A 112,750-nucleotide genomic window follows, 5' to 3' on the forward strand; every position below is an offset into this window, starting at 1 on the left:
TACGGCCCGGACGGCGCCAATCTCGGGGCCACGCGGCCGATCTACCGCTCGCCCACCGGCCTGCGCCGGCCGGAACCGCAGGACTTCCGCAACAACGACACCGAAGTGGTGATGGCCGAATATATCGGCCCGCGTGACCGAAGCACCACCTGGAAGACGCAGACCCGCGGCATCGACCTCAAGACGCTGGACGTGCGGACCTATATAGACGAGCCGCTGACCCACAACGAACCGGAAGGCATCTTCCCGGACAACCAGCACATCTGCCTGGAGTCCTCGTGCGACTTCGTCGACCAGTTCCCGCCGATCGACTTGTGGAAGCTGAAGCTGGACGGTTCGGGCCGGCGGGTGCGGATGACCCGCATGTTCGACCGGGCGCCCTGGCGGGCCAGCAACTCGAATGTCAGCCCGGACGGCAAGTGGCTGGCCTACATGGTCAACACCTACACCAGCGAGCCGGGCTTCGGCATGGGCATCGGCCTACTCGACCTGAATGCTTGGGAGCAAAGCGAATACGCCGAGCAATGGGAGACGCCCGCCGACCGGGCCGAACTGCGCAAGAAGACGGGTGAGTACGCCGAGACCAAATGAGATGGGAGCGCCACCCGCGCGGCGGCACCGCGCGGATGGGCGCCCATCGTTCCGACATGACATCCGGAGGCGACCGTGAGCGGCTACGTCACGACTCGAATGCTCCATAGCGCCATCTCGATGATGGGACTGATCGTCCTCGTCTTCTTCCTGGCGCGGCTGACGGGCAATCCAACCGACCTGTACCTGCCGATCGACGCGCCGGCCGAGGTACGCGCCGCCTTCGCCAAGGCGAATGGCTTCGACCAGCCGCTGCTGGCGCAGTTCCAGACCTTCCTGGGCAATCTGGTCCAGTTCGACTTCGGCAATTCGCTGCGGCTGGAGCGGCCGGCGGTCGACCTCGTGCTGCAAGCCTTCCCGACCTCGCTGATATTGGCCGGGACCGCGATGACGATCGCCCTGGTCGTCGCCGTCGTCGCCGGCTCGCTGGCGGCGCGGAACCCGAACGGCGTGCTCGACCGATTCGTCAACATGATAGCGCTGGCCGGCGCCAGCCTGCCCAATTTCTGGCTGGCCCTGGTCAGCGTGCTGGTCTTCGCGGTGGGCTTGCGGTGGCTGCCGACTTCGGGTACCGGCGGGCTGTCCTATTGGATCCTGCCGGTGATGGTGCTGACGGTCAGGCCGTGCGGCCTGCTGGCCCAGGTGGTGCGGGGCGCCATGATCAGCGCGCTGTCATCCGCCTATGTCAAGACGGCGAGGGCCAAGGGTGTCAAGAAGCGTGTCATCGTGTTCGTCCACGCGCTGCGCAACGCAATGCTGCCGATCATCACCGTGGCTGGCGACCAAGCCTCCGGCATGATCAATGGGGCGGTCGTGGTCGAGATGATCTTCGGCTTTCCGGGCATCGGCCGGCTGATGATGGAGTCGATCCAGTACCGCGACTTCGCGGTGATCCAGGCCGGCGTCATCGTCACCGCCGCCGCGATCTTCCTGCTCAACATCGTGATCGACTTGGCCTACGCGCTGCTCGATCCCCGCATCAAGCACGCGTGAGGGCGGAATGACCATGACGCTTTCATCCCCCGCACCCGGCCCCGCCCCCGCCGAAGCGGCGGCCTGGCGCCAGTCGCTGGGCCTGCTGTGGCGTGACAAGTTCGCCTTCGCCGCTGTACTCTTCCTGATCCTGGTGGCCTTCGCCGCCTGTTTCGGGCCGTGGCTGCTGGGACCCGCCGCGACCAAGATCAACCTGCTGGCGCGCAACGCGCCGCCGATGTCGACCCAGCTCGGCTGGCTCTACGTGCTGGGCGCCGATTCGCTCGGCCGCTCCATCCTGGCCCGCATCATCGTCGGCGCGCAGAACACCATGATGCTGGCGGGTTGCGCGGTGGTCGCCTCGCTGCTGATCGGCTCGCTGCTGGGGTTCGTCGCCGGCTACCGCAACGACTGGACCAGCGGCGTCATCCTGCGGCTGGCGGACATCCTGATGAGCTTTCCGTCGCTGCTGCTGGCGATGATCGTGCTCTACGTCCTGACACCCGGCGTCGCCAACGTCATCGTCGTGCTCGCGATCACCCGCATCCCGATCTACCTGCGCACGACGCGGGCCGAGGTGCTGGAGATCCGCGAGCGGACCTTCGTGGTGGCGGCGCGCGTGATGGGCGCCTCGCCCTGGAGGATCGTGTGGAAGCACGTCCGCCCAACGGTGACGCCAACCCTGGTGACGATCGCGACACTCGAATTCGCCTTCGTGATGCTGTCGGAATCCAGCCTCAGCTTCCTCGGCCTCGGCATCCAGGCGCCGGAGTTCACCTGGGGCGCCATGGTGGCGCAGGGTCAGAGCTATCTCGGCACCGCGTGGTGGGTGGCGTTCTGGCCCGGCCTCGCCATCACCCTCACCGCCATGTCCCTCAACCTGCTCGCCAACTGGGTCAGGATCGCCACCGATCCGGTCCAGCGTTGGCGGCTCGAAACCAGGAGCCCGACCCATGGCTGATCAAGACGGTCGTCCCGTGCCCGAGGGGAACGGTCACCTGGTCGAGGTCCGCAACCTCTCGGTCGAGTTCCACACCAAGGGCGGCGTCGTACCGGCGGTGCGCGACGTCTCCTGGCACATCGACCGCGGCGAGACGCTGGCCATCCTGGGCGAGAGCGGGTCGGGCAAGAGCGTCAGTTCCTCGGCGCTGATGGGCCTGATCGACATCCCGCCGGGGCGGATCACCTCGGGCGAGGTGCTGTATCGCGGCGAGGACCTGCTGAAGGCCACGGCCGAGCGCCAGCGCGAGATCAACGGTTCGCGCATCGCCATGGTGTTCCAGGACACGCTGGCGGCGCTGAACCCAGTTTACCCGATCGGCTGGCAGGTGGCGGAGACCTTCCGTTCCCACGGCGTCGCGCGGGCCAGCGCCAATGCCAAGGCGTTGGAACTGCTGGAACGCGTCGGCTTGCCCAACGCCGCCGCCCGGTTCGACGATTTTCCGCACCAATTCTCGGGCGGCCAGCGCCAGCGGATCATGATCGCCATGGCGATCGCCCTGAACCCCGACCTGCTGATCGCGGACGAGCCGACCACCGCGCTGGACGTCACCGTCCAGGCCCGCATCCTGGGCCTGCTCAAGGACCTCCAGCGCGAACGCGGCATGGGCCTGCTGATGATCACGCACGACCTCGGCATCGTCGCCGGGATGGCCGATCGCGTCGCCATCATGAACGGCGGGCGGATCGTCGAGACCGGCACGGTGCGGGAGGTGTTCGAAACGCCCAAGCACCCCTACACGCGGAGCCTGCTCGACGCCATTCCCGGCCGGCACGGCTTCCCCGAGGTGGCGCCCTCCGCCGGCGGCGAGGAACCGTTGCTGAGGGTCGAGGCGCTGTCCAAGGAATACGCCAGCACCAGCGGGCTGTTCCGCAAGGCGCGAGCCCCCGTCCTGGCGCTCGACCGCGTCTCGTTCACGCTCGGGCGCGGCGAGACGCTGGGCATCGTCGGCGAATCCGGATCCGGCAAGTCGACGCTGGTCCGCACGCTGGTCGGGCTGGAGGAGGCGACGGGCGGCGAGGCGACATACCGCGGCGGCAGCCTGCTCCGCGCCAAGGAGGCGACGCGCCAGATCCAGATGGTGTTCCAGGACCCGACCGCCTCGCTCAACCCGCGCATGAGCGTCCAGGAGATCATCTCGGAGCCTTGGGCGATCCATCGCGACGTGGTGCCGCGCGAGAATTGGAGGGAGCGGGTCGGCGACCTCCTGGTCCAAGTCGGGCTGTCGCGCGAGCACGCCGCCCGGTTCCCCCACCAGTTCTCGGGCGGTCAGCGCCAGCGCATCGCCATCGCCCGCGCGCTGGCTCTGAAGCCTGAGATCATCATCTGCGACGAGGCGGTGTCCTCCCTCGACGTCTCGGTCCAGGCGCAGGTCATCGCCCTGCTGAAAAGCCTCAAGGACGAGTTCGGCCTGTCCTACCTCTTCATCGCCCACGACTTGCCGGTGGTGCGCAGCTTCGCCGACCGGGTGCTGGTGATGCACAAGGGCGTCATCGTCGAGCAGGGCACGACACGGCAGATCTTCACGGATCCCCAGCACGCCTACACGCGCGAACTGCTGGGCTCCGATCCCCTCCTCGGCGCGAGCGCCGCGGCCTGACGCCGCCAAGCCAGCCGCGACATCACAGGTATCCGAATGACTTCCCACATCGACCACACTTGGCTGAAACAGGCGCTCGTCATGATCATGACGCTGCGGGAAAACGACGCCGCGACCTGGGACGCCGAGAAGATGGCGGACTTCGCCAAATCGTTCTCCCTCGACGCCCTGGGCTTCTCGGTCGGCGGCATCACGGCGTTCTATCCGACCGAGGTCCGACACCATCCGCGCGCCGAGGGTCTGGGCGACCGCGATCTGGCCGCCGACATGATCGCGGCGCTGAAGGCGCGCGGCATTCGGCCGATCGCCCGCATCGACCCGTCCATGGCGTCCCGCGAACTCTACGAGGAGCGTCCGGAGTGGTTCGTGCAGACCAAGGACGGCGCCCCCGTCTCGGTCCACGGGCACTTCATCACCTGCCCGAACGGCGGCTACTACCGCGACTTCATGATGCGCGTGATCGAGGAGATGCTGACGCGCTATCCCTTCGACGGCCTCTGGGCAAACGCGGCGCAGTTCTCGCCCTGGCACACGCCGCGCTGCCATTGCGCCGCCTGCCAGACCAAGTTCCGCGCCCATACCGGCAAGGCCATCCCGGAGGAGGACTGGCGGGACGAGACTTGGCGCCAGTACAACGAGTGGCGCTACGCCTGCATGGCGGAATGGAACTCGGAGGTCCAGGCGCTGAAGAACCGCGTACGTCCGGAATGCGCCTGGATCCCCCTGAGCCAGGTGGCGGAGTCCTGGGACCATTCGCGCGTCGGCGGCTGGGACCTGGACTATACCGAGCCCTTCCAGGACGGCATCGTGCTCGAGGCCCAGCGCCGCTACACCAACATGTTCTGGCCCGGCCTGGAGGCGCGCTACATGCGCTCGCTCGCCCCCGGCAAAGGAGGCGGCATCACGGTGAGCTACTTCCTGCCATGGTGGCGCTTCTATGGCGTGCCGGCCGCCGAGAACCAGATGTGGGCCGGTCAGGTCATGGCGCAGGGCGTGATCCCCTGGCTGCACGTGACGGGATACCAGGAGCGCCACTTCGACCGGCGCGGGCTCGACAGCATGCGCGGCCTGTTCTCCCGCTTCCGCGCCAACCGCGAAACCTACCTCGGCAACCGGTCGGTCGCCGACGTGGCGCTGGTCTTCTCGCGCCACAGCCTCGACAACTACGGCCATGAGGACCCGAGCGGACGCTATCTGGACCACTTCCGCGGCGCCTACAACGCGATGATGGACCAGCGCATCCCGTTCGACATCCTGTCCGGCCATCGGATCACCGCCGAGGCCCTGTCGGCCTACCGCGCCATCGTGCTGCCGAACGCGGCCTGCCTGTCGGAGGACGCCTGCGCGGCGCTGGAGACCTTCGTCAAGGGCGGCGGACTGGTGGTTTCCACCCACCGCTCCGGTGATTTCGACGAGCTGGGCGCCCCTCACGCGGCTCCCCTGCTGAGCAGGCTCGCCGGAGTGACGCAGACCGGCGTGACCTGGAAGGGCCTGCGCGCGGCCTACGCCGCGATCCGCGATCCGGCCAATCCCCTGCTCGCCGGGTTCGACGGCACCGACCTGCTGCCGGTCGCGGGCGACATCGTGTTCGTGCGGACGCCCGACGGGGAAAACTCCATAGCTCCGCTGACCCTGATCCCGCCGGTCGAGGGCGAGGTCGGCAGCGGCATCAGCGTTCCGGAATTCAACGTCATCGAACACGTCACCGACTATCCGATGGTGATCGACCGCGCCGCCGGGGCGGGACGCGTCATCCACTTCCCCTGGCAGCCGGACCTGATCGGCTTCCGCTATGGGCTGCGCGACCTGTTCCAGTTGATCGGCAACGCGGTCAAGAGCGCTTCCGGCTGGAAGGATGTCGTGCGGGTCCGTGGTCCCGGCCTGATCGACGTCACCGTGCTGGAGGGCGCCGACCGGCTGGTGGTCACGCTGGTCAACTTCTCCTCGCCCGGCAGCTTCAACACCGGACAGCGCCGCATCATCCAGGAGCTGGTGCCGCTGCATGGGTTGGAGCTGGAGGTGCGCGCGCCCGAGGGCTTCGGCGGCACGACGGCACGGCTGGTCTTCGCCGAACGCGAGGTGGCGGTGGAACGGCGCGGCGATTATCTCCACCTGACGCTTCCCCGGCTCGACGCCATGGAGAGCGTCGAGTTCATGTTCTCCTAAGGTGCCCTGATGCCGTTCTGTCCAATGGAGGGCTGGAGCCTCCACTACGAGGTTGATGGGAAGGCGGACGCCCCCGCCCTCATCCTCTCCAACTCGCTCGCCGCCGACGTGTCCATGTGGGACGCGCAGGTCCGCCACTGGGCCAAGCGCTTCCGCGTGGTCCGCTACGACCAGCGCGGCCATGGAAGCAGCGGCGCGCCCCTCGGTGACTACTCGATCGACGCGCTGGGCCTGGACGTGGTCGCCCTGATGGACCATCTGGGCATCGACCGCGCCGACTGGTGCGGCATCTCCATGGGCGGCATGACCGGGCTATGGCTGGCGGCCCACGCACCCGAGCGGATGCGGCGGCTTGTCGTGGCGAACACGGCGGCGCAGATGCCGCCGCGCGAGTTGTGGGACGAGCGGATCGCCAACGCCCGCGCGCTCGGCATGGAGGCGCTGGCATCCCCCACGGTCGAGCGCTGGTTCCCGGCCGAGTTCCGCGCGCGGGAGCCCGGAACGGTGGCCCGCATCCGCCGGGTCGTGGCGGCGACGCCGGTGGATGGCTACGCCGGCTGCTGCGCCGCCATCCGCGATCTCGACCTGCGGGGCGACCTGGGCCCGATCCGGCACCCGGTCCTCGTCATCGTCGGCGACAGGGACGCGTCGACACCACCGGCCGCGGGGGAGTTCATCCGCTCGAACATCCCCGGGGCCCGGCTGGCCCGGCTCGACGCGGCGCACCTGTCGAGCGTCGAGCGGCCGGAGGAGTTCGCCGATCTCGTGGAGAACTTCCTCCGATCCGACTGACCGGCATACCGCTCAGACGGCGGCGCCGGCCGTTCCCTCCTTCGCGAGCTCGCGGGCGTCGGCGCTGGCCGTGGCCAGCCTGTGCTGGCGGCGGCGTTGCAGTTGCTGGTCGGTCAGCACGCCGAGCAGGATCACCGCGCCCATGACCGCGAAGTTCAGCGAGCTTGGGATACCCAGGATGTTGACCAGGTTCTGCAGGACTTGCAGCAGGACGGTGCCCAGCACGATGCCGAGGATCGAGCCCTCGCCGCCGCGCAGCGAGCAGCCGCCCAACACCGCGGCGGCGATGGCGTAAAGCTCATAGAAGTTGCCGTGCGCGGAGGGCGAGACCGATTGGGTGTAGAAGACGAAAAACACGGAGGAGATGCCGGCCAGCGTGCCCGCGATGACATAGGCCATGGTGATCACGGCGTTGGTCGGAATGCCGGAGAAGCGGGCGGCCTCCTCGCTCTTGCCGACGGCGAATAGATACCGACCATAGACTGAGCGGTGCAGGACGACCGCCATGATGGCCGCGACGATGATCAGGAAGATGAAGGTGTGGGGGATGTTGTAGGTTCGGCCGGACATCAGCCATTCGAGCGTTTCATAGCCCTCGCCATAGCCGAATCCCTGCGTCGAATCCGCCGTGTACCAACGGGCGATGCCCCGGTACAGCAGGAGGCCGCATAAGGTCACCACGAAGGGCTGCATCTTGAGCCGGGTCACCAGCAAGCCGTGGATCGCGCCCAGCGCCGAGCCGCCGGCGAGCGTGATGAGGAGCGAGAGGGGCCACCCCAACTCGTGATTGACCAAGAGATCCAAGAAGATCACGCCCAGCAGCGCGAACATCGATCCAACCGACAGTTCGACGCCGCCGGTGATGATCACCAGCCCAACGCCGATCGAGATCAGCCCGAACAGGCCGATCTGGTTGGCGAGGTTCATCAGGTTGACCTGGGACGCGAACTGGGGGTTGATCGCGGCGGTGATGAACCCGATGACCAGGATCAAGACCAGCAGGCCGAGTTCTTTCTTAAGCATGGACGACCGCTTCCTCCTTGGCCAAGTTCCCGACCGCGAGCATCAGGACGTTGTGCTCCGAAAACCGGGAGCGTTCGAGCAACCCGCTGATCTGGCCCTCGTGCATGACGGCGATCCGGTCGCTCACCCCGATCACCTCCTCCATGTCGCTGGAGATCATCAGGATCGCGACGCCGGCGTCGGCGAGCGCCCGCATCAGGGCGTAGATCTCGCCCTTGGCACCGACATCGATGCCGCGCGTCGGCTCGTCGAAGATGATGAATTGCGGGCGCATGGAGATCCATTTCGCCAGGACGATCTTCTGCTGGTTGCCTCCCGACAGGGTCACCGCGTCGGTGTCGATGGTCGGAGTCTTGATCGCGAGGGAGCGGCATTGCTCCTTGGCGACGGTCGCCTCACGCGCCGTATCGACCAGCATGGCCTTGGCGAAGCGGCTGAGATCCGGGAGCGAGATGTTCTCCGCCACCGTCATGTCGAGTAGCAGCCCCGACTTCTTCCGGTCCTCGGGGGCGAGATAGATGCCCCGCGCGATGGCGTCGGCCGGCACCTTGATCGAGATGGGCTCGCCATCCAGCAGGATGCGCCCGCGCAGGGCCGGATCGACGCCGAAGATCGCCTGGGCCATCGAGGTCCGGCCGGCACCGATCAAACCGGCCAATCCCAGGATCTCGCCGCGGCTGACGCTGAGCGAAACCTCCCGCTTGGGGAAGGCGGAGGTGACGAGACCCTGGACCTCCAGGCCACCCGGCCGGATCCCCGCCTTGGGCGGGATGTAGAGCGACTTGAGGTCGCGCCCGATCATCAGCCGGACCATCGCGGCGCTGGTGATCTGGGCCTTCGGCAGTTCGCCGACCTGGCGGCCGTCCCGCAGCACCACGACGCGGTCGGCGCAGTGCCTCACCTCGTTGAGCCGATGGGAGATGTAGATGATGCTGACGCCGGCGGCCTTGAGGTCGGCGATGACCTTCAGCAGCTTGTCGGTCTCGGTCAGCGTCAGGCTGGAGGTCGGTTCGTCCATGATGATGACGCGGGCGTCCATCGACAGCGCCTTGGCGATCTCGACCATTTGGCGTTGGGCGATGGACAGCCGTTCGACGGGGTCGTCCGGTTTGAAATCGACGCCCAAACGCGACAGCAGGGGTTTGACGCGATGGTGCAGCGCGGCGTTGTCGATCAGGTTGAGGATGCCGCCCTTGCGCGGCTCCCGCCCGATATAGATGTTGGCCGCGACGTCGAGGTTTTCGAAAAGGTGCAGTTCCTGGTGGACGAAGGCGATGCCGGCATGGGCCGCGTCCTTGATGCTCAACGCCGGCTTCGGAACGCCATCGATCACGATCGTGCCCGACGAGGGTTTGACGACGCCGCCCAGGATCTTCATCAATGTCGACTTGCCGGCGCCGTTCTCGCCGATCAGGCCCACGACCTCGCCTTTGCCGACCGTCAGATCGACACCGCGGAGGGCCTTGACGCCCGGATAGGTCTTGGTGATCGAGCGCAGTTCCAAAAGAGTATGCGACATACGCGAACCTCATTGGCGCGCGAGGAGCCATGGTCCCCGCGCGCTCCCGACCGAATGACGAACACCGAATGACGAACAGGGGTCCGGCGTGAGGAACCCGGACCCCTGGCGGGCTACTTCTTGAGCAGATCCCTGACCTTGGCCGAGAACTCCTTGACGTTGGACTTGTCGATCACCTGGGTCGGGATGATCTTCTGCTTGTCCGCGGGGATGAAGGATCGGTCGCCTTCGATGTACTTGGCGAGATAGATCATCGACTGGTAGCCGAACTCGTAGGGCTGCTGGACCACGGTGGCGTCGATGGCGCCGTCGGAAATGCCCTTGAGGGTCTGCTGGTCCTCGTCGAAGCCGACGATCTTGAGCGTGCCCTCCTTACCGGCGGCCTTCACCGCGTTGTAGATCTGTGGCGTGTTGTAGGCCCAGAGACCCACAAGCATGTCGATGTTCGGGTACTTCGTCAGGGTGTCCTCGACGTTGGCCTTGGCCTTGGTCTGGTCACCGCCGTCCGTCCGAACGTCCAGGATCTCGATCTTGGAGCCGGCGATCGCCTCCTTGATGCCTTGCAGGCGCTCCCGCGCGTTGGCGGCGTCCATGGTTCCGACGAACACCATGGCCTTCCCGCCGTTCGGCAGCGACTTCAACATCTGCTCGCCCGCCTGCCGGCCGGCGGCCACGTTGTCGGTCCCGATGTAGAGCGCGCGGTTCGACTTGGGCGCGTCGGCGTCCTGGGTGAACAGGGCGGCCTTGGATGCCACTTGGTTGAGGATTTCCGTGGAATTGTCGGGGTTGACCGGGCTGATGGAGATACCCGCGACGCCCTTGGCGAGCAGGTCCTCCATGATCCGCTTCTGAGCGGCGGCCGACATCTCGCCGGGGATGTAGAACTCGATGTTGTAGTTGGGCAGTTCCTTCTGGGCCTTCTCGGTGCCGCGCCGCGCGATCTGCCAGAAATCGGCCGGGACGTTGACCACGAAGGCCAGGGTCTTCTTCTCCTGGGCGACTGTCGCCTGAACCGGGATGGCTCCGGCCAGTACGGCGGTCGCCATGCCGATGAGGGCACTTCTACGTCCGATCATAGCGTTTCCTCGACTGTTGATTGTTATTTTCTTACGCTTTCTTGGGCCTACGGTTCCTGGAAACGTCGGACACACGCCCATGGCGTCGGTCCGGATCCCTGATCCGGGTCGGCGTATGATTTCAGGATGCAAACCGTTTTCAAGTCAAGGAGTAATTGGTAACTTAACGGTTAGGAATGAGTATTGCTTGCGCGCCCGCCGTGTTCATGCGAGCGTTGGTGTTTATTGCATCGCAACCGCGTTGTCCGGTGTGGTATGGCCGTCGCCGATCCGGGCCGGCCTGGAGAACGACACCATCAGTATGGACATCGCATTGGCCGCACTATCTCAAGTCGCGGGCCCCGCCAGATAAGCTTGATAAAGGCACCCGGAGGGCGGCGAACGCGGGCGAGTGGCGGGTATTGGTCTTGATCTTGGTTGGAAATCCGAATGTCATCCCCTGATCGCCATCCGGTGACACCGGATGGCCGCTACTTCGTCGTGAGGGGCCGATTGTGGCGCACCAGCGATCCGGACCTGGATCCGGTGGAACGTGAGCGATTGGTACGCGAGCTGATGGCGGCCCGGCGCGCCGTGCGTGCCGCCAAGGGCGATCCGGGCGAACTGGCCTCGGCGCGGGAGCGTGTCGATTCGGCCAAGCGGTCCCTGGGGGAGCGCGGTCCCGTCTGGTGGACCGACGGCTCCCCCGACCATAACAGGCGCATGGCGAGGAACACGCCCTACGCCGCTTGGTTCGCCTCCCTCGCCGAGGAGTCGACATAGGGCACGGGCCCGCCCATGGACCAGTCCCGTGCCCAGAACACGCTCACGCCGGTCCCATCAGCAGGTCCGGCAGCCACGTGGCGATGCCGGGGAAGACGCAGAGGATGAGGATCGCCAGCAGCATGCACATCACGTAGGGCAGCGAGCCCCACAGGATGCGGGACAGCGGCACGTCGGGGGCGATGCCGTTGATGACGTAGAGGTTGAGGCCGACCGGTGGCGTGATCAGGCCGACCTCCATGTTGATGGTCAGGATGACGCCGAACCAGATGATGTCGAAATCGGCGGCGGTGATGATCGGCAGCAGGATCGGCGTCGTCATCAGGATGATGGCGGCCGGCGGCAGGAAGCATCCGGCGACCAGCAGCATCGCGTTGATCGCCGCCAGCAGCACCCAGCGGTTGACGTCGAGCGCCGCGATCCACTCCGCCAGCGACTGGGTCAGGTACAGGTTGGTCAGCATGTAGGCGAACAGGATCGAGGTGCCGATGATCATCAGGATCATCACCGACTCCTTGGTCGTGTCGCGGAAGATCGCGACCAGATCCTGGATCCGCCACATGCGGTAGATCACGATGGCGAGCAGCAGGCAGAACAGCGCCCCGACCCCCGCCGCCTCGGATGGTGTCGCGACGCCGCCATAGAGCGCCCACATCACGGCCCCGATAATCGCCAGGAACGGCAGCACCTTGGGCAAGGCCGCGAACTTCTCGGCCCAGGTCCAGCGGAAGGCGGGATCGTAGGCTTGGTGGCCGCTGCGGCGGACGGCGAACCACGTCCAGGCCATGAACAGGGCGGTCAGCATGATGCCGGGCACCACGCCGGCCAGGAACAGCCGGCCGATCGAGCTTTCGGTCGCGATGCCATAGAGGATGAAGGTCAGGCTGGGCGGGATCAGGATGCCCAGCGTGCCGCCCGCCGCGATCGAGCCGGTGGCGATCCCGTCGGGATAGCCGCGCTTCCGCATCTCCGGGATGCCCATCTTGCCGATGGCGGCGCAAGTCGCCGGCGACGATCCCGTCAGCGCCGCGAACAGCGCGCAGGCCCCCAGGTTGGAGATCACCAGCCCGCCCGGCACCCGGTAGAGCCAGCGGTCCAGCGCCTCGTACAGGTCGCGCCCGGCGCGGGACGACGCGACCGCCGCCCCCATCAGCACGAACATCGGGATCGAGACCAGGGTGAAGTCGTCGAGGCCGCCCAGGAAGGTCTCGGCCATGAATTCCAGGCTGCGCGGCCCCTCGAAGGCGACCAGGGCCGCCACCGAGACGATGCCAAGCGAGAAGGCGATGGGCATTCCGGTGGCCATGACCAGGAGCGTGCCCAGCAGCACGAACAGTCCCATGAACAGCGGGCTCATGTCAGCGTATCCACATGCGCGGGGAAGGACTCGACCAGGGCGTCCGTGCCAGTCTTCGGCGGCAGGCCGAAGGGCAAGGTCCTGCCGGTGACGAGGCTCAGGATGTCGGCGACGTATTGCAGCGACAGGATGCCCATGCCGACCGGCAGCGACAGGTGGGGAATCCACAATGGCACCCGCCACAGCGTGTCGGAGTGCCAGTCCTTCGACCACGCCTCGTGCCAGTACCACGCGCCGAACCAGAACAGCAGCAGGCAGAAGCCCAGCGCTCCGACCGAGGCGACCATCGCCAGCGCGAAGCGCAGGCGCGGGCCGGCGTAGATCGGCAGGATGTCCATGTTTACGTGGCCGCGAAGCAGCAGGACATAGGGACTGCCGATCAGCGTCGACGCGATCAGCGCGTAGATCACGAATTCGGTCTGCCAGATGGTGGGCTGGCCGAAGGCGTAGCGCTGGACCACCATGTGGGTGACGACAAAAATGGAGATGAGGATCAGCGAGCCCGCGACGAAGCCGCAGGCCCGCGACAACACCGCCACGCTCCGGATGAAAATGTCCATGGGGGTCCCTTTTCCGCCCCGTCCCGGATATTCTGGTCCGGGACGGGGGGCCGTGATGGGGTTATTCGACGGCCAGCGCCTTGTCGATCAGCGCCTGGCCGTTGGGGACCTCGGCCGCGAAGGTCTTGTAGGACGTCTCCTTGGCCAGCGCGCGCCAGGCATCGGCCTGCGCGGCGGTCATGTGGACGATCTCGACGCCGGCTTTCTGGAACAGGTCGACCATCGAGGCGTCCGCCTCGGCCGCCTTCTTGAAGCCGTAGTCCTCCGCCTTCTTGGCGGCGGCCATCAGCGCCTCCCGCTGCTTCGGCTCCAGCCGGTCGAAGCTGCGCTTGGACATCAGCAAGGGCTCGTACATGAACCACAGGGCCTGATCGCCCGGCGGGGTCATGCACTTGACCTGCTCCTGCAGGCGATAGGAGCTGAAGCTCTCCGACGAGGTATTGGCGGCGTCGAGCACGCCGGTCTGCATCGCCGTGTAGATTTCCGAACTGGGCATCGAGGCCAGCGAGGCGCCGGCTCCCGCCAGCATCCGCTCGAACATCGGGCCGGCGGCGCGCATCACCTGCCCCTTGGCGTCCTCCGGATTGAGGATGCATTGCTTCTTCGACGCGAAGCCACCGGCCAGCCAGCCATCGGCGATCACGATGATCCCCTCGCCCTCGACGATCTTCTTGATGTCATCCATGAACGGCGACTTGGACAGCCGGATTGCGTGCTCGTGGTTCTTGACCAGACCCGGCATCAGCGTGGCGCTGAACTGCGGGTGCTTGCCCGCCGCGTAGTCGAGCGGGAACAGCGAGATGTCGATCTGGCCCTTGGACAGCGCGCTCCACTGCTCGCGCGGCTTGACCAGGGAGGAGCCGGGAAACACCCGGACGTCGAGGTCGACATTGGCGGCGGCCAGTTCCTTGGCGATGATCTGGATCATCTCGTCGCGGAAGTCGCCCGTGCCGCTCGGCCACTGGTGCGAGGCCTTCAAGGTCAGGGCCGCCGCCGGGAGCGACGGCAGCGCCAGCATCCCGGCGAACAGCGCCGCGGCCGCGGTACGGCACAAAAGATTGAATTGTTTCATGATCTTTCCTCCCTATTGGTCGCATGCTGTTCCGCATGTCCATTCCGGAATTCCATACGCGTTTATCGGTGGCCGCGCAACACGGCAGCATCGCGTCGTCGTTCCCACGCTTTGAGACCGACCGCGCGGGACCGTCAAAGGAGGCGTCAAGTAACAGCTCGCGTCAGGACAAATGGAAAAACGCGCGTCGCGACGATTTCACCTGGAAAGCTATGGTTTCTCTCACCCGGGAGGCTTCCAGGAGACGGGAGAGAGCGCACCGCGCCAGCGGTGATTGGCGGAATTCGTCCAGGATCATGGTGGATCAGGATGCGACTCGCGACGGGCGGTCGGACCATCCGAAAACATCAGGGCCAAAAATTCCGGGGTGAATGACGGGCGTCCAACGGCTAGTTTGCCATGTAGCCCATCGGACCCGCGATCCAGGCATGGGACGATCAGGAGGGAAGACCAGCGTGACAGGCGACATTCCGGAAACCGAGTTGACATTCGAGCACATCCATCTGACCGAGCCGGAGGCGGCACGGTTGCTGGAGGGGCGTCTCATCCGGCGTGGCGAGCGGGTGATGGATCCCAAGGCGCAAATCGTCGGCGAGGTGATCAAGCGCCTCCGTCCCCCCGGCGCGCTGCCGACACCGGAGGAGGCGCGCGGTCAGTTTCGCAAGATGGTCGAGTTGCTGGACAAGCCGCCTCCGGGCTCGATCGAAGTCTCCGACCTGACCTGCCCCGGACCGGCTGGACCGATCCCCCTGCGGCTCTACGCGCCCGCCGGAGCCGGGCCGCGCTCCCTGTTGTTGTATTTCCACGGTGGCGGGTGGATGCAGGGTGGGCTGGAGACGCACCACGGCGCCTGCGGCAAGCTCGCGGCCTGGTCCGGCTCGCTGGTCCTCGCCGTCGATTACCGTCTGGCGCCCGAGCACAAGTTCCCGGCCGGGCTGGAGGATTGTCTGGCGGCTTGGCGCTGGCTGGCGGCCAACGCCGCGACGCTCGGCGCCGATCCCCAGCGGCTGGCGATCGGCGGCGACAGCGCGGGTGGCAATCTCGCGGCGGCGGTGTGCCAAGCCCTGGTCGGCGGCGGCGAACCCGTGCCGGTGGCCCAGCTTCTCATCTACCCCTCGCTGGATTTGGGCTGGAACCTGCCCTCCCACCTGGAACTGGCCGACGCCCACATCCTGCCCCGCGACCGGGTGCTGTGGTATACCGACCTCTACCTCACCTCGCGGGAACAGGCCGACGATGCCCGCGTCTCGCCGCTGCGCGCCGGCGACCTCGGCGGCCAGCCGCCCGCGATGATTGTCACCGGCGGCTTCGATCCACTGCTGGATGATGGACGCCTTTACGCCGACCGGTTGGAGGCGGCGGGAACGCCGGTGACCTATCGGGAATTTCCCGGCCAGATCCACGCCTTCATCTCGCTGACCCGCGTCATCCCGCAGGGCGACGAGTGCCTGCGGGAGGCGGCGGACTGGCTCAAGGCGAGGATTGGCTGATCCCGTCGCCGATCCCGCGCGCGCGGCTCCCTAGGCGGGAGCCGCCGCCAAGGGTCTGACACTCTCCCGGATCGGCAGGTGGACAAGCGCGCTGAAGGCGCCGATGCCGACGCCGATCCACCATACGGCGTCGTAGCTGCCATAGGCGTCGTACAGCCGCCCGCCGAGCCAGACGCCGAAAAAGCTGCCGAGCTGGTGGCTCATGAACACGATGCCGTAGAGCGTGCCCATATAGCGCAGGCCATAGAGATGGGCGACGAGGCCCGAGGTCAGCGGCACGGTGGCGAGCCACAGGCTGCCCATCACGGCCGAGAACACCAGCACCGTGGTCGGCGTCATCGGCGTCAGGATGAACCACGCCGAGGCCAGGGTGCGGCCGGTGTAGATCGCGGCGAGCAGGTATTTCTTGGAATAGCGCTTGCCGGCCCAGCCTGCGGCCAGCGTGCCCGCGATGTTGCCGAGCCCGATGATCGATATCGCGACCGCGCCAAGCGAACTGGTCGTCGTGATGCCCATGGCGTGCAGCACGCCGCCCAGCATGATCGGGCCGCAGACCTCGGCCACGAAGGCGGGGAAGTGCGCCGTGATGAAGGCGAGCTGGTAGCCGCAGGAGAAGAAGCCCAGGAAGATCAGGGCGAAGCTCGGGTCGCGCAGCGCTCCGATCACCACCGTGCCCATGCTCCGCTGAAGCTCGGCCTTGGACGCCGGGGCCGGCGAGCGCATCCAGGGCAGCACGAGGAGCGCCGCCAGGATCATCACCGCGAAGGCCATGAACACGCCCTGCCACGGCATCAAGGCCAGCAATCCCTCGGCCACCGGCGGCCCCAGCACCTGCCCGGCCGATCCGGCGGCGGTCACGATGGCCAGCGACATCGATCGGTTGGCGTCGGACGAGGCCCGCCCCACGACGGCCAGCACCACGCCGAACCCGGTTCCCGCGATGCCCAGCCCGACCAGCACCTCGTAGAGGTGATGCTCGATCGGCAGGGTGGCGCCGGCGGAGAGCACGAGGCCCAGCGCGTAGGCCAAGGCCCCGAGGATGATCGCCTTGCGGTCGCCGATCTTTTCGGCGGCGGCACCGAAGAAGGGTTGACCGAAGCCCCAGGCGAGATTCTGGATCGCGATCGCCAGCGAGAACTCGGCGCGCGGCCAGTTGAACTCCATCGCGATGGGAAGCTGGAAGACGCCGAAGGAGGCGCGGATGCCGAAGCTGACCAGCACCACGAGGCAGCCGGCGAGCAGGACGGGCGTGACGAGGGGGGATCGCTGGATCATCCAACTTCTCTGCGCCCGGTCCGGACAGTCTGTCAAGCGGCGGAACCGCGTGGCCTGCCCTGCGCTGGATGACGCCCCGGAGCCGTCGCGGCCTACCGCAACCACTTCTCCATGGCGAAGTTGTGGATGGGAACGTCACCGATCAGCAGATCCCGGCGCTTGATCACGGCGAAGCCCCGACTGAGGAGGAAACGCTTCGCCGCCTCGCTGGCCTCGACATGGATCCGGGCGAGCCCAGCGGCGAGGGCGGTGGCCTCCAGCGCGTCATGGAGCGCCGTCGTCGCACCCGTGCCCGCCGCTTCCGGCGCGCGGTAGAAAAACCCGATATGCCCGTCAGCCTCGATGTCACCAAAGGCGAGCGGATGATCGCCGCCGTCCACGGCGACGAGGGCGGTTCGGCCATCCGTGTATCGGCGGTGGATCTCCTCGGGGGTCGGCGCGAGCGATGCCCACGCCTCGACTTGCCGCGCCGAATAATCCCTCGGGCCGATGCCGCGGACAGATCGATGGTAGAGTTCCGCCAAGGCCGGGGCATCGGCGGCGGCGTAGTCCCGGATCCGCATCCCGTGTTTCCCCAAGCTGTTGCCTCAGTCGTCGGTCCGCACCAGCATCAGCCGGTCGGTGCCCGACTCCGGCAGCCAGACCTCACCCGGCCTGCCGAGGATCTGCCGCACGTTGGCGGCCTCCGCGCTGCCCGGATAGGCGGCGGTGAATCGCTCCTGGGTGGGATCGAAGGACAGCACGGCGTTGGCGGTGAAGTCGCTGACCCAGACGATGTCGCGCTCGTCCACATAGACGGCGTAGGCGGTCGGGTTGTCGCCCGGCAGTTTCCACGTCTTCCAGGCTCCGGTCGCGGGCTCGAAGCGGCTGAGCTGGCCCGAGTTCCATTCGGAGATCCAGAGACCGCCCTTGGAATCCGACCAGACCCGCCGGGCTCCCTGGTCCTCGGTCGGGGGCTCGATGACGGTGGCCTCACCCGTCGCCGCATCGATCCGGGCCAAGTGACTGCCGGCCAGCGAGACGTAATAGACCGTGCCATCCGGCGTGGCCGCGATGCCGTAGGGGCCTCGGCCCTCCGGATCGCGGAACACCCGCATCTCCCCCGTCCGCGGGTCGAGCCGGCCGTAGATGCCATTCTGCCCGGTGAACCAGTGGATCCCGTCGCGATCGAAGGTGCCGGTGTTCAGGTTGGCGGAAGCGGCGTCCGCCGGCAGTTTCCAGACCTTGACCTGCTCGGTCGCGGGGTCGAACCGGACGATGGCGTTTTGTCCACCGTCGGTGATCCAGGCCGCCCCGTCCGGCCCCTGGATGACGCCGTGCGGCCGCGAGCCCGATCCCAATGGCACCTGCCGAACGGCGCCCGTTTGGGGATCGAGGATGCCGAGGGCACCTTGGCGCTGGGCGGTGTACCAGACCTTGCCGTCCGGTGCCGGCGCCACGTCATGCGGACCGGACCCTTGGGGCAGCGGATAGACCTTGGTCGAGGCTTCGAGCGCCCGCGCGCTCGTGGGAGCCGCGACGGACGACGCCAAGGCTAGGATGGCGATGGCGGCGCCCGCGAGAACGCGCCCGGCGGCGTGGCGGGAAGTGACTGACCTCATGGAAAACCTCCTGAACGGGTTCCGCATCCGCACCCTTCAACAGAGTTTATCGGGACTCGGTCAATCGGTGACGTTCGTCAGTTGACGAGACCCAACTCCATCAGCGTGCCCTCGATCCGCCCCTTCTCGTCCGTTAGGAAGGCGGCGAACTGGTCGGCGGACTTGTAGAGGTTGATCCAGCCGCGCTGCTCGGAGATCTCCTTCCACTGCGGGCTGGCGGTGACCTGGGCCATGGCGTCGTCGAGCTGCTTTTTCTCCGCCGCCTTCAGGTCCTGCTTGGCGAACACGGCGCGCCAGTTGACGAGTTCGACATCGAGCCCCTGCTCCTTGAAGGTGGGGACGTCGATGCCGGGCAGTCGCTGGGGCGCCGAGATCGCGATGGCGCGGAGCTTGCCGGCCTGGAGCTGGGAGGCGAACTCGTTGTAGCCGCCGGTCCCGACGGTGATGTGGTTGCCCAGCAGGGCGGCCATCAGTTCGCCGCCGGCGCCGCTGGCGATGTAGTTCATCTTGGTGACGTCGCCGCCCGCCGCCTTGACCACCAGCCCCGACAGGATGTGGTCGGGGCTGCCGACCGCGAAGCCGCCCCAGGAGACCGAGCCGGGGTCGGCCTTGAACTTGTCGAGCAGGTCCTGGAGCGACTTGATCGGCGAATCCGCCGCGACGACCAGCGGCTGGTACTCGCCGGTCAGCAGGGCGAGCGGCATCACCTGATCCAGGGTGACAGGCGACTTGTTTATCCGAATCGCTCCGATCATCCCCAAGCCGCCGATCATCAGGCTCGGGTTTCGCTTCTTGGCGGTGACGAACTGGGACAGGCCGATGGTGCCGCCGGCGCCGGGGACGTTGACGACCTGCACGCTCGAGGCGAGGTTCAGGTCCTGCATGACCTGCTGGAGGGCGCGGGCATGCTGGTCATAGCCGCCGCCGCTATTGGCCGGGGCGATGATCTCCAAGCCCTTGATCTCGGCGTGTGCCGGAAGGATGACGAGGGTACAGGCGACCGACACCGCGGATGCCGCGATCAGCTTGCGGATGAGGCCGATGCCATTCCATCCCATGGCGTTTTCTCCCTTTGACGTTTATTTTTCGTTGCGACGGTTTAGGAAACCACCGTCCGCCAAGTGATGGTTTTCGTCAAGCCAGCGGCGATTGGAGAGCCTCGCGGCGAGGATGTTATGGACAGCCGCGGGTGGACGCGCGAAACATCATGGTTCGGAACGGCGGTGACGCCCATGATTAGGAGACCGGCGATGTCCAAGGTGCGCTGCGTCCGCACGATCCGCATCGCGGAGCGGCCAAACCTCATCTGGGTCGAAGTCGAGACCGACGAGGGACTGACAGGGCTGGGCGAAACCTTCCGGGGCGCCCAGGCGGTCGAGGCGGTGATCCACGAACAGGTGGCGCCCTGGCTGATCGGGCGCGACAGCCGGCGGATCGAGCCGGTGTCGCGTCACCTGATGAACCCTTATGTCGGTTTCCAAAGCTCGGGCGCCGAGATCAGGGCGGCCAGCGCCATCGACCTGGCCCTGTGGGACCTCGCGGGGAAGCGGCACGGCATACCGGTCCATGAGGCCCTAGGGGGAGCGACACGGACGGAAATCCGCACCTACAACACCTGCGCCGGCTACGCCTATAACAGCGGCGCCGGGCGGCGGAGCATCGGTTCCGGCGACGCCGCGACTGGACCCTATGACGACCAGATCGCCTTCACGCGCGACCCGGCCGGGTTGGCGGAAAGCCTGCTGGCGGAGGGATTCACGGCCATGAAGATCTGGCCTTTCGATCCCTACGCCGAGGCCTCGGGAGGACAGATGATCGGGCTTTCCGATCTCAACGCCGGGCTGGAGCCGTTCCGGAAGATCCGGGCCGCGGTCGGCGACCGCATGGATATCATGTGCGAGTTGCACAGCCTGTGGAGCGCCAGCGCCGCGCTCAGGATCTGCCAAGGGCTCGAGGATCTCGACATCTTCTGGGTCGAGGATCCCATCGGCAAGATGGCTGATTTCAAGGCCTTGGCCGACCTGCGCCGCCGGATCCGCGTGCCGATCTGCGGCAGCGAGACGCTGGGCGGCGCCGTGTCGTTCCGCCAGTTGCTGGAGGCTGACGCCACCGACATCGTCATGCTCGATCTCGCCTGGTGCGGCGGGTTGACGGAGGGGCGCAAGATCGCCGCCCTGGCGGAGGCCCACGCCAAGCCGCTGGCACCCCACGACTGCACTGGACCGGTCACGCTGATGGCCGGCCTGCACCTGGCCCTTCACGCCCCCACCGCGATCTTCCAGGAGGTGGTGAGGGCGACCTTGGCGACGTGGTACCGCGATCTCGTCACCGACCTGCCGACGGTGGTCAATGGCATGGTGCGGGCGCCCGACAAGCCGGGGCTCGGCACCGACCTGCTGCCGGAAGTCCGCCACCGGGACGACGCCGTCGTTCGCGAGGCCGGCGATCCGCTCTGATCCAGCGGGTCGCGGCCTCGCTGAAGCCGGCTCAGGTGATCGCGATCGGCGTGCCACCGGACGCGGTGGCGCCCTTCAGCGCCATCGGGCTGAAGATGTAGACGAACTGGTATTTGCGGTCGGCGATCAGATCGTCGAAGACGAGATTCTCATGATTGAGGATGCCGTGCTTGGTCTGAAGCTCGACATGGACCGGGAAAGCCAGGTTCTTGTCGGGGTTGGGCACGACCTCCACCGCCCAGGTGTCGGCCCCCGTCAGGCACAGGTCCTTCTCGATCACCCAGCGGGCGACCTCCAGCCCGATGCCGGGTTCGCCGCCGTTGAAGCGGTCGTTGTTCTTCATCCAAAGCTGGCCCCAGCCGGTATTGAAGAAGATGCCGTCGCCGGGCTTGATCGCGTCCTCGGCCATGTCCTGGCGCTTGAGGGCGGCGCGGACATCGGCCAGCGATATCTCCTCGCCCGCCTCCAGCATGCGGCCCTTCAAGCCGGCGATGTCGACCAAATGACCGTTTGTGAACAGGGGTTTCAGCTTCTCGACGCCCAGCTTCTTGAGCCCATAGGCGCTGGCCATCTCGGCCATGGTGACGCCGTTGTAGAATCGCATGTCGTTGAGATCGCCGGCCTTGCCGGTCTGCACCCCGATATGGCCGAGCCCATCGAACTGGGTGCCGATCTGGCCGATCTCGGCCGTCACGAACTCGTCGTTGTAGACCATGTTGTTGCCGCCGAAGGGTCCGCCGGTCGGAGCACCTGGGATCCGCAGCGCGAAGACGCGCGCGCCGAACAGCGGCATGCCCGCTTCGTAGACCCGGCCGATCTTGTAGATCCTGCCGTCGCGGATCGACTTCGCGACCTCCAGGACCTTGGCCGGGGTGATGTGGTTGGAGGCGCCCGCCTCGTCGTCGGCACCCCATTTCGACGGCCACCACGTTTCGCCCGACGCGCTGGTCGAACTGGTCCCCCCGGCTGCGGTCTGGGCCTGTGCCACGGTGATCGGCGCCGAGCCGAACTTGCCGAAAGCGGCGCCGGCCGCGGCGGCGGTGACGACGCCAGCGGTCTTCATGAAGCTGCGGCGTTCCGGCTGGTCCACCTCGCCGCCGGTCGGATTGGTGGCGGCGGAATCCTGTTGGGGTTGATCCTCATCCATCGTCGCGTTCCTCCCCTGGCTGTTTTCAGGTCATTGTTCTGGCAATGAACTCATTGGCCATGGCAGCGTCGGGGCGGGTGCCGAAGTTGTCAAGCGGTCCGGAGTGACAAATAAGAGCGTGCCTTTATATTTAGACAGTGCCGGGTTTTACTGCACCCGCGAACACAACCGAAGTGGATTGCCGACCCGACGCCACGCCGATATCATCCTGTCGCGAGGCGTAGTCACGCCGCGAATCAATAATAAGCCGGGACCGCGCCGCCATGAGCCTGTTCGACCGCGACAAGTCCGCCGACCGCCTGCCGCTGTCGGTCGTGACGGGGTTCCTCGGCAGTGGCAAGACGACATTGCTCAACCACCTGCTCCAGCATCCCGGCATGGCCGAGACCGCCGTCATCATCAACGAGTTCGGCGAGATTGGGCTGGACCACCTTCTGGTCGAGCGGGTCGATGGCGACATGGTCGTCATGGCCAGCGGCTGCCTGTGCTGCACCATCCGCAACGACTTGGAAACGACGCTGCGCGGCCTGCTGGTGCGGGTGGATGCCGGCGAACTCCCGCCGTTCCGTCGCATCCTGATCGAGACCACCGGCCTCGCCGATCCGGCGCCGATCGTCCAGATGCTGCTGAACAACCCGATGGTCTGCCACTGGATCAGGCTGGACGCCGTGGTGACCACCGTCGACGCGGTCCATGGCGGGCGCCAACTGGACGAGCAGCCGGAACCGGTCAAGCAGGTCGCCATGGCTGATCGGCTGGTGCTGACCAAGACGGATATCGCGGCGCCCGCGGCGGTCGAGGATTTGACCCAACGGCTTCGGGCAATCAACCCGGCGGCGCCGATCCTGCCGGTCAGCCACGGCGGGATCGATCCGGACAAGTTGTTCGGCGCCGACCTGTTCGATCCGGAAACGAAAAGCGCCGACGTGCGACGCTGGCTGAACGAGGAGGCTTACTCCGGCGAAGGGCCTCGGCATGACCATCACCACGATGTCAACCGGCACGACTCGCGTATCCTCGCGACCTGCCTGACGCACGACCAGCCGCTGGACTGGGCGGCGGTCAACGACTGGCTGTCCGCGCTCCGCGCCCGTCATGGCGAGAACTTGCTGAGGCTGAAGGGCGTGGTGAACCTTCGGGACGAGGCTGGCCCGATCGTTGTCCATGGGGTTCACCACGTCTTCCATCCGCCGGTGGCCCTGGAGGCGTGGCCCGACGCGGATCACAGGACCCGGCTGGTGCTGATCACCCGCGATCTGCATGCCGACACCCTGCGCGCCGCCTGGGCCGAGCTGACACTCGATCCGGGACGGTGACGCCCGCGCCGACGCCCGCCGTCAGAGCGCCGCGTGGTCCTTCACGGCCTCCTCCAGCGCCGGCTTCAGCCCGAGAAAGCGTTCATCGACCGCCGCTGGGTTATCGCGGTTGAGCGCGATCATCTTGGCGCGGGCCTCGCCACCCCTGATCACCTCGAAGGCGCCGGCCTCGATCCCCTCGACGATGGCGTCCGCGACGGCGGCGGCGGGCTCGCGCGAGAATCCCAGTTCCGGACCGGCGCGATTCGATTTCATCATCGGCGTGTCGGTGCCGCCGGGATAGGCCGTCAGCACGTGGACGCCCTCCCCTTTCAGTTCACGCCTGAGCGCCTCGCCGAAACGGGCGAGACCGGCCTTCACCGCCGCGTAGGTGGCGTAGAACGGCGCGCCGATCAGGGCGATGCCGGAGGCGACGTTGACGACCATCGCGTCGCCGCCGTCGCGCAGCGCCGGGAGCGCCGCGCGGGTCAGCAGGATCGGAGCCGCGAGATCGACGGAGATCATCGCGAGGATATCCGCCTCGGACGTGTTCTCCAGGCGTCCCGCCCTGACACCGCCGGCGTTGTTGACGAGGATGTCGAGGCCGCCGAGCGCGTCGAGCGCTAAGGACAGGGTCGCGGCGCGGCCCTCCTCCGTGGCGACATCCGCCGCGATTCCCTGGGCGTCGCCGCCCCTCGCGTTGAGGTGGTCGACCGCCGCCGCCAAGACGTCGGCGCGCCGGCCGGAGATCACGACCTTGGCCCCCTTCGCCATGAGCGCCTGGGCCAAGGCTAGGCCGATGCCGCTCGACCCGCCGGTGACGAGAACCCGTTTGCCGTTGATATCCATGTGACCGCTCCTCACGCCGCGGGCGGATAGTTGGACGGAAACAGCGACCGCTTGGTTTCCTCGTCGTTGACCTTCTTGAACTCGTGGTCCTTGCCGACCGCCCGGGCGCGGGCGACCGCCGGACGAGCGTCGACCCTCTCGAACAGGCGCTTCAGGTTGGGAAACGCCGCCAGCGGGTCGGCTTCGCCCTTCCGCACCCGGGCGGCGCGGTCCAGCCAGCCCCACGCGGATATGTCGGCGATGGTGTAGCCGTCGCCCACGATGAAGTCGCGGCCGGCGAGGTGGTCGTCCAACACTTGGTAATGCCGCTCGGCCTCGCGGCGGTAGCGGTTGCGCGCGTAGTCCAAGCCATCGGGAGCCGCGAACTGGAAATGCACCGCCTGACCGGAGAACGGCCCCAGGCCCGAGGCGATGAACAGCAACCAGGAGAGCAGTTCCGGCCGGTCTTGCGGCTTGCCCAGGAACTTGCCGGTCTTCTCGGCCAAATGGATCAGGATGGCGGTGCTGTCGAAGACCCGCGCCTCTCCGCCGCCCGGTCCCTCGGTGTCGATGATCGCCGGAACCTTGCCGTTCGGATTGACGGCCCGAAAAGCCGGCGTGTGCTGCTCGCCCTTGCTGGTGTCGACCGGAACGACCTCGTAGGGAAGTCCCAACTCCTCGAGGAGGAGTGCTACCTTGGCGGGGTTCGGCGTCGGGTGGTAGAAGAGGCGGATCATGGACGTCTTCCTTTCTTTGATGATGGGGTGGCTGGCAGTGATGGTGGTTTGGACGCCAGCAGCACGCCGGCGACGATGACCGCGATGGCGGCGCCCTCAAGCGCCGTGGGCACCTCGCCCAGGATGGGGATCGCCAGGAGGGTCGCGACGCAGGGCACCAGCGCTATGATGGCGGAGGCGGCGCCGGAACCGAGCAAGGCCACCGATCTGTTGAAGGTCACGATGGCGACGCCGCTCATCAGGACGCCTTGGTAGAGGGCCTGGAGTGCTATCTCGCCCAGCGAGGCGACGCCGAACCGGCTCAGGCCGAGCAGGACGTAGAACGGCAGGAAGGTGACGGCCGACCAGACGCAGATCAGCGCCGCCGCCTGGATCGGCGTCACGCCACTGCGGCGGAAGATGATCGTGTAGACCGCCCACATGGCGGAGGCGGCCGCCAGCACGACGAGGCCGGCGGGGTCCGGCGCGCCATGGCTGATGGCGGCCGCCGTTACCAGTCCGGCGAGGCCGCAGACGATCGCGCCATAGCCGAGCCAACGCGCCCGCCCCTGCCTTTCCCGCAGGAAGGTCCAGGCGAACAGACCGGCGAAGGCCGGCATCAGGGTCGGGGTGATCGACGCCGCCTGCGAGGCGGTGGTGAGCCGCAGCCCCATCGCGACCAGCAGGACGAAGGGCACGCCCCAGAGCAGCATGAACAGGAAGCCGTCCCGCCACGCGGCGGGTGGAAGGCGCTGGCCGCGGCGCAGCACGGTGGGTGCCAGCAGGACCGCACCGATGCCGAAGCGGAGCGCCGTGATGTCCCAGATGGTCAGTTCCCGCGTGACGCTGAACCGCGTCACGACGAACCAGCCAGCGAAGATCGAGACGGTCAACGCCGCCCAGCAGTATCCGATCAGCCGTGTCCGGCTGGCGAGCCGCCTCCCGTCCGGTTCGCGGATCGCTATGTCGACGGAATCCATGGCGTCGTGACTTTCCTTTGCGGCGCCTCGGCCCAGCACCAGGGGCCCGACATCTGGCATTGAGTTTTAACACGATCGTTCTAAAATACGGAAGGCCGATGTTCATGGCAAGATGGCTGTCATGCGATCCTGATGGGCGATGGAATGGCGAGACCGAGGGAATTCGACGAGGAGGCCGTGCTCGACGCCGCGATCCAGTGCTTCTGGAACCGCGGCTTCGAGGCGACATCCGTGCGCGATCTGGTCGAGAAGACAGGACTGACCAGCGCCAGCCTGTACAACGCCTTCGGCGACAAGCGGGCGTTTTTCCAAAAGGCGCTGGACCGCTACGTCGAGGGCAGCATCGTCGGCCGCATCGAGCGTTGCGAGGCGATGCCACCGCGCGACGGCATCGCCGCGTTCTTCGCGGAAGTGCTGGCGCGATCCCTCGCCGATCCGCAGCACAAGGGCTGCATGGTGGTCAACGCGGCGCTCGACGTGGCCCCGCATGACGCGGAATTCAGGGAGGTGGTGGCGGGTGTCCTGGCGCGGATCGAAGCATTCTTTCTCGACCGCGTCGAGGCCGGTCAGGCGGACGGGACGATCACCCGCTCCCAATCGGCGGAAACCCTCGCCCACCACCTGCTCGGCGTGCTGATGGGCCTGCGCGTGCTGGCGCGGGTCCGCCCCGAGCCGCGGCTGCTGGAGGGCGTCATCGCACCAGCCTTGGCGCTGCTCTCCCCCACTCAGGGTGATCAAGCCCTATAATCGTCGCCAACGACCCGCCGAACACAGTCACGCCACAATCTGTTTCCGCCCTCGCGTTTCCATGTTGCTAATAAGAATCAATTGCAATATGCAAACGGTGTTGAAATTCAGACTGATTCTCAAGAAGACGGGGCGGCAAAGTGCGGGAAATCGGAGTGGGCGGCGGACGGCCGCGGGGAACGGCGCTGGGCGCGGTGGTGCTGACGGGCTTGATGATGACGGGACCGGCGTCGGCTCAGGACGCCGGTTCGGAAACATCGGTCGAGCTACCGGCGTTGACGGTGACGGGACAAGGGGAAACGGCGTTGACCCCCGTCACGGGGTACGTCGCCAACCAGCAGGCGACCGGCACCAAGACGGACACGCCGCTGATCGAGACGCCGCAATCGATCTCCGTCATTCCCAGCGATCAGATCCGGGATCAGAATGCCCAGACCCTGAACCAAGCCGTTCGCTACACCGCCGGCGTCACGCCGGAGACGCGCGGCGCCGTGTCGACCCGCTACGACCAGCTGACGATCCGCGGCTTCGACGCCGACAGCTATTGGAATGGGCTGAAGCTCCAGTCGCTCTACTACGCGGCGCCCCAGCTCGATCCCTTCCTGCTGGAACGGATCGAGGTGCTCAAGGGACCGACCTCGGTGCTCTATGGCCAGTCGCCGGCCGGCGGCCTGATCAACCAGGTCAGCAAGCGGCCAACGGCGACGGCCCAGAACGAGATCGGCTTCGAGTTCGGCACCAACAACCACCTGCGCGGCACCGCCGACTTCTCCGGTCCGATCGATGACGAAGCCAAGCTGCTCTACCGCTTCAGCGCCGTGGGACTGAGCGAGGACGGGCAGTTCCGCACGACGGAGAACGAGCGCGTGGCGGTCGCCCCCTCCTTCACCTGGCGTCCCGACACCGACACCAGCCTGACCTTGTTCGGCTTCTACCAACGCGATCCAAAATCCAACTCATACGGTGGCATCCCGCCGCAGGGAAGCGTCCTGGCGAACCCGTTCGGCAAGATCCCAACCGATTTCTACGACGGCGAACCGGGATTCGAAAAATACGATCGGACACAGAAATCGGTCGCCTACGAGTTCGACAAGCGGTTCAACGATACTTGGAGCGTGCGTTCCAACGGCCGCTGGCTGCATACCAAGGCCGCCTATGACAGCGTCTACGCCAACGGACTGGAGCCGGATTTCCGAACCCTCAACCGGGGCATCGCGACCTCGCGCGAGGCGATGGATTCCTACACCTTGGACAATCAGGTCGAAGGCCGCGTCACCACCGGGCCCGTCAGCCACACGGTATTGGCCGGTTTCGACTATCAGCGGCTGGATGGCCATTACGCTCCCGGCTTCGGCGTGGCCCCCTCGATCGACCTCTTCGCGCCGGTCTATGGCCAGCCGCTCGTGGTGCCCGCCACCTTCCGAACCGACAGGGTGAGCAATCAGTACGGCCTTTACCTCCAGGACCAACTCAAGCTGGGTGGCTTCGTCCTGACGCTCGCCGGCCGCAAGGACTGGTCCGAGACCAAGCTGTCGACGGAGTTCGGGGACACGAGCCAGTCCGATCAGGCGCTGACCGGCCGCGCCGGCCTGACCTATCTGTTCGAGAACGGCATCGCCCCCTATGTCAGCTACGCCGAGTCCTTCACGCCGCAGAGCGGTGCCGACATCTCCGGCAACATCTTCGATCCCGAGGAGGGAACCCAGTACGAGGTCGGCGTCAAGTATCAGCCGCCGGGGACCAACAGCCTGTTCACGGCCGCCGCTTTCGAGATCACCCGAAGCAACCTGCTGACCAGCGATCCCCAGTTCCCCGGCTTCTCGGTCCAGAGCGGCGAGGCGCGCTCGCGCGGCATCGAGCTGGAGGCCCGGATGGCCGTGACGGACGAGCTGAACATCATCGGCGCCTACACCTTCCTCGATACCGAATACACCAAGGACAACGACGGGCGGGAAGGTTTGCGGCTGGCCGCCATTCCGCGCCACCAGGCTTCCGGCTGGGCCATGTACCAGATGCCCGAAGGGTCGGCCCTGCAAGGCCTTGGCATCGGCGCCGGCGTGCGCTTCACCGGAAAGACCGCCAACACGGCGAACACCTTCGAGGTGCCGTCCTTCACCCTGGTGGACGCCTCGGTCACCTACGACCTGGGCTCGCTGTCGCCCAAGCTGGCGGGGGCCGAGGTCTCGCTCAACGCCAAGAACCTGTTCAACAAGGAATATGTCGCGTCCTGCTATTACGGCGAATGGTGCGCCTATGGCTATGAGCGGACGGTGACCGCCGGGCTGCGGTACCGCTGGTGAACGACGCGCCCCTACGCCGAAGCCATCCCCAACGCCATTCCCAGCGAGGGAGACCGCGATGACATCCACGAACCTGCGGCGCTGGCGGCTGGTCCACCGCTGGACCAGCCTGATCTGCTCGGCGAACCTGCTGATCCTGTGCGTCACGGGGCTGATCCTGGTGTTCCACCATGAGATCGAAGACCTGATGGGCGACGGGTTCGACATGACCTATACTGAGGGGCGGCCAATGCTGCCCTTCCAGGCCCTGGACGACATCGCGCGGCAGGCGTATCCGAAACTGGCGTCCAAAATGATCTCGTTCGACTCCGAGGAACCCGGCACCACCTACATCTTCATGGGCGCCCCCGGTGTCCGCGAATTCGACGACGGGCGCTGGGTGATCCTCAACGGCCAGACCGGCGCCAACGAGATGATCAAGCCTCCGGAGGAAACGCTCACCGGTTTTCTCCTCAAGCTGCACGTGGATCTCTTCGCCGGCTTCGCCGGGCAGATGTTCATCGGCGTCATGGGCCTGCTGTTCGTCGTGAGCACCGTCAGCGGGCTGGTCGTCTATGGCCCCCTGATGAGGAAGCTGGCCTTCGGACTGTTGCGCTTCGGGCGCGGAACCCGGATCGCCAATCTCGACCTGCACAACCTGTTCGGCGTGGCGACATTGACTTGGGCCTTCGTCGTCGGCCTGACCGGAGCCATCCTGTCCTTCTCGCCGCTGATCATCGGATATTGGCAGAAGACGGAACTGGTCTCCATGATCGGCCGCCACACCGAGCCGATGACCGGCGCGCCGGTCGCCATCGACCAGGCGGCGGAGGCGGGCTTGGCCGCCTTCCCAGGCATGGAACTCGCCTTCATCGCCTATCCCGGCAATGTCTATTCCAGTGACCGGCACTTCAGCGTGCTGGTGCGCGGCCATACGGAACTGACCCAAAGACTGCTGAGCATCGCCTTGGTCGACGCCGAAACCGGGCGGGTGACCGAGACGGCCGCGATGCCCTGGTACATCGCCGCCATGCTGCTCTCAGGTCCCTTCCATTTCGGCGACTATGGCGGGTTGCCGCTGCAAATCCTGTGGGCGCTGTTCACCATCGTCACCGGAGTGGTGACGGTCAGCGGCTTCGTGGTCTGGCTGAAGAAGCCGCGCGTCCGCGCCACTGGTTCCGTAAGCGACGCGTCCGGAAACCGAATGGGGAACGAGGCGTGAGCGGCGTGTGGCGTGTTCCCGCGGCGCTGGCGGCGCTCTCGCTGGTGGCGCTGGCTTCCGCCATCGTCGGTGATGGCCTGTGGCATTGGGTCTGCTGGATCGGGTTGTCGGCGCCGCTCCTGGCCTGCGCCATCAATTTCTGGCGGCAGTGGCCGGGACGAGAGCGGCGCGTGTCGCGGACCGGTGCGTGACGGCGGCGGGGTCGCCTTCCGCTCGGCCGAAGGGGCATGTATCGCTCCACCGGACATCATAGCACTAATTATCCTTTATAAAGTATTAATTCTAGCTTTGTTTCCTCTGTTTCTTCATGCACTATCCCTCCAACGCGACCTCGAACGCGCCAGGGTCCAACGGTAAAGGACCCCGGACGAGGTTCGATCAACAACGCTTCTGGAGAGACCCCGCCATGACCTCGACCCGCACCGTCCTCATCGAATCCAACCGGCTGTTCCGTGATGGCCTGAAGCATCTCCTGGCCGGCACCCCGTTCGAGGTCGGCGGGGAATTCAACACGATGGATCTGGCGATCGAGGGCGCCGCCACCGACGGCGCCACGCCGGCCCTGGTGATCACCGGCCAAGCCATCAAGGACGCGGCCGACCTCCAGCGGCTCCGCGATGTCCATCCCGCCGCCCGCATCGTCGTGCTGGCCGACGACGTTTCGGTGGACCTGCTGCGCGAGGCGATGGGCGGCGGCGCCGACGGATTCCTGATCAAGAACGTCTCGCCCGAGGCGCTGATCCAGTCGCTCCACCTGATCATGCTCGGCGAGAAGGTGTTCCCGACCAACCTCGCCGCCATGCTGATGGACATGAACAGCCAGCCGTCGCCGCTGAACTCGGTTCGCGGGCTGACGACGCGCGAGCGGGAGATCCTCCAGTCCCTCGTCGGCGGCGCCAGCAACAAGCTGATCGCCAATCGGCTCGGCATCACCGAGGCGACCATCAAGGTCCACCTGAAGACCCTGCTGCGCAAGCTCGACGTCAACAACCGCACCCAGGCCGCCATCTGGGCCATGAACAATGGTTTCGGCGCCGAAACGCAGGCGGCACCGTCGCGTTCGCTCAACGGCGTCGCCGCCTAGGTTTGGTGACGATTTGTTTTCGCTTGGAAACGGTGGGATGTCGTGAACAGGGAATTGGGCTCGCGCGCTGTGCCGGTGACGATGCGTCCGGCGGTGCTGTACTTCGTCGAACGCATGCTCATGCGGAGGGAGCCTCTGACACGCGAGGCGTGGGCGGGATTCGCCGCGGGCGCCGACGCGTTCTGTGACGCCATCCTGCGGAGGATGCCGATCGACGATCCGGCGTCGGAGGCATGGGACAACCGGCGCCGCTGATCGGCTCGTCCCAGGCCTCGGTTCGGCGGTCACCTTAGGTGGCCACCGGGGTGGTCACCTGACATGGATGCGCATGACGATATCCTGTTCGTGATTGCCGAACTGCTTGCCGAAGATGTTGACCCCGCCCGGCCGCTTCGCATCCTCGTCGATCCCGACGCGCAGGCGGATCGAGTGGTGCTCCAGCAGGCCCAATTGGTCCAGCGTCACGTCGGACGCGCGGGAGCCATTGACGCTGGTGCCCTTGCTTGAAACGACCCAGGTGGTCAGGTGGCCGTATTGGGAGCCTTCCAGCTTCCACCACCGCGGGGTCAACCGGCCCCGCTTGTCGCCGTAGTCGCCCGGCGACGTCCAGGTCCCGACCTTCACGCCGTTGACCCAGATGCTGATGTCCGACGGCCAGTCGGCGTTGGTGCCGGGCACCTCCGACGATAGTTCCATCGTGAACTCGATCGCCTCGACCTCGGCGTCCAACACGCGGGCATTGTTGGGAAACTTGTATTCGACATGGCCGCGCCAGAACCACAGCAATGACGCCTTCATCCTGCTGGGGTCCAGGAAGAAGTCCGGCACATCGAGCAGCCCGATCACCCCTTCCGACGAGCACAGGCCACAGGGCGCTGTGACACCGCAACTGGTGTAGAGCCCGATCGGCATCGCGACCTCGATCAGGTTGGTCTTCCGCTCGAGCGGCGGATCGTCGAACCGGATCAGGATCTCGCCATAGCGGGCTTGGCAGATCTTCTGCCTGCCCTTGTTCGCCTTCATCGCCCGCGTTTCGATCAGGCCGCAGGCTTCCAGCGTTTGGACGTTGGTCGCGACCGTGGACTGCGGTAGGTCCAGCGCCTCGCTGATCTCGTTGACGTTCAGCGGTCCCCGGTTGCGGAGCAGGCGCAGGATCATCATCCGAGGCATCGATGCCAGCGCCTTGACGATCTCGGCGTCCCGATCCGGGCTGACGCTGAGGATATCGCTGCTGACAGAGGGTTCGTCGTTCAATTCAAGCTCCGCGTTCAAGGCCCGAGCGTATCAGTATTGCTGATACGAAGAAAAGTGGCTTGGATCATTACCGCGCCGCACAATAGGATTTGATGAGATAGTATATCGTAGAATCTGATATATATAGAATTTTCTGTTGACGCGCTTCCGGAACGGGATTAGCGTCCGAGCCAATCAGACCCGAAGAAACAAGCGAAGCCATCGCTGGAAAAAAGGGGAGGAAGATGCCCGTTCTCGGAACATCCGTGCTTGGAAAGCCGATACTCAGGAAAATCGCGTGCGCCGCCGTGGCGCTGCTGCTGGGGACCGCCGCCTATGTCCCGTCCGCAGCCGAGGCCCAGGACGTGATTTCCAGCCTGCCAAGGAAAGAAACGCTGATTCTTGAGAATCCAGAAGGGACGATCAAGAACGCGGGCTGGTTCAACATCTGGGCCATCAATGCCGGCGGCCAATATACCGGCTTGCAGCAGTTGGCGATGGACACGCTGTGGTACATCGATCCGGAAAAAGGCCTCGAAGGACCGATCGACAACTCTCTGGCGGCCGAAGCACCCAAGTATAACGCCGATTTCACCGAGATGACGGTGAAACTGCGGTCTGGCATCTTCTGGAGCGACGGGGTCGAATTCACGGCCGACGACGTGGCCTACACCGTCGAAACCCAGATGAAGAACACCGGCATGCGCTGGGGGCCGATCCTGTCGCTCAACGTGGACAGCGTTTCGGCGCCCGACCCGCAAACCGTCGTCTTCAAGCTGAAGCGCCCGAACTCCCGTTTCCACGCGCTGTTCACGGTGCGCTTCAACGCCATCTGGATCATGCCGAAGCACGTCTTCGAAAAAGCGCCCGATCCGATGCGGTTCGACTTCAACAAGCCGGTCTCGCTCGGCGCCTATGCGCTGCACAGCTTCGATCCCGAGGGCAAGTGGTTCATCTGGCAGCGCCGTGACGACTGGCAGCGCACCACGCTGGGCCGGTTCGGCGAACCGGGGCCAAAATACGCCGTCTATGTCGATGGCGGCCCGCCCGACAAGCGCGTGATAGCACAGATGAACCACAACATGGACGTGGTTCATGACGTGGCGCCGGAGGGGATGTTCACGCTGGCCAAGCAGTCGAAGTCTTCACGTGGCTGGTTCAAGGACTTCCCCTACGCCCACCCCGACCCGACGCTGCCGGCCCTGCTGTTCAACCTCCAGCGCGCCGATTTCCAGAGCAAGGACGTGCGCTGGGCGCTGGCGCTGCTGATCGACATCAAGGCCGTCTCGATGGCGTCCTACCGGGGGGCGGCGACCATCTCGGCCATCGGCATCCCGCCGACCGGCACACACCCCGACGACTACCACATCCCGATGCAGGATTGGCTCAAGAACTTCGAGCTTGATACCGGCAAACAGAAGATCAAGCCCTACGACCCGACCGTCGGCAAGCAGATCGCCGACATGCTGCGGCCTTCCATGAAGGAGCAGATCCCGACCGACCAAGCGGCGATCGACAAGTCGTTCGGCATGGGCTGGTGGAAGCCCAACCCGCAGGCGGCGCAGGAGCTTCTCCAGAAAGCCGGCTTCACCAAGCGCGGCAGCAACTGGTACACGCCCGAAGGCAAGCCCTTCTCGATCCGCGTCATGGTCGAGGGCGAATCCCGTCCCGTCATCACCCGCGCCGGGACGATGATCGCCCAGCAGTGGCGTCAGTTCGGCATCGACGCCAAGACGGAACTGGCCCAGGGCACCATGCTCGACCGCCGCAACTCCGGCGACTTCGACACCCTGATCAGCTGGAGCGTCGAAAGCTACGGCGGCCATCCCGACCTGGCCTATTTCCTCGACAGCTGGCACTCGCAATACGTGGCTCCCGCCGGCAAGCCCCAGGCTCCGCGCAACTACATGCGCTGGTCGTCGCCGGAACTGGACGGTATCATCGAGAAGATCCGGGGCGTCGGCTTCGACGATCCACGCTCGATCGAGCTTGGCCGCGATTACGTCAAGCTGGCGGTGCGGGAAATGCCGACCATCCCGCTGATGGCCTACAACGTCTTCGTGGCGATGGACGACACCTACTGGACCGGTTACCCAACCGCCGAGGACCCCTACGCCAATCCGGTGCCGAACTGGGGCAACTCGCGGTACATGATGGTGCGCCTGAAGCCTCGGGGCGAATAGGGGCGAGACTCGCCGCCCCCTCCCTCATCCCAACCCTCTCCCCCTGGGGAGAGGGGATTGGCTCCGGTACATCAGGGATCGCTCCCATGAAAACCTACGCCATCTATTTGGCGAAGCGTCTGCTGCAATTCGTGCTGGTCGTCTTCATCGGCATCAACCTGACCTACGTGATCTCGCACGCGACGCCGATCGACCCGGTCGAGCAGACGATCTCCGCCCTGACCTCCTTCGGCAACACCAGTCCCGAAGCGATCGAGACGATGCGGGAATCGCTCCGCGAACTCTACGGGATGTCCGGCACCCCGCTGGAGCAGTACGTATCGTTCTGGAGCCGGATCGTCGTCGGCGATTTCGGACCGTCGCTGTCGGCCTTCCCGACCCCCGTGTCGGAACTGATCCTGCGGGCCTTGCCCTGGACCATCGGGCTGCTGGTGGTGGCGACCGTGCTTGCGTGGCTGCTCGGCAACCTGCTGGGCGGCTTGGCTGGATACTACAGGAAGAACAGGCTGCTGAAGGCGATGGGCCTCATCGCCATGGGCCTGCACCCGATGCCCTATTACGTCGTCGCCTTCGTGCTTCTGGTCGTGTTCGGCTTCCTGTGGCCAGTGCTGCCGATCAGCGGCGGCTCCGGCATCGGGGTCGGACGTGGCTTCAGCTTCGATTTCATCTCCAGCGTCCTCCTCCATTCCCTGCTGCCGGCGCTGTCGCTGGTGGTGGTGGGATTGGGCGGCTGGTTCCTCGGCATGCGGGCGCTGGTCTCCAACATCGTGACGGAGGACTACGTCGTCTACGCCGAACTGGGCGGCGTCGACCGGCGGCGCATCCTGACCTCCTACGTGATGCGGAACGCCCTGGTGCCGCAGGTCACCGGCCTCGCGATGTCGCTCGGCGCCATCTTCACCGGCGCCATCATCACCGAGGAAGTGTTCGGCTATCCCGGCATCGGGTCGCTGCTGGTCGACGCCGTCCATGCCGGCGACTACAGCCTCGTGCTGGGCATCACCTCGGTCTCCATCGTCGCCGTGTCGCTGGCCGTGCTGGTCATCGACCTGCTCTACCCGCTCCTCGATCCCCGCGTGCAGGTGGAGTAAAGCCATGCTCAAGATCTTCCGCGACCTCCTGCGCTTCAATCTGGAATTCGCCATCGGCACGCTGATCGTCTCGATCATCGTCGGTCTGTCGGTGCTGTCGTTCTTCTCCCCCTACCCGCCCGAGGACATCTACGTCGTGGCCCCCGATGTGCCGCCGTCGTGGGAATACTGGCTGGGCACCACGTCGCGCGGCCAGGACGTGTTCTGGCAGATGACGGCGGCGCTGCGGAACACGCTGCTGTTCGGTATCGCGGTGGCGGCGATCAGCCGGGTCATCTCGCTGACGATCGGGTTGGTGTCGGGCTACATGGGCGGCATGACCGACCGGGTGCTGATGTCGATCAACGACACCTTCATCATCATCCCACTGTTCCCGATCCTGGTGCTGTTCTACTTCGTGATGCGCGATAGCATGTCGTGGGCGCTGCTGGCCCTGATCATGGCGGCGCTGGGCTGGGCCTACGACGCCCGCCTGATCCGCTCCGTCGCGATGAGCCTGCGAACCCGCGAGTTCACCTCGCAGTGCATCTTCTCCGGCATGAGTCCGCGCCAGATCATGACGCGCGAGCACCTGCCCTACGTGCTGCCGATCGTGTTCTCGACCACGCTCAACAACATGAACTGGTCGATCGGCATGGAGGTCACCCTGTCGGTCCTGGGCTTCACCGACATCAACACGCCGACCATCGGCAGCATGCTGTACTGGGCCAACCAGCACACGGCATTGGTGGCGGGCGTCTGGTGGTGGATCGCGTGGCCGGTGATCGCCGTGATGCTGCTGTTCATCGGCCTCTACCTGCTGGCGACCGCGCTGAACGAGTACATCGATCCCCGCAGCCGGCTCAGCCGGATGGGAGGTGCCACATGACGCTCCATCAGCTCAACAACCACCTGAACCCGGCGCCCGAAGCCCTGCCCGCCTCTCCCGCGTTGCGCGTCGATGGGCTGAAGGCCTACTACCAGACGCGCTGGTTCGGCATCACCCGCGAGGTGCGGGCGGTGGACGACATCACGCTGCGGATCGAGCACGACGAGATCTACGGCATCGCCGGAGAGTCCTCGTCCGGCAAAAGCTCGCTGATCAAGACGATCGCGGGCGCCATCCGGCCGCCGCTCAACGTCGTCGGCGGCACGGTCAACTTCGACTTCGGGACGCGCAAGGTCGATCTCTATACGCTGAAGCCGGAGGAGCGCACCGCGATCCGGTGGAAACACCTCGCCTACATCATGCAGGGTTCGATGAGCGTGCTGAACCCGCTGCGGCGGGTGCGGCAGAGCTTCATCGACTTCGCCTTCCGGCACATGGGAATGCCCATGCCGGCCTTCCTGAAGGCCGTGGAGGATCACCTGCTCCGGCTGCATCTCCAGCCCGGCGTGCTGGACAGCTACCCGCACGAGCTGTCCGGCGGGATGCGCCAGCGCGTCGTGATAGCACTGGCGACCGTCTGCCGCCCCGGTTTCATCATCGCGGACGAACCGACCACGGCGCTCGACGTCGTCGTCCAGAAGAGCGTGCTGACGATGATCCGGGAAGTGCAGCGCGAGATGCGGGCCTCCATCCTGTTCGTCACCCACGACATGGCGGTCCACGCCAACCTGACCGACCGGCTGGGCATCATGTACGCCGGACGACTGGTGGAGGAGGGCCGCACCCGCGATCTCTTCCGAAATCCACGCCACCCCTATACCCTCCACCTGATCCGCAGCCTGCCCAGGATCGGCGACGCCGAGCCGCGCCAGGGGCTGGAGGGCACGCCGCCCAACCTCGCCGACCCGCCGCCCGGCTGCCGCTTCCATCCGCGCTGCCCAATCGCCATGGACGTCTGCCGCGTCATGGTCCCGCCCATGCAGGCGCTGGGCGGCGGACACCGCGTCGCCTGCCATGCCGTGACCGAGGGGACGGTGCAATGAGCGGAGCGGACACGGCACTTCTCGACGTGCGGGGCGTCAGCCGCAGCTTCTGGACCGGCGGGCTGCTGTCGCGACGGCGGATCGACGCGGTCAAGGACGTCAGCTTCACCCTGACGGACGCGCGGCCGGAGATCTTCACGATCATTGGCGAGTCCGGCAGCGGCAAATCCACGCTGGCCCGCATGATCCTGAACGGCATGAACCCGACCAGCGGAAGCATCGCGTTCGGCGGCGAGGAGCTGACGACCATCAGGAAGACGCGCGACCGGATGCGCTTCATGAGCCGGGTTCAGCCGATCTTCCAGAACCCGTTCGAAAGCTTCAACCCGCTGAGCAAGGTCGACCGCTACCTGACCATGACGGCGCGGAACTTCACGGAGGCGCGCTCGCGGGCGGAGACCGACGACGCTTCGGACCGGGCGCTGCGCAAGGTCGGGCTGTCGCTGGCCGAGGTCAAGGACCGCTTCCCGCACGAGCTGTCCGGCGGCCAGCTTCAGCGCATCGCCATCGCCCGCGCGCTGATCCCCGGCCCTCGGCTGATCGTGGCGGACGAGCCGGTGTCGATGGTCGACGCGTCGCTGCGGGTGGCCATCGTCAACCTGTTCAAGGACCTGCGCGACGAGCTGAAGGTTTCGATCATCTACATCACCCACGACCTCGCGACGGCCTACTACATCAGCGACCGCATCATCATCATGCGGAAGGGTGAGGTGGTGGAAAGCGGCGACGCCCGCGCCGTGCTCGACAACCCGCAACACCCCTACTCGATCCTGCTGAAGGATTCGGTGCTCTCCCCCGACGTCCCCGATGACGACGAGCCCAAAACCATCGAGCGGGACCGCGCCGCCCGCTCCCACTGAAAACCAAAATCACCTCCAGGAGACTTTCCCCATGTTGAAGGCTGAGGTTCTGATCGATCGCGATTTCGCGGTCGGAGCGACCGACCCGCGCCTGTTCGGCGCCTTCGTCGAACACTTGGGCCGCTGCGTCTACGGCGGCCTATTCGAACCCGGCCATCCGGAGGCCGACGAGCGCGGCTTCCGCCGCGACGTCATGGCGCTGGTCAAGGAACTGGCCCCGACGATCATGCGCTATCCCGGCGGCAACTTCGTGTCCGGCTACAACTGGGAAGACGGCGTCGGTCCAGTCGAAAATCGCCCCCGCCGCCTGGACCTCGCCTGGTTCTCGACCGAGCCCAACACCTTTGGCACCAACGAGTTCATCGACTGGTGCCGCGAGGCCGGGATCGAGCCGATGCTGGCGGTCAACCTCGGCACCCGGGACGGCGACGCGGCACGGCATTACCTGGAATACTGCAACCATCCCGGCGGAACCGCGCTGTCCGATCTGCGCCGCTCCCATGGCTGGGAAAAGCCGCACGACGTCAAGTTCTGGTGCCTGGGCAACGAGATGGACGGCCCGTGGCAGATGGAGCGGAAGACGGCGACCGAATACGGCCGTCTCGCCACCGAGACCGCGAAGATGATGAAGTGGACCGACAAGACGATCGAACTGGCGGTCTGCGGCTCGTCGGCCCGCAACATGCCGACGTTTGGCGAGTGGGAGTACACCGTCCTCGACCACACCTTCGACCATGTCGAGTTCATCTCGCTCCACACCTACTTCAACAACTACGCCCATGACACGGCGGCGTTCCTCGCCAGCCCCGACCTGATGGACAGCTTCATCGACGAGGTCGTGGCGATCGCCGACGCTGTCGCGGCGAAGCGGCGGTCATCCAAGCGCATCATGCTCAGCTTCGATGAATGGAACGTCTGGTACCGTACCCGCGCCAAGGGCGAGGGTCGGGCCAAGCCGGGCTGGCCGGAAGCGCCGCAGATCCTGGAGGAGATCTATACGATGGAGGACGCGCTGACCTTCGGCGGCGCCTGCATCTCGCTGCTCAACCACGCCGACCGCGTCAAGTCGGCCTGTCTCGCCCAGCTGGTCAACGCCATCGCCCCGATCATGACCGAGACCGGCGGCCCGGCTTGGCGGCAGACGATCTTCCATCCCTTCGCCCAGATGAGCAACCTTGGCCGCGGCACGGTGCTGCGCTCGCAGGTGTCCTCGCCAACATATTCCGCCCGCTACTACGATCCGCGCGGCGCCGAGGAACTGTACTACCCGATGCCGGAGGTGCCCTACGTCAAGGTGGCGAGTGTCCACAACGACGAGGACAAGACCCTGACCCTGTTCGTCTTGAACCGCCATCTCGAGGAGTCCATCACCCTCGACCTGGACGCCCGTGGCTTCAACGACATGACCCTGGACCAAGCCCTGGAACTGCGCCACGACGACTTGCAGGCGATCAACACCAAGAACGCCCCGGACGCGGTCACCCCCGCGCCGCTGGACGGCGTCGAGGTCCGCGGCGGGCGTTTGCAGGCGACGCTGGCCCCGGCATCCTGGAACGTCATCCGCCTCAAGACGCCGGGCTGAGGGACGAACCGGCGGGCGCCAACCCTTGGGTTGGCACCCGCCGTCCAGTCAATCAAGCCATTTGGTCATGATCGCGTTGCGCGTCCGGGTTGGTCTTGCCGGTCGGCATGTTGGGATCCGCCTCGGCGTCCAGCGTTTGCGTGCTGGCGTAGAACATGGACGCGCTGATCGCCAGGAACGATCCGACGACGAGCACCAGAAAGGCGACATTGCCACCGGTCATGACTTTCTCCCAAGTAGTTGTTCGATACCCTTAGTTGGCTCTCAACAGGTCGAAAGCCAGTATCATCACGGTGCCGGCTGACGGATCCGCGGGTTGAACGCCATTCCAGTGGAGTCAGGTGCCGGTCGCGGGTGGGTTCTCCCGCATCCTGCGCGCCGCTTGGCGATACTGTTCCTTGAAGGCGGCCTTGAGGGCATTCTTGTCCATCCGCCCGTCGCGTTTGAAATATTCATGGGTTGTGTGCCCGACGGCGTAGGTCACGGCGCCGCAGAGCACCGCGTCGGCCGCCATCGCCGGGATCGTGCCGATCCCGGTGAGCTTCAGGGCGTCGTTCAGGAACTTGCCGCCCGCGAGCAGCAGCCCGGTCGAGAGCCCCATCCCCCGCAGGATCTGGAACAGCAGCCCCTTGGCCTTCTCCTTGTCCCAGAGATGGCCGTGGGCGCGGCCAATGAAGACGATCATCGTCATGTTGATCATCACCAAGGCGACCCAGGAGACGGCCGGCCACGCTCCCCAGAAGGCCGCCTGCGCGGTCGCGTGATTGATGATGATCTCCGACCTTTCCTCCGGTGTCCGGGTGTCGTCGTCGGCCTCCTCGAAGCCCTTGTCGATTTCCTCGGGCTTGGGTTCGGGTTTTTCCGCGCCCGCCATTACGGCCTCCCGTCCGGCGCGGACGGCTTGCGGCCGCCCTCCTCGTCCAGCACCTCGCTCACGGCCTCGGCCAAGGTTTCGAACACGCTGGTTAGATCGTCTTGTGGCAACTCGTTCGCCTCGATCCCGGCGACCTCGAGCATGCGGACCAGCTCGTCGGGATCCAAGTTCCGGGTCAGGGTGGCGAGGCGGTCGCCGTCGAGCGACATCAGCGCGTGACTCACCGCGTCACCGGACAGGTCGAGGTGGTCCCGCAGGGTTTCGACCAGTTGGTCGAAGTCGATCATCGTCGTCTCCGTCATGGACCGGCGAACACGGTCGCCGGTTTCCCGACCTGTGAACGTTTCACCTCGACGGAAAGATCAGTCCCCGGCGACAATGTCCCAGGACGCCGGATCACGCGGCGGCGAGGCCGAGCGCCACGCCGACCAGGGCCAGCGACAGGCCGGCGTATAGCTCGGTGGCCGGCCGCAGGAACCGGGAATCGGCGTCGGGGCGTCGCGCGGTGAACGCGAAGCGCAGCAGCGCCACGGCCAGCAGGCCCGCCAGGGCGACGGTGCCCCAAGCCACCCCGGCACCCAATCCGAGCCGCGCGATCAGGCCCGCCGCGAGCGCCGCGTGCGCGCCGAGCAGCGCCAAACCGATGGCGACGCAGGCGCGATGGCCGATCATCACCGAATAGGTCTGATAGCCCTCCCGCTCCTCGCGCGGGGCACGGGTCTTGCGCAGGATCTCCCAGATGTAGCCGGGCAGGCTGACCCACAGCGCGATCAGCCAGTGCTCCGCGCCGAACAGGGGCGGCGAGGCCGGGCGGGTAGCCAAGGCGAGCAGGTAGAACGCGCCGAACAGGCTGACCGGGGCGTGGGTCAGGAACGCCAGCAGGCGGTTGCCACCGATCAGCTCCGGCAGGTAGAACCATTTACCCATCAGAAAGGCGAACGCGAACATCGCCAGGAACTCGGGCAACGCCAGCGGCCAAATCAGGTTGAGCGCGACCATCACCGCCACGGTCAGTCCCCGGAGCCAATCCAGATCGTCGAAGCCGACCCGTCCGGACGGCAGCGGCCGCTCCGGGAAGTAGCGGCGATCGGTCTCGGCGTCCTTGAACTCGTCACACAGCCGGTAATACAGCATGACCAGCAAATATGTGGCGGCGCCGACCCAGAACGCCGTGTCGAACACCGGCACCGGCAGGCCATGCAGCGCGCGCGCTGGCCAGAACACCACGATGGTGCTGAGCAGCGCGGCGCCGACCCGCGATGCCGGCGGAAACATCTCCCGCAGATAGACACCCCAGCGCGCCAAGCGATTCATCTTCCAAATTCCTTTAGGCGCATCAGGTCAAGCGCCAATCGAGCCAGAAATAGACCGAGGCGATGGCGCAGACGGCGCCGAGCATCATCCCCAGGTGGCGTGGCTTCCAGTAGGCGGCGTTGTGCAGCATCAGCGCTCCGTGGAGCAGCAGGGCCGCCCCCAGCAAGGGCTCCGCGAGATCAGGGCCGGCCAGGGCCAGCAGCGGGTAATAGCCGCCGGCGATGAAGACCACCCAGAACGCCGGCACTCCCAGATAGGCTAGCCGGGGAGGTTGGCCCGCCGCCCCCGCCTTGCTGGTGACATCGATGTTGCCGACGCCGTTGAAGACGGACAGGCGGACCACGCCGGCGACGATGAACATCCCCAGGATCGCCAGCGACCATGGCGCGTCGAAGCCCATCGCGTGGAACCACGCGGACGGCGCGATCAGATAGATGAACGCGTCGGCGAAGCCGTCGAGATAGCGTCCGAAGTCCCGGGTCGTGCCGTGGCGGCGAGCCAGCACGCCATCGAAGGCGTCGCACAGCATCGCGAGGAACAGCAACCCGACGGTGAGTTCGAGGCGGTGATGAACGGTCGCGAGCAGCGCCGCCAGGGCCAGTGCCAGTCCGCACAGCGTGACGGCGTCGACGCAGTTGAGGCGCACGATCGCGAGCGCCCCGGGGGGTGGCAGGGATGATGGGGAAGGATGGCTCACAGGGGCTCCGAGCGCAGCTTGCAGAGGAACAGCAGGTAGTTCGCCGCCAGATGCAGGGCGGTGAAGAACACGACCCCGGCGAGCACGAATGTGAAGCTCATGCGGCTGAACGGATAGAGCATCAGCAGGCAGCCGAACACCGAATCCGCTTGGTCGAGCAGCACGTGCGGCAATGCCCCCGCCTGCCCTGGCCGGATGTCACGCTGGCGTTTCAGGAAGCTGTTCGGCAGTTCGAACAGGCTGTATCCGAGACCATATAGAAGCCCGTAAACCGCTGGCCCATGGGCTTCGAAGTCGAGCACGTTGTAGGGCGTCAGACCGGGGTAGCGGGCAACGACAACCAGATCGACCTGCGCTCGATCTTGTCGGTCGTGACGCCGTACCAGCCGAACTCGCTCTGATCATCCGGACGTCACGGAACGCACGCTGCTCGCCGGCGTGCGGATCGGTGTCGATCGACCATTGGCGCTCAGGCCTGGTCGACTGCCGGTCGTCGAAGCGAGAGGAACACGACCACCGCCGTGACGAGGGTGACGGCGGCCAAGCAGAGCGTGAGCGCGTTGAACGCGTCTCCGTAACTCGCAAGCAGCGCTGGCGCCGGAACCTCTGGCGCAAGCGCTGAGGCGCCCCCGAGGTCGCCCGTCGCAAGCCGCTCCGCGATCGATGAGGAGGCCGTTGGCTGGGCGATGAGCGGTGAGATCCGGGACTGCGCCAGGCCGCTCAGCAGCGCCGTGGCCAGCGCCAGGGCGATGCCTTCGCCGGCGACGCGAACAGTTCCGAACATGCCTGCGGCCATGCCTGCGCGCTCCTTCGGCACAACACTGACCGCCAGCCCATCCATCAGGCCCCACGGAAAGCTTATGCCGACGCCGATGACGAGAAGGGCAGGGACCAGGGCCGCGGTTCCAGCGCCAATCGGAACCTGGCCGAGCCAGGACACGCCCACGCTCGTGACGACGAGGCCCAGGCCGCAAAGCGTCGCTGGCGACACCCAACGGGCCAGCGATCCCGCCAGCAGCGGCAGCACCAGCAAAGGCGCCGACATGGAGAGCATGGTCTGGCCAGCTTCCGAAGCCGACATCCCGTCGATTCCGACAAGCCGGACAGGAAGCAGGATCAAAAGCACGACGAAGCCGTAGGCGGGAGCCGCCGCAAGAAGCTGGACACCCACAAACTGCCGATACCGAAACAGATCGAGGTCCAGCATGGGGCGCGCGACGCGACGTTCGATAACGACGAACGCGATCAGAAGTGCAGCCGTCGCTCCGAAGAGGGCGACGACCACCGGGTCGGACCATCCGCGGCCCGGACCCTCAAGGATCGCCGTCGTCAGGGTTGCGAGCGCGACCGTGAAGCTCACGCTCCCCGGCCAGTCCACCGCCGTGGCGTCCGGGTCCCGCGACTCGGCCATCGAGACGATTCCGATAAGGAAAGCGGCGGCATCGAAGGCGACGACCAGTGCGAAGATGCTTCGCCAGTCGAACAACTCGAACAGATAAGCCGACGCGATCGGGGCGACCGAGAGGCCGATTCCGAAGCTCATGCCAACGAAACTGAACGCCCGCAGTTGTCCGGGGCCTTGAAACTCCTGCGCCAGAACGGCCATCCCGGCCGACATCGCGGCAGCGGCCATGACGCCTTGCGCCGCCCGGATCAGGTTGAAGCTGGTCATGTCGGGTGCAAACGCGAGCATCACCGACAGAATGGCGAACACGCCCGTCGCGATGGCAAACACCCGCTTGCGACCATATCGATCCGCCATCGCCCCGGCCGCGAGAAGCAGGCTCCCGAAGGTCAGCAGATAGGCGTTTGTCGCCCAGCTGATCGAGACTGGCGATCCGCCAAGCGCCGCGGCGATGGCTGGCAGGGCTATGGTTGGCCCCGTGAAGGCGAGCGGCATCGACGCGGAAGCGAGGCAGACGGCCAGGAGAACGGCCGCGGATCCCCGCGTCGGGGACTGATTTTCCATTATAGTTTCCTTACAGGTCAGGAGACGCGCCACGGCCCGCTGGTGTCAGTCCAGCCGCCGCGACCCCTGCGAGGAGCTGGCTCCTGCGTCCCGGTCTTGGCGGCGTACTGTCCTGCGGCGATGGATCGATAGAGACACTTTGCAAAATTCTTTAGTAACCGCTATATAACTGCGATGACGGGTTCAGCAAGGGACAATCTTTAGTGATTGATAAAGAATCTGGCCGGCCGGGACGGCCTCGGTCATTTGACCTGGAGGAGGCGCTTGAAGCGGGGCAGCAACTCTTTCATGAGCGCGGCTATGACGGCGTCTCCCTGTCGGATCTGACGGCCGCAATCGGCATCGCTGCTCCGAGCTTTTATGCCGCGTTCGGGAGCAAGGCGGCTTTCTTCCAGATGATCCTGGGCCGCTACAGCAGCGCGACACCGCCGATCGACGCCTTCGGGGTCGAGGGGGACGCGGTGGCGACGCTGATCGAGACCTATCTGGTCGCGCGTGCTGTGTCCTACAGCCGGGATGCCGCAGCTCAGGGCTGCCTGGTTCTCAACGCCACCCGGAACTGCAGCGACGCCGGCGCCGCGGCCGCAGCCGGTCAGATCGCCGAGGACGGCCGCTTGCGCGTGCGCGACCTCGTCGCCCGGTCGCGACCGGATCTGGCGGAGCCGGTCAGCGACTTGGTCGCGTCTGTCATGCAGGGATTGTCCGCGCACGCTCGACAGGGTTGGTCGACCGAACGTCTGGTCACGGTTGCGAGGAACGCTGCTCTCTCGGTCAGAACGATGGCAGAGACGTCGGATTTCTCCGCGAGTGAGCCGAAAGCGTAGCGAACAGGCTTGCCCACTGCGCGTCAGGTCGCAGGATCGGGCGTTAGGGCCTCCGTCTACCGTCAGCGTCGTGCCGGTGACATAGCGCGCCTTGTCGCTGGCCAGGTAGGCCACGGCGTGCCCGATCTCGGCGCCTTCGCCAAAAATTGCCCCGAGACGTGGCCCGGCGTTATCGGATGGTTCCCGAGTGGGCGAAAGCGTCTGCCTGCGGGCGCCGTCTCAGAGTCCGTCCGTGGCGCACCGTCGACTCTGACGCCCGCCCGGCCCCCTACTGTGGCGAGATGAGCGCGGTGATGGCGTTCAAGTGGGCGCCCACGCGGTCGGGACCAAACCGGTCCGGCTCGATCGGGTAGAGCATCAGCGAGGAGACCAACGCGCCGAAGGCCGTCACCCTGTCTCAAAAGGCGAAGACGGACGACATCCACCTAGTGAACGCCCGGCTGTTCTACAGCCTGCCCGGAGACAAAGTCCGCCTCGGGGTGTTCGCCAACAACCTGTTCAAAGAGGATGGCGTCCTCCGCCGCACGCCCCTCGACATCTTCGGCAACACCCTCAGCATCTATGCGCCACCGCGCACGGTGGGCGAATCGATCGAAGCGACCTTTTGAGTGACGGAGAGCTGCACTTGGTCGTGGCGCATCTCCACGGAGAACCGTCGAAGAAGTAGCTGCCTACCCGGATCTTCTCCGCGTTGACCTCGACGTGCGGGCCGTGCATGGGGACGTCCAAACGCTTTGCGGATCACTGGGCTTCTCGAAACTTCAATAGCGGCGCGGCAGTTTGCGCGACGCAGCCACCTGGGCCTCAACCGGGAAGGAATGAGATGAACCTGCTTCACAATTAAATCACGGAAATTTTCCGACGATATTTATTCATTAAAAACAACTACTTAGAGAGCTTCCAGTTCTCGAAGCGCGAACTTGAACGAAGCCGCGTTTCGCCCGAACAGGATGATCGCTCGCCATCGATTCTCGGTCTTAGGTTCGACGTTGAGAAAGCCATTCATGTTGGCATGCAGCCGCAAGATGGATCGTTGACGGAACTCGGCGGCATTGGTTTATGCCCGCTGGCGACAAGATACCCGATTACGAACAAGCATGCACCTAGCCGAACATTGACGGCACGACCAAATCTATGTCGTCTATTTGCCATACGAATTTGAAGTGGCGGCTAAGTGCTTGATAAAATGGCGTCCCCAAGGGGATTCGAACCCCTGTTACCGCCGTGAGAGGGCGGTGTCCTAGGCCTCTAGACGATGGGGACATCGCTGGGCGAGAGGCCGGTCTTTTAGCCAAAGCTCCGGGCTCCCGCAAGTGTTATTTCAACGTCGGTTTCACGAATCTTGGGCGCAGGCGTTCGCCAGGGCGGTGGCGTCGGCGATCATGCGGTCGACGTCCTCGGCGGCGGTGTTCCAGGCGGTCACCAGACGCACGGTTTGGCCGTCCCAGCGGTAGAAGCCGTAGCCGCGGTGCTCCAGTCCGAGGATCATCGGTTCCGGCAGGCTGATGAAGATCTCGTTGGCCTCGACCGGATCGCGGAGAGTCACGCCGGGCAGCGCCGCCAAGCCGGCGGACAGGCGGTCGGCCATGGCGTTGGCGTGGCGGGCCAAGCGCAGCCAGAGGCCGTCCGTCAGATAGCCGTCGAGCTGGGCCGACAGGAAGCGCATCTTGCTGAACAGGTGGCCGGCGCGCTTGCGGCGGAAGGCGAAGCTTTCGGCCAGCTCGGGGCGGAAGAAGACGACCGCCTCGGCGGCCAGCGCGCCGTTCTTGGTGGCGCCGAACGACAGCACGTCGACACCCGCCCGCCAGGTCAGGTCGGCCGGTGAGTAGCCCAGCCGCGCCACCGCGTTGGCGAAGCGGGCGCCGTCCATGTGGACAGGCAGGCGGAATGCTTTCGCGACCTCGGCGAGGGCGGCGACTTCGGCCGGGGTGTAGACGGTTCCGGACTCGGTCGCCTGCGTCAGGGTCACCGCGGCGGGCTGGACATGGTGGACATTGCCGGCGCCCGACTTGTCCAAGGTCGCGCGCAGGGTGGCGGGGTCCAATTTGCCGCCGGCGCCGGGCAGGCCGACCAGCTTGGCGCCCGCCGTGAACATCTCCGGCGCGCCACACTCGTCGGTGTTGACGTGGGACATTTCGTGGCAGTAGATCGCGCCGTAAGGGGGCGCCAGCGCCGCCAGCGCCAGCGCGTTGGCGGCGGAGCCGGTCGCCACGGGAAAGACGACGACCTCGCGCTCGAACAGGGCCGCGATCCGCTCGGTCACTCGGGCGGTCAGCGGGTCCTCCCCATAGGACGGCGTCGGGCCGCTGGAGGCGTCGGTCAGGGCTTTCAGGATTTCCGGCGCTGCGCCGGTCACGTTGTCGCTGGTGAAGTTCACGGGATGCTGGTCCGGTGTTGCGGGCGGGGTGTCACGGGTGGACGGAGGCTTCAACCGGCGTGGGGGATGTTGGTGCCGGCTCTCTGGTCGGTGCGGGGGTCCGTGCGGCGGGATATGCGATGATGGGTGTGACGAACATCATTGGCGCGGAGCGCCCGATCCCGCATCATTCGGCTTCGATCCAATGGCGCTTGGCCCGGTGGTCACCGTGGCGGTGACGGCGCCGTTGCGGGGATCGAGGACGTAGAGGCGGTCGCCGGCGGCATTGGGCAGGCGGACGCTGAAGACAACGCGGCTGCCGACGGCCACCACGCTGTTGATGGTGGCGCCGCTTGGAAGATCGAGGGCGGTTTCCGCGATGCCGCCGGGTGGCGGCGGTGGCGGGGCGGCTGGCTCCGCCCGGCGTTCGGGATCAGAGACGCGGTTGTAGACTTCATATCCGATGAAGCCGAACCCCGCGACGATGAGGATGCCCATGATGGTAAGGATGGCTTTCAGTGCCCGCAAGGTCGAGGTCCAGTCTGTTGAAGTTCACGGCTGACGAGATGGAGGAGGACGAGGATCCGGTTCCAGTCCCGGATCCCGAACTCGAGCCCGACCCGGAGAGCGAAACGCTCAGCCTCACCGTGACCGGAGAGGATGGCGGCGAACGCCTGGACAAACTTCTGGCCTCGGGTCTCGAGGGGCTGTCGCGCACCCGGATCCGCTCGCTGATCAACCAGGGACGGGTTTCGAGTGGCGGCCGGACGATAACCGACGCGTCCGCGCGGGTCAAACCCGGCCAAGTCATCGAGGTGGTCGTGCCGGAACCGGAGACGGCCATCCCGGTGCCTCAGGATATCCCGCTCGCCATCGTGTTCGAGGACGATGACCTGCTGGTGATCGACAAGCCGGCCGGCATGGTCGTCCATCCCGCCGCCGGCAACGCCGATGGCACGCTGGTCAACGCGCTGCTGTGGCATTGCGGCGACCGGCTGTCGGGCATCGGCGGCGTCAGGCGACCGGGCATCGTCCACCGGCTCGACAAGGATACCAGCGGGCTGATGGTCGTCGCCAAGAACGACCGGGCGCACGCGGGGCTGGCCGCCCAGTTCGCCGACCGTTCGCTGAGCAGGACCTACCGCGCCGTGGTGTTCGGCGTGCCCTGCCCTCCTTCGGGAGAGATCACCGGCGATATCGGGCGCAGTCCCCATGACCGCAAGAAGATGGCGGTGGTCACTGGCGGCAAACCGGCGTTGACCCGGTATCGGGTGGTGAAGCCATTCGGAAGCTTCGCGTCGCTGGTGGAATGCAGCTTGGCCACCGGGCGAACCCACCAGATACGAGTGCATATGACGGAGGTTGGACATCCCTTGGTCGGCGATCCAGTCTATGGTGGCCGTATCGGTGGTGAAAATCGCCACGGCAAGGCAACCGATAACGGCGCGGCATCCCGCAAGGGAGCGGCATCAGTGCGCGGAGCTTCGATTGGAGTGAGGACTGGGGCGATGCCGGAACCGGCACGGGGCGCGATTGTTGGCTTCGGGCGACAGGCCTTGCACGCCGTGGCCCTGCGGTTCAACCATCCCCGCGACTCCGCGCCGATGCGCTTCGAATCGGAATTACCGTTGGACATCCAAGGGTTAATCCAGAGTTTGGAATCGATTTAAACCTATACCTGAGCGGTCGAGTTGGGTATTATGGCCAGAACGGCCGAACCCGCGAAGAGGAGGCCTCCATGGCGGTTGGGGGCCGGGAAACCGAAGGCCGAAAAGACTCAGGCGTCGCTAACCACCGCCCGAAGAGAGGGGCTAGAATATGTCGAATACTCCCAGCGTTCCGGTCATCAGTTCCGAAGGCAATCTGTCCCGTTACCTTCAGGAAATCCGCAAGTTTCCGATGCTGCGGCCGGAAGAGGAGTTCATGCTCGCCAAGTCATGGCGCGAGCATGGCGACACGGAGGCGGCGCATCGGCTGGTGACCAGCCATCTGCGGTTGGTCGCGAAGATCGCGATGGGCTATCGCGGGTATGGCCTGCCGCTGTCCGAGCTGATCTCGGAAGGCAATGTGGGCATGATGCAGGCGGTCAAGCGGTTCGACCCGGATCGCGGCTTCCGGCTGGCGACATACGCGATGTGGTGGATCCGGGCCGCGATCCAGGAATACATCCTGCACAGCTGGTCGCTGGTCAAGATGGGCACCACGGCCGCTCAGAAGAAGCTGTTCTTCAACCTGCGGAAGCTGAAGGGCCAAATGCAGGCGATCGACGAGGGCGACCTGTCGCCCGAGCACGTGACCCAGATCGCGACCAAACTGGACGTGCCGGAGCAGGACGTCGTCAACATGAACCGCCGGCTGGCGAGCCCCGACCATTCGTTGAACGCGCCGCTGCGCGCCGACAGCGAGGGCGAGTGGCAGGATTGGCTGGTCGACGAGAATGAGACCCAGGAAATCCATCTGGCCGAGCGCGAGGAGTTGAGCAAGCGCCGCGCCCTGCTGAAGAACGCGATGACCAACCTGAACGAGCGCGAGCGCCACATCCTGACCGAGCGTCGCCTGCGCGACGATCCGACGACGCTGGAGGACCTGTCCCAGCATTACGGCATCAGCCGCGAGCGGGTCCGCCAGATCGAGGTTCGCGCCTTCGAGAAGTTGCAGAAGAACATCAAGAACGCGGCGATCGAGCAGCGGCTGGGCCAGTAAGGAAGACGGTGAGGGGAACGGAGGGGGGTGGCGCCCCTCAATCCTTGGCGTCCTCCGACGCGACGACGCCGCTGACCTCCGGTCCCCAGCCGGCGATCAGTTCCCGCTGCTCCTCGAGACGGTCGGCGATGCGGCTCTCGGCGCGCAACGCGATCCAGGCCGCCACGGCGGGAGGAATGCCGTAATAGAGGCCCCAGCCGGCTCCGGCGGCCCCATACATGACGAGCCAGGCGAAGGGGTCGGTGAGGATCTTGGTCAGCGCGCCCATCGTGTGGCCCGCCTTCCAAAGACTGATGATGAAGGCGACGACGCCCACGAAGTTGAGCGCCCCCACCGTCATCGGCGCCGTCTTGTCGGGATCGCGGTCGATGACATAGGCGACCATGGTCGGGATCAGCCCGGCGAGCAGCAGCACGGTTGTGGGGAAGAACACCAACCCGGCGGGGCACAGGATGACCAGGGCGGTCACCATGCCGTTGGCGCTCATCCGGCGGCGCTTCCGCCTGGGAGTGCCAGCACCGCTCATTTGCGCAACAACGTGTAGACGACGACGCCGACCAGGGCGATGGTCCCCAGGATGCTGGAGACGACGGCGGCGGCTTGCCGGCCTGACGTCTCGGCGATCCGATCCTTGTCGGCGATCTCCCGCTTGAGCTTGTCGATCTCCCGGCCGGCCAGCTGAAATTCCCGCCGCGCCTTGGTGAATTCGATCTCGTCCTTGCGGATGGCGGCCGGATCGTCGATCAACGTCAGCAATCCCTGCAGGTTGCCCTCCGCCGCGATCCGCGCCGCGTCGGTCCGCAGCTTGTCACGATGGGCCCGGCTGTGGAACCGGTCCACGGCGGGACCGATCAGTTCGATCATCCAGTTGCATAGGTTCGGCAGGTTGGCCGGACCATAGCGTTTCTGGACATCGGCCAGGATGTTGACCATCGCGGAGATCCGGCGCAGGACCTCGCCGCCGGGTGTGGTCAGCGCGATCAGCCGCTCGTCCAGCTTGCGGTAGCGGGCGATCAGGTACGCGGCGATATGGCGGTCGATCGGCTCGCGCGGGCGGCCCGGCCGGGAGGCGATCTGCTCCAGCGCCGCAAGCAGTTCGGAGGCGCTGGTGACCATGTGGTTGCGGACGGTGGCGCTGAAGCAGGGCAGCATCGGGTTCAGCTCGTACAGCAGCCGCTCGATGCCATAGCCGGACCCGGGCCGCTCCAATTGGGTCCGCAACGCCTCGAAGGTCTGCGTCATCGGCACGTATTCGGCCTTGAACTCGCCCTGCATGCTGACCCAGAACATCGGCAACTGGGCGGCGATCGCCTCGCCCAGAACCTGATACCCCTCGTTCCGCATGAAGGCGTCGGCCATGGCCGTGCCGAACCCGTCGAGCATCACGGATTTCTGCTTGTACCGGATGGGGGCCGGCGGATCGAGCGCGATGCAGACGCGGGCGACCAGCCGGTCCTCGAAGTGGGCGCCCTTGCCGGCGACACCGGCCGATTCGATCGCGGACGCGACGGCTTCCGCCCTCGCCTCGTCGGACAGACTACGGCGGAGCCAGCGGTCCAGGTCGCCATTGTCGATCACGGGCACCGCCGCCGCGGGATTGCGGGCGAAGACGCGCGCCAAGCCCCGGCAGTGCCAGTAATTGGTGCCGTTGAACTCGAAAGGACGCGACGCCTTGCGAGGCACCTGCGGCTGCTTGGGGCTGAGCCTCCGCCCGCTCAACCACAAATCGAGGTCGTTGAGCGTCCAACGCATCTTGGGATCGTCGGCCAGCAACCCGCGCAACGGCTCCATCAGGTTGAGCGACAGGCGGGCGGTGCCGACCAGCGCCGGATAGGTGCCGCGGTCCAGCTTGGCCTGGAGCATCGCCTCGTCGTCCAGCTGGCGGACGGGGTTGCGGCCCAGATACAGCAGCAGGATGGTGACGCCCAGCGCGTAGAGGTCGTCGGAGGTGGTGCCCGGCCCCCTGCCCGACGGCTGAGCCATCGTCCGCTCGATGGTCAGCAGCAGCGGCGCCTGACCGAAGGAGGTCACCGTCGAGACGCATTCCCCCAGCATCACGCCCGAGGTGCCCTGGTCCCGTAGGAAGATGTTGGTCGGGCGGATGTCGCCATGGACGATGGCACGGCTGGACAACTCGCGCAGCGCGGAGGCGAGCGGCTGGATCACCGCGCGGGTGATCTGCTCCTCGGTCATCTGCTCACGGGTGTCGGACAGGCTGTTCATCAGCCGGCGACCACCGGGATTCTCCAGGATGAAGACGATCCGCTTGTAGCCGTCGAGCGGCCAATCGACCATGCCCCACTCGATCATCCGCATCAGAGAGACATGCTCGACCCCGCGGATGCCGGACAGCAGGTCCATTCGTGCCGGCACACCCGCCGTGCCGACGATGGCGAAGACGTCCATCTTGCGGTCGCGCAGCGCCCGGACGGCATAGGCTTTGCCGGCGGGACCATCGAGGGCGGGCAACGGCGTTCCCGGCAGGATCTCGAACCGGCCGCCGCCCATGACGACGGGCTCGACCTCGCGGCCCGACGCGCTGGCGGGCTGGCCGGGAGCTGGGCCGGATGACTGGCCGGGGATTGGGCCAGGGTTTTGAGCGGTGGCTTCGGCGGCGGTCGCCATCGGTTCGTCTGCATCCCGGCTTCAGACAGCGTCGGGCGCCAGCTTGCCTCGGGGACGGATAAGGAAGCGTTAAGGGCCGCGCCGCTTGGGGTACGCCGGCAACCAATTCGGTATGGTGATGTTTAATGTCACCGTTTTGTTGGAATGGGGTGGTTACGGTGCGATATTGCGTGCCGGGACGCTGATCCGGCACCTCGACGCGCCGCCGGGACCGTCCCGGCGCCGCGACGGGGCATTCGACGACATACTGGCGTGGCGTGATGTGCGCGCCCAAGAACTGGAGGCACCAGAACCATGGTAAAGCGCACCGATCTGAGCCCGCTCGGCTTTTCCACCGCGAATTCCGCCGTCACGACGCTGGGCGTCAGCCGGCGCCGTTTCCTCGCGGGAGCGTCCACGCTGGCCCTGGGATGCGCGCTGTCGGGAGTGGCGCCGTGGGGAGCGCTGGCCCAGGCGACTCCCAAGCGCGGTGGATCGCTGAAGGTGGCGGTGCCGGCGGCGACCTCGATCGATCCGGTCAAGCTGAACAGCTCGGGCGGCATCGCCATCGTCCAGCAGACCGCCGAATATCTCGTCTACGCCGAGCCCGACCTGTCGCTGCGCCCCGTGCTGGCGACGTCGTGGGAGCCCAGCGAGGGCGGCAAGGTCTGGACCTTCAAGCTGCGCCAAGGGGTCAAGTTCCATGACGGCCGCCCGATGGGTGCCGACGACGTGGTGGCGAGCTTCCAGCGGCTGGTCGATCCCGCCAACGCCTCGCCCGCCGCGGGCGCAATGCCGTTCCTGAAGAAGGAGGGCATCGCCAAGGTCGACGACCACACGGTCCGCTTCACGCTGGACCGGCCGATCGGCACCTTCCCGTACTTCACGCACACCTATAACTGCGTAATTCTACCCGCCGATTACGCCGGCAACTTCGCCGAGAAGCCGATCGGCACCGGTCCGTTCAAGCTGGTCTCCTATCGGCCGCAGGAAGGCGCCAAGTTCGAGCGCAACACCGATTATTGGGACCAGACCAAGCCCTATCTGGACCGGCTGGAGATCCAGACCTTCGAATCGCCGCAGCCAATGGTGCTGGCGCTTCAGTCCGGCGACATCCAGGTCGTCCAGCAACTGAGCTACATCGACGCGCAGGCCATCCGGAACGACAGCAAGATCGCGCTGATCCAAGCCGACGCCGCCGACCACCGCCAGCTCTGCATGCGGACCGACATGAAGCCGTTCGATGACAAGCGGGTGCGTCAGGCGGTAGCCCTGTGCTTCGACCGCCCGGCCATGGTGCGCGGGTTGCTGGGCGGCTTGGCCGATGTCGGCAACGACCACCCGATCGCCCCGATCTATCCGGAAAAGATCAAGGGCGCCCAGCGGCAGGCCAACATCGCGCAGGCCAAGAAGCTGCTGGCCGACGCCGGCTATCCCCAGGGCTTCCCGATCGACCTGTACACCCACCAGTACCTGGAACTGCCGCAATACGCGGCGCTGACCCAGCAGATGCTGGCTCCGGCGGGCATCAAGGTCAACCTGAAGGTCGAGCCGACCAACCTCTACTACAATCACTGGACGGAGGTCAGCTTCGGCCTGACCGACTGGACCAGCCGCCCGGTCGCGGCGCAGATCCTGGCGCAGTCGTTCCGCAGCACGGCGGAGTGGAACGCCGCCCATTGGAAGAGCGAGCCGTTCGACGCCCTGCTCGCCAAGTTCGAGGCGGAGCCCGACGTCGCCCAGCGCGGCAAGCTGGGCACCGAGATGGCGGCGATCCTGACCGATGAGGTTCCCGCCGTGATCGCCTATTTCAACAAGAACCTGCGGGCGGCGCGGACCGGCGTCCAAGGCCTGACCGGCAGCATGTCCAACTATCTCGACATGGCCCAGGTCTGGGTCGAAAGCTGAGAGATCGGCGGGAATGCTGCGCTTCTTCGGGCGACGGCTGCTGCTGCTGGGGGTGACCCTGGTGGTGGCGTCGGTGCTGATCTTCGCCATCACCAACGTGCTGCCGGGCGATGTCGGCCGCATCATCCTGGGGCCGTTCGCGCCCCAGGACGCCGTGGCGCGTCTCAACGCCGAGCTTGGCACCGACCGGCCGATCGTGATCCGCTATGTCGACTGGCTGACCGGTGTGGCGCGGGGCGACTGGGGCAGATCCTACGCCTTCGACACCGCCGTCTTTCCCCTGGTGGTCGAGCGGCTGGGCCGGTCGCTGACCTTGGCGGTCAGCGGGCTGGTGGTGCTGGTGCCGCTGGCGGTGGCGGCCGGCGTGGCCGCGGCCCGGCGCGAGGGCGGGATCTTCGACCGCGTGCTGTCCACCGTCAGCCTGGCGTTCGGCGCCCTGCCCGAGTTCGTCACCGGCGTCTTCCTGATCCTGGTGTTCGGCATCTGGCTGGGGGCACTGCCGATCCAGGCGCTGCCGCCGGATGGCGCGGGGCCACTGACCGTGATCGCCCATCTGGTGTTGCCAGTCGGCTGTCTGGTGCTGCTGCTGTTCGCCTATCTGTTCCGCATGACGCGGGCCAGCATGATCGAGGCGCTGGCCGCGGATTACACCCGCACCGCCGAGTTGAAGGGGCTGCCCCAGCGGACGGTGATCTGGCATCACGTGCTGCGGAACGCGCTGCTGCCGACCATCACGGTGATCGGGGCCCAGATCGGCTGGCTGGTCGGCGGTCTGGTGGTGGTCGAGACGCTGTTCAAGTATCCCGGCATCGGTAGCCTGATCCACTTCGCCGCGACCAACAAGGACATCCCGCTGCTGGTCGGCTGCTCGCTCGCCATCACCTTCGTGTTCGCGCTGGGAAACCTCGCGGCGGATCTGCTCTACGCCATCCTCAACCCGCGAGTGCGCCATGGCCGTCACGCTCACTGAAGCCGGAGGGCGCCGGCGCGCCTCGCGGCGCGGCGTCGTTCCGCTGGCGGTTGGCCTGCTGATGATCCTGGTCTGGGTGGTCACCGCGCTGGGCGCCGACTGGATCGCCCCCTACCCGCCCGCCGACATCGACTTCCTGGCGATCTCGCAGCCCCCCTCGCCCGCCCACTGGTTCGGCACCGACCAGCTCGGCCGCGACATCCTCAGCCGGGTCATCCATGGCGGAACCTATGTCCTGACGATCGCCCCGGCGGCGACGTTGCTCGGGCTGGGGCTGGGCGCCGCGATCGGGCTGGCGACAGCTTGGTTCGGCTCGTGGTTCGACGAGGCGGTGATGCGGGTGCTGGACGCCGTCATGGCCTTTCCCATCGTCATCCTGGCGATGCTGGCCCTGACCTTCCTGGGGGCGGGCACCGGCAACGTGGTGCTGGTGATCGGCTTGGTCTTCGCGCCGCTGATCGCCCGGACCGTCCGGGCCGCCGCCCTTGTCGAGGCGCGGAAGGAATATGTCATGGCGGCGCAGCTGCGCGGCGAGGGATCGCTCCACATCATGGCGATGGAGCTGCTCCCCAACGTGCGCGGCCCGCTGATCGTCGAGGGCACCGTCCGGCTCGGCTACGCCGTCTTCACCTCGGCGACCCTGGGCTTCCTGGGCCTAGGCGTGCAGCCGCCGACCCCCGACTGGGGCTTGATGGTCAGCGAGAACCAGGCGTTGCTGACGACGGCGCCGTGGACCGTGTTGTTTCCCGCTTTGGCCATCGCCTGGGTGGTCGTCGCCATCGGCTTGGCCGCCGACGGGCTGAAGGAATATCTGGAGCCGTGACAGCATCCTCCACCGGACCCCTGCTCGAACTCGACAACGTCACCATCAGCTACCAGCGCCGCCGCGACCGCGTCGACGCGGTGCGCGGCGTCTCGCTGATCATCCAGCCAGGCGAAGCCTATGGTCTGGTCGGCGAATCCGGCTGCGGCAAGTCGACCCTGGCCATGGCGGTGATGCGGCACCTGCCGAGGAACGGCATCCTCAGCGGTGGCCAAGTGCTGTTCGAGGACCGCGACCTGTTCCGCCTCAATCAGGCGGAACTGCGCCGGGTGCGTGGCGGCCGGATCGCCATGGTCTACCAGAACCCGGAAAGCGCGCTGAACCCAACGCTCAAGGTGGGCGAGCAGGTCGCCGAGGTCTTCCGCCTGCACCGCGCGCTGCGCCATCGCCCGGCGGCGGAAGCGGCGCTCGACATGCTGCGGAAGGTGCGGATCGCCGAGCCGGACCGCGTCGTTGGGCTCTACCCCTACCAGCTTTCCGGCGGGATGCGGCAGCGGGTGGTGATCGCGATGGCCTTGGCCGCCGATCCGGCGCTGCTGGTGCTGGACGAGCCGACCACCGCCCTGGACGCCACCGTCCAGGCCGATATCCTGGACCTGTTCACCGACCTGCGCGGCGAGATGAAGGCGGCGATCCTGTTCATCAGCCACAATCTGGCGGTGGTCCAGCAGGTCTGCGACCGGATTGGGGTGATGTATGGCGGCGAGCTGATCGAGCAGGGCACGGTCGCCGAGGTCTTCAAGCGCCCCCGCCACCCCTACACCGCGGCGCTGTTCGACTGCATCCCCGATTTCGGTGTCCGCAAGAGCGACCGCAGGCTGGCCGGGATCGCCGGCGGCGTGCCCGATCTGGCGGCGCTCGGGACCGCCTGCCTGTACGAGCCGCGCTGCCTGATCTCCCGCCAGCTGTGCCGGGTCGAGCATCCGGACCTGATGCGGGCCGGCAGCCGGCATCTCAGCCGCTGCTTCTTCCACGCCGAAACCCCCGCCCCCGGCGCCGCCGCGCGCGTCCGCCCCGAGGCGGTCCCCGTGCCCGACGTGACCGCGGGAATACCCCTGCTCAGCCTTCACGGCGTCGGGCGGCGCTATGGCCGCGCCCACATCCTGAAGGACATCGACCTGGAGATCGCGCCCGGCGAGACCTTCGGCCTGGTCGGCGAGTCGGGCAGCGGCAAGTCGACGCTCGCCAAAGTGATCTCGGGTCTGGTGCCGCCCAGCGCCGGCACCGTCGCCCTGGCCGGCGAGCGGGTCGCGGGGCAGGTTGGCAAGCGCACGGGCCGCCAGCGGCGCGACGTGCAGATGGTGTTCCAGACGCCGGACACGACGCTGAACCCGCGCAAGAAGGTGGCCTCCATCCTCGGACGCGCGGTGCGCGTGCTGGCGGGATTGGGCGGCAAGCGGAAGAGGGACAGATCGTCGGCGCTGCTGGGAGATGTCCAACTGCCGGTCGAGATGCTGCGCGCCACCCCTGACCGGCTATCCGGCGGCCAGCGCCAGCGGGTCGCCATCGCCAGGGCCTTCGCCGGCGATCCGCGCTTGGTCATCCTGGACGAGCCGACCTCCGCCCTGGACGTCTCGGTGCAGGCCTCGATCCTCAACCTGCTGCTCGATCTCCAGCGGGAAAGCCAAGCAGCCTACCTGTTCATCTCCCACGATCTCGCGGTGGTCAGATACCTGTCGGACCGGATCGGCGTGATGTATCTGGGCGAACTGGTGGAGGTCGGACCGACCGAACGCGTCTTCCGCCCGCCCTTCCACCCCTACACCCAGGCGCTCATCGCGGCGGTGCCACGGCTGGGCGGGGCGGCGCCCGAGAGGCCGGTCAGCTTGGACAAGCCGGCGCCCGGCCCATCGGAGCGTCCCGAAGGCTGCCCATTCCAAACCCGCTGCCCACGTGCGTATGATAGGTGCCGGGCCGAGGCTCCCCCTTGGCGCGATGCCGGAGAAGGTCACATGATTCGCTGCTGGGTGGCGCTGGACGCGCTGGAGGCTTCGCAGAGCGCCGCGCTCAAACCCCGGCGTGTCCAAGCTCCATTGCCGATTGGCCGGCGCCCATGACGGTCGAGGCGGTGGCCGCCGTCCCGACAGCCCAGCCGCGGCGGGCATCCCTGCCGATGTACGATTTTCCCGAACTCCGCGACGCCCACACCCTGTTGTGGAGCGCCTTGGCCCGCCGCATGGGGGAGGCGGGTTTGGACGGCGTGCCCGACCTGCTGACCTTCGACGCCGAACCCGCCGCCCTGTGGCGGGCGCCGGACCTGTTCCTCAGCCAGACCTGTGGCTTCCCGCTGGTGACCTCGCTGGGTGGCATGGTCAAGGTGGTGGCAACCCCGCGCTATCGGGCGCCGGGCTGCAACGGCAGCCGCCATCGCGGCTTCATCGTGGTGGCGGCCGACAGTGGGGTTCAGCGGCTGGTCGAACTGCGGGGATCGCGGTGCGTGATCAACGGTTGGGACAGCAACACCGGCATGAACATGCTGCGGGCCGCCGTCGCGCCCCTCGCCCGGGAGGGCCGGTTCTTCGGGTCGGTGGAGGTCAGCGGCGGCCACTTGGCGAGCCTCCGAAGCGTCGCCGAGGGTGCCGCCGATGTCGCCGCGATCGACTGCGTCACCTTCGCCCATCTGAGCCGCCACCGCGCCAACTTGGCCGAAGGTGTGCGCGTGCTCGCCGTGACGGCGGCGACTCCCTGCCTGCCGCTGGTGACGGCCGCCGCGACCGATGACGACACCATCGCCATCCTGCGCGCCGCCCTTCAGGCCGTGGCCGCGTCGTCCGATCTGGCCCCGATCCGCGCCGACCTGCTGCTCGACGGTTTCGATCTGCTGCCGGACCGCGCTTACAAGGTGGTGTCCGGCTTGGCGTCGCAGGCGGCGGCGATTGGATATCCTGATCTGGCCTGAGGCCGATGCTCCGGTCGCGTCCTTGCGCCGGGCCTTGGCGGCGTGTGAGCTATTGGCGGACCCTGGAGATAGGGGAGCCGGCGGCGTCCTTGGCGTCCGTCAACGGAAGCCTCCCCAGGTTGGTCTTCAGCCTTTACCGACACCCTTCATGACATCGGCCATGGTCTCGTACTGGCCATCGGGCATCTTGTCGATCAACTCGATCACCCCCTGATCGGCACCCTGTTGCTTGGCGTGCTTCAGGATATCCGGCTTGCCAGCGGGGAAATCGATCCCCTTGAGGTGCTTGGTCACGTCGGTGGGCGAATGTCCCTGCAAACCGTCACTCATTTCGAGGTCTCCGCGTTGGATCCGAGAATCGAAGATCCTGACAACAGAGCGGAGGAGAGATCGTCTCGCAGGGCGTCAAAGCCGTCTTAGTTCGGCCGTCACCTTCAGAAGATCCGAATGAAGTCTGGGGATGAAAACCGTCGCGGTTTCGAAGATACGCGACAGTCGTATTCCAAGTTAGTCGTGGGCGATGACATTCCTCATGCCAATAATCTGGCGCCACGGAATTTCGGGAAATAGCTTTTGTGTCTCCGGTGAAACACGTTTGGCCGCTTCGCCGATCACCTCAAGGGCACGCAGCACGGCATACTGGGTTCTACGATCCTCGGTGAACGCTTCAACATCCATTCCACCGACGAACGTGCCGATGTCGCGGGCATAATCGATCATATCGCCGATACAGACGATGGGATCGTGCTTCACAATGGAATGACTTCAGCCAAAACGGCGGCGGAGAGACGGGGGCGCAGAGCCTCTCGTTCAACCAGATCAACCGGTAGACCCAATGCGTCGCTTAGTTCGAGCTGGAGACCGGTGTAGCCAAACAAGTCCACATCATCGCCCAGTTCGATAAGAAGGTCCAAATCGCTGTCCTCACGCTGCTCGCCCCGCGCGTAAGATCCAAAAACGCCGATCGAGCGTATGGGATAGCGGCGGCTTAAGTCAGGTTGCAGGGCTCTCAATTCGGCGAGAATGTCATCAAGCGTGCGCATCGGTGGACTCCTTGGCGAGCCATTTAAATGTACCATGGAAAACCAAACGCGATACCCACTCGACCAAGTGACCCAAAGTCCCATCCGCGCGCATTCCCGCCTCGCTTGGAACCGGTGAGCCGGGGTATCATCCTGTCCCCATGACCAACACTCCCCCGTCCAACACCCTCGGCGCCCTCCTGATCGACAATGCCCGCTTGCTGCGGCGGCGGTTCGATGACCGTGCCCGCGCCATGGGGCTGACGCGCGCCCAGTGGAACGTGCTGGTGCACTTGGCACGAAGTGAGGGGATCAATCAGGCGGGGCTCGCCGATCTGATGGAGGTCGAGCCGATCACGGTTGGACGGCAGTTGGACCGCATGGAGGAGGCCGGCTGGATCACGCGGGTGCCGGATCCCGCCGACCGCCGTATCCGCCGCGTCCATATGACCGACAAAGCCAAGGGCGTGCTTGGCCACATGCGCGAACTGGCGCAAGGGGTCTACGCCGAGGCCCTGAAAGGGTTCGATGACGCGGCGCGTGAGGCGTTGATCGAGGGGCTGACACGGCTGCGGGCCAACCTCTCAGAGCCGTCCAGCGAGGCTCCCGAAGCCGAGGCGCCCACGCCGGCGCGACGGCGTGGGCGTGGGCATGGGCCAAATCAGTGAGCCAAGATCTGGCTTAGGAACAGTTTGGTCCGTTCCGACTGCGGGTTGTTGAAGAACTCGTTCGGGGCGTTCTGCTCGACGATCTCGCCGCGGTCCATGAAGATGACGCGGTTCGCTACCGTCTTGGCGAAGCCCATCTCGTGGGTCACGCACAGCATGGTCATGCCCTCGCGCGCCAAGCCGATCATGACGTCGAGCACCTCCTTGATCATCTCGGGATCGAGGGCGGAAGTCGGCTCGTCGAACAGCATGACCTTGGGGTTCATGCACAGCGAGCGCGCGATGGCGACGCGCTGCTGCTGGCCGCCCGAGAGCTGACCCGGATACTTCCGCGCCTGATCGGGGATCCGGACCCGCTCCAGGTACTTCATCGCGACGGCCTCGGCCTGATCCTTCGGCATCTTGCGGACCCAGATCGGCGCCAGCGTGCAGTTCTCCAGCACGGTCAGGTGCGGGAACAGGTTGAAGTGCTGGAACACCATTCCGACATCGCGGCGGACCTGATCGATGTTCTTCAGGTTGTTGGTCAGTTCGACACCATCCACCACGATGTTGCCGCGCTGGTGCTCCTCCAACCGGTTGATGCAGCGGATCAGCGTCGACTTGCCCGAGCCGGAGGGGCCGCAGATGACGATCCGCTCGCCGCGCGAGACCGTCAGGTTGATGCCCTTCAGCACGTGGAACTCGCCGTACCACTTGTGCACGTCGCTGAGTTGGACCGCGATGTCGTCGCCCACCTGGGGCGCCACCGTCTGTCTAACGTCGCTCATGTCTCGTCTCCCGGTGATTGCGCGGCCTTCGGGACCCGTGGGTCGCTCACCGCTTGTGGCCGCGATGCAGTTCGTTCTCCAGCCACTGGCTGTATTTCGACATGAAGAAGCAGAAGGCGAAGTAGACCACCGCCACGAACAGGTACGACTCCTTGTAGAAGCCGCGCCACGCCGGATCGGTCAGCGCCGCCTTGGACGCGCTCATCAGGTCGAACAGGCCGATGATGATGACCAGCGAGGTGTCCTTGAAGAACCCGATGAAGGTGTTGACCAGCGGCGGGATGGTGATCGACAGCGCCTGCGGCAGGATGATCTTGCGGGTCTTCTGCCAATAGGTCAGGCCAAGGCTGTCGGCCGCCTCGTACTGCCCCTTGGGGATCGCCTGGAGGCCGCCGCGGATGACCTCCGCCAGATAGGCCGACGCGAACAGGATCAGGCCGATCTGCGCCCGCAGCAGCTTGTCGATGGTGACGCCGGTCGGCAGGAACAGCGGAAACATCACCGACGCCATGAACAGCACGGTGATCAGCGGCACGCCGCGGATCAGCTCGATGTAGGTGACGCATAGCGACTTGACGATCGGCAGGTCGGACCGTCGGCCCAGCGCCAGCAGGATCGACAGCGGGAACGCCACGACCAGCCCGACGACCGACAGGATCAGCGTCAGCGGCAAACCGCCCCACAGCGTGTTGCGGACGAAAGGCAATCCCAGCACGCCGCCCCACATCAGCACGCCGATCACCACGGCCGCCGCCGCCCACACGGCCAGCAGCCACGGCTTCCAGAAGTTGCGGTTCGAGCTGACGCCCAGCAGGCCGACGATGATCAGGATCGACGCGATCGGCCGCCACTGTTCCTCGTAGGGGTAGAGGCCGAACAGGATCAGCCGGTACTTCTCGTGGATGAAGGCCCAGCAGGCCCCGCCCGATGCCCGGCAAGCCTGCGCGGTGACACCCTCGCCCGGACCGACGCTGTTGATGATCAGCCAGTTGACCAGCGGCGGGATGATCTTGTAGGCGAGCCACAGGATCAGGATCGTCAGGATCGAGTTGAACCAGGTGTTGAACAGGTTCGCCCGGACCCAGCCGAGGGGACCGAGGGCCAGTGCCGGCGGCTTCACGACGGCCGAGGCGGTCTCGCGGTCATCGGTCGAGGTGACGGAGCCGGGATGGCCCTGGACGGAGATGTGATCTGCCATGTCAGCGCTCCACCAGGGCGATACGTTTGTTGTACCAGTTCATGAACAGCGAGATGCCGAGACTGATGGTCAGGTAGACCGCCATCATGATCGACACCGCCTCGATCGCCTGTCCCGTCTGGTTCAGCGTCGTGTTGGCGACGCTGACGAGGTCCGGATAGCCGATCGCTACGGCCAGCGAGCTGTTCTTGGTCAGGTTGAGGTATTGGCTGGTGGTCGGCGGCACGATGATGCGCAGCGCCTGCGGCAGCACGACCAGCCGGAGCACGGTGCCCCTGTGCAGGCCCAGCGCCGACGCGGCCTCCGTCTGGCCCCAGTTGACCGAGCGGATGCCGCTGCGGACGATCTCCGCGATGAAGCTGGCGGTGTAGACCACCAATCCCAGCAGAAGCGCCGCGAATTCCGGGCTGACGCTGGTGCCGCCGCGGAAGTTGAAGCCCTGCAGCGCTGGGATGTCGAGCGCCGTCGGGGCACCGCCCAGCAGCCAGGCCAGCAGCGGCAGGGCCACCAGGATGCCGATGGAGGCCAGCACGGTGTGGAACTGCTGGCCGGTCGCCTCCTGCCGCTTGCGGGCCCAGCGCGCCACGAACCATACGGCGACGACCGCGACCAGGAAGGCGACGCCGACCCAGACCCAGATGGGATCGTCACCCAGCGCCGGAACCCGCATGCCGCGGTTGCTGAGGAACACGCCGGGAAGCGGGTTCAGGGCCTCGCGCGGTCCCGGCAGGCTCTCGCCGATCACGGCGTACCAGAAGAACAGCTGGAGCAGCACGGGAATGTTGCGGATCACCTCGACATAGGCCGACGCGAGCTTGGCCACCAGGAAGTTGCTGGACAGCCGGGCGATGCCGATGATGGTGCCCAGGACGGTCGCCAGGATGATGCCCAGCACCGCGACCTTGATGGTGTTGAGGAACCCGACCAGCAAAGCCTGGCTGTAGCTGTTGGCCGGCGAATAGGCGATCATGGATTCGCCGATGGCGAAACTCGCCTCGCGGTCCAGGAACGAGAAGCCCGTCGCGATGTTCTGCCGCGCCAGGTTCTCCATCACGTTGCTGACCAGATACCAGCCGAGGAGTAGGACGCCGCCGAGAACCAGGATTTGGAAGAAGATGGCCCGTGCGGCCGGATCGTTGATCAGCGAACCCCGCGGCGCCTTGTTGGCCGGCATCCCGGAACTTCTGGTCGATGTTGCCAAGGTTCAATCCTTTTCCGGTTGGCCTTTTCCGGTCGGCCTATTCCGCTTGCCTTCTCCCGCTCGGATCGGGAGCCCGGCCCCGAAGGGAGCCGGAAACGCGGACGGAAATGCCGGCCCCGCCGGTGTGTCGCCACACCACGCGGCGGCCGGCGTTCCGGTTAGCGGATCGGCGGGGCGTACATCAGACCGCCGTTGGTCCAGAGGCCGTTCGGCCCGCGCTCCAGCTTCAGCGAGGTCTTGACGCCGACATTGCGCTCGAAGATCTCGCCGTAGTTGCCGACCAGCTTGACGATGTTGTAGGCCCACTTCTCGTCCAGTCCGAGCGCTTGGCCCATGCCCGGGTTGGAACCCAGCAGGCGCTGCACGGTCGGGTCCTGGCTCTTGACCATCTCGTCGACGTTGGCCGAGCTGATGCCCTTCTCCTCGGCCTCGATCGAGGCGTAGACGGCCCACTTGACGATGTCGAAGAACTCGTCGTCGCCATGGCGGACCGCCGGGCCGAGCGGCTCCTTGGAGATCAGCTCGGGCAGGATGATGTAGTCGTCCGGGTTGGCGGCCAGGGTGGAGCGGATCGACGCCATGCCCGAGGCGTCCGTGGTGTAGACGTCGCAGCGGCCGGCAAAGAACGCGGCGTTGACCTCGTCGAAGGACTCGATCACGACCGGGTTGAACTGCATGCCCTTGGCGCGGAAGTAGTCGGCGAGGTTCAGTTCGGTGGTGGTGCCGGGCTGCACGCAGACGGTGGCGCCGTTCAGTTCGGTGGCGCTTTTGACGCCGAGCGCCTTCGGCACCATGAAGCCCTGGCCGTCATAGAAGGTCGTGGGCGCGAAGTTGAGGCCCAGCGAGGTGTCGCGGGTCAAGGTCCAGGTCGTGTTGCGCGACAGGATGTCGATCTCGCCGGATTGCAGGGCGGTGAAGCGCTGCTGGGCCGAGAGCGGCGTGAATCGGACCGCCTTGGCATCGCCGAAGATGGCGGCCGCCACGGCGCGGCAGACGTCCACGTCCAGCCCCGTCCAGTTCCCCTGGCTGTCCGGGTTGGAGAAACCGGGCAGGCCGGTGTTGACGCCGCACTGAACGAAGCCCTTTTGCTTTACGGCGTTCAGCGTGGGTCCCGCGGAGGCCGCGCCGCCCCCGAACGCGATTGCCAGCGCTGTACCGATCGCGGCGATGATCTTGGTTTTCATTGGACCTACCCTGTTTTCTTTGAGCCTGCGTGGGGCGGCCAGACCGGTCCAGCCACCCGACCTAAGTTCTAGCAATGTTTGAGCCATATGGAATAGCATTTGATTGATGCTGCCCCCACAAAAGCGCATGACCCCGGTTGCGCCACGCCGCGGCGGCGGTTCGATCGATAGCGGAGACATCCGATGCCATGCTGGCGGCACTCCCGGACGGCGCATGTTCGATCGAGGTTGGCTGAAACCCATCGCGATGCCAGACTGCGCCTTCCTCCCGCCCCGCGCAAAGCCGGTCATGAGCCAAGACCGGCCGGCAGGGTCAAAATTGCCCATCTTCCAAGCAAGCAGCCATGAAAAACGCCAAACCAGACACCATCCTGACCCATGCCGGCTCCGATCCGCGAAGCAACCATGGGATCGTCAACCCGCCGGTCTATCACGCGTCGACGGTGCTGTTCCCGACGGTGGCGGCGATGAACGAAGCAGGCCATTCGTTCGATGGCGTCCGCTATGGCCGGATCGGGACGCCGACGTCCCAAGCGTTTGAATCGGCGGTGGCCGAGTTGGAGGGCGGCTTCAAGGCCGTCAGCGCTCCGTCGGGACTGGGAGCCATCACCACGGCGCTGCTGGCCTTCGTGTCGGCTGGCGACCACATCCTCGTGACCGACAGCATCTATGGCCCGAACCGGCTGTTCTGCTCCGACATGCTACGGCGGATGGGTGTCGAGGCGGAGTTCTACGATCCTCTGATCGGCGCCGGGATCGAACGGCTGATGCGGCCCAACACCCGCGTCGTCTTCCTGGAATCACCAGGCTCCCTGACCTTCGAGGTCCAGGACGTTCCGGCCATCGCGGCTGTCGCCAAGCGGGCTGGCGCCATCACGATGATCGACAACACCTGGGCGACGCCGCTGTTCTTCCGACCGTTCGACCATGGCGTCGACCTGTCGGTCCACGCCGCGACGAAATACATGGTCGGCCATTCCGACGCGATGCTGGGCGTCATCACCACCGGCTCGGAGGAGATATGGAAGCGGCTGAAGGCCAACGCGGTCCAGCTCGGCACCTGCGCCGGACCGGATGACCTCTATCTCGGCCTGCGCGGCTTGCGCACCATGGGAACCCGCCTGCGCCAGCACCAGGAGACTGGCCTGGCACTCGCGAGTTGGTTGAAGGACCGGCCCGAGGTCGCCCGCATCCTGCATCCGGCGCTGCCCGACGATCCGGGCCACGCGCTGTGGCGGCGCGACTTCACCGGCGCCAGCGGCTTGTTCGCGATGGAGCTGAAGCCTTATTCCGCCCAGGCGGTCGCGGCCTTCCTGGATGGCATGGAGCTGTTCGGCATGGGGTACAGCTGGGGTGGCTACGAGAGCCTGATCCTGCCGTTCCATCCGGAGAAGCTGAGGACGGCGACGCGCTGGAAATCGGACGGCCCAATGATCCGCCTGCACGCCGGTCTAGAGGATGTCGGCGATCTGATCGCGGACCTGGAGCGTGGGCTCGCCCGCCTGGCGGCGGCGTCGTGAGCGGCGTGACGGCGGGAGCCAGCCTGCTCGATCTGGTCAATTTCGACGCCAATGGGCTGGTCGCGGCGGTGGCGCAGCAGCACGATACCGGCGATGTCCTGATGCTGGCCTGGATGAACCGGGCCGCCTTGGAGGAGACACTGGCGACCGGCAGGGTCTGCTACTACTCCCGCTCGCGCGGCAAGCTGTGGCGCAAGGGCGAGACGTCGGGGCAGGTCCAGCACCTCAAGGAGCTTCGGGTGGACTGCGACGGCGACGCCGTGCTGGCGCTGGTCGACCAGACCGGCGTCGCGTGCCATACCGGCCGACGCAGCTGCTTCTACCGCGCGGCGCGCGACGGCGGGGTCGAAACCATCCTGCAAGTCGAGGCCGATCCCGAAAGCCTGTATGGATCAAAGGGCTAGAAGATTCCACGGGCTGGGGCGGCAGGCAAGTTAAGAGTCACGAAAGGATGATTAGGGATTCTTTTTTTGCAAAAGCCCAACTAGCCGCCGGATGTTTGATCTAGATCAAAGTGCCTTGGGCGGGCCTGCTATAGAAACGATCTTGTCTCTAACCCTCCCTGTAATCGCCTTCAAGCCAGAGGATCCTTCCGGAACCTCTGGCTCTTTTCTTTTCCGCCTCAAGTAAAACTCAAAAAAAGAGGTGACAGGCTAGCTGTCACCCGAGGCGAATGCGCGATGAGTAGAGGATGCGAACGGACCATCTCCACCATGGGCTCTCATCGCGGAGTTGGTCTTGTTCCGGTCGCAGGGGTAAATTAAACCCGCCATCCCTTTTCGGACACTGCGCACCCGGCGCGTCACAAGTTTGTCACCATTGACCAGCATTAGCCATGTCTCGCGTCATGGACGGCGGCGCAGGTGGCGAAGCAAGGCGGCGATCAACGCCAGCGGCACCACGACGACCGCCCCCACCAGCACATAGGGCAGCGCCCATTCCGCGACGCGGGTGAACAGGCCGACGACGGCTTGGATGGTGTCCCAGGTGTCGTTGAGGATGCCCATCGGATTGATGTCGAAGAAGGACAAGGCCAGTCCGACGATCAATGAGAGTGCGAGTATTCTGACGATCCAACTCATCGGGTCGAAAGGCTCCGTGATATGCGTGATTCAGGTGATCCGACGGACCAATCGCGCGTGGGATACGCGAAAATGCGCCATCGTTGGATGGAATAAGGGTGTGCCGGCTCCTGTTTAAAAGGGTTAGCCGGTGGATCGACCCGTCGATCGGGTGTTGTCCAAAGCGAATGGACCAAGCGGGTGGATCCAGCGAGCCGACACGAGTGGGGAGACGCATGGTGGTGGAACATGAGCATTGGGCGGTCGCCAACCTGCTGATCGGGCGCTACGGACGCTCGGCGGCGCTGCAGGCCGAGGCGCGGATAGAGGACGCGGACGCCCGCGGTGATCGGGAAGGCCGGGAGATCTGGCGCAGCGTGCTTGGAGCGCTGGCCAGGACGCGGGAGTGTCCAGAGCGGGTCTGATGACGCCCAAGCCATCCATTCATGTGCGCGCCACGGGATATGCGCGCCATGGTCGTCTCCCGCTCGATCGATGGTGGCGCGTTGAACTATCCGACATATCCTCCAACCAATTGCCTATGTCGAAAATATTAAGCCCACGAACTTCTTCCAGGGCGTTCTGTCTTCCTCTGCGCCTTGATTTTTCATCCCCAAAATCTGGGGATAACTCTGTGGACCGACAGGGCCGACCCCGCCGAAATCCTGCCCCTTCACGCCAATGCCTATTTTTTAAGCAGAAGTTCGTTTTCCCGATGTCAAGCAAAACATTGAGGTTTCACTTGGGATGAAACCAATGAAGAATCAGTATTCGTGTGCCGTTCCCACAACACCTTGAGAACATCCCCGAGCGCGGCGGAATATAGTTGACAGCCCTTGGGGAAGCCGCCCGCGGCCGTGGGGATGAAGCTCCAGGCCTGCCGTCACCGGCGCCGTGGACCGAAGCGCTGGCGTGGCGCGCCCCGAAAACCCGGCTTGGGTTTACCGGATGGTTTGGAGGGCGAGGACGGCTTGCGTTCACGCCGCGCGCCCGACGCCAGCATCTCGCCCAGGCGTCCTCCCAGCGAGGCGCGTCGCTCCCTCACCGCCTCGCGGTCTGGAAACAGATCCGGGAAGCGCCGGGCGGCCCAATGGTACAAGTCGCAGGCGCGCGACAGGTCTTCGAGCGCTTGATCATCCAAACCCTCGATCCGGCTCGGCACGACATGGCCGAGCGGCATCCGCCCACCCGATTCGACCGACTGGAGGATGGCGTGGAACAGTCGAAGTTCCGCCTCCTTGTCCAAGTCGGCTGGAATGAACAGCAGGCCCAGCTTGTCCTTGAACGCCAGGGTCCGCTCGTCGAGGATCGCCGCGAGTCGCTTCAAAGCGCCGAGATCGGCGATGGCGTAGGGCGATCCCGTGGTTTTGGCCGCCGCGAACCAAGCGACCAACGTCGCCATGGACGTCGTTCCGCTGTATTCGGAAAGCCGGGCCAGCATGGCGCGGTTGGGTCGGACGATCAGGGCCGCCTTGGCACCCAGCCGGGCATCCGGGCGCTCCATCAGCGTCCTCAGCGCCTGGGGGGTGTTGCGGGCGATCACGCCGAACTCACCGGCCTCGAACTGGCCGTAGCGCCCCGCCCGTCCGGCGATCTGGCGGATCTCGACCGGAGACAGGGGACGGACGGCGGTCCCGTCGAACTTCTCCAGCGCCGTGAACAGGACGCGGCGGACCGGCAGGTTCAGCCCCATGCCAATGGCGTCCGTCGCCACGACCACATCGGCCAGCCCGGACTGGAAGCGTTCGGCCTCGCGCCGGCGGACATCGGGCGCCAGCGCGCCATACAGGACGGCGGCGGTCAGCCCCTGGGCGTGGACCGCGTCGCGGATCAGGTGGACGTCGCGGCGTGAGAAGGCGATCAGGGCGTCGCCAGCCTCGACATCGGACCACTCCAGCCGCCGCGGGATCATGGTCAACGGCGCCTTGCGGTCCAGTTCGACGATCTCCAACGGTTCGCCCAGATGGGCCGCCACCCGCTCGACCAGCGGACGCGCCTCGGGCGCTCCCAGCAGATAGACGGTGTCGGCAGGCACGCCCATCAAGGCGGCGGTCCAGGCCCAGCCGCGATCGGGATCGGCCAGCATCTGGATCTCGTCGATCACCGCGACGTCGACCGGACGCTCCGGGTCGAGCATCTCGACGGTCGAGGCCATGTGCCGGGCGTCGGGCACCCGGATCTCCTCCTCGCCGGTCAGCAGGGTGGTCGGCGTGCCGGCCTTGTTCAACCGGTCCATCACCTCCAGCGCCAGCAGGCGCAAGGGCGCCAGATAAACCCCGCTCGACGCCTTCCCCAACGCCTCCAGCGCCCGGTGGGTCTTGCCGGAATTGGTCGGTCCCACCACCAGCACCAGCCGCCGTCCCATGCCACGTGCCACCGGGAACAGCCGCTCGAACCGTGAGAAATCGAAATGCCGGTCGATGAAGGCTCGCCCGCGCGCCTCGGCGCGGTCGCGGCGCCAAGTGTCGTATTCCCGGTCCCACCGGCGCAGGATCTCGTCGACATCGGTTTGGCCCCTGCCGGACCGGCCAAGCCGGGCGCACAGCGTCTCGAACGGCCAGCCGTCGTCATCACCACCACCGGCACCGGCATCCGCCGCGTAGCGCCACAGCCGCTCGGCCAGTCGCCCCGCGTCGGCGTGCAGGCGTTCGGCCAGCGCGCCATCGGCGATCAAGCGGTCGCGGAGCGCGTCGTCCTCGACTCCGAAGAACTCGTCGACGTCGATCTGGCGCGACACGGCGAACCGGATCGGCTCGGCCATGCCGGCCCACGGCAAGGCGTCGGTCATGACCAGCCGCACCCGGTCGCGGCCGTCGCCAGGATGGAGCGAGACATGCGACGCGGGGTCGAGCGCGCGCCTCGCGGCGGCCAGCAAGGCGTTGCGCCGCCTCGCGCGGTCGAGGTGGCCCTGGATCTCCCGGACGATGCTGTCGCGCCGCTCGATCGGAACCAGAAGATCGCGCTTGCCCTTGGGCAACGGCAGCCCCAGGGCGGTCAGTCCCTTCGACTCCGCCATCTCGACGCGCGCGATGCCAGCGTCGGCCAAGGTCACGCAGTCGGGATGGTGGCGGGCGATCTCGTGGATCGCGTGGGGGTCGTCGCCCTCCGGGTCGCTCGCGGCTTCCCTGTCGTCAGCCATCGAGGCACTCCGTTATCAGGACCAAGCCCTTGCCAGGAGCAGGAAGCCGGCCGCTGTCCGGGCCGGGAAATCCGGCCAAAGGTGAGGTTGAGCATCCCGCAAGGGCTGGGTCAAGCCATGGCGGGCGATGACACGAGGGAGAGGGTCGTCCGTGGAAAAGCCGGGCATTTCGAACGGAGGTGGCGTTTCCCGCCTCCCCCTCCTAAGCAAATCGATCAACTCGCGCCATGGCCTGTACGCGGAGCCGGTAATCGCCTGCCCGAAGCCTGTATCGGCATACCGGAAAGATTGTTTTCAGTTTTTGAAATCTTTTCATTAAGCCGAGGGCCAAATAAATCATGACAACCACAACTTGGTTTCCTACCACGTTTTAGGCCTAAAGATATGTCGAAATCACCCTTTCCCGCAGGCAAGATCCCCTTCTGCGAGTAGGGATTAACGCCTTAGCGTGGCGGTTTGACGAAAACGAGGAAGATTGAGAGATGAGTGAGGAAAGCGAAAACGACCAGTCACAACGCTTGGACTTCCTGGGAATCGACGTCAAGACGCGCGCGACGCTGAAAGAATTCGCCCCCGAGCTGAAAGAACTGCTGCCTCCGATATTGAAAGCTTTCTACAAGCACATACAAGGCTTCCCGGAGCTGCGCGGCATGTTCTCGAGCGAGGCCAGGATCGAACACGCGCGCTCGGCTCAGGAGGTCCATTGGCTGAACCTGTTCTCCGGCAATTTCGACGCGGCGTACTTCGCCTCCGTCAAGCGCATCGGGCTGACCCACAGCAGGATCGGCCTGGAGCCGCGCTGGTACATCGGCGGCTACGCCTTCACCATCAACCACTTGTATGACGCCGCGACCAAGCGGTTCAGCAACCGGTGGCGGCCGGAAGTCGCCCGGGCGAAGCTGTCCGATCTGTTGTCGGCGCTCAACAAGGCGGTCATGCTCGACATGGACCTGGCCATCTCGATCTATATCGAAGAGAACAAGGCCACCCACGACCGCCAGATGGAAAAGCTGGCCGAGAGCTTCCGCGGATCGGTCGTCGGCATCGTCGAGTCGGTAAGTGGTCAGGCCGACGATCTGGGAGCGACCTCCGAGACCATGTCGGCCGCCGCCGAGGAGACCAGCCGTCAGGCGATCGCCGTGGCGGCCGCCGCCGAACAGGCCAGCCAGAACGTCCAAACCGTCGCGGCGGCCGCGGAGGAACTGTCCAAGTCGATCCAGGAGATCACCCTGCAGGTCACCCGCTCGTCCGACACGTCGCGCCGCGCCGTCGCCGACGGCGAGAGGACCAGCCAGTTGCTGGCCACCCTGTCCACCGCGGCGGAGAGCATCGGGGCCGTGGTCAGCCTGATCAGCGACATCGCCAACCAGACCAACCTGCTGGCCCTGAACGCCACGATCGAGGCGGCCCGGGCCGGCGAGGCGGGCAAGGGCTTCGCCGTGGTCGCCAACGAGGTCAAGGCGCTGGCCACCCAGACGGCGCGCGCCACCGGCGACATCAAGGGGCAGGTCGACGAGATCCAGAACGCCACCCAGGGGGCGGTCGCCGCGATCCGCGGCGTTCTGGGCACCATCACCGACATGGACGAGATCTGCTCGCTGATCGCCGCCGCCGTCGAGGAACAGGCCGCCGCCACCCAGGAGATCGCCCGCAATGTCGAACAGGCGGCGTCCGGGACCCAGGAGGTGGCGACGAACATCGCGGGTGTGACCTCGGCGTCGTCCGAAACCAGCAGGTCCGTGCTGATCATCAAGGACGCGGCGGGCCAGCTCAGTGGCCAGTCCACCGCCCTTCAGCGGGAAGTCGGCAGCTTCCTGCGGTCCATCAGGGCGGCTTGACCGAGCGGCGCGTCATCCCTCGGCGGGATGGATCCGCAGGATCTCGCCATCCGATTCATCGGTCAGAAGGTACAGCGCGCCGTCGGGCCCCTGCTCGACGGCGCGAATCCTTTGCCCCAAATCGGACAGCATCCGCTCCTCGTGGACGACGCGGTCGCCATCCAACTCCAGCCGGACCAGTTCCTCGGTCGCCAAACCGCCGTTGAAGACGCTGCCCCGCCATGCCGGGAACGCCGTCCCGGTGTAGAACGCCATGCCGGAGGAACCGATCACCGGAGTCCAGTGATGAACCGGCTCCGCCATGCCTTCGGCGGTCTGCTTGCCGGTGCCGACCGGGGCTCCACTGTATTCGACGCCGTACGACACCACCGGCCAGCCATAGTTCTTGCCGGCTTCGGGGATGTTGATCTCGTCGCCGCCCTTGGGTCCATGCTCGTTAACCCATAGCGCGCCGGTCCGTGGATTGAGCGCCGCTCCCTGGATGTTGCGGTGGCCATAGGACCAGATCTCGGGCAAGGCGCCTTGCTGGTTCACGAATGGGTTGTCCTTGGGCACCGAACCGTCGGGGCGGATGCGGATCACCTTGCCCAGATGGGAGTTCAGGTCCTGCGCTTGGCCGCGGAACCGCTGCTCCGACCGCTCGCCCAGCCCGATGAACAGGAAACCTTGGTCGTCGAACACCAGCCGCGAGCCGAAATGCTTGGTGCTCGGCAGCTTCGGCTTCTGCGAGAAGATGACCTGGACTTCCGACAGCGCGTCGCCGGAATTGCTCAGGACGCCGCGCGCGACCGCGGTCGAGTTGCCGCCCTCCCCGGCCTCGGAGAAGCTCAGGTAGACCAGACGGTTCCGTTGGAATTGCGGATCGAGCGCCACGTCCAGCAAGCCGCCCTGTCCGCGGGCGTCCACGGCGGGTACCCCCGTGATTGGCTCCGACACCGTTCCGTCGGAGGATACCAGCCGCAGGTTGCCCCGCTTCTCCGTCACCAGCATGCCGCCGTCGGGCAGGAACGCCAGCCCCCAGGGGTTCGACAGGCCGTCGGCGACGGTGGTGACCTGGATCTCGGCCTTCTCCGTCTTGAAGCTGGTGTCGGCGGCGAACGCCGGCGCCACGCCGGTCAGCGCCGTGGTGGTCAAGGCGGTCCCCATGAGGGATGCCGCGAAGGATAGGGAAACCGCGCGCATATCGTCTCTCCCAGTGTCTTCGATCTGGATGCCTAGTTATGGCCGGATCACGGTTGAACAACCGTCACCTCCACACACTCGCAAAAAATGTCCCACTATGTGGACACATATGAATCTATTTGACACATTGCCATTTAGTTTCATAACATGATGACCAGGGTATGCGGGAACGGATCACCACGATGAAGGGCGACCACGCAGGTGCGCTGGATCAACCAGAGCCACCGGAACGGCACCAAGGAAACGGCACGCAGACGCTGCTGCGGGGCTTGGCCCTGCTCGAATGCGTCGCGGAAGGGATTGGCGATGTCAAAGGCATAGCCGCGCGGTTGGGAACGCCGCGCAGCACGACGCACCGGATGCTCAACAGCCTGGTCGCGGAACGGTATCTCCATCACGTGCCCTACAAGGGCTACCTGCTCGGACCCAAGCTGATCGAGCTTGGCATGCGGGCGCTGGAACACCGCCCCCTGGTAGCGATCGCCCGCCCCCATATCGAGGCGCTGGCCCAGCGGACCGGTGACACGGTCCATCTGGGCGTGATGGAGGACGCGGAGGTCTTCTACCTGGACAAGATCCCCGGCACCCGCGGGCTGGAGATGCGCTCGCGCGTCGGCCTCCGCATGCCGGTGGCGTCCACCGGGATTGGCAAGGGCCTGATGCTGGGGTTGCCGCGCGATCAGTGGCGCCGGTTGTACGACCGCGCGGCGGAGTTCAGCGCGCTGTCGCCCGACCGTCCGCCGCTGGCGCCCTGGCCGGAATTCGAACGGCGGCTGGCGAATTATGTCGAGCGCGACTGGTCGTTCGACCTCGAGGAGAACGAGATCGGCATCCGCTGCGTCGGCGCCCCCATCCGTGACGTGCGCGGCCAGGTGGTGGCGGCGATCAGCGTGGCGAGCGCCATCCACTACATGCCGGACGACCGCATGGCGGAGCTTGGCCCGATGGTGCGCGCCTGCGCCGACGCTATTTCAAAGGAACTGGGATGGAAACCCTGACGCCGCCGGGACGGCCCGGCGCCGCCCTGATCGCGCTGGACTGGGGCACCTCCAGCCTGCGCGGATACCTGATGGACGCGAAGGGCGACGTGCTGGACCAGCGCGCCAGCGCCCACGGCATCCAGAACCTGCCCGTTCCAGGGCCGGAGGGTTTCGAGCAGGCGTTCGCCGGGATCTGCGGCGACTGGCTGGCGCTCCACGGCAAGCTTCCCATCGTGGCCGGTGGCATGGTCGGCAGCGCGCAGGGTTGGGCGGAGGCGCCCTATGTCGGGTGTCCCGCCGACACCGCCACCCTGGCCGATAAGGCCATCGTGGTGGACAGCAGGCTCGGCGTCCGCGTGCTGATCGCCCCCGGCGTGCTGTTCGACCCGCCCGACGCCAACCCGGACGTGATCCGCGGCGAGGAGATCCAGATCGCCGGAGCCCTGGCCGATCACCCCTGGCTGGCCGAGCGCGCCTGCGTCGCCCTGCCCGGCACCCATTCCAAGTGGGTCCAGATCCAAGACGGCAGGATCACCCGCTTCGCCACCTACATGACCGGCGAGCTGTTCGCCGTGCTTTGCCGCAACTCCATCCTGGGCCGCCTGATGCCCGAGGCGCCCGCCGCCGACGCCGCCGAGGCCGACCAAGCCTTCGTGGCGGGGGTGCGACTGGCGCGGGAAGGCTTGCCCGGCGACCTGAGCCACCAGATCTTCGCCGCCCGCACGCTTGGATTGACCAAGCGCCTGCCGCCGGACGTGCTCAAGGACTACCTGTCCGGACTGCTGATCGGCGGCGAGCTGGTCTCCGGTCTGGCCCACATGCGCGACAGCATAGCCGCCGACACCCCCTTGCTGCTGATCGGCGACGGCGCGTTGTGCCGCCGCTACGTCAGGGCGTTGGAGACGATCGGCACCGTTCCCGCGGCCCAGTTGGAAAACACGGCGCCGCGCGGTCTCTTCCAGTTCGCCCAAAAGGCTGGAGTCCTCTCCCATGACTGACACCGACTTGAACTCCCGGCTCGACGCCGCCTTCGCCACGCTGCCGCTGGTCGCCATCCTGCGCGGGCTGACCCCGCCGGAGGCCGAACCCGCCGCCCAGGCGCTGTACGACCGCGGTTTCCGGCTGATCGAGGTGCCGCTCAACTCGCCCTCGCCATTCGACAGCATCGCCGCGATCCGCCGCCTGCTGCCCCGCGACGCGATCGTCGGGGCCGGCACGGTCATGACGACCGACCAGGTCGGCACGCTGGCGGGGATTGGCGCCGACATCGTGGTGATGCCGCACGCCGACACCGAGGTGATCCGCGCCGCCAAGGCCGCCGGCATGGCCTGCCTGCCCGGCGTCATGACGCCAACCGAGGCCTTCGCGGCGCTCAAGGCCGGGGCCGACGCGCTGAAGCTGTTCCCGGCCGAACTGATCAGCCCGCGTATCGTCAAGGCGATGCGGGCGGTGATGCCGCCGGCCACGCGCCTGCTGCCGGTCGGCGGCGTCACCCCCGACACCATGCGGGAATACCGCGCGGCCGGCGTCGCCGGCTTCGGGCTCGGCTCGGCGCTCTACACGCCCGGCATGCCGCTGTCCCAGCTGGTCGAACGGGCGGACCTGTTCGTCGCCGCCTGGGCGGCCCTGGGTTCGAAACCCTGACCAGTAAACCCCAACCCTTCCCTTCCACCCCTATCCCTGGCTCCAGGAATAAAAGTCCCAACGGGAGAGATTGCTTATGAGTGCGTATCGTTTCGTGACCCGAGTCTGCGCTGGCGCGCTGGTATCCGCCGGTCTCTGGGCTGGAGCCGCCCAAGCCGCCGAGTACCCGACCAAGCAGATCGAGCTGATCGTCCCCTATGCCGCCGGCGGCGGCACGGATCTGGTGGCCCGCGCCTTCGCGGACGCCGCCAACCGGCACCTGCCCAAGGCGATCGGCGTGGTCAACAAGACCGGTGGCGGCGGCGCCGTCGGGTTGAGCGAGATCATGGCCGCCCGGCCCGATGGCTACAAGATCGGCATGGGTACGGTCGAGATCACCATGCTGCCGCATCTGGGCGTCGCCCGCTTCTCGGTCGGCGACTTCACCCCGATCGCCCGGTTGAACGCCGAGCCCGCGGCGATCACGGTCAACGCGGACTCGCCGATCAAGACGATCGACGAGTTCCTGGCCAACGCCAAGGCCAATCCGGGCACCGTCCGCGTCGGCAACTCCGGCACCGGCGCCATCTGGCACCTGGCCGCCGAGGCGCTGGGCGAGCAGACCGGCATCAAGTTCAACCACATCCCCTATGACGGCGCCAACCCCGCCGTGACCGCCCTGCTCGGCGGCCACATCGAGGCCGTCGGTGTCAGCCCGGCGGAGGTGTTCTCCCAGGTCGCCGCCGGCAAGCTGCGCATCCTGGCCGTGATGGCGGACGAGCGGTCCAAGACCTTCCCCGACGTTCCGACCCTGAAGGAGAAGGGCATCGACGTCTCGATCGCGACGTGGCGCGGCATCGTCGTTCCCAAGCGGACCCCGGAGCCGATCGTGGCGGCACTGCGCGAGGCGTCCCGCGACGCCGCCAACGAGCAGTCGTTCAAGGACCAACTCGCCAAGATGAACCTGACCCACGCCTATGCCGACGGTCCGGAGTTCAAGGCCGTGATGGAGAAGGACGACGCCTTCTTCAAGACCCTGATGACCCAGGTCGGTCTCGCCAAGTAAGGCCATGACGGTCCAGGGGATGTGAGCCCAGGCGCCTCCTCCCCCGGACCGGACTCCCATATCGGCGGCGACCCCAGAGGAGAACCACCCATGAGCAACGCCCCCCTCCAGGGCGGCGATGCCGGCTTGCGTCCGCGCGACCGGCTCGCGACCCTGGTGATCTGCGCGCTCGTCATCGCGGTCGCCGTGGCCGCCATCGTGACGGCGCAGGACTTCCCCGCGACCATGCTGGCGACCGATGTCGGTCCCGCCCGCTTCCCGATCGTCTACGCCGTGGCGCTGATCGTCCTGTGCTGCATCCTGGCCATCCAGACGCTTCGCAAACCGATCGACGTCAGCGGTGATCCACCGGCCACTTCCCCCAGCCACGGCGCCGTGGCGATCGGCATGGCGGCGGCGGTCGCCTGTCTGGTCGCGATGACCCATGTCGGCTTCGCCCTCGCGACGCTGCCCTTCGTGGCCGGCGTGATGTGGCTGATGGGCCAGCGCAGTCCGATCTGGAACCCTGTCCTGGCCGTGGTCATCACCGGATTGATCCACGTGACCTTCTCCACCGCCCTGGGCGTGCCGTTGCCGGTCGGGAGCCTCTTCGAATGAGCCGAACCCCGTCATTCCGTCCGGCGGAGAGCCGACATGCATGAGATAGACCTGCTTCTCAACGGCGCCCGGACGCTGATCGACCAGCCGATGGCCCTGCTGCTGGCCCTGATCGGCGTGGCGCTGGGCATCGTCATCGGCGCCCTGCCCGGCCTGACGGCCACCATGGGTGTGGCGATCCTGCTGCCCTTCACCTTCGGCATGGACCCGCTGTCCGGCCTCCTGATGATCTCCGGCGTGTTCTTCGGCGGTATCTATGGCGGCTCGATCCCGGCGATCCTGCTGAAGATCCCCGGCACGCCCGCCGCGGCCGCCACCGCGATCGACGGTTACGAACTGACCAAGCAGGGCAAGGCCGGCATCGCGCTCGGCACCGCGACGCTGTCTTCGTTCCTGGGTGGTTTGCTCAGCGTGATCGTGCTGATCTTCATGGCGCGGATCCTGGCCGGCTTCGCGCTGGAGTTCAGCGCGTCGGAAAGCTTCGCGCTGGCCGTCTTCGGCCTGACCATCATCGCCAGCATCTCGGGCGCGTCGCCGATCAAGGGTCTGATCGCCGGCTTCGCTGGCCTGCTGCTCGCGACGGTCGGACTCGACCCGATGGGCGGTTTCCCGCGCTTCACGGCTGGCTACACCGAGCTGTTCACCGTTCCATTCATCCCGGTCATGATCGGCTTGTTCGCGGCGGCCGAGGCCTTCAAGTCGATGGAGGAGCCGGAGGTCCGCGGCGCCCTGAAGACGGCGCTGGGCCGCATCATCCCGCCCTGGAGCGCGTTTCGCGGCGTCATCGTGACGATCCTCCGCTCCAGCGGATTGGGCATCCTGATCGGCATCATCCCGGGCGCCGGAGCCGACATCGCGGCCTATGTCGCCTACAACGAGACCAAGCGCTTCAGCAAGGCGCCGCAGAACTTCGGCAAGGGCGAACTGTCGGCCGTGGCCGCCTGCGAGTCCGGAGCCAACGGCTGCACCGGCGGCGCGCTGCTGACCATGCTGACGCTGGGCATCCCCGGCGACGCCGTCACGGCGGTGATGCTGGGCGCCTTGACGCTGCAAGGCCTGCAACCCGGTCCGCTGCTGTTCCAGGACCACGCCGACCTGGTCTTCACCCTGTTCGCCGGCATGATCTTCTGCTACGTCGCGATGCTGTTCATGGGCTTCGCCTCGCTGCGCTTCATGGGCCGCATCCTGCAGATGCCAAAGTCGGTGCTGACCCCGGTCATCCTGGCGCTGTGCATCGTCGGCACCTACGCGATCAACAACAGCATGTTCGACATCGGCATCATGCTGGCGGCCGGCGTGGTCGGCTACTTCATGCAGAAGTGGGACTTCCCGGCATCGCCCGTCGTGCTGGCGCTGATCATGGGGCCGATGGCCGAGGCCAGCCTGCGGCGCGCGCTGTCGCTGTCCAACGGCAGCTACGACTTCCTCTACACCCGTCCGATCACCGTCGTCCTGCTGTCCGCCGCGGCGCTGTCGCTGCTGGTGCCGCTGCTGCGAGGCCTGCGGAAGTCCGGCGGCGGAACGGCCGAACCTCCCCTCAACGCCACTCCGGGACGAGGCCATTGAGCGCCACCAAGACGACCATCGGGCTCGACGCCATCATCGCCCCCGAGCTCCGCGACGGCACCGGCGAAAGCCCGGTCTGGGACGCTGACAGCGCTCAATGGACCTGGATCGACGTGCCGAGCGGCGGCATCCGGCGGTTCGATCCAAGCTCCGGCGTTCTCCGCCAATGGCGGGCGGCGGAACGGATCGGCAGCATGGTGCTGCGTCCCGACGGCGGCCCGGTGCTGAGCTGCGAGAGCGGCATCTTCGACGCCGAACTGCCGGACCAGGGAGGCGAGGCGTCGATGACCCGCCTCGTCGCGGTCAACCATCCCAAGGCCGGCATGCGCTTCAACGACGGTCGGTGCGACCGCCAGGGGCGGCTGTGGGTCTCGACCATGGTGATGGATATCGGCCTCGCCGACTCCTCGGGCCGGTGGTACCGCTATGGCCGGCGAAGCGGCCTCCAGGCCGGAGCCCCCGTCGCCGGCCTCGACGGCATGATCATCCCCAACGGCAGCGCCTTCAGCCCGGATGGCCGCACGCTCTACGCCTCCGACACCCACCGCGACGTCCGGATGGTCTGGGCCTGGGATTACGACCCGGAGACCGGCACGCCGCGCGACCGCCGCGTCTTCGTCGACATGCGGGACATGGCGGGGCGGCCCGATGGCGCCGCCATCGACACCGACGGCTGCTATTGGATCTGCTGCCTGGATGAGGGCGCCATCAAGCGCTTCACCCCCAACGGCGCGCTGGACCGCGTGATCCGCACGCCGATGCTGAAGCCCACCATGTGCGCCTTCGGCGGTCCCGACCTGCGGACGATGCTGGTGACCTCGCTGTGCCGCGGCACGCCCGGGGATCTGGCCGAGGACCCGCATGGTGGCCGCGTCCTGATGTTCGATCCGGGCGCCCAGGGCATCGCGGAACCCCGCCTCTCCGCCTGAACACACCCAGCCAAATTTTCCAAGCAAGAGGATGAATGCCATGTTCGAAGACCTCAAGGGCAAGCGCGTCCTGATCACCGGTTCGACCCAGGGGATCGGCCTGGCCGCCGTGGAGGCCTTCGCCCGCGCCGGCGCGAAGGTAGGTTTCAACGGCCGCAAGGCTCCGGCCGACCTCGACGCCACCCTGGCCCGGCTCAACGACCTGGCCCAAGGTGCCGGCGGCGAGGTCGCGTTCTTCCCCGCCGACGTCTCGACCAGCGCCGCCTGCGCCAACTTGGTCTCGGCCTTCGTCGGGAAGTTCGGTGGCGTCGACGTGCTGATCAACAACGCCGGCGGTCTGGTCGGCCGCAAGCCGCTGGACGAGATCGACGACGCGTTCTTCGACGCCGTGACCGACCTCAACGCCCGCTCCGCCCTGATGGTGACCAAGCACGCCCTGCCCCACCTGAAGGCCTCGGCCCAGGCGAGCGGAACCACCGCGTCGGTGATCCTGGTCGGCTCCGTCGCCGGCTATCTCGGCGGCGGCCCCGGCGCCGGCTTGTACGGCGCGTCCAAGGCGTGGCTGCACAACATCCAGAAGAATTGGGTCTCGTTCCACACCAAGGACGGCATCCGCTTCAACACCGTGTCGCCCGGCACCTTCGACACGGCCTTCCACGCCGAGAAGGACGACGCGACCAAGGCGAAGATCTCGCTGGGCATCCCGATGAACCGCTTCGGCCGCCCCGAGGAATGCGCCCCCACCTTCCTGTTCTTCGCCTCGCACGCCTGCAGCGGCTACATCACCGGCCAGATCCTGGACATCAACGGCGGCCAATACATGCCGTGAGACCCGGTGTCGTAAGGTGAGGGGGAGAGGCGGGAAGCGAGTCCGCCTCTCCCGAGCCAGTGGCATTTTAAAGGAATTTTCTCGACACAATTCACTTCCGGAAATAAGTTGTGAACAAGGGTGACAGGTTTTCGCGCATGTGAGCCGTAACCGCGACTTTCGCCGGAAAGGAACCATGACAAGCATCGACCACTCGCTTCTGGAACGACGAATTTACAGCGTTCCAAGGGCCGCGGGGCTGCTCGGCTTGTCGTCTCGACAGCTTCGAAGCTGGATGATGCCTCAGCGTCGGGTCGTCAATGGCATCAGCCGCGAGATAGCGCCGATTTGGCGTCCGACGATCGACGATCCGAGGGAGGATGCCTCGGTCTCATTCCTCGACTTGATGGAACTGAAGATCATCCGAGCCATGATCGAGAATGGCCGGATCAAGCGACCCAAAATTCGCGCCTGCATCAAGGGGTGGCGTAATCTCACCCAAGGCATGCCACATTATTTGGTCAACAAGAAATTCGCTCCACGCCTGATACCCACGTCATTGGCGGTGGAGATCAAGGATGAAGGGGTCCTCGTGGACGCGGCGACCCAGCAATGTCTGATGGCCGAGGTGATCCAGCCCGAACTGATCGATCTCGACTATGGCTCGTCGGACCTGCCGCATAGTTGGATTCCGAAAGGTTGGGAAAACGAGATCACCGTTTCGCCCTTGCTTTCCTTTGGTGAGCCTGTGATCTCCAAGGAACTCATCCCAACATCCGCTCTCGCTTTGGCGGTCGAAGCGGATGGAGTGGAAGCCGCCGCCATGCAATTCCACGTGCCTCTCCAAATCGCGCGCTTGGCGGCCGGGTTCGAGTTATCGCTCGTGAAGAAGCAGAGAAAGCAAGCGTGAACTTTCTATTGGATGAATTCCTCCCACAGGATTTGGCATCGGGCTTGACGCCAATCTTGCGGTCGCGGTTCTCCAAAGACGTCATCTCCCACGTGAACGTCGAATATTTCGCGGAGCGATCCCGAGAGGATTGGAAGAGGAAGGCGAAAGAGCATGGATGGTCAATCCTAAGCGGCGACCATCAGTTCAAGGACAACTCCGCTAAGATTGCTTCATGGCGCAGCCTCGGCTTTCCAGTTGTCATCTGCACGACCGAAGTCATGAGGATATGTTTGCATCAGCGAGCCGCCATGTTGCTGTACCGATGGGAATCCATCAGGGACGCCCTCATGAAGCCGGACCTCCATGTATTCGACGGTAAGAAAGTCGTCGAATTTTCCGAACCTCCTCCCAAGCCGCTCAAGCGTGAGCCCCGCGCAACGCCGGTGGAAACGACCAGCACGCACGAGGCTCCTCAAACCGCACCTGTCGGGCTCACCGGCACGGAAGAACCACCTTTCGAATTGGAGCCTTCCAGCCGGTGACTTTACTCGGAGCCTAGGGCTTCGCGGCGGCGATCGTCTGGCGGCGCAGACCGCCGTCGACACCCTTGGGGAACAGGCGCTGGGCCAGGAGGAACAGCCGTTCCGGCCCCTGGGGATAGACGTCCCGCGCATCGGCGGCGATGCCGGCCACGATCCGCTTCGCCACCGTCTCCGGAGGATCGAGCCGCATCGAGAACGCCTGGACATAGCGCGCGAAGCCCTCGGCGGCGGCGGTCCTGGTGCCGCGCGGCGCGCAGTAGGTGACGCCGACCCCCTGATCCGCCAGCTCGCGGCGAAGGGCCTCCGACCACCCGCGCAGGCCGAACTTGGTGGCGGAATAGGCCGCGAAGTAGGGAAACGCGATGTCGCCGAACATCGAGCCGATATTGACCACCCGGCCCTGCCCCGACGCCCTCAGCGACGGCAGCAGATGCCGCGTCAGGCTCATCGGGGCCAGCAGGTTGACCTCGATCATGCGGCGCCAGACCTCCTCGTCCTGATCCTCGACGGGACCGGCCTCGACGACGCCGGCGTTGTTGACCAGCAGGTCCAGCCGATCCGCCATTCCCATCACGCTCGCCACGATCCCGGCGCGCGACCCCGGATCGGCCAAGTCCAGCCGCAGCACGCCGCCCCGCGCCGGATCGGCCAAACCGGCGCGCGTTCCCTCCAAGGCCGCGACATCGCGTCCCAGCAGGATCGGGATCGCGCCGCGCCGCGACAATTCGACCGCGATGGCCCTGCCGATCCCCGAACCCGCCCCCGTCACCAAGGCGACCGCGCCATCAAGCCGCATGGGAAGCCTCACCCGGCCGCGCCGCCGCTATCTCCCGGAAAACGTCGCCGTACAGGACGTAGAAGTCCTTGGCGGCGGCGATGACGGTGGCGCGGTGGCGCGGTTCGTCGATGGCGTCGAGCAACCGCGCGAAGTCGTCGACATGACCGACATCCAGCCCGCCATGTGACATCAGATAGCTGAAGCCACCCTCCCCGGCTGGCGCCAGGCGGGCCTTGATCGCCTCGGCGGCGGCGACGGCCAAGGCGACCGACATGCCCTCCAGCACATGGACCATGCCGAGCAGCGCATGGGGTCCCTCCTCCTCGATCAGCCGGTAGCCGTACGAGACCATGACCCGCACCGCGCGCGGTGGCCGGGCGTGGCGCGAGGCCTCGCCATCACCGCCAAGCGCCTCGATGTCGTTCAGGATCCATTCCTCGTGGCCGGTCTCCTCGTCGATATAGGCCCGCAACCCCTCGGCCAGGGCGGCGTCCTCCGGTCCGCAGGCGGCCAACGCGGTCCGCAGCAGCGGGACGGTGTGGCGGACATGGTGATAGGCGCTGTTGAGGAAGGCCAGGTACAGCGACATGTCGACGCCGTGGGCGACGGCCTCGGCGATCACCGGGATGGACATGAAGTTTTGGCGTTCCGGCGTGGTCGCCTGGATCAGGGTGTCGTGGAATTTCATGCTCGCCTCTGAGAGAAACCGCGCGATGCGCCGCCGCCGGGGGCGGCCATCCGGAGTGAAGAGATCATGGGATTGGGCCCGCTCCGGGGAGATCAGCGTCACCTCGGCGGGTTTGGCGTAATCGGGGGCGGATGCGGTCAAGTCCCGCGTCCGCGCCAGCCACCCGTCCGGCGAGGTCGCACCATCCGCGGTCACCAGCACCGCCCTGACACCCAATCGGCCGGCGATGATGGCGGCGCGGCGGATGCCGGGGTCGGCCAGCAGCATGGGCTCTATCCATTCGGGATGGATGTTGCGGCCATTGGCGGTGACCACCACATCGTCCTTGCGGCCGAACACCACCAGATCGCCGTTGGCGTCCAGCCGGCCGAGATCACCCGTCCGCCAGACGCCGCCGGCCGAGGCGCCGCCCAGATAGCCGCTCATGACGGTCGGGCCGCTGACGACGATCTCGCCGTCATCGATGGTGACGGTGACACCGTCGAGCGGGCGGCCGACGGTCCGGGCCCGGCGCTGGCCGGGACGGTTGACCGCGACCACCGAGCAGCATTCCGACAAGCCATAGCCCTCGTGGACCGGCAGGCCAACGCTCCAGGCCAGGTCGGCCAATCCGGTTCCGACCGGGGCGCCACCGGCCGCGACGAAGCGCAGCGAGCCTGGAGCCTTCCGTCCCGTCTGTCGCAGCCATCCGGCCCAGCCCGCCAGCAGGTCCGGCACCAGCACCGTGGTGGTCGGCCGGACCCGCTCGGCCTCCACCGGGGCCAGTTGGGGCTGGTCGACGATGTGGATCCGGGCACCGGCCTTGAGGGGCAGCAGGATGCCCGCCAACTGTTCCAGCAGCAGCGAGAACGGCAGCACCGACAGGTGGATGTCCGCGGCTTCCGGGAGCACCGCCCGCTCCAACCCGGTCAGGCTGGCGGACAGGGCGGTTTCCTCCAGCACGACGCCCTTGGGCTTGCCGGTCGTACCGGACGTGTAGATCACCCTGCGGCTGGGGTGGTTCTCGATCACGGCCGGCCCATCATGGTCTCCGGCCAAGAGAACCGGCAGGCCGAGCTCCCGGGCCCGCCCATCCAGGGGCGCCACCGACACCACGGCGCCCACCGCGGCGTCGGCGGCGATGTGGCGCCATTGCTCGACCGAGAAGAATTCCGGCAGTGGAACGATGGTCCGGCCCAGCGAGGCCAGGGCCAAGTCGATGACGATGGCGGGGATGCCGCGCGGCATCAGTGTCCCGACGATCGCCGGGCTGTCGATCAGAGCGCCGGCGACGCTGGCGATCGAGACCGCCAGGTCGCCATAGGTGATGGCGGCGTCCCCATGGGTCACCGCGATCCGGTCGGGATCCCGCGCGGCGGTCGCGCGGATGGCGTTCAGGACCTCACGCATGACGGATTTCCAGTTTGGGGACATCCAGGGAAGGGATCGCCGGCGGCAGGCAAGCGGATGGCAAGGTGTCGGCGGAGACCACCAGGATGCGGGGATCATGCAGGTAGTAGCGGCCCCAGACGCTGGCGTCGGCGACCCTCTCCGGCGCGGCGGGGCCGAGATCGACCGTCACCAACCCGAAGCGGCGCAGCAGGGCGCGCAATCGATGGGTCGCGGTGAACATGCCGAAACCGGCGCCCGCTTCGAGGCATAGTCGGATCGCCGCTCCGACAAGCGGCATCGCGGCCCCCGACCGCACGGCGGCGAGGCTGGAGAACTCCACGATCTCGTCGCGGCGCACGATCCGCCCGAGCACCCGGCCAAGTACCCGTTCGGCGGTGTCTTCCAGGTAGGTTTCCGAGAAGAAGCCGTCCTCGGCGAAGCGCAGGCCGGCGACCGCCTGCGGTTGGCCATCGTCGGAGAGTGCCGCGACCAAGCGGTTCGGGAACGAGGGAACATGGGCGCCATACTCGGCTAGGAATACCGACCGGACGGTTCGTTCGAGCCGGTCCCGTTCAGGATGCTCGCGGTCGGCCACTATGAAAATCATTCACCACCTCCATCGATGGAGGCATCCTGCTCGAACCACCTGACGCCAACCTTACGGGCTTCCATCCCGCGGTCGTTTTCCTCGACCAACGGGAGAAGCATCGGCATGCCATTGACCCGGTCCATCAGTTGAGGACGTATTGGATGTCGGAATCGTCCTTGGCCTTGAAACGCACCTTCACAAGTGAGCCGGCCGCGTCGTACCAAAGCTCGCGCGCCAGATCGCCGGTCATGGCGTAATGCCGGGCCGGCCGCTTCGCGCCGTGGACGCTGACCACCTCCTCGCCCATGTCGATCAGCCGCACCGCCATGGCGTCGCCGACCAGCGTGTTCAGCAGGGTGGATTGGGACACGGTCGCGGGGTTCCACAGGCTCGCGGGAATGCTGGCACCCGGCATCCGCGAGGTCTTGCCGTCGCCCTCGATGTCGAGCTGGGACGCGCCGGCGGTGACCTTGAGGGTGTGGCGGGTGCCATCGTCGTTGGTCGACGACACCAGCGACACCAGTTGATCACCGCGCCAGACCTCCTCGGCGTGATGCTCGAACCGGTAGACCGGGATGAGCGCGAACTTGACCACGATGTTGGTGTCGACGGCGACGTTCAGCCCCTCGGCGGCAGGCTGGAACCGGAATTTTTGCGTGCCGACCTCGTCGCCGTTCCTGAGCACGGTGAAGTCGAGCGCCGCCTTTGGCGCTTGCAGGGCCCGCGAGGACGTGGGGATCAGAACGGAACTGGAGACCAGGACGGACAGTCCCAGGATGGCTGCGGCGCGGAACACGCTCATGATTATTCCCGGCATGAAGAGGACTAAGCGTCCCCACCATCGCCGCGCAGCCTGACCACAATCTGACAACCCAAAGCCCAACGACGCGGCCAGGGAGACAATTTCCCTGACCGCGTCCTTCACCCGAGGCCGTCGTGAAACGCCGAGGGCGTCACGCCACCGGCGTCAGTTCCTTGGTGTAGAGGCTCTGGCCGTCCAGGTCCTTCAGCGTCACCAGCATGACGCCGTCGGCGTCGATGTCGACCTGACCGAAGAACTGCATCCCGGCCGACGGAGCCAGGTTGGTCTGCCCGTCCGGCGGCGCCTTGACGTACATCAGCTGCGGCCCGAACGTGTCGTCAAGCTCGTTCGGGCCGAAGGTGCCGGCGTTGAGCGGGCCGGAGACGAACTCCCAGAACGGTTCGAAGTCCTGGAACTTGGCCTTGTTCGGATCGTAGTAGTGGGCGGCGGTGTAGTGGACGTCGGCGGTCAGCCACACCGTGTTGCGGATGTTGTTGCGCCGGATGAAGCTCAGCAGGTCGGCGATCTCCAGCTCGCGGCCCAAGGCCGGGCCGTTGCCCTGGGCGATGGCTTCGGAGCCGGTCTTGGCGGTGCCGTTGTCGTAGACGATCAGGCCGATCGGCATGTCGGCGGCGATCACCTTCCAGGTCGCGTCCGACGCCAGCAGTTCCTGTTTCAGCCAGCGGATCTGCTCCGCCCCCAGGAAGGTGGTCTCCGGTCCCTGTTCGGCCTGGGTGTTGGCGCTGTTGGCCGCCCGATAGCTGCGCATGTCCAGGCGGAACACGTCCAGATGCCGGCCGTGCGAGAACTTGGAATAGATTCGGTCACGATTTGTCGCGTCCTGCCGAATCGGCATGTATTCCATGAAGGCCCGCGTGCCATTGGCCGCCATAACCGCGACGCTCTTCTCCTTGTAGCGCTGGTCGGCGTCCATGCGCTTTTCCCAGTACCAATTGTTGGTGGTTTCGTGGTCGTCCCACTGGGCGTACATCGGCACCTCGGCGTTGAAGCGCCGCAGGTTTTCGTCCATCAGGTTATAGGCGTGGGCGCCCCGGAAATCCTCCAGCGTCTCGGCGACCTTGGACTTCGCCTCGGTCGTCAGGTTCCGCCAGACGCCTTGGGGCGTTTCCTTGGTTTCCGGGATCGGGCCGTCGGCGTAGATCGTGTCGCCGGAATGGATGAAGAAATGCGGCTCCACCTTCCGCATCGCCTCGTAGATCCGCATGCCGCCGAAATCGGGGTTGATGCCATAGCCCTGCCCCGCCGTGTCGCCCGACCACACGAAGCGGGCGGTGCCGTCGGCGGCCGGCGTGCGGAATTGGCCGGTGATCGGCTGGCTGAAGCTCTTGAGGTCGGACAGGTCCTGGAAGCTGACGCGGTAGAACAGCCGCTGGCCTTCGGGCAAACCCGACAGGTCGATCCGCGCGGTGTAGTCGGTGTCGGCGACCGCGACCGGTCCACTGATCCGCTTGGCGTTCTTGAAGCTCTCGGTGGTCGCGACCTCCACGATCATTCGGGCCGCGCGGTCGGCGCGGCTCCAGACGATCGCCCGGCCCGCCGTGATGTCCCCGGCCTGAACGCCGTAAGGGACCGCGATGCGCCTGCTGTCCGCCGTGATGATGGCCGGCGCCTGGGCCAGCGCCCGTCCAGCCGACGACGCCGCGACCAGCAAGCCGCCACCGGCCAGCGCGCTGTTGTACAGGAAGGATCGGCGCGAGACCCAGCGCTGGGTCGTTTCGAATTTGGACATGTCGCGGATGCTCCCGTTCCGTTTTTCTAGGGATGGCGGAAGCTAACGATCATGCGTGACAGTTTTTCGCGCGCGGACCGCTCGTGCGGATTACCACCCTAGGCCGCCCCCAGGCTCCGCGCGATCAGGACCAGCCCCGAGATCACCGCGAAGGCCTGAACCAGCCGGCGCAACAAAGCGCCATTGGCCAAGTGGTGCGACAGGTGGCTGAGGCAGGCGCCGCCGGCCAGCGCGGGGATCAGGAGCAACGCCGCGGAGAGCTGGGACGGCGCCACCTGCCCGACCGCCACCAGGGCGATCAGCGAGAAGATCTGCCCGACCAGGAAGCAGGCCGCCAGGGTGGCGCGCAGCACCGGACCGGATTGGTGCTGGTAGAGCAGCGCCAGCGGCGGACCACCGATCCCCGTGGCGGTTTCGGTGATGCCGCTGACGAGGCCGGCGCCGAGGAAGTTGACCGGACGCAAGGTGAAGACCGGCATCGCCAGCGTCACCAGCACCGCCGCGATCGTCAAGGCGCCGACCAGCATGTCGAGTTGCCAGGGCACCAGCACGAGCAGCACCGCCAGCCCGCCGAAGGTGCCGACCAGACGCCCCGCCGTGATCCATCCCGTTCCCCGCCAGTCCAGGGATGCTCGCTCCCGCCACAGGACGTAGATGTTCAGCGGGATCATCAGCGCCAGCACGAGCGACGGCAGCAGGGTTGGATCGACCAGCGCCACCACGGGCACCAGGATCAGCGCGAACCCCACCCCGATCATGCCCTGCACGAAAGCCGCCAGCACGACCGCCGCGGCGATGATCGCGAACGCGCCCAGCGTCATGAGGCGTCACCCGCGTGACGGGCGCGGTGCTCGGTCGAGGACGGGTGGATCTTCTGGATGGGGGCCGCCGCGATGGCCGCCTCGGCCCGGCGCGCGACCTCGCGCACCAGGGCCCTGCCGTCCCAATCGACCGGCCAACCCTGCCACAGCCGCAGCCGCCCGGCGACGAACACGGCGGTGATCTGGTCGCGGTTGCCAAGCCGGGTCAGCTCCCAGACGAGGTCGCGCGATGGGACCAGTTCCGGCACGTCGATGTCGACGATCAGGAAATCCGCCGCCTTGCCCACGGCGATCTCGCCAGTCACCGCCCCCAGGCCGACCGCCTCGGCACCTCCGGTGGTGGCGTGGTCAAGCCAGGGCCAGCCGCCACCGCAGGAGAAGTCGCCGGTCTCCAAACCGAAGGCCAGCCGCTGGGTCGCCTCCGCCGCGTCAAGCAGCCGGAAGGCGTCGCTGCGCGTCCCGTCGGTGCCCAGGCCGAAACGGATGCCCAGCGCGTGCATCAGGGTCGCCGGAGCCACCGCGTTGCCCTTCCACTGCGTCGCGACCGGATTATAGGCGACGGCGGTGCCGGTATCGCGCAGCAGGGTCAGCTCGTGCGGCGTGACCAGAGTGCCGTGCGCGATCACGGTCTGGGGACCAAGCGCCCCGACCGCGTGGAGATGTTCCAGGGGCCGTTGCCCCCGCGCCACCAGGGAACGTTCCACAGCCACCAGATGCTCGTTGACATGGGTCTGGAAGATGGAGCCCGCCTCGCCGCACAGGGCCGCCACGGTGCGCAGCATGTCGTCGGACGCCACCTCCGGGATGGAGATCGCCAGCGAAGGGTGGATCAGGTCATTGTCGGACCAGCCGGCGAGATGCGCCTCGGCGCGTGCCAGGATGGTGGCGCGGTCGTCGGTCCGGGCGGCGCCACCCAAGTCGTTGCAGATCAGGCCGAGGACGCATCGCAGACCCGCCTCGGTGACCGCTTCGGCGAGCGGTTCCAGCCCACCATCGGCACGGGTTCCCGCGTCCACCACGGTGGTGAAGCCGCCGCGCAGCGATTCCAGCGCCGCCAACTTGCCGGCCAGATGCAGCATCTCGGCGTCCAGGGCACCCTCCAGCGGCACCCAGACCCGGCGGAAGATCTCGGACGGCTCGCCGAACGCCAGTGCCTTGCCGAAGGACTGCGTCAGGTGGTGGTGCGCGTCGATGAAGCCCGGCATCACGACGGCGCCCGGCAGATCGACCCGGGTGGCGTCCGGATGGCGCGCGGTCAGATCCGCCGCGCGACCGACATCGGCGAAGCGGCCCTCCGCCACCAGGATGGCGTGACCAGCGACCGGCCCGGCCCGCAGCATGACCTGGTCCGGCACCAGCAGTAGGCGCGCGGCCGCGAGGTGTTCCGGCGTCACGGAAACCGGCGTCACTTGAGCGACACCCGGTCCGGCGCCACCGCGGCCAGCGGGCCGGTGGCGAGCGCGCCGCGGAAAAGCTCCCGGGTCGGCTCGACATTCTTGATCATGCGCCGCTCCGCGATCCATTCGCCCTCCTGGACCAGCAGGTCGAGCAGTTCGTCGTTGAGGCTGACACGGTATTGGTATTCCGGCCAGCTCGCCGCGATGGCCGCCGGCGACAGCACCCGGCCGGCGACACGCGCGACGGTCTCCTTCGCGGCGGCGGGATCGGCCTCGATCGACGCCTCGGCCTTGAGCAACGCCGTCAGCACCTTCCCGATCGCGGCGGGATCGCCGTCGATCAGCTTCCGGGTCGCCGCCAGAACGAAATTGGTCCCGTAGCTCGTCGCCATGATCTCCTGGTACTGGTCACCCAGCGTCCGCTTGGCCCCGGCGTAGAAGGACGGGAATGGCGCCGCCGCGTCGATGTCACCGCGCACCAGGGCCGGGATCAGGTCGGGCGGACCGACATTGACGATCTCGGCGGTGACGCCGGCTTTCTTCATTTCCTGGGTCAGCATGAAATGCGCGTTGGTACCGACCGTGACGCCGATCTTGCGACCCGCCAAGTCCTTGATCGACTCCGGTTTGGTAGCGCCCTTGGTGATCACGCGGTTGGCGTCGTAGCGGGAGATCCGCGCCACGATGCCGAAGTCCTGCTTCCTCATGGCGCCGACCACGGCCGGAAACTCGGCCATGATGACGAGATCGAGCTGCCCGCCGATCAACGCCTCGAAACCCTCGCGGCCCGACGCGAACGGCAGCACCTGGACCGTCAGGCCCTGTTCCTGGAAAAGCTGGCGGTCGAGCGCCACGGTGAATTGCGGCACCTCGGCGATCGGGCCGCCGCCGATCACGAGCTGGCGCGGCTCGGCGGCGTGGGCCAAGGTCGGCGCGATGAGGATGGCGGCGGCGAGAAATCGCCGGATCAGGCTATGCATCGGGTGTGTCCTTCGATCTCTGAACGGCTGGAATTCAGGCGGTGGGGTTCAGGCGGTGGCGCGCCGGGGAAGCGCCGCGGCCGGCTCGTCCTCGCGATGGCGCAGCAGGCCCATGATCCGGTTGCGGTTGGCGATGTAGGCCGTGTCGACCTTGTCGACCGAGCGGTTTCGCCGCTCGCCCAATTCCAGGGTGTCGATGATCCTGCCGGGCGTCGCGGACATCACATGCGCCCTGTCGGCCAGCACCAATCCCTCGTCGACATCATGGGTGACGAATAGGACTGTCGAGCGGTGCGCGTCCATCACGCGCAGCAGAAGCTCGTGCATCGACACGCGGGTTTGGGCGTCCAGGGCGCCGAACGGCTCGTCCATCAGCAGGACCTTCGGCTTCGACGCCAGCGTGCGCGCCAGCGCCACCCGCTGCTTCATGCCGCCGGACAGTTGGCCCGGATAGGTTTCCGCCCTGCCGTGGAGCCCCACCTCCGCCAGCGCCTCCAAGGCGGCCTCGCGCCGCTCGGCGCGCGACAGGCCGAAGCGCTTGAGCGCGAACTCGATGTTGCCGCGCGCGGTGAACCAGGGAAACAGCGCGTATTGCTGGAACACGACGCCGACCTCCGGGCTGGGTCCGGTGACCGGGCGGCCGTCGACCCGGATGGTGCCGCCCGATGGCCGCACGAAGCCCGCGATGGCATTCAGCAAGGTCGACTTGCCGCAGCCGGACGGACCGATCAGGGCCGTGAACGAACCGGACGACAGCGTCAGGTCGGTGGCGCTCAACACCTGGACCGGACCGTTCGGCCCCTGGTAGTGGATAGTGGCGCCCTGGATGACGACCTCCCCGGAGGTCGCGATGTCATGGAGGTTGGCGGCCATGATCACAGGTGCTCCCAGTGGACGAGCCGGCGGCTCAGCGAGACGAAGAACAGGTCGAGGGCGGCGCCCAGCAGGCCCAGCTCGATCAATCCCACGAACATGCGGTCGGTCTGGATGAACTGGCGGGCCTCCTGGATGCGGAACCCGATACCGGACGAGGCGCCGGACAGTTCGGCGGCGACCAGGCTGAGGAAGGCGAGTGCGGCACCCATGCGGAGACCGGCGACGATGTGCGGCGCCGCGGCCGGAACCACCACCTCGAAGAACTCGCGCGGCGTGCTGGCGCCCAGCGAGCGGGACGCCCGGATATAGGTGTTCGCCACGCTGGAGGTGCCGTGGTGGGTGTTGAGCCAAACCGCGAGGAAGACCGTGTAGGCGATGACGAAATACTTGGAGCCCTCGCCGATGCCGAACCAGACGATCGCCAGCGGGACCAGCGCTATCGCCGGGATCGGGCGCAGCAGGGTCAGCAGCGGGTTGAGCGCGAAGCCGATGACGCGGGTCCGCGCCGTCAACAATCCCACCAGCACGCCACCGATGGCTCCGATCAGGAAACCGATCGCCGCCCGGGTCAGCGAGGTGCCCATGTCGCTGAGAAGGATGCCTTCCTGGTACAGGTCCATGGCGGCCAGCCAGACCGCGTCGGGCGTCGGGAACAGATCGGGGTTCACCAGTCCCGATGCGGCGATCAGCCACCAGACGGCCACGACGCCGCCTATGGACAAAAGCGTTCGGCCGACCTGTGCTAGTCCCGACTGTGCTAGGTCCGACTGTGCTAGGGATATCGTCATGCGTGGTCTCCTCGGTCCGTCCCGCGCCCATGACGCCGTTCGGGCGGTCAAGGCGGCGGTATTTGGGAGGTGGGCCCGGTGCCGTTTGGACGGTTCGATCCGAGCTGTCGCGCTGTCTTTCAGCGTGACAAAACTAACTCGTCATGACATGTTAGTGCAAGTTTAAAGAATAGGCATTTAACGACCAGGAGTTGGGCACGATGACTTCCGCAGAGGCATTCCCGACCGCGCTTTACATCCACATCAAGGATGAGATCCGGAACGCCATCCTGAGCGGCGAGTTGAAGCCTTTCGACCGGCTGCCGTCGGAAAGCAACTTGCGGGAACGCTTCTCGGTCAGCCGGATCACGGTCCGCCAAGCGCTGAGCGAGTTGCACAAGGAAGGCCTGATCTTCACGATCCACGGAAAGGGATCGTTCGTCTCCAAGCCCAAGGCCGATCAGGGGTTATCCAGCCTCCAAGGCTTCGCGGAGGCCATGGCCGAGGCGGGGCACGAAACCGTCAACCAAGTCCTGGACCTGCGGGAGATCCCAGCCGACGCCATCGTCTCCGACAAGCTTCGGCTGCCGGCCGGCACCCCGGTGGTCGAGATCAAGCGGCTGCGCTTCCTCAACCGCTCGCCGATCTCGGTCGACATCACCTATGTCCCACTCAAGATCGGCCACCGGCTCGCCAAGGCCGATCTCGCCACCCGCGACATCTTCCTGATCCTGGAGAACGACCTGGGTTTGGCGCTGGGCAACGCGGAACTGGCGATCGAGGCGACCGGCGCCGACGACTATCTGGCGCAGCACCTCAAGATCCCGCGCGGCGCGCCGCTGCTCCGGATCGAGCGGCTGACCTACACCCGCGACGGCCATCCCCTCGACTTCGAATACCTGTTCTACCGCGGCGACGCCTTCCGCTACCGCCTGACCATCGAACGCCAGGCTTCGCCGCGATCATCGGCCTAAGGGAGCACGCTTAGATGTGGATCGTAGGTCGACTGTAGCGCAGCGGCAGCCGACACTACTCCCGACGCGCCTGCTTGTCGGGTGCCGCCGCGCTCTACCCGACCTACGGTTGCCGGCAACCATGCCACTATGAGCCAACTGAAAAGCCCTGGCGCTAATCGCCATGCAGCGGCATCGTCACGGTCACCGTCGTACCCCTACCGCCGTCCGCGCCGCCGCCGATCTCCAGCACGCCCTCCACCCGCGTCGCCAGCGCGCGGATCAGGTTCATGCCGAGGCTGTCGGTCGCCTCCTCCGGCATGCCCTTGCCGTTGTCCCTGACCTCCAGCCGCAGCCGCTCATTGGGCATGACCTGGAGCGACACGCGGATCTCGCCGCGCGCGCCGTCGGGGAAGGCGTGCTTGAAGGCGTTGGTCACGATCTCGTTGATCAGCAGGCCAAGCTGGATCGCCATGTCGAGCCCCAGCGCCACCTGTTCGGTCTCGACCACCAGTTCCGGACCGTCGCCTCGCGCCGTGAACGAGGTGCGCAGATGGGCGCACAGGTCGCGGACATAGCCGGACAGATCGACCCTGGCAAGGTCGTCGGATTGGTACAGCTTCTCGTGGACGATGCTGAGGGAGTGGATGCGGCTGCGGACATCATCCAGTTCCTGCCGGACCAGGGGATTGTTCGACTTCCGCGCCTTCAGGCTGACCAGGCTGGAGATGATCTGGAGGTTGTTCTTGACCCGGTGATAGACCTCCTTCAGCAGGACCTCCTTCTCGACCACGCTGGCGCGCAGCGCCGCGTTCGCCTCCAGCAACTCCTCCTCGCGCTGGCGCAGGTCGTTCAGGCTGCTGAGAAGCTCCTGGTTCTGGCGTTGGACCTCCTCGACCGGATCGAGCGGCTGCTGCCGGGCCAATTCGTCCATCAGCTTGCCGATGAACTCCTGAGCCGGCATGTCCAACGGCTTCGCCGACACCCGGGTCAGCTTGACCGACGTTCCTCCCGGCGAGGTGTCGATCTCCAGCCGGTCCATCAGCCGCTGGGCGCCGAGCAGGCCCAGGCCCATGCCGGTGCGCGAGCGGTAGCGCCCGGCCAGGATGTCCTCCAGCTCGGAGATGCCCGGGCCCTGGTCCACGACCTCGACGACCAGCGCCACCCTGGAGCCGGTCTCCTGGAGGCGGAACTCCGCCTTGCCGCCGCCGGCATAGGCGTAGGCGTTGCGGCAGACCTCCGACACCGCCGTGGCGATGCGGGTCTGGTCCGGCACCTCGAAACCCAGCCGGTCGGCGACCAGCCGCGCCCGTTGCCGGGCATGGACGATGTCCCGGTCATGGCGGATGTGGACGGTGAAGAGCGGCCAGCTCAGGATGCGCTGGTCTTCAGCACGACGATCAGGTTGTCGTCCCGAACCCGTTTGAAATCGCGGTACAACACGGCCGCGATCATCATCGGGTGTCTTGTCGCCAGACCCGGGTAGCTGTCGATATCCCATTTGGTGCTCAGACCGTCGGAATGGAAAACCGCCAGCAGATCGCCGCCATAGACATACTCGTATTCCTTCGGTTTTGACATATTATGCCCGACGACGCCGTTTTGCGACACCGTTCGGGTTTGGCCATCGCGCCAGCGGAAGAACCCCGCGATATTGCCGACCCCGGCGAAGCGCAGCCGCCGTTCCGCCGGATCGATCCGCACGACGGCGATCGCGGCGCCGCGGGTGCCGCGCAGCGCGCGGTGCAGGTCATCCATCAACGGTTCCGGCGTCAACGCCTTCGATTGCCTGAAGCCGACCCGGGCGGCGTCCGCCGCGTCCGCCGCCCCGAGCCCGTGTCCGAGACCGTCGCACATCAACAACAGCGTGGCGCCGCGATCGGTCACCCGGACAGACCAGCCATCCCCACTGACCACCTCGCCGATGCGGGGCAGGCAGACCACCCCAATGCTCAGGCCGGGCGTGACCAAACCGGGAAGCTCCAGCGGCGATTGGCGTCCCGCCGTGCCGATACCGCAGATGATGACGGTGCCCTTGCCCGGTTTGGAATAGACGTCGAAATGGTCCGACTGGCGCTGCATCGCGCCCAACCCGGTTCCGGGACTGTCGCCGCTGGTGGTGACGCCATCCCGCAGGCAGTCCTGGATATTCGCCATCCCCGGCCCGGAATCGAGCGCCACCACCGTGACCTCGCCATCCTCGCCCGCCGAATGCGCGTCGAGCAGGATCTCCCCACCACCGCCATGGCGCAGGATGTTGGTGGCGGCCTCGGTCACGACCAGGGCCAGCTTGGCGCTCTCCTTCTCGCCCAGTCCCACCCCGGTCGCCAGTTGCACCGCCTTGCGGCGCGCCTCGGCGACCTGTGTCTGTTCCCGGATGGGAACCGAAACTACGGCCGTTCCGTCCATGACGCGACTTTCACTATGGTTCCCTCGCCTGGAGCCGATTTGATCTCGAACTCCTTGCACAGGCGTTTGGCGCCGCTCAGGCCCAGTCCCAGCCCGCCGCCCGTGCTGTATCCGTCAGTCAGCGCCCGGTGGATATCGGGAATTCCAGGCCCCTGATCGATGAAGGTCATCTCCACCTTGCGTTTCGACATACGGCCGACGATGGCGATCCGCATCTCGCCGCCGCCGCCGTGTTCAAGCGTGTTGCGCGCCAGTTCGCTGGCGGCGGTCACCATGCGGGTGGTCTCGATCTTGGACGCCCCGATGGTCGCCATCGCGGCGGTGGCGACCCGGCGGACCCGGCTGACATCGGCACCGGTATGGATCGGGATCACCTCACCGGCGGCGTCCGCCCCATCGCTTTCCCGGTCCGTTCCCCCGCGGGTTGGCCTCCCCTGCTCAGGCCTCATGGAGGCGCCCGGCCTCCTCGCTGGTGTCCCGCCGGATCAATTCCATGCCGCGGTCCACGTCCAGGGCGGTCCGAACCCCCTGGAGCGACATTCCCAGTTCGACCAGCGTGATGGCGACCGCCGGGCGCATGCCGACGATCACGGTGGAGGCGTCGAGGATGCGGGCGATGGCCGAGATGTTGGCGAGCATGCGCCCGATGAAGCTGTCCACCACGTCCAGCGCGGAGATGTCGATCAGCACGCCCTTGGCGTGGCTCTTGGCGATCCGCTCGGCGAGATCGTCCTTCAGCGTCATGATCATGCGATCCTCCAGATCGACCTGGATGGTCAGCAGCAGGCAGTCGCCGATCTGGAAGATGGGGATGCGGGACGGTTCGAGATAATGCGTCATGACGAGAGGATCCCGCGAGAGGGTCGCCGCGCTCAGCGGCTCGAGAAGGTGACGCCGGTTCGTTTGAGCGCGTGGGCGAACGCGCTTTGCAGGTCGGCCTTGGTGGCGACCTGGGGCAGTTCGACGCCCAGATGGACGATGGTCTGCGCGATCTGCGGACGGATGCCGCTGATGACGCATTCCGCCCCCATCAGCTTGGCGGCGGCCGCCGTCTTCAGCAGGTGTTGGGCCACCAGCGTGTCGACCGTGGGCACGCCGGTGATGTCGATGATGACGATCTCCGCCTTGCTCTCGACCACCGCCTCCAGCAGGTTCTCCATCACGATCTGGGCGCGCGAGCTGTCGAGCGTGCCGATCAGCGGCAAGGCCACGATGCGGTCCCACAGCTGGACGACGGGCGTCGAAAGCTCCAGCATCTCCTGCTGCTGGCGCTGGATGATGTCCTCGCGGCCACGCAGATAGATGTCGTTGGTGTAGAGCCCCAGCTTGTCCAGCAGCACCGTAGCCGACCAAGCCTCGTTGACCAGGGTGTTGGGATCATCCTTGAACTGGTCGCGCAGGCATTCGAATATCGGCTGCTTGAGCGCCATGATGAAGGTGGCGGTCTCGGTCGGGGTGAAGCCGTGATCGACCCGGTAGTTGGTGACCTCGGTCAGCATGTCCCGGACATCCTGCCACTGGTCGCTCTCGATGTCGAAATTCAGGCCGTTCTTGGTCGCCGCGATCAGATGCGTCAGGAAGCTGCGGGATTGCCGCCGGATCTCCGCCTCGCGCATCAGGTCGGCGCGCAGCACGCCGACATCGGATTGGGCGGCGATCCAGTCCGTCAGGATACGGTCCTGGTAACGGCTCAGCAGACCAGGAAGGTTGCTGCCAGAAGAGTCGGGCATTTTTTCGTGCTTCTCTTCAGTTCATTTTCTGGGGCGGGTGGACCGCCAGGGCTTGGCCGATCGCTGTCCGCAGCACTTCCGGCTGGAACGGCTTGGCGATCAGGAAGGCCGGCTCCAGCTGCTCGCCGGTCAGCAAGCGTTCGGGGAAGCCGGTGATGAAGATGACCGGCAGGCTGGTCGAGCGCAGGATCTGCTGCACCGCCCGGATGCCGCTGTCGCCACCCTTCAGCTGGATGTCGGCCAGGATCAGTTCCGGTGAGGTTTCCAGCGCGAGGCGCAGGGCCTCATCCTCCCGTGCCGCCGAACCGCAGACCTTGTGGCCCATGTCGGTGACCAGACCGGCGATATCCTCGGCGATCAGGGGCTCGTCCTCGATGATCAGGACGCGGACGGAGGTCTGCTTGGCCAACTCGGCGCGGGCGGCCTCCAACTCGACGCGGATCTCCTCGACCGAGGCGTTGAGGATGCGGGCCGCCTCGTCGAAAGAGAACCCCTCCAGCGAGATCAGTAGCAGGACTTGACGCTGGCGCGGCGGCAGGCGCCCCACTCCCTGGATGGTCTTGCCGTCGGTCAGATCGGGCACGGCTTCCGGGAACGTCTCGTCGACCAGCGACCAGACCTCGTGGAACAGGGCGAACAGCTCCAGCCGGACGTCGCCGCTGGGGTCGATGCGGTCGGGTTCGGCCAAGTAAGCTTCCAGGCAAACCCGGACATATTCGTCACCACGGTCTTGCGAGCCCAGAAGAGCGCGAGCGTAGCGACGCAGATAAGGGAGGAATTTCACTATCTCAGCGGAGGAGTCCGGCATTCTGATCTCAACGGTTCATCATGAAGCTGATCTGCCCGCCTGTTCGACGGAGTTCAAATTCGAAAGTTCCAGATACCACACTCGCGCATCCACCGTACCGGCGTATTCGGCCTACGCCCAATCGCGGCGATCCGGAGATCCGACCCGGAAACCCAATCCGTCCGGCAACGCCTGAGCGCTTGAAAAGTTGCGGATGGGCGCGTCCCGGCATGAGCGAATTGACAGCGCCGCCAGTGCCGGGCGACTGTCCGGCTGTCCGCAACCAGTGGGAAAGAAGCCTTGCCCATCACTTCCGAAGTGGATCTTTACGATCCGGTCAAAGCCTTCCTCGAAGCCCAGGGATATGACGTCAAGGGCGAGGTGCGGAGCTGCGATCTGGTCGCGGTCCGCGCCGGCGAGGCCCCCGTGCTGGTCGAGCTCAAACTCCGTTTCTCGCTGTCGCTGGTGCTCCAGGGGATCGACCGGCTGGCCTTGTCCGACAGGGTCTACCTCGCGGTGCCCAAGCCGTCCGGCCGGCGAATATCCGGTCCCAACGCCAACGACGCGACCGTGCGGAAGCTCTGCCGCATGCTGGGCATGGGCCTGCTGACGGTGGACCCCGCCGCCCGGAAGGGCTTTCAGGTTGACGTGGTGGTCGAGCCGGCACCCTACCGGCCCCGGATCAACGCCAAGCGCGCGCGCTTGCTTCTGAAGGAGCATGAACGGCGGCTGGGCGACCCCAACCGGGGCGGGTCGTCAAAGGTCAAGATCGTGACCGCCTACCGCCAGGAAGCGTTGCGCTGCGCCACCCTGCTGAGGATCAACGGTCCCATGGCGGTCGCGGCGCTGCGACGCGACGGCGACGCGCCCAACGCGGCGGGCATCCTCCAGCGCAACGTCTATGGCTGGTTCGAGCGGGTCAGCCGGGGCAAGTACCGGCTGACCGAGGAAGGCGCCCGCGGGTTGGAGCGGTTCGCGCCGGAGGAGGTGGCGGTCGAGATCACCACCTCCTAGCTCTTTGGACTATTGGACCACCGCCTGCCCGAACAGCAGGTCCGGCAGGGCCAGCGAGATCCAGGGGATGTACGTCACGATGATCAGGAAGACGAACAGGATGCCGAGCCAGGGCAAGGCGGCCCAGACCACCTGCATTATGCTCATCCCCGTGATGCCGGATGTGACGAACAGGTTGAGGCCAACCGGCGGGGTCACCATCCCGATCTCCATGTTGACCACCATGATGATGCCGAGATGGATCGGATCGATGCCAAGCTGCGTCGCGATCGGGAACAGGATGGGCGCCAGGATCAGGATGATCGCCGACGGTTCCATGAAGTTGCCGGCGATCAGCAGGATGATGTTGACGACGATCAGGAACTGCCAGGGCTCCAGGCCCGCCTCGGAGATGCTCCGCGCGATGTTCTGCGGGATCTGTTCCGTCGTCAGCACGTGGGCGAACAGGAAGGCGTTGGCGATGATGAACAGCAGCATGATCGTCACGCGGCCGCTGTCGACCAGCACCTTGGGAACGTCCTTGAAGCCCATGTCCCGGTAGATGAACAGGGCCGCCACGAAACCATAGATGGCGGCCACCGCCGCGGCTTCGGTCGGCGTGAAGACGCCGCCATAGATGCCGCCCAGGATGATGACGATCAGCAGCAGGCCCCAGATCGCCTCCTTGCCGGTGCGCGCCAGTTCCGCCATCGAGGCGCGCGGCTGGCGCGGCAGCTTCTTGTAGCGGGCGACGATGTAGATGGCGCCCATCAGCATGAAGCCCAGCAGCAGTCCGGGGATGACGCCCGCCATGAACAGGCGCCCGATCGAGCTTTCGGTTGCGGCGGCGTAGACCACCATGACGATCGACGGCGGGATCAGGATGCCGAGCGTTCCGGCGTTGCAGATGACGCCGGCCGCGAACTCCTTGGTGTAGCCGGTCCGCACCATGCCGGTGATGACGATGGAGCCGACCGCCACGACGGTGGCCGGGCTCGACCCCGACACGGCGGCGAACAGCATGCAGGCGAGGACGGAGGCGATCGCCAACCCACCGTGCAGGTGACCGACCGCCGCGATGGCGAAGTTGATCATGCGGCGGGCGACGCCGCCGGTCGTCATGAATGAGCCGGCCAGGATGAAGAACGGGATCGCCAGCAGGGTGTACTGCTCGAAGGTCTGGAAGAACTTCAAGGACAGCGATGCCATGCTGTCGTTGGCGAACAGCAGGATCGTCAACAGCGACGACAAGCCCAGCGAGATCGCGATCGGCATGCCCAGCAGCATGAAGGCGAACAGCGAGATGAACAGGAATACCGTCGTCATCGTGATTTCCGATCCAGGTCGGTGGCACCCAAATCCGTGGAGCTGACGTTCAATCCCTGCTCCTTGAGGACATCGGCCGCCTCGTCGGCCAGTTCGAAGCCCGAGCGCCGGCCGCTCACGATCGCATAGGCCTCCTGCAACAGTCTAAGGCCCAGCAGGGCGAAGCCGATCGGCAGGATGACCGTGAGCATCCAGCGCTCGATCGGAATGTCCTCGGCCTCGATGCCAAGCCGGATCAATCGGCTGATATAGGCGTAGGACCCCCAGGCCATGATGCCGGCGTAGAGCACGCACAGCCCGATCGCGATCAACCCCGCCACGCGCCGCGTCGCGCCGGGCAGGTTCTTGACCAGCAGGTCGATGCCGATATGGGCGTGGACCCGCACGCCATAGGACATGCCGAACAGCACCATCCAGGCGAACATGTAGGACGTCGCCTCGACGCCCCAGATGATGCCCGAGTTGAACACGTAGCGGAGGACGACCTGAACGAAGGTCAGGATGGTCATGGCGGCCAGGAGGAAGGCGATGAAGCCCTCCTCCAGGTGGTTGATCACGCGGGTCACGATGTTCCGCTCCTGTCGGTCTGGGTCGGGCTTCGCGGAACCGTCACTTGGACGTGTTGGCGGCGCTCGCGGCCTTGATCAGATCGGCGCCGATGTCCTTCTCGAAGGTCGCCCAGACGGGGGACATCGCCTTACGCCAAGCGTCGACCTCCTCCTTGGTCAGCTTGATGATCTCGGTGTTGCCGCTCTCGGCGATCCGCTGCCGGTCGCGCTGGTTCAGCTCCTCGGCCATCTTGTTGACCTGCACCGTCACCTCGGAAAGGATCGTCTCCAACTGGGCGCGCAGGTCCTTGGGCAGTTCGGTCCAGAAATCGGTGTTGGCGACGACCATGTAGTCGATCGCCCCATGGTTGCTCTCGGTGATGTATTTCTGGACCTCGAAGAACTTCTGCGAGTAGATGTTCGACCAGGTGTTCTCCTGACCGTCGATCGCACCGGTCTGGAGCGCCTGGTAGACCTCGGCGAACGCCATCTTCTGCGGGTTGGCGTTCAGCGCCTTGAACTGCTCCAGCAGCACGTCGGACGCCTGGATGCGGAACTTCTTACCCGCCGCGTCCTCGGGCTTGCGCAGGGGATTGTTGGCAGAGATCTGCTTCATGCCGTTGTGCCAGTAGCCGAGACCGATGAAGCCCTTCTTCTCCATCGAGGTCAGCAGCTTCTTGCCCTCGGGGCTCGCCTGGAATCGATCGACGGCGTTGATGTCGTCGAACAGGAACGGCAGGTCGAACACCTGGACCTGCTTGGTGTACTTGTCGAACTTGGACAGCGAGGGAGCGATCAGCTGGACGTCGCCGAGAGCCAGCGCCTCCATCTCCTTCGCGTCGCCGAACAGCTGCGAGTTGGGATAAACCTCGACCTTGACCTTGTCATCACCGATCCGCTCCTTGACGAGCTTCTGGAACATCAGCGCGCCCTGGCCCTTGGGCGTGCCGTCGGCCACGACGTGGCTGAACTTGATCGTGATGGTCTTGGCGAAAGCGGCGCCGGAGCACAGCATGCCAGCGAGAGCGATGGCGGTGGCGGTGGCTACGAAACGCATGGATATCCTCCCTCGGGTATTTTCGCGTTATTCTGCCAATAGGGGTAAAGGAGCGTAAAGGCGTTTGCAAGGCATGGATTTGATCGTTCGGCGGGTGCTTCCAATGATCGCGCCCCTCATCATCGCCGCGGCGGCCCTACTGGCATGCCAGATGGGCCGCGGCGAGGCCGCCACGAGCGCCGACCGCGAGCGCCTGCCCGGCATCCTCGGACGCGACGACCGCACCCCGCTGGACACGCAGGAGTGGCCATGGGCGGCGATTGGCCGGATCAACCGCTCGGTCGGAGGTTTCTGCACAGGCACCCTGATCGGCCCGCGCCACGTCCTGACCGCCGCCCATTGCCTGTTCAACAAGCGTACCGGGCGGCTGATCGGTCCGGGTGACATCCATTTCCTGGCCGGCTACCGGCGTGGCGCCTATCTCGCCCATTCCACCGCCGCCAAGCTGACGGTGGCCGCCGGGTACGACCACACGGCACCCTTCGAGGCGGCCAACCTCAAGACCGATTGGGCGATCGTGGAACTGGCCGAGCCGATGACGATCGAGCCCCTGCCGATTCGACAGGAGCCGCTTCCCGCCGACGCCTCCCTGATCCGCGCAGGCTATGGGCAGGATCGCGCGCATCTCCTGTCGATCCACCAGGGCTGCGCGCCCCAACCGGGTGCGGCACCACCCGGCCTGCTGCCGCACACCTGCGACGCCACCCACGGCGACAGCGGCTCGCCCCTGCTCCTGATGGGACGGGAAGGACCGGCCATCGTCGGGCTCGACGTGGCTGCCGGAAAGTTGGGTGGCAGGCTGACGGGACTTGCCGTTCCCGCCACCAGCTTCCATACCATCGCACGGGCCACCTTGACCGGGGGTCCCTAGAAACTCGAAAGCAAACTCGAAAGCACAGCGGGAGAAACGCGCTCATGGCGCCACGGATCGACTATTACTTCACGCCCATGTCGCCCTGGACCTTCCTGGGATCGGAACGGTTCCACCGGATGGCCGCCAAGGCCGGAGCCGAAATCCGATACCTGCCGGTCGATTACGGCCGGATCTTCCCGGCCTCGGGCGGATTGCCGGTGAGGAAGCGCGCTCCCCAGCGTCAAGCGTACCGGCTGATGGAATTGAAGCGCTGGGCCGAGCACACCGGCATCCCCCTGATCGTCGAGCCGGTCAACTTTCCGCAGCCGGACGAACTGGCCGCCCTGACGCTGATCGCGGCGGACGAGGCCGGCGCCGATATGCCCGGCCTGTGCACCGCCCTCGGCCACGCCCTGTGGGTGGAGGATAGGGTGATCGACGATCCGGCGACGCTGCGCGGCTTGCTGGCGCGCCACGGAGCATCTCCGGATCTTATCGACCGGGCCCGGAGCGACGAGATCATGGCCCGCCGCGACGCCTACAACGAGGAGGCACTGGCTGTCGGCGTGTTCGGCGCCCCGACCTATGTCCTGGACGGTGAGCTTTTCTGGGGACAGGACCGGCTGGACTTCCTGGAGCGTCGGCTGGGCGCCGGCTGACCTCGCCGGGCTGGGCCGGGCCGGGCCGGGCCGGGCCGGGCCGGGCCGGACACGATCGAGCGGACATGAAAAACCCGGCGTCAACCTGAGGACGCCGGGTTTGAAGCCGCTCGTGGGTATTTTTATCAGGCCGCGATGCGGTGGTATTGGTTCTCGATGGCCTCCAGGCCGCCACGGAATTGGGCAAGCGCCGATTCCGCGTGCACCCTGACCAAATACCATGCATCCTCCGATGCCCGACGCGCATCTTCCAAGCGCGCCTCGCAGCGATTGCGCAAGCCGCGCAGGTTGTCGAGGGAGCGCTCCAAAGCCAGTTTCTGGTCGCCGGAAACCCGTGCCGCCACCAAGCGCAACCCGTCCATCCGCTCGGTCAACGACTTGAGCTCGACCGACGCCGCGGAATCGAACCGATCCCTGCTCCGATGTGCCATGAGATCCCCCCTACCAATACCGCTCATCGTTCCACCAATCACACGTCATCATGCACGATCCAGGCCAGGCGCGGATCACCGTCATGACCAACCCTTTCGAAGATCATCTTGTTTCCCGCATTGGAGGATTACCAACTTCCGGCAAGATTGTTTCATGCCCTGTGCGTTTCAAGTCCCTTTATCATTAAACTTTAATGGCGTAAATAATTAAACTGCTTTTTCCATAAGGTCTCCGAGAACTCATTGTCTGTCTCCAAGAGAGCATCAATACTCATCAAGGACAGGGACTTCAATCCCTCACCCAAAATAGTGTTGCGCCGCACAAGAAAGGGGACAACATGGCCGTGTTTTCAATGCGGGATTTCGATGGGCATGAGCAGATTATTTTCGCATCCGATCCAGAAACCGGATTGAGGGCGATCATCGCGATCCACGACACCTCGCGGGGACCGGCGTTGGGTGGATGCCGCATGTGGGACTACGCCAGCGAGGATCTGGCCGTCGAGGATGCCCTGCGCCTGTCGCGGGGCATGACCTACAAGAACGCGCTGGCCGATCTTCCCTTCGGAGGCGGCAAGTCCGTGATCATTGGAAACGCGCGGACGGCCAAGACGCCCGGCCTGATGGCGGCCATGGGCCGGGCCGTCGACCGGCTCGCCGGCCGCTACATCATCGCCGAGGATGTCGGAACCAGCGTCGACGACATGGCGGTCATCCGCGGCGTCACGCGTCATGTGGCCGGTTTGCGCGATGGCAGTGGCGATCCTTCCCCCGCGACGGCCCGGGGTGTCTTCGTCGGCATCAAGGCCGCCGTCCAGCACAGGCTGAGGCGGAACAGCCTGGACGGGTTGCGGGTCAGCGTCCAGGGGCTCGGCCATGTCGGCTGGGAGCTGTGCCGGCAACTCGCCGCCGAGGGTGCCCGCCTCTCGGTCAGCGATATCCGTACCGAGGCGGTCGAGCGGGCGGTGGTAAGCTTCGGCGCCACGCCTGTCGAGGCCGAGCGGATCTTCGATGTCGATGCGGATGTCTTCGCTCCCTGCGCCTTGGGTGCCGTGATCGATGATGGGACCCTTCCCCGCCTGAGGGCGGCCATCGTCGCCGGTTCCGCGAACAACCAGCTGGCGGAGGCGCGTCACGGGGCGGAATTGGCCCGTCGCGGCATCCTCTACGCCCCCGACTTCGTCATCAACGGGGGTGGCGTCATCAACATCAGCCACGAGGCCGGCGCTAATGGCTACGACCGGGCGGCGGCCTTCGCACACGTGGATCGGATCCACGATATCTTGCTGGATATCTTCAAGAGGGCCGATGCGGAGGGTGTGCCAACCAACCTCGCCGCCGACCGGATCGCCGAGGAACGTTTCCGCCCCTCAGGCATTTCATGAATTCAAGCCGTGGCACACACGGCGATGCCAAGTTGAAACTGGGGAGGCTCACTCGGCCGCGATGGCGGCTTCCTCGTCGATCGGTGGAGAGCAGGTGTTCGCGCAGGCCAGGGCGCCGCGATGGTCGTTGACCATCTTTCGAACATAGGGAACGCATTTGCCGCATTGCGGCTTGCATCCCATGCAGTTGAACAGGCCAGCGGTGGTGCAAACGCCGCTGGCGAGTGCCTGCTTGACCTTCTTCTCGGTAAATCCGTGGCAGATGCAGACATACATGATCGTTCGAACCCAGCCAATGATGCTCCATGGTTAGAGCAGTTGAGAATGAGTGTCAATCGCCTAGTTGGTCCCTCGGTTGGAACTTGCCCGCCGCTGACGGGTTCGTTCCGGATAGTCAAATCATCGGCATCCCAGGAGTGAAGACTCCGCTAACGATCACCAGAAAAACGGCCAGCCCATAAGGCCGAAATTGAAAGTGACACAAGGGAGGATCGACCAGCCATGAGGAAAATTGTCGCGGTCGCGGCTCTTTCGACGGCCCTCGCCCTGGCCAACCCGGTATGGTCGCAGGATGCGAAGACCGTGGCGATTTCCTGCGGTTCGCTCGGCATCGAGTTCAAGGTCTGCGAAACCGGCGTCCAGGCTTGGTCCCAAGCCACCGGTCATCGCGTCCAGATGGTCTCGACCCCCAACGACAGCAACGAGAGGCTGGCGCTGTACCAGCAGTTGCTGGCGGCCAAATCCGCCGACATCGACGTCTTCCAGATCGATGTGGTGTGGCCAGGCATCCTCGCCAACCACCTGATGGACCTTACCGACGTCATAGATCCGAAAACGCTGGAGCAACACTTTCCCGCCGTGGTCACCAACGATATCGTCAATGGGCGTCTGGTGGCGATGCCCTGGTTCACCGACGCCGGGGTGTTCTATTACCGCAAGGATCTGCTGGAGAAATACGATCGTCCGGTGCCGTCCACCTGGCGCGAGATGACCGAGACGGCGCGCCTGATCCAGCAAGGCGAGCGGGCCGCCGGCAACGACCGCATGTGGGGCTATGTCTTCCAGGGACGCGCCTTCGAGGGCCTAACGGTCAACGCGCTGGAATGGCTGGACAGCTTCAACGCCGGCACCATCGTCGATGCGGACGGCAAGATCACCGTCAACAATCCCCGCGCGGCCGACGCCATCACGCTGGCCGCGTCCTGGGTGAACGACGTGTCGCCCCAGGGCGTGATCAATTACAGCGAGGAGGAATGCCGTGGCGTCTTCCAGTCCGCCAACGCGGTCTTCATGCGCAACTGGCCTTACGCCTGGCCTTTGCTGAACGCGGAGGACAGCCCCGTGCGCGGAAAGGTCGCGGTGGCCCGACTTCCCAAAGGAGGAGAGGACGGCAAGCATTCCGCCACCCTGGGCGGCTGGCAGCTCGCGGTCTCCAAGTACTCGCGCCATCCGAAGGAGGCGGCGGATCTTGTCCGCTATCTGACCAGCCGGGAGGAGCAGAAGCGCCGCGCCATCGTCGGCGGCTTCAACCCGACGATCGACGCGCTGTACAAGGACAAGGAGGTACTGGCAGCCAGCCCCTTCTTCGGCGACTTGTACGAAACCTTCGTCAACGCGGTGGCCCGGCCATCGCGGGTGACCGGCGTCCGTTATAACCAAGTCTCGGCCGAGTTCTGGAACGCGGTTCACGCGACGCTGTCCGGCGAAACCGACGCCAAGACCAGCCTGGCCGGTTTGGAGCGGACGCTCGACCGGGTCAGCCGCGGCGGGCGCTGGTAGGAGGGCGGGAAACCATGACGACGCCATCGGTGACCCCCAGTTTCCCCCAACGTCCGACGGAAGGCGCCACCGCCACTCCCGCCACCGTCGCCGCCGCTCCAGGCATCTCGCGGCTGACCCGTCAGCGCCGCCGGGCGGCTTGGCTGTTCCTGGCGCCGATGCTGGCGGTGCTGGCCCTGGTGGCGGGCTGGCCGCTGGCGCGGACGATCTATTTCTCGTTCACCGACGCCACGCTGTACGACCTCGAATACCACGAGTTCATAGGCCTCCTGAACTTCTACTATCTGGCGATCGACCCGCAGTGGTGGCGCGCCGTCTGGAACACGGTGTTCTTCGCGGTGATCTCCGTCAGCGTCGAGACGGTGCTGGGCATGATCATCGCCCTGACGCTGAACGCCCACATGCCCGGCCGGGGCTTGTTGCGGGCGGCGATGCTGATCCCCTGGGCGATCCCCACGGTCGTATCGGCGCAGATGTGGGGGTGGATGTACCACGACCTGTATGGCGTGATTAACGAGATCTTCCTGTTCGTCGGCCTGATCGACACGCCGCGCGCCTGGATCGCCGATCCCAGCCTGTCGATCTACGCGGTGATCGCGGTCGATGTCTGGAAGACCACGCCCTTCATGACCTTGCTGATCCTGGCCGCCCTCCAGTTGCTGCCCGGCGAGGTCTATGAGGCGGCCAGGGTCGATGGCATCAATCCGGTCAAGGTCTTCTTCAAGGTGACCCTGCCCTTGATCAAGCCGGCCCTGATGGTGGCGATCATCTTCCGGACGCTGGACGCGCTCAGGATCTTCGACCTGATGTATGTGCTGACCGGCAACAGTAGGGCGACCGCGTCCATGTCGGTCTACGCGCGCCAGCAGTTGGTGGACTTCCAGGATGTCGGCTATGGCTCGGCCGCCGCGACCTTCCTGTTCCTGATCATCGCCGCCTTCACCGTGATCTACATCACCGTCGGCAAGGTGAACTTCGACCAGGGAGGCAAGTAGCCATGCGGATCCGGAAATTGATCGGCCGCCTCTTCTTCTATCTGCTGGTCGCCTGCATCGTCGTCTACACGGTGTTCCCATTCTACTGGGCGATCGTGTCCTCGCTCAAAGCGGGATCCGGGCTGTTCCAGGTCGAGTTCTGGCCATCAAATCCCGCTTGGGACAACTATGTCGGCGTCTTCACGGGCCAGCCTTTCGGCCGCAACATCCTCAATTCGGTCGTTGTGTCCGTCTCGGTCGTGGTGCTGTCGCTGTTCCTGGCCGTCACCGCCGCCTACTCGCTGGGCCGCATCCAGTTCCGGGGCCGGGGCACGCTGCTGATGGTGGTGCTGAGCGTGTCGATGTTTCCGCAGGTCGCAGTCCTGTCGGGCATGTTCGAGCTGATCCGCTGGCTGGGCCTGTACAACAACCTGGTTGGACTGATCCTGTCCTACATGATCTTCACCCTGCCCTTCACGGTCTGGGTGCTGACCACCTTCATGCGGGAACTACCGAAGGAGTTGGAGGAGGCCGCCATAGTGGACGGGGCCAGCCCCTGGGTCGTGATCACCCGCGTCTTCCTGCCGCTGATGGGGCCGGCGCTGGTGACCACCGGTCTGCTCGCCTTCATCGCGGCGTGGAACGAGTTCCTGTTCGCGCTGTCCTTCACGCTGTCCAACGAGATGCGGACCGTTCCGGTCGCGATCGCGCTGATCACGGGCAACAGCCAGTTCGAATCGCCCTGGGGCAACATCATGGCAGCCTCGGTGATCGTGACGGTGCCGCTGCTCGTGCTCGTCATGATCTTCCAGCGGAAGATCGTCTCCGGGCTGACGGCGGGGGCCGTGAAGGGATGAGCTTGATCGTAATTAGGGGAGGATGATCCGCGAATGGCCGACGTCACGCTGCGCGACGTGCGCAAATCCTTCGGCGGTGTGGAGATCATCCACGGCGTCGACCTGGACATCAGGGACAACGAGTTCACCGTCTTCGTCGGGCCATCCGGCTGCGGCAAGTCCACCCTGCTCCGCCTGATCGCGGGGCTCGAGGACATCACCAGCGGGGAGATGACGATCGACGGTGTCAGGGTCAACGACCTGCCGCCCAAGGAACGCGGCATCTCCATGGTGTTCCAGAGCTACGCGCTCTACCCGCACATGACCGTCTACGACAACATGGCTTTCGGTCTGAAGCTGGCGAATTCCGGCAAGGACGCGATCAACCGCAAGGTCCGCGAGGCCGCCGGCACCCTTCAGATCGAGAGCCTGCTGGACCGCAAGCCGCGCGACCTGTCCGGCGGCCAGCGCCAGCGCGTCGCGATCGGCCGCGCCATCGTCCGCGAGCCCAAGGTCTTCCTGTTCGACGAGCCGCTGTCCAATCTGGACGCGGCGCTGCGGGTGCAGATGCGGATCGAGCTGGCCAAGCTGAAGGACGACCTCAACGCCACCATGGTCTATGTCACCCACGATCAGGTCGAGGCGATGACCCTGGCCGACAAGATCGTGGTGCTGCGCGCCGGCCATGTCGAGCAGGCGGGATCGCCGCTCGAACTTTACCACCACCCACGCAACCTGTTCGTCGCCGGCTTCATCGGCAGCCCCCGGATGAACCTGATCGAAACCAAGGTCGTCTCCACCGACCGCGACGGCGCCACCATCCAGATCCCTGGCGGAGACACCATGACGGTCCCGGCACAAGCCGCCGGCTTGGCTCACGGCGCTCCGGTCACGCTCGGCATCCGGCCCGAGCATCTGGTGGAGGCCGATCAAGGCGATACCATCTTGGACTGCACGGTTTTCGTGGTCGAGCGGCTGGGCGGCGAGACCTATTGCCATGTCAGGATCGCCGAC

113 protein-coding genes, 1 tRNA gene and 1 pseudogene (2 of these 115 only partly in view) are annotated in these 112,750 nt (G+C 66.1%); 55 read left to right on the forward strand and 60 right to left on the reverse strand.

The window, feature by feature from the left end; genetic code table 11:
• From N825_RS06145 to pcaD, 6 genes are all read left to right on the forward strand, one after another.
• Positions 1–591, forward strand: the 3' portion of a protein-coding gene (locus tag N825_RS06145; RefSeq protein WP_037448311.1) for a TolB-like translocation protein. 495 nt of this gene lie to the left of the window's left edge; the window shows 591 of its 1,086 coding nt (coding positions 496–1,086); its start codon lies off the left edge, out of view; it ends in the stop codon at positions 589–591.
• Positions 592–666: 75 nt separating this feature from the next.
• The gene (locus N825_RS06150; protein ID WP_157619004.1) at positions 667–1,584 is read left to right on the forward strand and encodes an ABC transporter permease; all 918 of its coding nucleotides are present in this window, start codon (positions 667–669) and stop codon (positions 1,582–1,584) included.
• 13 nt (positions 1,585–1,597) lie between these two features.
• Entirely contained in the window at positions 1,598–2,524 is a 927-nt protein-coding gene (locus N825_RS06155; RefSeq protein ID WP_037448746.1) for an ABC transporter permease, read from the forward strand.
• Positions 2,517–4,163 carry an ABC transporter ATP-binding protein gene (locus N825_RS06160; RefSeq protein ID WP_051511617.1) on the forward strand — a complete coding sequence of 549 codons (1,647 nt, stop codon included), beginning with the start codon at positions 2,517–2,519 and terminating at the stop codon, positions 4,161–4,163. Before N825_RS06155 ends, N825_RS06160 begins: the two co-directional genes overlap by 8 nt.
• A 36-nt stretch (positions 4,164–4,199) precedes the next feature.
• A complete protein-coding gene (locus N825_RS06165; RefSeq protein WP_037448314.1) occupies positions 4,200–6,329 on the forward strand; it encodes an alpha-amylase family protein in 2,130 nt (709 codons plus the stop codon).
• A 9-nt stretch (positions 6,330–6,338) separates the two neighbouring features.
• Entirely contained in the window at positions 6,339–7,121 is a 783-nt protein-coding gene (gene pcaD, locus N825_RS06170) for a 3-oxoadipate enol-lactonase (protein ID WP_037448317.1), read from the forward strand.
• 12 nt (positions 7,122–7,133) lie between these two features.
• On the opposite strand, the gene N825_RS06175 is transcribed toward pcaD, so the two are convergent.
• The 3 genes from N825_RS06175 to N825_RS06185 all read right to left on the reverse strand — a co-directional run bounded on the left by N825_RS06175 (position 7,134) and on the right by N825_RS06185 (position 10,739).
• Positions 7,134–8,144 (reverse strand): ABC transporter permease, encoded by a 1,011-nt coding sequence (locus N825_RS06175; RefSeq protein WP_037448320.1) that lies wholly within the window; start codon positions 8,142–8,144, stop codon positions 7,134–7,136.
• Positions 8,137–9,663 carry a sugar ABC transporter ATP-binding protein gene (locus N825_RS06180; protein ID WP_037448322.1) on the reverse strand — a complete coding sequence of 509 codons (1,527 nt, stop codon included), beginning with the start codon at positions 9,661–9,663 and terminating at the stop codon, positions 8,137–8,139. Before N825_RS06180 ends, N825_RS06175 begins: the two co-directional genes overlap by 8 nt.
• Before the next feature lie 113 nt (positions 9,664–9,776).
• Complete coding sequence (locus N825_RS06185; protein WP_037448324.1) at positions 9,777–10,739, reverse strand: sugar-binding protein; 963 nt, start codon at positions 10,737–10,739, stop codon at positions 9,777–9,779.
• Positions 10,740–11,168: 429 nt separating this feature from the next.
• Between N825_RS06185 and N825_RS06190 the strand changes: the two genes are divergently transcribed.
• Positions 11,169–11,501, forward strand: coding sequence for a hypothetical protein (locus N825_RS06190; protein WP_037448327.1), 333 nt, complete (start codon positions 11,169–11,171; stop codon positions 11,499–11,501).
• 43 nt (positions 11,502–11,544) lie between these two features.
• Here N825_RS06190 and N825_RS06195 read toward each other — a convergent pair whose 3' ends face one another.
• From N825_RS06195 to dctP, 3 genes are all read right to left on the reverse strand, one after another.
• Positions 11,545–12,858: a TRAP transporter large permease gene (locus tag N825_RS06195; protein WP_037448329.1), complete on the reverse strand. Its 1,314-nt coding sequence runs from the start codon at positions 12,856–12,858 to the stop codon at positions 11,545–11,547.
• The gene (locus N825_RS06200) at positions 12,855–13,418 is read right to left on the reverse strand and encodes a TRAP transporter small permease (RefSeq protein ID WP_051511618.1); all 564 of its coding nucleotides are present in this window, start codon (positions 13,416–13,418) and stop codon (positions 12,855–12,857) included. Before N825_RS06200 ends, N825_RS06195 begins: the two co-directional genes overlap by 4 nt.
• Before the next feature lie 61 nt (positions 13,419–13,479).
• Positions 13,480–14,490, reverse strand: coding sequence for a TRAP transporter substrate-binding protein DctP (gene dctP, locus N825_RS06205; protein WP_037448331.1), 1,011 nt, complete (start codon positions 14,488–14,490; stop codon positions 13,480–13,482).
• 455 nt (positions 14,491–14,945) lie between these two features.
• Between dctP and N825_RS06210 the strand changes: the two genes are divergently transcribed.
• Positions 14,946–15,980, forward strand: coding sequence for an alpha/beta hydrolase (locus N825_RS06210; protein WP_051511619.1), 1,035 nt, complete (start codon positions 14,946–14,948; stop codon positions 15,978–15,980).
• Between the two features lie 30 nt (positions 15,981–16,010).
• On the opposite strand, the gene N825_RS06215 is transcribed toward N825_RS06210, so the two are convergent.
• The 4 genes from N825_RS06215 to N825_RS06230 all read right to left on the reverse strand — a co-directional run bounded on the left by N825_RS06215 (position 16,011) and on the right by N825_RS06230 (position 19,914).
• Entirely contained in the window at positions 16,011–17,255 is a 1,245-nt protein-coding gene (locus tag N825_RS06215) for an MFS transporter (protein WP_037448334.1), read from the reverse strand.
• Positions 17,256–17,347: 92 nt separating this feature from the next.
• Positions 17,348–17,818, reverse strand: coding sequence for a GNAT family N-acetyltransferase (locus tag N825_RS06220; RefSeq protein WP_037448338.1), 471 nt, complete (start codon positions 17,816–17,818; stop codon positions 17,348–17,350).
• Positions 17,819–17,842: 24 nt separating this feature from the next.
• A complete protein-coding gene (locus N825_RS06225; protein WP_051511620.1) occupies positions 17,843–18,856 on the reverse strand; it encodes a Vgb family protein in 1,014 nt (337 codons plus the stop codon).
• 77 nt (positions 18,857–18,933) lie between these two features.
• On the reverse strand, positions 18,934–19,914 hold the full coding sequence (locus N825_RS06230) for a Bug family tripartite tricarboxylate transporter substrate binding protein (RefSeq protein ID WP_037448341.1): 981 nt from the start codon (positions 19,912–19,914) through the stop codon (positions 18,934–18,936).
• A gap of 192 nt (positions 19,915–20,106) precedes the next feature.
• Between N825_RS06230 and N825_RS06235 the strand changes: the two genes are divergently transcribed.
• Positions 20,107–21,312 (forward strand): mandelate racemase/muconate lactonizing enzyme family protein, encoded by a 1,206-nt coding sequence (locus tag N825_RS06235; RefSeq protein WP_037448346.1) that lies wholly within the window; start codon positions 20,107–20,109, stop codon positions 21,310–21,312.
• Between the two features lie 31 nt (positions 21,313–21,343).
• Here N825_RS06235 and N825_RS06240 read toward each other — a convergent pair whose 3' ends face one another.
• Positions 21,344–22,459, reverse strand: a complete 1,116-nt coding sequence (locus N825_RS06240) for a cyclase family protein (RefSeq protein WP_037448349.1) — start codon at positions 22,457–22,459, stop codon at positions 21,344–21,346.
• A gap of 263 nt (positions 22,460–22,722) precedes the next feature.
• Here N825_RS06240 and N825_RS06245 point away from each other — a divergent pair, with 263 nt between their 5' ends.
• Positions 22,723–23,775: a CobW family GTP-binding protein gene (locus tag N825_RS06245; protein ID WP_037448351.1), complete on the forward strand. Its 1,053-nt coding sequence runs from the start codon at positions 22,723–22,725 to the stop codon at positions 23,773–23,775.
• Between the two features lie 21 nt (positions 23,776–23,796).
• Here N825_RS06245 and N825_RS06250 read toward each other — a convergent pair whose 3' ends face one another.
• From N825_RS06250 to N825_RS06260, 3 genes are read right to left on the reverse strand one after another with little or no spacing between them, the layout of a single operon-like run.
• Positions 23,797–24,603: an SDR family NAD(P)-dependent oxidoreductase gene (locus N825_RS06250; RefSeq protein WP_037448354.1), complete on the reverse strand. Its 807-nt coding sequence runs from the start codon at positions 24,601–24,603 to the stop codon at positions 23,797–23,799.
• An 11-nt stretch (positions 24,604–24,614) separates the two neighbouring features.
• Positions 24,615–25,319: a glutathione S-transferase family protein gene (locus N825_RS06255; protein WP_037448357.1), complete on the reverse strand. Its 705-nt coding sequence runs from the start codon at positions 25,317–25,319 to the stop codon at positions 24,615–24,617.
• Positions 25,316–26,278 (reverse strand): DMT family transporter, encoded by a 963-nt coding sequence (locus N825_RS06260; RefSeq protein WP_051511648.1) that lies wholly within the window; start codon positions 26,276–26,278, stop codon positions 25,316–25,318. Before N825_RS06260 ends, N825_RS06255 begins: the two co-directional genes overlap by 4 nt.
• 144 nt (positions 26,279–26,422) lie before the next feature.
• On the opposite strand from N825_RS06260, the gene N825_RS06265 reads away from it, so the two are divergent.
• The 6 genes from N825_RS06265 (at position 26,423) to N825_RS06290 (ending at position 31,865) form a co-directional block, all read left to right on the forward strand.
• Positions 26,423–27,025 carry a TetR/AcrR family transcriptional regulator gene (locus N825_RS06265; protein WP_037448759.1) on the forward strand — a complete coding sequence of 201 codons (603 nt, stop codon included), beginning with the start codon at positions 26,423–26,425 and terminating at the stop codon, positions 27,023–27,025.
• A gap of 155 nt (positions 27,026–27,180) precedes the next feature.
• On the forward strand, positions 27,181–29,325 hold the full coding sequence (locus N825_RS06270) for a TonB-dependent siderophore receptor (protein ID WP_245613022.1): 2,145 nt from the start codon (positions 27,181–27,183) through the stop codon (positions 29,323–29,325).
• Between the two features lie 58 nt (positions 29,326–29,383).
• Complete coding sequence (locus tag N825_RS06275; protein ID WP_051511621.1) at positions 29,384–30,526, forward strand: PepSY-associated TM helix domain-containing protein; 1,143 nt, start codon at positions 29,384–29,386, stop codon at positions 30,524–30,526.
• Entirely contained in the window at positions 30,523–30,717 is a 195-nt protein-coding gene (locus N825_RS06280) for a hypothetical protein (RefSeq protein WP_037448363.1), read from the forward strand. Before N825_RS06275 ends, N825_RS06280 begins: the two co-directional genes overlap by 4 nt.
• A gap of 215 nt (positions 30,718–30,932) precedes the next feature.
• Positions 30,933–31,610 carry a LuxR C-terminal-related transcriptional regulator gene (locus N825_RS06285; RefSeq protein WP_037448366.1) on the forward strand — a complete coding sequence of 226 codons (678 nt, stop codon included), beginning with the start codon at positions 30,933–30,935 and terminating at the stop codon, positions 31,608–31,610.
• Between the two features lie 42 nt (positions 31,611–31,652).
• Positions 31,653–31,865: a hypothetical protein gene (locus tag N825_RS06290; RefSeq protein ID WP_157619006.1), complete on the forward strand. Its 213-nt coding sequence runs from the start codon at positions 31,653–31,655 to the stop codon at positions 31,863–31,865.
• A 54-nt stretch (positions 31,866–31,919) separates the two neighbouring features.
• Here N825_RS06290 and N825_RS06295 read toward each other — a convergent pair whose 3' ends face one another.
• On the reverse strand, positions 31,920–32,864 hold the full coding sequence (locus tag N825_RS06295; RefSeq protein WP_245613023.1) for an ArsR/SmtB family transcription factor: 945 nt from the start codon (positions 32,862–32,864) through the stop codon (positions 31,920–31,922).
• Positions 32,865–33,088: 224 nt separating this feature from the next.
• On the opposite strand from N825_RS06295, the gene N825_RS06300 reads away from it, so the two are divergent.
• The 6 genes from N825_RS06300 (at position 33,089) to arfA (ending at position 40,470) form a co-directional block, all read left to right on the forward strand.
• Positions 33,089–35,026: an ABC transporter substrate-binding protein gene (locus N825_RS06300; RefSeq protein ID WP_084164414.1), complete on the forward strand. Its 1,938-nt coding sequence runs from the start codon at positions 33,089–33,091 to the stop codon at positions 35,024–35,026.
• Positions 35,027–35,112: 86 nt separating this feature from the next.
• Positions 35,113–36,117, forward strand: a complete 1,005-nt coding sequence (locus N825_RS06305) for an ABC transporter permease (protein ID WP_037448370.1) — start codon at positions 35,113–35,115, stop codon at positions 36,115–36,117.
• Positions 36,118–36,121: 4 nt separating this feature from the next.
• Positions 36,122–36,985, forward strand: a complete 864-nt coding sequence (locus tag N825_RS06310; protein ID WP_037448372.1) for an ABC transporter permease — start codon at positions 36,122–36,124, stop codon at positions 36,983–36,985.
• Entirely contained in the window at positions 36,982–38,028 is a 1,047-nt protein-coding gene (locus N825_RS06315; RefSeq protein ID WP_084164416.1) for an ABC transporter ATP-binding protein, read from the forward strand. The genes N825_RS06310 and N825_RS06315 overlap by 4 nt, the downstream gene beginning before the upstream one ends.
• A complete protein-coding gene (locus tag N825_RS06320) occupies positions 38,025–38,888 on the forward strand; it encodes an ABC transporter ATP-binding protein (protein ID WP_051511622.1) in 864 nt (287 codons plus the stop codon). Before N825_RS06315 ends, N825_RS06320 begins: the two co-directional genes overlap by 4 nt.
• Before the next feature lie 31 nt (positions 38,889–38,919).
• On the forward strand, positions 38,920–40,470 hold the full coding sequence (gene arfA, locus N825_RS06325) for an arabinosylfuranosidase ArfA (protein ID WP_037448374.1): 1,551 nt from the start codon (positions 38,920–38,922) through the stop codon (positions 40,468–40,470).
• Between the two features lie 52 nt (positions 40,471–40,522).
• Here the strand turns inward: arfA and N825_RS38705 are convergent, their stop codons facing one another.
• The 7 genes from N825_RS38705 to N825_RS06355 all read right to left on the reverse strand — a co-directional run bounded on the left by N825_RS38705 (position 40,523) and on the right by N825_RS06355 (position 45,324).
• Positions 40,523–40,693 carry a hypothetical protein gene (locus N825_RS38705; RefSeq protein ID WP_157619007.1) on the reverse strand — a complete coding sequence of 57 codons (171 nt, stop codon included), beginning with the start codon at positions 40,691–40,693 and terminating at the stop codon, positions 40,523–40,525.
• 114 nt (positions 40,694–40,807) lie between these two features.
• Positions 40,808–41,344: a DUF697 domain-containing protein gene (locus N825_RS06330; protein WP_037448376.1), complete on the reverse strand. Its 537-nt coding sequence runs from the start codon at positions 41,342–41,344 to the stop codon at positions 40,808–40,810.
• Positions 41,344–41,631 carry a hypothetical protein gene (locus N825_RS06335; protein ID WP_157619008.1) on the reverse strand — a complete coding sequence of 96 codons (288 nt, stop codon included), beginning with the start codon at positions 41,629–41,631 and terminating at the stop codon, positions 41,344–41,346. Before N825_RS06335 ends, N825_RS06330 begins: the two co-directional genes overlap by 1 nt.
• A 109-nt stretch (positions 41,632–41,740) precedes the next feature.
• Positions 41,741–42,658, reverse strand: coding sequence for a UbiA prenyltransferase family protein (locus N825_RS06340; protein WP_037448381.1), 918 nt, complete (start codon positions 42,656–42,658; stop codon positions 41,741–41,743).
• 22 nt (positions 42,659–42,680) lie between these two features.
• Complete coding sequence (locus tag N825_RS06345; protein WP_198038201.1) at positions 42,681–43,355, reverse strand: CDP-alcohol phosphatidyltransferase family protein; 675 nt, start codon at positions 43,353–43,355, stop codon at positions 42,681–42,683.
• Positions 43,352–43,657, reverse strand: coding sequence for a CDP-archaeol synthase (locus tag N825_RS06350; protein WP_051511624.1), 306 nt, complete (start codon positions 43,655–43,657; stop codon positions 43,352–43,354). The genes N825_RS06345 and N825_RS06350 overlap by 4 nt, the downstream gene beginning before the upstream one ends.
• A gap of 167 nt (positions 43,658–43,824) precedes the next feature.
• Complete coding sequence (locus N825_RS06355) at positions 43,825–45,324, reverse strand: MFS transporter (RefSeq protein ID WP_051511625.1); 1,500 nt, start codon at positions 45,322–45,324, stop codon at positions 43,825–43,827.
• A 203-nt stretch (positions 45,325–45,527) separates the two neighbouring features.
• On the opposite strand from N825_RS06355, the gene N825_RS06360 reads away from it, so the two are divergent.
• Positions 45,528–46,148, forward strand: coding sequence for a TetR/AcrR family transcriptional regulator (locus N825_RS06360; RefSeq protein ID WP_037448385.1), 621 nt, complete (start codon positions 45,528–45,530; stop codon positions 46,146–46,148).
• Between the two features lie 60 nt (positions 46,149–46,208).
• Here N825_RS06360 and N825_RS37735 read toward each other — a convergent pair.
• A pseudogene (locus tag N825_RS37735) lies at positions 46,209–46,295 on the reverse strand (SDR family NAD(P)-dependent oxidoreductase); the annotation flags it as partial.
• 121 nt (positions 46,296–46,416) lie between these two features.
• Positions 46,417–46,539 carry a hypothetical protein gene (locus tag N825_RS40735; protein WP_281174350.1) on the reverse strand — a complete coding sequence of 41 codons (123 nt, stop codon included), beginning with the start codon at positions 46,537–46,539 and terminating at the stop codon, positions 46,417–46,419.
• Positions 46,540–46,576: 37 nt separating this feature from the next.
• Here N825_RS40735 and N825_RS06365 point away from each other — a divergent pair, with 37 nt between their 5' ends.
• On the forward strand, positions 46,577–46,756 hold the full coding sequence (locus tag N825_RS06365) for a hypothetical protein (protein WP_037448388.1): 180 nt from the start codon (positions 46,577–46,579) through the stop codon (positions 46,754–46,756).
• A 579-nt stretch (positions 46,757–47,335) separates the two neighbouring features.
• On the opposite strand, the gene N825_RS06370 is transcribed toward N825_RS06365, so the two are convergent.
• From N825_RS06370 to N825_RS06380, 3 genes are all read right to left on the reverse strand, one after another.
• Positions 47,336–47,411: transfer RNA gene (locus N825_RS06370), tRNA-Glu, on the reverse strand.
• Between the two features lie 70 nt (positions 47,412–47,481).
• Positions 47,482–48,525 carry a threonine aldolase family protein gene (locus N825_RS06375; RefSeq protein ID WP_037448391.1) on the reverse strand — a complete coding sequence of 348 codons (1,044 nt, stop codon included), beginning with the start codon at positions 48,523–48,525 and terminating at the stop codon, positions 47,482–47,484.
• Positions 48,526–48,663: 138 nt separating this feature from the next.
• Positions 48,664–49,032, reverse strand: coding sequence for a hypothetical protein (locus N825_RS06380; protein WP_037448393.1), 369 nt, complete (start codon positions 49,030–49,032; stop codon positions 48,664–48,666).
• 38 nt (positions 49,033–49,070) lie between these two features.
• Between N825_RS06380 and N825_RS06385 the strand changes: the two genes are divergently transcribed.
• Positions 49,071–50,174 (forward strand): RluA family pseudouridine synthase, encoded by a 1,104-nt coding sequence (locus tag N825_RS06385; protein ID WP_037448784.1) that lies wholly within the window; start codon positions 49,071–49,073, stop codon positions 50,172–50,174.
• 148 nt (positions 50,175–50,322) lie between these two features.
• Positions 50,323–51,207 carry an RNA polymerase sigma factor RpoH gene (gene rpoH / locus N825_RS06390; RefSeq protein ID WP_037448396.1) on the forward strand — a complete coding sequence of 295 codons (885 nt, stop codon included), beginning with the start codon at positions 50,323–50,325 and terminating at the stop codon, positions 51,205–51,207.
• Between the two features lie 37 nt (positions 51,208–51,244).
• Here rpoH and N825_RS06395 read toward each other — a convergent pair whose 3' ends face one another.
• Together N825_RS06395 and N825_RS06400 are read right to left on the reverse strand one after the other, a co-directional pair.
• Positions 51,245–51,694 (reverse strand): hypothetical protein, encoded by a 450-nt coding sequence (locus tag N825_RS06395; protein ID WP_157619010.1) that lies wholly within the window; start codon positions 51,692–51,694, stop codon positions 51,245–51,247.
• 35 nt (positions 51,695–51,729) lie between these two features.
• Positions 51,730–53,832, reverse strand: a complete 2,103-nt coding sequence (locus N825_RS06400) for a protein kinase domain-containing protein (RefSeq protein WP_084164423.1) — start codon at positions 53,830–53,832, stop codon at positions 51,730–51,732.
• 294 nt (positions 53,833–54,126) lie between these two features.
• Here N825_RS06400 and N825_RS06405 point away from each other — a divergent pair, with 294 nt between their 5' ends.
• Genes N825_RS06405 through N825_RS06425 form a run of 5 tightly spaced genes read left to right on the forward strand, consistent with a single transcriptional unit; the run spans position 54,127 to position 60,411 of the window.
• On the forward strand, positions 54,127–55,719 hold the full coding sequence (locus N825_RS06405) for an ABC transporter substrate-binding protein (protein WP_051511626.1): 1,593 nt from the start codon (positions 54,127–54,129) through the stop codon (positions 55,717–55,719).
• 13 nt (positions 55,720–55,732) lie between these two features.
• Positions 55,733–56,689, forward strand: a complete 957-nt coding sequence (locus N825_RS06410; RefSeq protein ID WP_063833640.1) for an ABC transporter permease — start codon at positions 55,733–55,735, stop codon at positions 56,687–56,689.
• Positions 56,670–57,512: an ABC transporter permease gene (locus N825_RS06415; protein WP_084164425.1), complete on the forward strand. Its 843-nt coding sequence runs from the start codon at positions 56,670–56,672 to the stop codon at positions 57,510–57,512. The genes N825_RS06410 and N825_RS06415 overlap by 20 nt, the downstream gene beginning before the upstream one ends.
• Complete coding sequence (locus tag N825_RS06420) at positions 57,509–59,569, forward strand: dipeptide ABC transporter ATP-binding protein (protein WP_063833642.1); 2,061 nt, start codon at positions 57,509–57,511, stop codon at positions 59,567–59,569. Before N825_RS06415 ends, N825_RS06420 begins: the two co-directional genes overlap by 4 nt.
• On the forward strand, positions 59,566–60,411 hold the full coding sequence (locus tag N825_RS06425; RefSeq protein WP_051511627.1) for a phosphate/phosphite/phosphonate ABC transporter substrate-binding protein: 846 nt from the start codon (positions 59,566–59,568) through the stop codon (positions 60,409–60,411). Before N825_RS06420 ends, N825_RS06425 begins: the two co-directional genes overlap by 4 nt.
• Positions 60,412–60,537: 126 nt before the next feature.
• Here the strand turns inward: N825_RS06425 and N825_RS06430 are convergent, their stop codons facing one another.
• The 3 genes from N825_RS06430 to N825_RS06440 all read right to left on the reverse strand — a co-directional run bounded on the left by N825_RS06430 (position 60,538) and on the right by N825_RS06440 (position 61,454).
• The gene (locus N825_RS06430) at positions 60,538–60,741 is read right to left on the reverse strand and encodes a DUF2795 domain-containing protein (RefSeq protein WP_037448399.1); all 204 of its coding nucleotides are present in this window, start codon (positions 60,739–60,741) and stop codon (positions 60,538–60,540) included.
• Between the two features lie 177 nt (positions 60,742–60,918).
• Positions 60,919–61,164, reverse strand: coding sequence for a HepT-like ribonuclease domain-containing protein (locus N825_RS06435; RefSeq protein WP_051511628.1), 246 nt, complete (start codon positions 61,162–61,164; stop codon positions 60,919–60,921).
• Positions 61,161–61,454, reverse strand: coding sequence for a nucleotidyltransferase family protein (locus tag N825_RS06440; protein WP_037448402.1), 294 nt, complete (start codon positions 61,452–61,454; stop codon positions 61,161–61,163). The genes N825_RS06435 and N825_RS06440 overlap by 4 nt, the downstream gene beginning before the upstream one ends.
• A gap of 140 nt (positions 61,455–61,594) precedes the next feature.
• Between N825_RS06440 and N825_RS06445 the strand changes: the two genes are divergently transcribed.
• Positions 61,595–62,101: a MarR family winged helix-turn-helix transcriptional regulator gene (locus N825_RS06445; RefSeq protein WP_051511629.1), complete on the forward strand. Its 507-nt coding sequence runs from the start codon at positions 61,595–61,597 to the stop codon at positions 62,099–62,101.
• Here N825_RS06445 and N825_RS06450 read toward each other — a convergent pair.
• The 4 genes from N825_RS06450 to N825_RS06465 form a co-directional block, all read right to left on the reverse strand.
• Positions 62,095–62,871 (reverse strand): amino acid ABC transporter ATP-binding protein, encoded by a 777-nt coding sequence (locus N825_RS06450; protein WP_037448405.1) that lies wholly within the window; start codon positions 62,869–62,871, stop codon positions 62,095–62,097. The genes N825_RS06445 and N825_RS06450 overlap by 7 nt on opposite strands.
• Positions 62,872–62,917: 46 nt before the next feature.
• On the reverse strand, positions 62,918–64,069 hold the full coding sequence (locus N825_RS06455) for an amino acid ABC transporter permease (RefSeq protein ID WP_051511630.1): 1,152 nt from the start codon (positions 64,067–64,069) through the stop codon (positions 62,918–62,920).
• Between the two features lies 1 nt (position 64,070).
• Positions 64,071–65,243 (reverse strand): amino acid ABC transporter permease, encoded by a 1,173-nt coding sequence (locus N825_RS06460; RefSeq protein WP_198038202.1) that lies wholly within the window; start codon positions 65,241–65,243, stop codon positions 64,071–64,073.
• Between the two features lie 185 nt (positions 65,244–65,428).
• Positions 65,429–66,454: an amino acid ABC transporter substrate-binding protein gene (locus N825_RS06465; protein WP_037448411.1), complete on the reverse strand. Its 1,026-nt coding sequence runs from the start codon at positions 66,452–66,454 to the stop codon at positions 65,429–65,431.
• 344 nt (positions 66,455–66,798) lie between these two features.
• Between N825_RS06465 and metC the strand changes: the two genes are divergently transcribed.
• Together metC and hisI are read left to right on the forward strand one after the other, a co-directional pair.
• Positions 66,799–67,974, forward strand: coding sequence for a cystathionine beta-lyase (gene metC / locus N825_RS06470; protein ID WP_037448414.1), 1,176 nt, complete (start codon positions 66,799–66,801; stop codon positions 67,972–67,974).
• Positions 67,971–68,378, forward strand: a complete 408-nt coding sequence (gene hisI, locus N825_RS06475) for a phosphoribosyl-AMP cyclohydrolase (RefSeq protein ID WP_037448417.1) — start codon at positions 67,971–67,973, stop codon at positions 68,376–68,378. Before metC ends, hisI begins: the two co-directional genes overlap by 4 nt.
• Positions 68,379–68,819: 441 nt before the next feature.
• Here hisI and N825_RS06480 read toward each other — a convergent pair whose 3' ends face one another.
• Positions 68,820–69,056 carry a hypothetical protein gene (locus tag N825_RS06480; RefSeq protein WP_037448420.1) on the reverse strand — a complete coding sequence of 79 codons (237 nt, stop codon included), beginning with the start codon at positions 69,054–69,056 and terminating at the stop codon, positions 68,820–68,822.
• A 215-nt stretch (positions 69,057–69,271) separates the two neighbouring features.
• Here N825_RS06480 and N825_RS06485 point away from each other — a divergent pair, with 215 nt between their 5' ends.
• Positions 69,272–69,460 (forward strand): hypothetical protein, encoded by a 189-nt coding sequence (locus N825_RS06485; protein ID WP_037448423.1) that lies wholly within the window; start codon positions 69,272–69,274, stop codon positions 69,458–69,460.
• Between the two features lie 458 nt (positions 69,461–69,918).
• Here N825_RS06485 and N825_RS06490 read toward each other — a convergent pair whose 3' ends face one another.
• Entirely contained in the window at positions 69,919–72,174 is a 2,256-nt protein-coding gene (locus tag N825_RS06490) for a helicase-related protein (RefSeq protein WP_037448426.1), read from the reverse strand.
• 482 nt (positions 72,175–72,656) lie between these two features.
• Here N825_RS06490 and N825_RS06495 point away from each other — a divergent pair, with 482 nt between their 5' ends.
• Entirely contained in the window at positions 72,657–74,012 is a 1,356-nt protein-coding gene (locus N825_RS06495; protein WP_037448429.1) for a globin-coupled sensor protein, read from the forward strand.
• A gap of 12 nt (positions 74,013–74,024) precedes the next feature.
• On the opposite strand, the gene N825_RS06500 is transcribed toward N825_RS06495, so the two are convergent.
• Positions 74,025–75,194 (reverse strand): PQQ-dependent sugar dehydrogenase, encoded by a 1,170-nt coding sequence (locus N825_RS06500; protein WP_037448431.1) that lies wholly within the window; start codon positions 75,192–75,194, stop codon positions 74,025–74,027.
• 182 nt (positions 75,195–75,376) lie between these two features.
• Here N825_RS06500 and N825_RS06505 point away from each other — a divergent pair, with 182 nt between their 5' ends.
• The 10 genes from N825_RS06505 to N825_RS06550 all read left to right on the forward strand — a co-directional run bounded on the left by N825_RS06505 (position 75,377) and on the right by N825_RS06550 (position 84,197).
• Complete coding sequence (locus N825_RS06505; protein WP_037448814.1) at positions 75,377–76,192, forward strand: IclR family transcriptional regulator; 816 nt, start codon at positions 75,377–75,379, stop codon at positions 76,190–76,192.
• Entirely contained in the window at positions 76,180–77,172 is a 993-nt protein-coding gene (locus N825_RS06510) for a 2-dehydro-3-deoxygalactonokinase (RefSeq protein WP_037448435.1), read from the forward strand. Before N825_RS06505 ends, N825_RS06510 begins: the two co-directional genes overlap by 13 nt.
• The gene (locus N825_RS06515) at positions 77,165–77,818 is read left to right on the forward strand and encodes a 2-dehydro-3-deoxy-6-phosphogalactonate aldolase (protein WP_037448438.1); all 654 of its coding nucleotides are present in this window, start codon (positions 77,165–77,167) and stop codon (positions 77,816–77,818) included. Before N825_RS06510 ends, N825_RS06515 begins: the two co-directional genes overlap by 8 nt.
• Positions 77,819–77,894: 76 nt before the next feature.
• Complete coding sequence (locus N825_RS06520; protein ID WP_037448441.1) at positions 77,895–78,863, forward strand: Bug family tripartite tricarboxylate transporter substrate binding protein; 969 nt, start codon at positions 77,895–77,897, stop codon at positions 78,861–78,863.
• A gap of 90 nt (positions 78,864–78,953) precedes the next feature.
• A complete protein-coding gene (locus N825_RS06525) occupies positions 78,954–79,460 on the forward strand; it encodes a tripartite tricarboxylate transporter TctB family protein (RefSeq protein ID WP_051511631.1) in 507 nt (168 codons plus the stop codon).
• A 36-nt stretch (positions 79,461–79,496) separates the two neighbouring features.
• Entirely contained in the window at positions 79,497–81,026 is a 1,530-nt protein-coding gene (locus N825_RS06530) for a tripartite tricarboxylate transporter permease (RefSeq protein WP_051511632.1), read from the forward strand.
• Entirely contained in the window at positions 81,023–81,955 is a 933-nt protein-coding gene (locus N825_RS06535) for an SMP-30/gluconolactonase/LRE family protein (RefSeq protein ID WP_051511633.1), read from the forward strand. The genes N825_RS06530 and N825_RS06535 overlap by 4 nt, the downstream gene beginning before the upstream one ends.
• Positions 81,956–81,995: 40 nt before the next feature.
• The gene (locus N825_RS06540; protein WP_037448444.1) at positions 81,996–82,784 is read left to right on the forward strand and encodes an SDR family NAD(P)-dependent oxidoreductase; all 789 of its coding nucleotides are present in this window, start codon (positions 81,996–81,998) and stop codon (positions 82,782–82,784) included.
• A gap of 175 nt (positions 82,785–82,959) precedes the next feature.
• Complete coding sequence (locus N825_RS06545) at positions 82,960–83,673, forward strand: hypothetical protein (RefSeq protein WP_157619012.1); 714 nt, start codon at positions 82,960–82,962, stop codon at positions 83,671–83,673.
• Positions 83,670–84,197, forward strand: a complete 528-nt coding sequence (locus tag N825_RS06550) for a PIN-like domain-containing protein (RefSeq protein ID WP_037448450.1) — start codon at positions 83,670–83,672, stop codon at positions 84,195–84,197. Before N825_RS06545 ends, N825_RS06550 begins: the two co-directional genes overlap by 4 nt.
• Before the next feature lie 13 nt (positions 84,198–84,210).
• On the opposite strand, the gene N825_RS06555 is transcribed toward N825_RS06550, so the two are convergent.
• The 10 genes from N825_RS06555 to N825_RS06600 form a co-directional block, all read right to left on the reverse strand.
• Entirely contained in the window at positions 84,211–84,993 is a 783-nt protein-coding gene (locus tag N825_RS06555) for an SDR family NAD(P)-dependent oxidoreductase (RefSeq protein WP_037448453.1), read from the reverse strand.
• Complete coding sequence (locus tag N825_RS06560; protein ID WP_037448456.1) at positions 84,983–87,052, reverse strand: AMP-binding protein; 2,070 nt, start codon at positions 87,050–87,052, stop codon at positions 84,983–84,985. The genes N825_RS06555 and N825_RS06560 overlap by 11 nt, the downstream gene beginning before the upstream one ends.
• Entirely contained in the window at positions 87,045–87,641 is a 597-nt protein-coding gene (locus N825_RS36240; RefSeq protein ID WP_051511634.1) for a thermostable hemolysin, read from the reverse strand. The genes N825_RS06560 and N825_RS36240 overlap by 8 nt, the downstream gene beginning before the upstream one ends.
• Positions 87,642–87,765: 124 nt before the next feature.
• Entirely contained in the window at positions 87,766–88,425 is a 660-nt protein-coding gene (locus N825_RS06570) for a DUF6134 family protein (RefSeq protein WP_051511635.1), read from the reverse strand.
• A 151-nt stretch (positions 88,426–88,576) separates the two neighbouring features.
• A complete protein-coding gene (locus tag N825_RS06575; RefSeq protein ID WP_037448459.1) occupies positions 88,577–90,175 on the reverse strand; it encodes an alkaline phosphatase D family protein in 1,599 nt (532 codons plus the stop codon).
• 98 nt (positions 90,176–90,273) lie between these two features.
• A complete protein-coding gene (locus N825_RS06580; RefSeq protein ID WP_037448462.1) occupies positions 90,274–90,996 on the reverse strand; it encodes a sulfite exporter TauE/SafE family protein in 723 nt (240 codons plus the stop codon).
• Entirely contained in the window at positions 90,993–92,405 is a 1,413-nt protein-coding gene (locus tag N825_RS06585) for an amidohydrolase family protein (RefSeq protein WP_051511636.1), read from the reverse strand. The genes N825_RS06580 and N825_RS06585 overlap by 4 nt, the downstream gene beginning before the upstream one ends.
• Positions 92,402–93,373 (reverse strand): ABC transporter substrate-binding protein, encoded by a 972-nt coding sequence (locus tag N825_RS06590; protein WP_037448465.1) that lies wholly within the window; start codon positions 93,371–93,373, stop codon positions 92,402–92,404. Before N825_RS06590 ends, N825_RS06585 begins: the two co-directional genes overlap by 4 nt.
• Positions 93,374–93,421: 48 nt before the next feature.
• The gene (locus N825_RS06595) at positions 93,422–94,246 is read right to left on the reverse strand and encodes an ABC transporter ATP-binding protein (protein WP_051511637.1); all 825 of its coding nucleotides are present in this window, start codon (positions 94,244–94,246) and stop codon (positions 93,422–93,424) included.
• 2 nt (positions 94,247–94,248) lie between these two features.
• Positions 94,249–95,037, reverse strand: a complete 789-nt coding sequence (locus tag N825_RS06600) for an ABC transporter permease (protein WP_037448468.1) — start codon at positions 95,035–95,037, stop codon at positions 94,249–94,251.
• 200 nt (positions 95,038–95,237) lie between these two features.
• On the opposite strand from N825_RS06600, the gene N825_RS06605 reads away from it, so the two are divergent.
• Positions 95,238–95,990, forward strand: a complete 753-nt coding sequence (locus tag N825_RS06605; RefSeq protein ID WP_037448840.1) for a GntR family transcriptional regulator — start codon at positions 95,238–95,240, stop codon at positions 95,988–95,990.
• A 154-nt stretch (positions 95,991–96,144) separates the two neighbouring features.
• On the opposite strand, the gene N825_RS40245 is transcribed toward N825_RS06605, so the two are convergent.
• The 6 genes from N825_RS40245 to N825_RS06635 are packed head-to-tail and all read right to left on the reverse strand — an operon-like array spanning position 96,145 to position 100,916.
• Positions 96,145–97,347, reverse strand: coding sequence for a sensor histidine kinase (locus tag N825_RS40245; RefSeq protein WP_281174352.1), 1,203 nt, complete (start codon positions 97,345–97,347; stop codon positions 96,145–96,147).
• Entirely contained in the window at positions 97,341–98,378 is a 1,038-nt protein-coding gene (locus N825_RS06615) for an ATP-binding SpoIIE family protein phosphatase (RefSeq protein ID WP_037448471.1), read from the reverse strand. Before N825_RS06615 ends, N825_RS40245 begins: the two co-directional genes overlap by 7 nt.
• Positions 98,360–98,827: an ATP-binding protein gene (locus N825_RS06620; protein ID WP_084164433.1), complete on the reverse strand. Its 468-nt coding sequence runs from the start codon at positions 98,825–98,827 to the stop codon at positions 98,360–98,362. The genes N825_RS06615 and N825_RS06620 overlap by 19 nt, the downstream gene beginning before the upstream one ends.
• Entirely contained in the window at positions 98,817–99,218 is a 402-nt protein-coding gene (locus tag N825_RS06625) for an STAS domain-containing protein (protein WP_037448476.1), read from the reverse strand. Before N825_RS06625 ends, N825_RS06620 begins: the two co-directional genes overlap by 11 nt.
• Positions 99,219–99,250: 32 nt before the next feature.
• Positions 99,251–100,108, reverse strand: coding sequence for an STAS domain-containing protein (locus N825_RS06630; protein ID WP_037448479.1), 858 nt, complete (start codon positions 100,106–100,108; stop codon positions 99,251–99,253).
• Between the two features lie 16 nt (positions 100,109–100,124).
• Positions 100,125–100,916, reverse strand: coding sequence for a response regulator (locus tag N825_RS06635; protein WP_037448481.1), 792 nt, complete (start codon positions 100,914–100,916; stop codon positions 100,125–100,127).
• Between the two features lie 279 nt (positions 100,917–101,195).
• On the opposite strand from N825_RS06635, the gene N825_RS06640 reads away from it, so the two are divergent.
• Positions 101,196–101,909 carry a DUF2161 domain-containing phosphodiesterase gene (locus N825_RS06640; protein ID WP_084164435.1) on the forward strand — a complete coding sequence of 238 codons (714 nt, stop codon included), beginning with the start codon at positions 101,196–101,198 and terminating at the stop codon, positions 101,907–101,909.
• Positions 101,910–101,918: 9 nt separating this feature from the next.
• Here N825_RS06640 and N825_RS06645 read toward each other — a convergent pair whose 3' ends face one another.
• Genes N825_RS06645 through N825_RS06655 form a run of 3 tightly spaced genes read right to left on the reverse strand, consistent with a single transcriptional unit; the run spans position 101,919 to position 104,819 of the window.
• The gene (locus N825_RS06645; RefSeq protein WP_037448484.1) at positions 101,919–103,214 is read right to left on the reverse strand and encodes a TRAP transporter large permease; all 1,296 of its coding nucleotides are present in this window, start codon (positions 103,212–103,214) and stop codon (positions 101,919–101,921) included.
• Positions 103,211–103,780 (reverse strand): TRAP transporter small permease, encoded by a 570-nt coding sequence (locus N825_RS06650; RefSeq protein WP_245613025.1) that lies wholly within the window; start codon positions 103,778–103,780, stop codon positions 103,211–103,213. Before N825_RS06650 ends, N825_RS06645 begins: the two co-directional genes overlap by 4 nt.
• Before the next feature lie 43 nt (positions 103,781–103,823).
• Positions 103,824–104,819: a TRAP transporter substrate-binding protein gene (locus tag N825_RS06655; protein WP_037448490.1), complete on the reverse strand. Its 996-nt coding sequence runs from the start codon at positions 104,817–104,819 to the stop codon at positions 103,824–103,826.
• A gap of 103 nt (positions 104,820–104,922) precedes the next feature.
• Here N825_RS06655 and N825_RS06660 point away from each other — a divergent pair, with 103 nt between their 5' ends.
• Positions 104,923–105,690, forward strand: a complete 768-nt coding sequence (locus tag N825_RS06660) for a trypsin-like serine peptidase (RefSeq protein ID WP_198038203.1) — start codon at positions 104,923–104,925, stop codon at positions 105,688–105,690.
• Between the two features lie 44 nt (positions 105,691–105,734).
• Positions 105,735–106,331, forward strand: a complete 597-nt coding sequence (locus N825_RS06665) for a 2-hydroxychromene-2-carboxylate isomerase (protein WP_037448493.1) — start codon at positions 105,735–105,737, stop codon at positions 106,329–106,331.
• 125 nt (positions 106,332–106,456) lie between these two features.
• Here the strand turns inward: N825_RS06665 and N825_RS06670 are convergent, their stop codons facing one another.
• Positions 106,457–106,762 (reverse strand): sll1863 family stress response protein, encoded by a 306-nt coding sequence (locus N825_RS06670; protein WP_157619013.1) that lies wholly within the window; start codon positions 106,760–106,762, stop codon positions 106,457–106,459.
• Between the two features lie 353 nt (positions 106,763–107,115).
• On the opposite strand from N825_RS06670, the gene N825_RS06675 reads away from it, so the two are divergent.
• Positions 107,116–108,147 (forward strand): Glu/Leu/Phe/Val family dehydrogenase, encoded by a 1,032-nt coding sequence (locus tag N825_RS06675; protein ID WP_281174353.1) that lies wholly within the window; start codon positions 107,116–107,118, stop codon positions 108,145–108,147.
• A gap of 48 nt (positions 108,148–108,195) precedes the next feature.
• On the opposite strand, the gene N825_RS06680 is transcribed toward N825_RS06675, so the two are convergent.
• Positions 108,196–108,423: a (2Fe-2S)-binding protein gene (locus tag N825_RS06680; protein WP_037448502.1), complete on the reverse strand. Its 228-nt coding sequence runs from the start codon at positions 108,421–108,423 to the stop codon at positions 108,196–108,198.
• A 225-nt stretch (positions 108,424–108,648) separates the two neighbouring features.
• On the opposite strand from N825_RS06680, the gene N825_RS06685 reads away from it, so the two are divergent.
• The 4 genes in view from N825_RS06685 to N825_RS06700 are tightly spaced (at most 33 nt apart) and all read left to right on the forward strand, a layout consistent with a single transcriptional unit that may run on beyond the window.
• Complete coding sequence (locus N825_RS06685) at positions 108,649–109,926, forward strand: ABC transporter substrate-binding protein (RefSeq protein WP_037448506.1); 1,278 nt, start codon at positions 108,649–108,651, stop codon at positions 109,924–109,926.
• A gap of 14 nt (positions 109,927–109,940) precedes the next feature.
• Positions 109,941–110,921 (forward strand): carbohydrate ABC transporter permease, encoded by a 981-nt coding sequence (locus N825_RS06690; protein WP_084164437.1) that lies wholly within the window; start codon positions 109,941–109,943, stop codon positions 110,919–110,921.
• Positions 110,922–110,923: 2 nt separating this feature from the next.
• On the forward strand, positions 110,924–111,757 hold the full coding sequence (locus tag N825_RS06695; protein WP_037448508.1) for a carbohydrate ABC transporter permease: 834 nt from the start codon (positions 110,924–110,926) through the stop codon (positions 111,755–111,757).
• 33 nt (positions 111,758–111,790) lie between these two features.
• A protein-coding gene (locus N825_RS06700) for an ABC transporter ATP-binding protein (RefSeq protein WP_037448510.1) crosses the window boundary here: on the forward strand, positions 111,791–112,750 show its 5' portion. It continues 177 nt past the right edge of the window; the window shows 960 of its 1,137 coding nt (coding positions 1–960); the start codon lies at positions 111,791–111,793; its stop codon lies beyond the right edge, outside the window.

Origin of the sequence: Skermanella stibiiresistens SB22 (assembly GCF_000576635.1) — a bacterium.
In the GTDB taxonomy this organism is placed as follows: Bacteria; Pseudomonadota; Alphaproteobacteria; order Azospirillales; family Azospirillaceae; genus Skermanella; species Skermanella stibiiresistens.

What these genes read in the sequence shown, in the direction of transcription:
- N825_RS06455 (WP_051511630.1), bottom strand. Translation starts at nt 64,069, where the DNA reads ATGGCAGATCACATCTCCGTCCAGGGCCATCCCGGCTCCGTCACCTCG.
- N825_RS06165 (WP_037448314.1), top strand. Translation starts at nt 4,200, where the DNA reads ATGACTTCCCACATCGACCACACTTGGCTGAAACAGGCGCTCGTCATG.
- N825_RS06200 (WP_051511618.1), bottom strand. Translation starts at nt 13,418, where the DNA reads ATGGACATTTTCATCCGGAGCGTGGCGGTGTTGTCGCGGGCCTGCGGC.
- N825_RS06285 (WP_037448366.1), top strand. Translation starts at nt 30,933, where the DNA reads ATGACCTCGACCCGCACCGTCCTCATCGAATCCAACCGGCTGTTCCGT.
- N825_RS06330 (WP_037448376.1), bottom strand. Translation starts at nt 41,344, where the DNA reads ATGGCGGGCGCGGAAAAACCCGAACCCAAGCCCGAGGAAATCGACAAG.
- N825_RS06485 (WP_037448423.1), top strand. Translation starts at nt 69,272, where the DNA reads ATGGTGGTGGAACATGAGCATTGGGCGGTCGCCAACCTGCTGATCGGG.
- N825_RS06545 (WP_157619012.1), top strand. Translation starts at nt 82,960, where the DNA reads ATGACAAGCATCGACCACTCGCTTCTGGAACGACGAATTTACAGCGTT.
- N825_RS06315 (WP_084164416.1), top strand. Translation starts at nt 36,982, where the DNA reads ATGACGCTCCATCAGCTCAACAACCACCTGAACCCGGCGCCCGAAGCC.
- N825_RS06540 (WP_037448444.1), top strand. Translation starts at nt 81,996, where the DNA reads ATGTTCGAAGACCTCAAGGGCAAGCGCGTCCTGATCACCGGTTCGACC.
- N825_RS06690 (WP_084164437.1), top strand. Translation starts at nt 109,941, where the DNA reads ATGACGACGCCATCGGTGACCCCCAGTTTCCCCCAACGTCCGACGGAA.
- N825_RS06520 (WP_037448441.1), top strand. Translation starts at nt 77,895, where the DNA reads ATGAGTGCGTATCGTTTCGTGACCCGAGTCTGCGCTGGCGCGCTGGTA.
- N825_RS06590 (WP_037448465.1), bottom strand. Translation starts at nt 93,373, where the DNA reads ATGCATAGCCTGATCCGGCGATTTCTCGCCGCCGCCATCCTCATCGCG.
- N825_RS06405 (WP_051511626.1), top strand. Translation starts at nt 54,127, where the DNA reads ATGGTAAAGCGCACCGATCTGAGCCCGCTCGGCTTTTCCACCGCGAAT.
- arfA (WP_037448374.1), top strand. Translation starts at nt 38,920, where the DNA reads ATGTTGAAGGCTGAGGTTCTGATCGATCGCGATTTCGCGGTCGGAGCG.
- N825_RS06530 (WP_051511632.1), top strand. Translation starts at nt 79,497, where the DNA reads ATGCATGAGATAGACCTGCTTCTCAACGGCGCCCGGACGCTGATCGAC.
- N825_RS06305 (WP_037448370.1), top strand. Translation starts at nt 35,113, where the DNA reads ATGAAAACCTACGCCATCTATTTGGCGAAGCGTCTGCTGCAATTCGTG.
- N825_RS06425 (WP_051511627.1), top strand. Translation starts at nt 59,566, where the DNA reads ATGACGGTCGAGGCGGTGGCCGCCGTCCCGACAGCCCAGCCGCGGCGG.
- N825_RS06265 (WP_037448759.1), top strand. Translation starts at nt 26,423, where the DNA reads ATGGCGAGACCGAGGGAATTCGACGAGGAGGCCGTGCTCGACGCCGCG.
- N825_RS06300 (WP_084164414.1), top strand. Translation starts at nt 33,089, where the DNA reads ATGCCCGTTCTCGGAACATCCGTGCTTGGAAAGCCGATACTCAGGAAA.
- N825_RS06620 (WP_084164433.1), bottom strand. Translation starts at nt 98,827, where the DNA reads ATGAGGCCTGAGCAGGGGAGGCCAACCCGCGGGGGAACGGACCGGGAA.
- N825_RS06230 (WP_037448341.1), bottom strand. Translation starts at nt 19,914, where the DNA reads ATGGGATGGAATGGCATCGGCCTCATCCGCAAGCTGATCGCGGCATCC.
- N825_RS36240 (WP_051511634.1), bottom strand. Translation starts at nt 87,641, where the DNA reads ATGATTTTCATAGTGGCCGACCGCGAGCATCCTGAACGGGACCGGCTC.
- pcaD (WP_037448317.1), top strand. Translation starts at nt 6,339, where the DNA reads ATGCCGTTCTGTCCAATGGAGGGCTGGAGCCTCCACTACGAGGTTGAT.
- N825_RS06460 (WP_198038202.1), bottom strand. Translation starts at nt 65,243, where the DNA reads ATGCCGGCCAACAAGGCGCCGCGGGGTTCGCTGATCAACGATCCGGCC.
- N825_RS06580 (WP_037448462.1), bottom strand. Translation starts at nt 90,996, where the DNA reads ATGACGCTGGGCGCGTTCGCGATCATCGCCGCGGCGGTCGTGCTGGCG.
- N825_RS06500 (WP_037448431.1), bottom strand. Translation starts at nt 75,194, where the DNA reads ATGCGCGCGGTTTCCCTATCCTTCGCGGCATCCCTCATGGGGACCGCC.
- N825_RS06340 (WP_037448381.1), bottom strand. Translation starts at nt 42,658, where the DNA reads ATGAATCGCTTGGCGCGCTGGGGTGTCTATCTGCGGGAGATGTTTCCG.
- N825_RS06235 (WP_037448346.1), top strand. Translation starts at nt 20,107, where the DNA reads ATGTCCAAGGTGCGCTGCGTCCGCACGATCCGCATCGCGGAGCGGCCA.
- N825_RS06615 (WP_037448471.1), bottom strand. Translation starts at nt 98,378, where the DNA reads ATGGACGGAACGGCCGTAGTTTCGGTTCCCATCCGGGAACAGACACAG.
- N825_RS06480 (WP_037448420.1), bottom strand. Translation starts at nt 69,056, where the DNA reads ATGAGTTGGATCGTCAGAATACTCGCACTCTCATTGATCGTCGGACTG.
- N825_RS06660 (WP_198038203.1), top strand. Translation starts at nt 104,923, where the DNA reads ATGATCGCGCCCCTCATCATCGCCGCGGCGGCCCTACTGGCATGCCAG.
- N825_RS06320 (WP_051511622.1), top strand. Translation starts at nt 38,025, where the DNA reads ATGAGCGGAGCGGACACGGCACTTCTCGACGTGCGGGGCGTCAGCCGC.
- N825_RS06525 (WP_051511631.1), top strand. Translation starts at nt 78,954, where the DNA reads ATGAGCAACGCCCCCCTCCAGGGCGGCGATGCCGGCTTGCGTCCGCGC.
- N825_RS06675 (WP_281174353.1), top strand. Translation starts at nt 107,116, where the DNA reads ATGCGGGATTTCGATGGGCATGAGCAGATTATTTTCGCATCCGATCCA.
- N825_RS06665 (WP_037448493.1), top strand. Translation starts at nt 105,735, where the DNA reads ATGGCGCCACGGATCGACTATTACTTCACGCCCATGTCGCCCTGGACC.
- N825_RS06635 (WP_037448481.1), bottom strand. Translation starts at nt 100,916, where the DNA reads ATGCCGGACTCCTCCGCTGAGATAGTGAAATTCCTCCCTTATCTGCGT.
- N825_RS06595 (WP_051511637.1), bottom strand. Translation starts at nt 94,246, where the DNA reads ATGGCCGCCAACCTCCATGACATCGCGACCTCCGGGGAGGTCGTCATC.
- N825_RS06395 (WP_157619010.1), bottom strand. Translation starts at nt 51,694, where the DNA reads ATGAGCGCCAACGGCATGGTGACCGCCCTGGTCATCCTGTGCCCCGCC.
- N825_RS06515 (WP_037448438.1), top strand. Translation starts at nt 77,165, where the DNA reads ATGACTGACACCGACTTGAACTCCCGGCTCGACGCCGCCTTCGCCACG.
- N825_RS06310 (WP_037448372.1), top strand. Translation starts at nt 36,122, where the DNA reads ATGCTCAAGATCTTCCGCGACCTCCTGCGCTTCAATCTGGAATTCGCC.
- N825_RS06250 (WP_037448354.1), bottom strand. Translation starts at nt 24,603, where the DNA reads ATGGATATCAACGGCAAACGGGTTCTCGTCACCGGCGGGTCGAGCGGC.
- N825_RS06680 (WP_037448502.1), bottom strand. Translation starts at nt 108,423, where the DNA reads ATGTATGTCTGCATCTGCCACGGATTTACCGAGAAGAAGGTCAAGCAG.
- N825_RS06490 (WP_037448426.1), bottom strand. Translation starts at nt 72,174, where the DNA reads ATGGCTGACGACAGGGAAGCCGCGAGCGACCCGGAGGGCGACGACCCC.
- N825_RS06685 (WP_037448506.1), top strand. Translation starts at nt 108,649, where the DNA reads ATGAGGAAAATTGTCGCGGTCGCGGCTCTTTCGACGGCCCTCGCCCTG.
- N825_RS06600 (WP_037448468.1), bottom strand. Translation starts at nt 95,037, where the DNA reads ATGACGATATCCCTAGCACAGTCGGACCTAGCACAGTCGGGACTAGCA.
- N825_RS06630 (WP_037448479.1), bottom strand. Translation starts at nt 100,108, where the DNA reads ATGCCCGACTCTTCTGGCAGCAACCTTCCTGGTCTGCTGAGCCGTTAC.
- N825_RS06555 (WP_037448453.1), bottom strand. Translation starts at nt 84,993, where the DNA reads ATGCGGCTTGATGGCGCGGTCGCCTTGGTGACGGGGGCGGGTTCGGGG.
- N825_RS06605 (WP_037448840.1), top strand. Translation starts at nt 95,238, where the DNA reads ATGACTTCCGCAGAGGCATTCCCGACCGCGCTTTACATCCACATCAAG.
- N825_RS06570 (WP_051511635.1), bottom strand. Translation starts at nt 88,425, where the DNA reads ATGAGCGTGTTCCGCGCCGCAGCCATCCTGGGACTGTCCGTCCTGGTC.
- N825_RS06195 (WP_037448329.1), bottom strand. Translation starts at nt 12,858, where the DNA reads ATGAGCCCGCTGTTCATGGGACTGTTCGTGCTGCTGGGCACGCTCCTG.
- N825_RS06185 (WP_037448324.1), bottom strand. Translation starts at nt 10,739, where the DNA reads ATGATCGGACGTAGAAGTGCCCTCATCGGCATGGCGACCGCCGTACTG.
- N825_RS06255 (WP_037448357.1), bottom strand. Translation starts at nt 25,319, where the DNA reads ATGATCCGCCTCTTCTACCACCCGACGCCGAACCCCGCCAAGGTAGCA.
- N825_RS06560 (WP_037448456.1), bottom strand. Translation starts at nt 87,052, where the DNA reads ATGCGTGAGGTCCTGAACGCCATCCGCGCGACCGCCGCGCGGGATCCC.
- N825_RS06260 (WP_051511648.1), bottom strand. Translation starts at nt 26,278, where the DNA reads ATGGATTCCGTCGACATAGCGATCCGCGAACCGGACGGGAGGCGGCTC.
- N825_RS06225 (WP_051511620.1), bottom strand. Translation starts at nt 18,856, where the DNA reads ATGAGGTCAGTCACTTCCCGCCACGCCGCCGGGCGCGTTCTCGCGGGC.
- N825_RS38705 (WP_157619007.1), bottom strand. Translation starts at nt 40,693, where the DNA reads ATGACCGGTGGCAATGTCGCCTTTCTGGTGCTCGTCGTCGGATCGTTC.
- N825_RS06215 (WP_037448334.1), bottom strand. Translation starts at nt 17,255, where the DNA reads ATGATCCAGCGATCCCCCCTCGTCACGCCCGTCCTGCTCGCCGGCTGC.
- N825_RS06695 (WP_037448508.1), top strand. Translation starts at nt 110,924, where the DNA reads ATGCGGATCCGGAAATTGATCGGCCGCCTCTTCTTCTATCTGCTGGTC.
- N825_RS06400 (WP_084164423.1), bottom strand. Translation starts at nt 53,832, where the DNA reads ATGGCGACCGCCGCCGAAGCCACCGCTCAAAACCCTGGCCCAATCCCC.
- N825_RS06445 (WP_051511629.1), top strand. Translation starts at nt 61,595, where the DNA reads ATGACCAACACTCCCCCGTCCAACACCCTCGGCGCCCTCCTGATCGAC.
- N825_RS06510 (WP_037448435.1), top strand. Translation starts at nt 76,180, where the DNA reads ATGGAAACCCTGACGCCGCCGGGACGGCCCGGCGCCGCCCTGATCGCG.
- N825_RS06670 (WP_157619013.1), bottom strand. Translation starts at nt 106,762, where the DNA reads ATGGCACATCGGAGCAGGGATCGGTTCGATTCCGCGGCGTCGGTCGAG.
- N825_RS06645 (WP_037448484.1), bottom strand. Translation starts at nt 103,214, where the DNA reads ATGACGACGGTATTCCTGTTCATCTCGCTGTTCGCCTTCATGCTGCTG.
- N825_RS06410 (WP_063833640.1), top strand. Translation starts at nt 55,733, where the DNA reads ATGCTGCGCTTCTTCGGGCGACGGCTGCTGCTGCTGGGGGTGACCCTG.
- N825_RS06160 (WP_051511617.1), top strand. Translation starts at nt 2,517, where the DNA reads ATGGCTGATCAAGACGGTCGTCCCGTGCCCGAGGGGAACGGTCACCTG.
- N825_RS06240 (WP_037448349.1), bottom strand. Translation starts at nt 22,459, where the DNA reads ATGGATGAGGATCAACCCCAACAGGATTCCGCCGCCACCAATCCGACC.
- rpoH (WP_037448396.1), top strand. Translation starts at nt 50,323, where the DNA reads ATGTCGAATACTCCCAGCGTTCCGGTCATCAGTTCCGAAGGCAATCTG.
- N825_RS06450 (WP_037448405.1), bottom strand. Translation starts at nt 62,871, where the DNA reads ATGAGCGACGTTAGACAGACGGTGGCGCCCCAGGTGGGCGACGACATC.
- N825_RS06245 (WP_037448351.1), top strand. Translation starts at nt 22,723, where the DNA reads ATGAGCCTGTTCGACCGCGACAAGTCCGCCGACCGCCTGCCGCTGTCG.
- N825_RS06430 (WP_037448399.1), bottom strand. Translation starts at nt 60,741, where the DNA reads ATGAGTGACGGTTTGCAGGGACATTCGCCCACCGACGTGACCAAGCAC.
- N825_RS06495 (WP_037448429.1), top strand. Translation starts at nt 72,657, where the DNA reads ATGAGTGAGGAAAGCGAAAACGACCAGTCACAACGCTTGGACTTCCTG.
- N825_RS06465 (WP_037448411.1), bottom strand. Translation starts at nt 66,454, where the DNA reads ATGAAAACCAAGATCATCGCCGCGATCGGTACAGCGCTGGCAATCGCG.
- metC (WP_037448414.1), top strand. Translation starts at nt 66,799, where the DNA reads ATGAAAAACGCCAAACCAGACACCATCCTGACCCATGCCGGCTCCGAT.
- N825_RS06415 (WP_084164425.1), top strand. Translation starts at nt 56,670, where the DNA reads ATGGCCGTCACGCTCACTGAAGCCGGAGGGCGCCGGCGCGCCTCGCGG.
- N825_RS06355 (WP_051511625.1), bottom strand. Translation starts at nt 45,324, where the DNA reads ATGGAAAATCAGTCCCCGACGCGGGGATCCGCGGCCGTTCTCCTGGCC.
- N825_RS06275 (WP_051511621.1), top strand. Translation starts at nt 29,384, where the DNA reads ATGACATCCACGAACCTGCGGCGCTGGCGGCTGGTCCACCGCTGGACC.
- N825_RS06575 (WP_037448459.1), bottom strand. Translation starts at nt 90,175, where the DNA reads ATGTCCAAATTCGAAACGACCCAGCGCTGGGTCTCGCGCCGATCCTTC.
- N825_RS06385 (WP_037448784.1), top strand. Translation starts at nt 49,071, where the DNA reads ATGGAGGAGGACGAGGATCCGGTTCCAGTCCCGGATCCCGAACTCGAG.
- N825_RS06440 (WP_037448402.1), bottom strand. Translation starts at nt 61,454, where the DNA reads ATGCGCACGCTTGATGACATTCTCGCCGAATTGAGAGCCCTGCAACCT.
- N825_RS06625 (WP_037448476.1), bottom strand. Translation starts at nt 99,218, where the DNA reads ATGACGCATTATCTCGAACCGTCCCGCATCCCCATCTTCCAGATCGGC.
- N825_RS06505 (WP_037448814.1), top strand. Translation starts at nt 75,377, where the DNA reads ATGAAGGGCGACCACGCAGGTGCGCTGGATCAACCAGAGCCACCGGAA.
- N825_RS06175 (WP_037448320.1), bottom strand. Translation starts at nt 8,144, where the DNA reads ATGCTTAAGAAAGAACTCGGCCTGCTGGTCTTGATCCTGGTCATCGGG.
- N825_RS06335 (WP_157619008.1), bottom strand. Translation starts at nt 41,631, where the DNA reads ATGATCGACTTCGACCAACTGGTCGAAACCCTGCGGGACCACCTCGAC.
- N825_RS06655 (WP_037448490.1), bottom strand. Translation starts at nt 104,819, where the DNA reads ATGCGTTTCGTAGCCACCGCCACCGCCATCGCTCTCGCTGGCATGCTG.
- N825_RS06220 (WP_037448338.1), bottom strand. Translation starts at nt 17,818, where the DNA reads ATGCGGATCCGGGACTACGCCGCCGCCGATGCCCCGGCCTTGGCGGAA.
- N825_RS06180 (WP_037448322.1), bottom strand. Translation starts at nt 9,663, where the DNA reads ATGTCGCATACTCTTTTGGAACTGCGCTCGATCACCAAGACCTATCCG.
- N825_RS06155 (WP_037448746.1), top strand. Translation starts at nt 1,598, where the DNA reads ATGACGCTTTCATCCCCCGCACCCGGCCCCGCCCCCGCCGAAGCGGCG.
- dctP (WP_037448331.1), bottom strand. Translation starts at nt 14,490, where the DNA reads ATGAAACAATTCAATCTTTTGTGCCGTACCGCGGCCGCGGCGCTGTTC.
- N825_RS06190 (WP_037448327.1), top strand. Translation starts at nt 11,169, where the DNA reads ATGTCATCCCCTGATCGCCATCCGGTGACACCGGATGGCCGCTACTTC.